This window comes from Bacillus sp. 03113 (assembly GCF_006546985.1).
In the GTDB taxonomy this organism is placed as follows: Bacteria; Bacillota; Bacilli; order Bacillales; family Cytobacillaceae; genus VATK01.
In genome coordinates, this window is sequence record NZ_VATK01000015.1 from 1 (window position 1) to 113,549 (window position 113,549).

A 113,549-nucleotide genomic window follows, 5' to 3' on the forward strand; every position below is an offset into this window, starting at 1 on the left:
CGATGGAAAAATTCTTAAAAGATATGGGATAAAACCTTTAAAATTAATTTGGAGATTCAACAAAATTTTCTGGTATTTAAAAAATAACTAAAGGAGGTGAGTCCTGGTTATTTTAATATGTTTTGTTATGAATTGTTATATTTTAATATGACCAGGATAAGAGAGTGACCTTTAGACTCATGTTTTTTCGATTTATAATAAAGCTAGAAACACTTTTTTCGAAGAATATGTTTAAATGGTCATTCTCTAATTAGTACATTGATTAAAGTAACTCGCTTAAATGGAAAACCGTTTTTCATTAATGCCTTGTTTATAGAAACAATCGAATCTTTTCCAGATACAACACTAATGTTAACAAACGGGAGAAAATATGTTGTAAAGGAAACTGAGAAACAAATCGTTAATAGCGTTTTAGATTATTACAAATCTATCAATTTATTTGGACTAGATTTATGTGGGGAAAGTGATCATGAAGAATAGTAGTATGTTAACAAAGGTGCTTATCTGGGTAATGATCTTAGTTCTTTTAAGTGCTGTTGGACTATTTATTTATTTAAAGCTTATGAATACAGACAAATCAAATACTCCATCTATAGATGAGGTTTTAGAGGAATCTGTAGATGTTCCCCAAATTACAACCAACCTAGCAAGCGATGATTACATCCGTATCTCTTTTAAAATACAAACGGATAGTAAAAAAGCGAAAACTGAACTAGAAAAAAGAGATTTTCAGGTTAAAAACATTATTATCCAAGAATTATCTGAAAAAAAACCGGATGATCTAAAGGGGAAACAAGGGCAAGTAAATTTAGAAACTGAGCTAAAAAATAAAATTAATGAACTAATGCAAGATGGGAAAATAGAAAAAGTCTATGTTACAGAATCTCTTTTACAATGATTGGAAAGAACTAACCTCTTCGTATAGTTCAACAGAAAAAACCTTCATTAATAGAATGATCAATTACTATTAAAATGAATTTGGTTCACATAGGGGGTGATACATTGTCAGGAGAGGTTCTATCACAAAATGAAATAGATGCCCTTTTATCAGCTTTGTCAACTGGTGAAATGGATGCTGAAGCATTAAAAAAAGAACAATCTGAGAAAAAAGTAAAGATCTATGATTTTAAAAGAGCTTTAAGGTTTTCTAAAGATCAAATACGCAGCTTAACAAGAATTCATGAGAATTTTGCCAGGTTATTAACCAACTATTTTTCAGCGCAATTGAGAACGTATGTACAAATAACCGTTTCCTCAGCTGACCAAATACCTTATGAAGAATTTATTCGATCAATACCTAAGATGACGATCTTAAATGTGTTTGAAGTACCTCCACTAGAAGGAAGGGTCCTAATGGAGGTGAATCCTAATATAGCATATACGATGATGGAGCGAATGTTAGGAGGAAGCGGCTCAAGCAATCATAAATTTGAAAAATTAACTGAAATTGAAACGAAAATAATGTCAAATATATTTGAACGGGCCTTTGAACATTTAAGAGAAGCGTGGGCGACAATATCGGATATTGATCCGATCTTAACTGACTTTGAAGTGAATCCACAATTTTTACAAATGGTATCACCAAATGAAACAGTTATTGTCATTTCATTAAATACTACTATTAATAAGAACAGTGGAATGATCAATATTTGCATTCCATATGTTGTGCTGGAATCAGTAATCCCAAAATTATCCGTTCGATACTGGATGCAAAATGAAAGAAAGGATCCAGAAAAAGAGGATATTGAAAGACTGGAAAAAGGGATTCAACAATCAATTATAGAGCTTACAACAGAACTAGGGAGGACGAATATTTCGATTCAAGATTTATTAACACTAGATCCCGGAGATGTTATTGAATTAAATCAAAGAATTAATCAGCCTTTAATCATAAATGTTAGCGGGATCCCCAAATTTGTTGGACAACCAGGAAAAGTAACGAAAAAACAAGCTATTCAAATATTACATGCATTAAAGGAAGGAGATGAACATGATGAGTAATGAGATGCTTTCACAAGATGAAATAGATGCCTTATTAAAAGGAAATGATTACTCCCAATCTTCTAGTAAAGAAGATTCCTATGAAATAAATCCTTCCTTATCGACTATAGAGATAGATGCATTGGGAGAAATAGGGAATATTTCCTTTGGAAGCTCTGCAACAGCTTTGTCAGCTTTATTAAATCAAAAGGTTGACATTACTACTCCAGTAGTGCAAGTAATTGAAAAAAGTAAATTGATACATGAATTTCCAGAACCATATATTGCTATACAAGTTCATTTTACGAAAGGATTCACTGGTAGTAATCTTTTAGTATTTCAACAAGGAGATGCTTCTGCTATTGCTGACATCATGCTAGGTGGAGATGGTACAAATTTGCCGGATTCATTAGGCGAAATTCAAATCAGTGCTGTCCAAGAAGCGATGAACCAGATGATGGGTTCTGCAGCTACTTCTATGTCTACAATTTTCAATAAAATAGTCGATATTTCACCGCCTTCCATAGATGTATTAAATGTTAAAGAAGGTGAAGGTACAAATCGAATTCCTGAAGATGAGCTGCTAGTTAAAACTTCTTTTAGATTGAAAATCGGGGAAATCATAGATTCAAAAATCATGCAATTACTCCCTATTCATTTTGCAAAAAGTATGGTGGAAGAATTGTTAAATCCTCAGGAAACTGCTTCAGAGGAAAAATCATCTTCTTCTAATTTGAGCGAAAATCATTTAGAACAAAACTTGAGTTCTAAACAATCTTTTGATTCTATAGGCCATCATGAAGAAAGAAATCAATATGAGTCTATGCAAAGTACATATTCAAAGGATCAAAAAAATGTTAGTAGTTCACAGCATTTTGGCAATAGCTTTACTGGAGGAGAACAGCCTAAAGTCCAACCGGCCGTTTTTACTGATTTTGAACCTTATACATTGCCTGAAGCTGAGGTGAAAAATTTAAATGTACTAATGGATATTCCATTGGAAATTACGGTTGAGTTGGGGAGAACTAAACGTTCTGTCAAAGAAATTTTAGAGCTATCAGCAGGATCTATCATAGAGTTAGATAATTTAGCTGGAGAACCAGTGAATATTCTGATAAATGGAAGACTTATTGCAAAAGGGGAAGTAGTCGTAATAGATGAAAATTTTGGAGTTAGGGTCACAGATATTCTTAGTCAAAGCGACCGTATAAAAAAATTAAGATAAAGTTGGGGGTTTGTAGAATATGGCGAATAAAATATTAGTTGTTGATGATGCGGCATTTATGAGAATGATGATTAAAGATATTCTAACAAAAAATGGATTTGATGTTGTCGCTGAGGCTGCAGACGGGATTCAAGCTATTGAAAAATATAAGGAACATCAACCAGACTTAGTTACTATGGATATTACAATGCCTGAAATGGATGGTATTACAGCTTTAAAAGAGATTAAAAAAATTAATTCGAATGCAAAAGTTATTATGTGTTCGGCTATGGGGCAGCAAGCGATGGTAATAGATGCTATTCAAGCTGGTGCGAAGGATTTTATTGTTAAGCCTTTTCAAGCGGATCGAGTTATCGAAGCCATTTCAAAAACATTAGGATAAGCAATATTGGGTAGTAAAGGGTGCAAATAAATGCTAAATCGAATAAAAAAAATGCCTTATCTGCTCCTATTGATGATTGCTCTGCTAGGTTTTCATACGGAAGCCTATGCAGAGCAGCTTAATAACAGCGTTAAGGAATGCATAGAAAATCCTAAAAGTTGTGATAATCAATTTACAAATCAAACAAAAAACAATGATAAGAAACAAGTTTCAGAGAGCGTTGGATTGAATATAATAGATTTTTTCAAAATGATCATGGCAACTATTTTTGTTGTTTTCTTGCTTTACTATTTGCTAAAAATGATCAATAAAAAGAATAAAAGTTTTGGCAGTTCTCAGTTAATAGAAAATTTAGGTGGTACCTCACTAGGCACAAATAGATCTGTTCAAATCATTAAAGTAGGAAATCAATTATTAGTCATCGGAGTTGGAGAAAGCATTCAACTTTTAAAGGAAATAACAGATCATGATGAATATAACAGGATAATTAAGGAATACAATGAACGAATGGACCAAATGACCCAACCAAGCGATATTGTGACAAAGGTGCTGAATAAAATGAAAAAAAGCTCATCTGTTCATCATAAAAATGGCTCTCATTTTCAAGTAATGTTAAAAAATCATTTGAATGAGCTTGTTCAAGGAAGAAAAAATAAGTTTATGGAGCTAGAGGAGAAAGGAAAACCAGAAGATGAATGAGTTTATGGATTTTTTTCAAAACAGTTCACCAGAAAATGTGTCAACTTCTGTAAAGCTGTTTTTATTATTAACAGTTCTTTCGCTAGCTCCTAGTATTCTTATCTTAATGACATCCTTTACTAGAATCGTCATTGTTCTCTCCTTTGTCAGAACAGCGCTTGGAACTCAGCAAATGCCACCAAATCAAGTAATTGTGGGTATATCACTTTTTTTAACTTTTTTTATTATGGCACCTATCTTTCAAAAGGTAAATGATCAAGCTTTAACACCTTTATTTAATGAAGAAATTAATTTGGATGAGGCATATGAAAAAGCAGCTGTTCCTTTTAAAGAATTTATGAGTGCACATACGAGACAGAAGGATTTAGCACTCTTTTTAGAATATTCGAATGCAGATAGACCAAAATCCATTGAAGATATTCCTTTAACGACACTAGTTCCAGCTTATGCGATTAGTGAGTTAAAAACTGCTTTTCAAATTGGTTTTATGATATTTATTCCTTTTCTTGTTATAGACATGATTGTCGCAAGTGTATTAATGTCAATGGGAATGATGATGCTACCACCAGTTATGATTTCTTTACCATTTAAAATTCTTCTATTTATTTTAGTAGATGGGTGGTATTTAGTAGTTAAATCACTTTTACAAAGCTTTTAAGCAGGTGAAAAAAATGACTTCAGAAGCAGTAATCTCTATTGCTGAGCGGGGAATTATGACCGTGTTAATTGTGTGTGGACCGTTATTATTAATTGCCCTTGTTGTTGGATTAATAATAAGTATTTTTCAAGCGGCTACACAAATACAAGAACAAACTTTAGCATTTGTTCCAAAAATTATTGCTGTGTTATTAGGCATTATCTTTTTTGGGCCATGGATGTTAAGCAAAATGCTTTCTTATGCAAATGAAATATTTTCGAATTTAACTAGATTTGTAGGCTGAACGAAATGATTAATTATATAGATAAATTCCCTATTTTTTTGTTGATTTTTGTAAGAGTTACAGCTTTTTTTCTTATGATGCCGATATTTTCATATCGGACCATTCCGAATTCACAAAAAATTGGTCTTGGTTTTTTTCTTGCCTGGATATTATTTTTTTCCAATGATGCCCAAAATGTAGAGATCGATGGTTTTTATTTCTTATTAATATTAAAAGAGGCATTTGTAGGCATTTTTTTAGGATTTATTGCGTACTTGATTCTCTCTGCCATTCAAATTGCGGGTGGTTTCATTGATTTTCAAATGGGTTTTACGATTGCGAATGTAATCGATCCGCAAACAGGATCACAAAGCCCGCTAATGGGACAATTTTTGAATACAATTGCTCTTTTCTTTCTACTTACCGTAAATGGGCATCACTTGTTAATAGATGGAATTATGAGCAGTTATCATTTTATCCCTGTCGACCAGCCATGGATTCACCTAGGCAATGAAGGATTTGTGGTATCTGTCATGAAGGCTTTTAATCTTATGTTTTTAATCGCTTTTCAAATGGCTATTCCAGTTGTAGGGAGTCTTTTTCTTGTTGATGTAGCTTTAGGTATAGTCGCAAGAACTGTCCCGCAGATAAATGTTTTTGTCATTGGCCTTCCATTAAAGATCGGTGTAAGTTTTGCTATTTTAATAGCTATTATAAGTGTAATGATCACCGTGATTACGAAGTTATTTGAAACGATGTTAAAAATTATGCATGATATGATGCTGCTATTAGGGGGCTCTTAAATGAAATGGATTTCCCTTGATTTACAATATTTTGCGGGTGAGAAAACAGAAAAAGCAACTCCGAAGAAGCGTCAAGATACAAGAAAAAAAGGACAGGTCGTAAAAAGTCAGGATGTTAATACTTCCTTAATTTTATTAGCTGTTTTCCTTTTTCTTTTTTTTGCAGGTCCCTATTTACAAGATCATGTGCTTCACTTGTTTAAACATTCATTTGAAAATTTTATGCTATTAGAGCTATCAGAGAACAATGTGATAAGTTTTTTTTACTCTGTACTTAAAGATCTTTTTTTCATAGTTGGACCTATCATGGCAGTTGCAGCTGTGGCTGGAATGATTACAAACTACATGCAGGTTGGATTTATATTTTCTACAGAAACAATTCAATTTAAGCTGGATAAATTAAATCCTATATCTGGCTTTAAAAGGATTTTCTTATTACGTGCGGTTGTTGAATTGTTTAAATCCATTTTAAAAATTGGTATTGTCGGATTTATCACTTTTATTGTTATTTGGAAAAATAAAGAAGAATTGATTTTGTTATCACACAAATCAATTGGGGCCTCTCTTTCAAGCTTAGCAAGTATCGTCATTCAAATGGGGATTTTTTCATCTATCGCACTGCTTTTCCTCGCTATTCTTGATTACATATATCAAAAATTTGATTATGAAAAAAATATTCGTATGTCAAAACAAGATATTAAGGATGAGCATAAAGGCACAGAAGGGGATCCTTTTATAAAGTCAAAAATTAAGCAAAAACAAAGAGAAATAGCAATGAGAAGAATGATGCAAGAAATTCCTAAAGCTGATGTCGTGATTACAAATCCTACACATTATGCAATTGCACTTAAATATGAGGACGGAAAGCACACCGCACCATTTATAGTAGCTAAAGGTGTAGATTTCATTGCCCTAAAAATTAAAAAGATTGCTAAGGAAAATAATGTAATAATGGTAGAAAATCGCCCGTTAGCAAGAGCTTTATACAGTCAAATTGAAATCGGAGAGGTCATTCCTGAAGAATTCTTTAAGGCTGTTGCAGAAATTCTTGCATATGTATATAGAACAAAAAACAAGATTAATTAGTAATGCTTCTTTTATCCCGCATTAACGGGCAGTAAGACCTCCACCTCTAAGCTTTAGAATTATCGAAGAAGCGAAGGTGGGGGATAACTGCCCGTAAAAGCCCGACGACGGACAGGACGTCCTAGTCAGGCGAATGCCACAGGAAGTGGCATGTATGAGCGTGATTGGTTCAACAAACCATCAATGGGGGATGAAGTTGACAAAAGCGCGACGTCCTGTCGCATTGTCTGTACTAGTACTTCCTGTATGTCGGAAAACCCCCACTGATGGAAGTTTCACTTTATCTTTCTTATTATGTTAGGAGATTGAAAAATGTCAGCGAGAGATTTATCGGTATTATTAAGTGTTATATTAATTGTAGCTATGCTCATCATTCCATTTCCTACTTGGTTGCTTAGCATATTAATTATGCTGAACATTTCACTAGCTTTACTGGTGTTGCTTACATCGATGAATATGAGTGAACCACTGCAATTTTCCATCTTTCCTTCCTTATTATTGCTCCTGACATTATTTCGATTAGGTCTGAATGTATCGACAACAAGATCCATTTTGTCAACAGGCGATGGTGGTGGAGTAGTCGAGACCTTTGGTACATTTGTGGTTGGAGGAAATGTCATTGTTGGGCTGGTTGTATTTTTAATCCTCATTATCATTCAATTCGTTGTCATAACGAAAGGGTCTGAACGTGTTTCTGAGGTGGCTGCTAGATTTACACTTGATGCAATGCCTGGAAAACAAATGAGTATTGATGCGGATCTAAATGCTGGAATAATCTCTGAGCATGAAGCGCGTGAACGACGTGAGAAGGTTAGCAAAGAGGCTGATTTTTATGGAGCAATGGATGGAGCAAGTAAGTTTGTAAAAGGAGATGCAATCGCTGGCATCATTATTGTCATCATAAACTTAGTATTTGGAATTCTTATCGGAATGATGCAGCAGGGAATGAGCATTGCAGACGCAGCATCACACTTTTCATTATTAACGGTAGGAGACGGTATTGTCAGTCAAATTCCTGCCCTATTAATTTCTACTGCAACAGGGATTGTTGTGACAAGAGCAGCTTCTGATGGGAATATCGGAAAGGATATTACATCTCAGCTTTTAGCTTATCCAAAAATGCTATATGTTACTTCAGGAACGATTTTTCTGCTAGGACTTTTCACGCCTATAAATGACTTGTTAACCATTCCGATTGCAGTCCTCCTTTTGTTGGGTGGATATTCCTTTTCTCAAAAACCAAAATCAAATTTAGATCAGTTGCAGGATTTAGAGGAAGAGCAGCAAACGGATACGATGAAAAGCCCGGAAAGCGTCGTAGGCTTATTAAATGTAGATCCCATTGAATTTGAGTTTGGGTATGGTTTAATTCCACTTGCAGATACAAACCAAGGCGGCGATTTACTAGATCGAATCGTGATGATAAGAAGGCAATTAGCACTAGAATTAGGAGTCGTTATACCTGTTGTTAGAATAAGGGATAATATTCAATTACAGCCAAATGAATACAGGCTTAAAATAAAGGACAATGAAATGGCTCGAGGAGAACTTTTATTAGATCATTTCTTAGCGATGAGTCCAGGTGTAGAAGATGATACGTTAGATGGAATAGATACGATTGAACCAGCATTTGGTCTTCCGGCAAAGTGGATTAGTGAAGAAATGAAGGAGCAGGCGGAGATTTTTGGTTATACAGTTGTAGATCCTCCATCTGTTGTATCAACACATATTACTGAAGTGATTAAAGCAAATGCTCATGAGTTATTGGGCCGCCAGGAGACGAAACAATTAATTGATCACTTGAAAGAAACATATCCAATATTAGTTGAAGAAGTAACTCCTAACCCTTTATCAGTAGGAGAAGTACAAAAAGTATTAGCAAAATTATTGCGAGAAAACGTATCCATTAGGAATTTACCAATTATTTTTGAAACACTCGCTGATTTTGGAAAAATGACAATTGATACAGAGCTTTTAACTGAATATGTACGGCAAGCGTTAGCAAGGCAAATTACCAATCAGTATTCTCAAAATGGCAGTGTGATTAAAGTCCTTACGCTTTCAGGGAAAGTTGAGAAACTTATAGCAGATAGTATACAACAAACAGAGCATGGGAACTATTTGTCACTAGATTCAACCATGTCTCAAGAAATTATAAAGTCTATTAGTTTACAAATTGAGCAATTATCAATAATGGAGCAATCCTCAATCATTCTTTGCTCACCAAATATAAGAATGTATATTAGGCAGCTAATAGAAAGGTATTTTCCAAATATTCCTGTCATTTCTTATAATGAGCTAGAAACAAATATTGAAGTTCAAAGTGTTGGGGTGGTGAATATTTAGTGAAAGTGAAAAAATTTGTTGCACCTTCTATGCCTCAAGTAATGAAGATCATTCGTTCAGAGCTTGGCAGTGATGCAATCATCCTTAATTCAGAGGTAGTCCATTCTGGTGGAATTTTTGGTTTATTTAAAAAAAGAAGTATCGAAGTGCTTGCAGCAGTTGATTCAAACATTCATGAACATCCAAAACAAGCACCTGTAAATGAATCATATCAAAAGTCTTCTTCCCATCCTGTTGAAAAGTCAAATTTAGCATTTGAAAAGGAACAAATTAAAAATGCAGATGTTACGGTCTCAAAGTTATCAATTGAGGTAATGCAGCTTAAAGAAGCATTTTTTAACTTGGCGGAATCATCGAATGTGATAAATGTAAATTATCCAGTTCCTATAAAAAAAATTCAACAGAAGCTTGCGTACCAGCAAATTGATAAGAAGATACAGCAACAGTTATTAAAAGAAATGATTGAAAGATGGTATTCTTCAGGAGTAAAGGCACCTTATCCAGAAGTTGATTCATGGTTAAATGATATACTCTATAAAAAAATATCAAAGTATTCATTTGGCGGGATCACCTTTCAAAAAAAATTTGTTAATGTTATAGGACCCACGGGTGTTGGAAAAACAACTACTTTAGCAAAAATTGCTGCTGAATGTGTTTTGAAATTTAATAAAAAGGTTGCCTTTATTACAACAGATACGTATCGCATAGCGGCAATTGATCAATTAAAAACGTATTCAAGTATATTAAATGTCCCCCTTGAAGTTTGTTATAACTTAGAAGACGTAAAAAAGGCATCAAACCGCTTTAATCATTTTGATCTCGTATTAATCGATACAGCAGGAAGAAACTTTAGAGATAGACAAAATGTAGATGATTTGAAAGGTTTGATGCAATTTAATGAAGAAATGGAAACATTTCTTGTCTTATCTTTAACAACGAAACAAGAGGATATGGAAGAAATATATTCTCAAATAAGTGCCATACCAATTGATAGATTTATATTTACAAAAGCTGATGAAACGGCAACTTTTGGTGCAATGATTAATCTTATGATGAAATACAAAAAAGGTGTCGCGTATATAACAAATGGTCAGAATGTTCCTGATGATATCATTACAGCTAAACCAGAAGATGTAATACACAGAGTCGTTGAGGTTGAATAATGAAGGACCAAGCTGAAAGATTACGCCAACAGTTTCAACGTATGGAAAAACAGAAGAAACAAAAGGTAGTCGCAGTATTAAGTGGAAAAGGCGGTGTTGGTAAATCTAATTTCTCCTTGAATTTTTCAATATCAATTTCTCAAAAAGGTCATTCAATATTACTTTTTGATATGGATATAGGGATGGGGAATATTGATGTATTGATGGGGTGTAAAGCCCAATACACGATAACGGATTTCTTTGAGAACAATATTTCGCTCACTGATATAATTACAGAAGGCCCAAAAGGGATTCATTATATAGCAGGTGGTTCAGGATTATTACATCTTATCAGTATAAATGAAGAGGCATTTGAAAAATTTACTAATGAACTTTTACAAATAATAGACGAATACGACTATATCATTCTTGATATGGGTGCAGGTATTAATCATGAATCCATTAAATTCATCCTCTCGGTAGATGAAATTATCATGATTACAAACCCAGAGCCGACATCCCTTACAGATGCATACGCAGCAATGAAATTTATACATTTGAAAAATGCTCATATCCCTTTTTATCTTGTTGTTAACCAAATTGTATCGGATAGAGAAGGTTTAGATACATATATACGAATTAATAGAGTATTGCATCACTTTTTGGGCAGAGAATGTTTGAGCCTTGGAATGGTGCCAAATGATAGAGCCGTTCAGCTTGCAGTTCGTATGCAAGTTCCATTTATTTTACTAAATGATAAATCACCAGCATCAAAAGCACTCCACAGCATGACAGATCGTTATTGTAATAGACCAGTAAATCAATCAAGTAAGCATTCCTTTTTGACAAGATTAATCAATTTCGTTCAAAAATAAAGGCTGTTTTTCCAAAGTTTGTTGCTTTTGAGATAAAAAACATTGGGAGAAACGTTTCGGAGCAGCTGCACACGTAGACTCTTGTGGGAATGCGAGAAAGGCGAGACCCCGCAGGAGCGTATGCGACGAGGAGGCTTGACGCTCGCCCACGGAAAGCGAAGTGTATGCAGGCTGCACGTTTAAAAGCAAGAATCTATACGAAAACAGCCAAAATAAATAGAGATATCATAAAGGTCATGAAGGAACCAAAAAGGAAGTGGCATGAATGGAAATCATAAAAGTACTAATCGTTGATGATTCTGCCTTTATGAGAAAGCTAATCACTGAATTTCTTTCGGAAAATCCGCTTATTCAAGTAATTGGTACAGCTCGTAATGGTGAAGATGCTATTAAGAAAGTGAAACAGCTTAAACCAACAGTTGTCACCTTGGACGTAGAAATGCCTATATTAAATGGAATTGAAGCTCTAAAAATCATTATGAAAGAAAATCCTGTTCCAGTAGTCATGCTTTCCAGCTTAACTAAAGAAGGAGCAGAATCTACTCTTCAAGCCATCCAGTTAGGAGCAGTTGATTTTATTGCAAAACCTTCAGGTGCTATTTCCCTTGACTTGTATAAAATTAAGGTTCAACTTCAAGAAAAAGTAATATCTGCGTGTAAAGCAAATATACAAAGTATGATTAAATTCTCAAAAAGGTCAAATAGTTCTACTTTAAATGTAGAAGATTGTAGTAAAATAGAACTATGTAGTTCGAAGGCTGTCTCTTCTGTAAATTCATGGAATCATTTGTCGAAAAAAATAATATGTATTGGTACTTCTACTGGTGGACCAAGAGCATTGCAGCAAGTATTATCAAAGCTTCCTAAGAACATATCAGCTCCAATACTCGTTGTTCAACATATGCCGCCAAGCTTTACCAAATCATTAGCCAAGCACTTAAATTCTTTAGCTGAAATTAATGTTAAAGAAGCAGAGGAAGGGGAGCTTATTAAGAATGGGACCGCCTATATTGCTCCTGGTGGATTCCATATGAGTGTAAGAGCTATCGGAACATCTTTAGCCATTCAGCTTGATCAGTCTCCACCGATTAATGGTCTTAGACCATCCGTTGATGTTTTATTTAATTCTATTAGTAAAATAACTCAATACTCCATCATAGCTGTTATCATGACCGGAATGGGTTCTGATGGAGCGAAAGGGCTTGTTTCTTTAAAGAAAAATACTAATGTTCTAGCAATAGCGGAATCAAAAGAAACGGCTATCATTTTCGGAATGCCAAAAGCAGCGATTGAGACAAGTTTTGTAGATAAAGTTGAATTAGTTGAAAAAATTGCTAGCTTAATAATGAAATATGTTTAACGCCGAGGAGTCGATTGCTAATGGAAATGAATCAATATTTAGAGATTTTTATAGAAGAAAGCAAAGAGCATATACAAGCTTGTAATGATCATCTATTAGTATTAGAGAAAAATCCAGAAGATGTAAATATCATAAATGAAATATTTAGATCAGCACATACATTAAAAGGTATGGCAGCTACTATGGGCTTTGAAGACATTGCGAAATTAACTCATCAAATGGAAAATGTTCTTGATGATATAAGAAATCGAAAAACGAGGGTTACTCCAGAGCTGCTTGATGTCGTTTTTTTAGCGGTTGATGATTTAGAAACAATGCTCCAATCCATAACAGAAGGTGGTGACGGAAAAAGGGATATTGCTGAGACGGTAGAAAAATTGGCTTCTCGTGGACAAATAGAAATAAAGGGGCCTATTCAAAAAGAGGGTCGTGAAGACCAAATCGACTCGATTGCAAGATCCACGTATGATGAATTTGAGCTTACTGTCCTTCAGCAATCTACTGAGCAAGGATTTTCTTGTTATGAAATTCTTATACAATTAAGAAAAGACTGTCTATTAAAGATTGCTCGAGTATTTATGATCTTTGATGTGTTTGAAAAAATAGGAGAAGTCATTAAATCAAATCCAACTGTCGAAGAGCTTGAAGAAGAAAAATTTGATGATCATTTTATTGTAACATTGATAACAAATGAAACAGCAAACAACATTCAAGAAAGCATACTTAATATTTCAGAAATTGAAAAAGTTGATGTGCAGCCAATCTCAGTTCAAACGATTCGACAAAGGGATAAGAACGTGGAACAAACTCCAACCGATGATACAACCGTTGAAGTACAGGAAATGACAACTGAAAGTGTTCAGAGAAAGAATGAGCCAAAAAAAGATGAAACTTCTTCATTAAAAAATACAGCAAGTAAAACAATTCGAGTCAATATAGACCGATTGGACATTTTAATGAACCTTTTTGAAGAACTAGTCATTGATCGCGGAAGACTTGAACAAATTTCTCATGAATTGAACAATTTAGAGCTACAAGAAACAGTGGAACGGATGTCTAGAGTCTCTGCAGATTTACAGAATATTATTTTAAATATGAGAATGGTACCTATTGAGACAGTTTTCAATCGATTTCCTCGTATGGTACGCGAATTAACTAGAGAATTACATAAAAAAATCAATCTAGAAATAATAGGAGCTGAGACAGAATTAGATCGTACCGTTATTGATGAAATTGGTGATCCTCTTGTTCATTTAATTCGTAATGCTATTGATCATGGTATTGAAATGCCTAAAGAAAGAAGAGAAAAAGGTAAAAATGAAGAAGGAACGGTCGTTTTAAAAGCATACCATAGCGGGAATCATATTTTTATAGAAATTGAAGATGACGGAGCAGGGATTATTAAAGAAAAAGTTCTTCAGAAGGCGTTATCAAAAGAGATTATTAACGAACAAGATGCATCAACATTAACAGATTCAGAGATATACGAGCTAATTTTTTCATCAGGCTTTTCTACAGCTGATAAAATTTCTGATATTTCTGGTAGAGGTGTAGGACTTGATGTTGTTAAAAGTAAAATTGAGTCTCTTGGTGGAAAGGTATCCATCGATTCTCAAGTGGAGAAAGGGTCTAAATTTTCCATTCAATTACCTTTAACAGTGTCTATAATTTCAGTCATGTTAGTTGATGTTCAAAATGAAACATATTGTATCCCGATTTCATCCATTATTGAGACAGCTATTATTCAAAAATCTGAAATTCTCCATTCACATAACCAAGAACTGATCGATTTAAGGGGAAAAGTCATTCCACTAATCTATTTAAAAGATATTTATGAGGTGCCGGGGGTGAAGGATACAGACGATTTTTATTCTGTTGTAATCATAAAAAAAGGAGATAAAATGGCTGGGCTGATTGTTGATTCTTTTATAGGTCAACAAGAAATTGTTCTCAAGTCACTTGGTCATTACTTAACGCCAATAACAGCTGTTTCAGGGTCAACAATTCTAGGGGATGGAAAGGTAGCGTTAATAATCGATTGTAATGCCTTACTTACATAAAATGGTCTTAGAAACAGTTTGGTAAAAGGAGTGATATGGATGTCTGAAATAATCGAGAATCAAAAAATGATTATTTTTCAGTTAAGTGAAAATGAGTATGCAATTCCAGTAAATCAAGTTCGATCAATTGAAAAAATATTACCTATAACAAGAGTTCCAAATGTTGCTCATTTTGTTAAAGGTGTAATGAATTTGCGAGGTGTAGTAACTCCAGTCATTGATTTAAGAAATCGATTTGGAATTAAAGAGGTTGAATACTCCAATCATTCTCGTGTGATTATTGTCAATGTAGAGGAAATAGAAGTTGGATTAATTGTAGATGAAGCAAACGATGTACTTGATATTCATAATGACAATATCCAACCTTCACCAGATATAACCAAAAATTCAGAGGTGGATTTTATTGGTGGAGTAGTTAATTTAGAAAAAAGATTAATTACAGTTATAGACTTGTCTAAAGTACTTGATCGAAATGCATTCCTACTAAATAGATTAGAAGGGTAAATCAATGAGAAACATAGAAAAAATCACCTTGATTCATTTAGATATTTTGAGAGAAATTGGGAATATCGGTGCTGGAAATGCCGCAACCTCTCTTTCAAAACTTTTGAATCAAAAAATTGATATGAAGGTGCCCAGTGTAAAGGTTGTTTCTTTCAATGAAATGATGGAAATGGAGGGGGGAGCAGAGAATATTGTTGCTGGTGTATTTCTTAGGATTGAAGGAGATGCACCTGGAAGTATGTTCTTTGTTCTGCCAATAAAGCAAGCCTCTATCTTTATTCAACGAATGATAGGGGATCCTTTGTTCACATTTGAAACCCCACCGTATGATGAATTAGGAGTTTCAGCTCTCCAAGAGCTCGGGAACATTTTAGCAGGTTCTTATCTGTCTTCGTTATCGGATTTTACGAATTTGTCTTTATATCCGTCTGTACCGGGATTAAGTATTGATATGTTTGGAGCCATCATTAGCACTGGATTAATTGAGGTATCACAAGTAAGTGACTATGCTATTGTAGTTGATACTGCGATTTTTGATGATGAATCAAATTTTAATGAAGACGTTAATGGCCGCTTTTTCCTTTTGCCTGATCCTTCCTCTTTTGAAATTATTTTCAAATCATTAGGAGTTGCGATCAATGAGAGATGAGGTTCAAGTGATAAAAGTTGGCATAGCAGATATGAATATTGTTCGTGCACCACATATGATCCGAACCACAGGATTAGGATCGTGTGTAGGAGTTGTGCTCTATGATCCGTCTAGTGAAATAGCTGGGCTTGCTCATATTATGCTCCCACATTCCGCTTATGCAAAAGCTGGATCGATTAATTTAGCAAAGTACGCAGATACTGCTGTGGTTGAGTTAGTAAAAAAAATGAAAAATGCTGGGGCTAGATCTTATCGTATTCAGGCAAAGCTGGCAGGCGGAGCTCAAATGTTCAAGTTTTCCGGCGCAAGTGAAATGATGAAGATTGGTCCGCGAAATGTTGAGGCTGTAAAGCTAGAATTAACGAAATTAGGGATTTCAATTATTTCAGAAGATACTGGAGGAAGCAATGGGCGTACAATCGAATTTAATCCGCTTACCTCTATTCTAGAAATTCGAACAGTAAACAAGGGGATTTACGAAATATAAAGATTCATTTTAGAAGGAGGATTTTCATGGTACTTAATTGCGTAAATGATGAAGAATCCATCTGGGAAAAATGGAAAAGCTCTCGAGATCCTCATGCTGGAAATACTCTCGTGAAAAAATACTTGCCATTAGTAAACTATCATGTTCAAAGAATCGCAAGCGGCCTCCCCAAAAATGTATCTAGAGATGATTTGAAAAGCTTAGGTTTGACAGGCTTATATCAAGCCCTCGAAAGGTTTGATTCTAAAAGAGATTTGAAATTTGATACATATGCTTCATTCAGGATTCGTGGAGCGATTTTAGATGGATTGCGGAAAGAAGATTGGCTACCGCGAAGCCTTAGAGAAAAGTCAAAGATAATTGAAGCAACTATAGATAAACTTGAGCAAAAAAATCAACGAACAGCATCTATAAAAGAAATTGCACAGGAATTAGATATGTCAGAAAATGAAGTATACAATACGATGAATGAATATTTTTTTGCACATATTCTATCAATTGATGAGCAACCAATCGACGGAGAAAACAATTATGAAGGACATTCCTTTTTGATAAAGGATATGAATACTGATTTACCTGAGGAGCAGCTTGTAAAAAATGAGATGATCGATGAATTAGCAGAGGAAATTGCATCTCTTAATAAAAATGAACAGCTAGTTGTTAGTTTGTTTTATAAGGAAGAATTAACCTTAACAGAAATTGGTCAGGTCATGGGTTTATCAACATCAAGAATTTCACAAATTCATTCAAAAGCTATTTTTAAGCTAAGACAAGCATTAGGTAAATTTATCCCGAATTAACGGGACTTTAAGAGGATCGTAAGTTGACTTTTCAATCAGGTGGAGCAGTAGCTCCACCTGATTTCTTGAAAATTATAGAATGAGTTCGCAATGTTGTGATTCTAATGAAAATGGATTGAGGGATTATATGTTGATATTTTTACTATTAATCAGCTTTTTCTTAAACATTGTCGCTTTTTTTTTCATCATTATCCTCTTTTTAAGACAAAATAGGTTCATTGAATTAGAGAAAAAACAAGAACGGATAAATAGTGAAATGGAAGATCTGTTTTCTAGCTACCTAATTGAAATGAAGGAAGAAAATGATGAATTTTTAAAGAAAATCCAATTGTTTATGAAAACGAATAAGAAGCCAAAAGAAGCTAGCGAAAAAAAAGAAGAGTTTCGAATTATGGAAAAAAGTATGAATGACCAGCATCTTTCCTTTCAAAAACTTCAAGCTATAAAATCTTATACGACTAAGCCAGCTAAACTAGAAGAGGAGATGAAGATTCCTATTTATCATCAGGAAAATCATAAAGATGATCTTTTACTTTCCTCAAAGAAAAAGGCTGAACCTGTTTCTCAAGAATCAGCACCAATGCAGAATCGGAAAAACACAGATCAAACGTTATTTAATCAAGTCAAAATGCTTGAACATGAGGGACTCTCAACAGAAGAAATTGCGAAAAAATTAAACAAAGGAAAAACAGAGATCGAGCTTTTACTAAAATTTAAACAAATAAGGCAATAATAACTTGATTGTTATACCTTATTATGCTATATTAACCAATGGTGTTAATACACACGCTTATTGATTTTATTGTTTGGTGCTGTATGATACAGTTTACAATAAAAGATGAAATGAGCGGAGGAAATCAAAACCATTTAGGAGGAAAAAACATGTCAGTTATTTCTATGAAGCAATTGCTTGAAGCTGGTGTACACTTTGGACACCAAACGCGCCGTTGGAACCCAAAAATGAAAAAATATATTTTCACAGAGCGTAACGGCATCTACATTATCGATCTTCAAAAAACGGTTAAAAAAGTTGAGGAAGCTTACAACTACGTAAAAGAACTTGCTGGTAACGGCGGTACGATTCTTTTTGTTGGTACTAAAAAGCAAGCTCAAGATTCAGTTAAAGAAGAAGCAATCCGTTCTGGACAATATTTTGTAAATCATCGTTGGTTAGGCGGTACTTTAACAAACTTTGAAACCATTCAAAAACGTATTTCACGTTTAAAAGATATTGAGAGAATGGATGAAGATGGAACTTTTGATGTTCTTCCGAAAAAAGAAGTCGTTCAATTGAAAAAAGAGCAAGAGAAATTAGAAAAATTCTTAGGTGGAATCAAAGAAATGAAGACTCTTCCAGATGCTTTATTTATTATCGATCCACGTAAAGAGCGTATTGCAGTTGCAGAAGCACATAAATTAAACATCCCTATTGTTGGAATCGTTGATACAAACTGTGATCCTGATGAGATTGATGTTGTTATTCCAGCAAATGACGATGCTATTCGTGCCGTAAAACTTCTTACAGCTAAAATGGCAGACGCTATTTTAGAAGCTAAGCAAGGCGAAGAAGTTACAACTGCCTAATTCTAGTTTTAGAGTGGCCTAGCAAAGAGAGAACGATTTGTTTAAGGCAATTGAAGTTGGACATTTTAAAAGGTGATTAGAGGGTGCACCCTTTATCACCTTTTTTTAAAGATTAGATGAACTGAATTCTTGATAAGAGTCAATAATGTATAATGTATAACTACATAAATCAACTTTAAGGAGGAATTTTATCATGGCTATTACTGCACAGATGGTAAAGGAATTACGTGAAAAAACTGGCGCTGGAATGATGGATTGTAAAAAAGCGTTACAAGAAACAGACGGAGATATGGACAAAGCGATTGATTTTCTTCGTGAAAAAGGTATTGCAAAAGCAGCGAAAAAAGCAGATCGCATTGCAGCTGAAGGTACATCTTACATCCTAGTAGAAGGTAATGAAGCAGTAATTCTTGAAGTAAACTCTGAAACAGACTTCGTTGCAAAAAACGAAAACTTCCAAGTGCTTGTTAAAGAATTAGCTGCTCATATTTTGAAAAATAAACCAGCTACTACTGAGGAAGTTGCTGCACAAACTTTAGAAAATGGCACTTCTGTTGAAGAATATATCAACGCTGCAATCGCAAAAATCGGAGAAAAAATTACACTGCGTCGTTTTGAAGTTAAAACAAAAACTGACAATGATGCATTTGGTGCTTACCTTCATATGGGTGGCCGCATTGGAGTATTAACGCTTCTTGAAGGATCTGCTAATGCAGACGCTGCAAAAGATGTTGCGATGCACATTGCTGCATTAAATCCTAAATATGTATCTCGTGACCAAGTGTCGCAAGAGGAAGTTGAGCATGAGCGTCAAGTATTAACTCAACAAGCATTAAATGAAGGAAAACCAGAAAAAATTGTAGCAAAAATGGTTGAAGGACGTCTTAGTAAATATTTTGAAGATGTTTGTGTTCTAGATCAAACATTTGTAAAAAATCCAGACCAAAAAGTCCGCCAATTTGTAGAATCAAAAGGAGCTACTCTAACTTCTTTCGTTCGCTATGAAGTAGGAGAAGGTATTGAGAAGCGTGAAGATAACTTTGCTGAAGAAGTAATGAGCCAAGTTAAAAAATAATTAGATAAGGAATAGATTTCCATACACAATGTGTAGTTGGAGCTATTTTAAAAAATCAGCAATAGGGAGCACATTGTGTTCCCTATTTTTCAAACAAAAAATGTATAATACTTATAATAAAGTTTTGTTAAATGATTCAAGTTAATTAAAACAGCTATTATTAAATGAATTTTGCTAACGGTAAAACGTTAAAGCATGGCTGAATATTACATAAGGAGGTTCTTATGAGCGACCCTAAATACAAACGTATTGTATTAAAATTAAGTGGTGAAGCATTAGCTGGTGAAGCAGGTTTTGGTATCAATCCTTCCGTGATAAAATCAGTAGCTGAACAAGTAAAGGAAGTTGCTGAATTAGGGGTTGAAATTGCACTTGTTGTCGGTGGCGGAAATATTTGGCGCGGTAAAATAGGCGAAGAGATGGGAATGGAAAGAGCAAATGCTGATTATATGGGTATGCTTGCAACCGTTATGAACTCATTAGCTCTTCAAGATAGCTTAGAACAAATGGGAATTGAAACACGAGTTCAATCATCCATTGAAATGAGACAAGTTGCTGAGCCTTATATTCGCAGACGTGCCATTCGCCATCTTGAAAAAACCCGTGTGGTTATTTTCGCAGCTGGTACTGGTAATCCTTATTTTTCTACCGATACAACAGCAGCTTTAAGAGCGGCAGAAATAAATGCTGAAGTCATTTTGATGGCTAAAAACAATGTTGATGGGGTATACTCTGCAGATCCTCGAACGAATAAAGATGCAATAAAATATGATGAATTATCTTATTTAGATGTCCTTAAAGACGGATTAGCTGTTATGGATTCAACTGCTTCCTCTTTATGCATGGATAATGATATTCCTTTAATTGTTTTTTCTATTATGGAAAAGGGTAATATTAAAAAGGTGGTCCAAGGTGAAATGATTGGAACCATTGTTAGGGGGAAAAAGTAATGCCTAAGCAAATACTTGCGACTGCAAAAGATAAAATGACTAAAGCCATCCAAGCCTATACTAGAGAGCTATCTAGCATAAGAGCTGGAAGGGCGAATGCTTCCCTTTTAGATCGCATCTCAATCGATTATTATGGAGCTCCGACTCCTATTAATCAATTAGCTGGAATCTCTGTTCCTGAAGCAAGACTGTTAATCATTCAACCGTATGATAAATCAGTACTTGGAGAGATTGAAAAAGCGATATTAAAGTCAGACATTGGTTTAACACCTAATAATGACGGGAGCCTAATTCGACTTAGCATTCCTCCTCTAACAGAAGAACGTCGTAAAGAGCTTGTTAAAGTGGTCAAAAAAGAGTCTGAGGAAGCGAAAGTAGCCATTCGTAATGTTCGCCGTGATGCAAACGATGATTTGAAAAAACTAGAAAAAAATGGGGAAATTACAGAGGATGACCAAAGAGGTTATTCAGAAGATATCCAAAAGTTAACGGATGACCATATTAGTAAGGTTGATGGAATTACAAAAGAGAAAGAAAAAGAAATTCTTGAAGTGTAAACAAGTGATATTCAAAGCTCTCTATGAATAGGGAGCTTTTTTTAAAAAGACAAGAAGGAATAAATTATTTGAGAGTAAGCGGAATCGTAGCTCTTTTCTGAAGGCTGTTTTCTCAAAGTTTATTGCTTTTGACATAAAAAACATTGCGAGAAACGTTTCGGAGTAGCCTGCATACACGTAGACTCCTGTGGGAATGCGAGAAAGGCGAGACCCCGCAGGAGCGTATGCGACGAGGAGGCTTGACGCTCGCCCGCGGAAAGCAAAGTGTATGCAGGCTGCGCGTTTAAAAGCAACAATCTATACGAAAACAGCCTTTCTGAAAGATGAATGAAATTTCATTTTTCTTCCCTTTCTTACATATCTATATTTAAGAAGAAAAATTATTTGTTTTTTGGTATGATAAGATCATATTCTAGGATCATAAGCCTTGTTCATACATATTTGTTTGTATTTTAAATGATTCTTAACACAAAAAATTCCGAGGATACTTTTCCAAGGAATTAAGTTTAACCTATTTTGGAGGAGCAGTTTTATGTTAGATAAAATGAAGTTATGGAAGACTCCGAATTCCTCTTCCAATCTCCGAGATCGAATTTCAATGATAAAAGAACACGAGGTCCCTTCACATGTAGCAGTCATTATGGATGGTAATGGGCGATGGGCAAAGAAAAGAGCCCTTCCAAGAATTGCTGGCCATCATGCAGGCATGAAGGTTGTGAAAAAGATAACTAAGCTTGCAAATAAGTTGGGAATCAAAACATTGACGCTTTATGCTTTCTCTACTGAAAATTGGAAAAGACCAAAAACGGAAGTAGAATATTTAATGAAGCTGCCTGAAGAGTTTCTAGGGTCTTTTTTACCTGAGCTAATTGAAGAAAATGTTCAAGTAAAACTAATGGGATATAAAAAGGATTTGCCTGCTCATACACTAAATGCGATTGAAAAAGCGATAACAGAAACAAAGGACAACACAGGCTTGGTATTAAATTTTGCTTTAAATTACGGTAGCAGAGCAGAAATACTAGATGCAGTTAAGGACGTCTTAACAGATTGTAAAAGTGGTATAATAGATGAAAAAGATCTTGATGAAGAGGTTTTTTCTTCATACTTAATGTCAAAAGGTTTACAAGATCCAGATTTATTAATCCGTACAAGTGGTGAAATTAGATTAAGCAATTTTATGCTTTGGCAGCTTGCTTATACTGAATTTTGGTTTACAAATGTTCTTTGGCCAGATTTCGAAGAAGAGCATTTTATTGAAGCTGTTGAAGTCTTTCAAAATCGTCAGCGACGTTTTGGTGGAGTATAAAAAGGTGAGGAAAATGGAATGAAACAAAGAATTATTACAGCAATAATCGCAGGAGGGGTATTTCTTCCCGTTGTTCTATACGGTGGAATACCATTAATTGTTATCACATATATATTAGCTACTATTGGTTTATATGAATTATTAAGAATGCGGAATCTACGTTTATTATCCATTTCAGGGCTAATCGCATTATTAGTTCTTTGGCTTTTTTTAATGCCTAAATCGTGGCAAATATCGATCCAGCAACTGCCGTATACAAAAGTGGAGATTGTGCTAATTGCCGTTTTATTATTTTTGACTTATACGGTTGTAACAAAAAATCGGTTTACCTTTGATGATGTAGCATTTTCAATCATGGCTACCATATATATTGGTTTTGGTTTTTACTATTTAATTGAAATAAGAGAAAATGGTGGGATTTTATATATTTTATATTCTCTATTCATTATTTATGCTACGGATTCAGGTGCCTATTTTATCGGGAGAGCAATTGGTAAGAGAAAGCTTTGGCCCGAGATCAGTCCAAATAAAACCGTTGAAGGCTTTATTGGCGGCATTATTAGTGCATTTGTCATTTCAATCTTTTTTTCAATCTTTACGGATATTAATGTTTCTTTCATAAAGCTAACATTGATTACGATCGTTCTTTCAATTTTTGGACAAATTGGTGATTTAGTTGAATCAGCATTAAAAAGGCATTACGATGTAAAGGACTCAGGAGCTATTTTACCAGGTCACGGCGGGATACTGGATCGATTTGATAGTCTATTGTTTGTTTGGCCCCTCCTGCATTTCTTAACACTATTATAAATTTGTTTTTAGCGGGAAGCGGAAAACAGAAACAACGACTCAGTTCAAAGATAAGAAAGTAGCGCTTTGGTAGGAGTGAATTTGGTTGAAATATATAAATTTGTTAGGTGCCACTGGTTCTATTGGCACCCAGACATTAGATGTGATTAGAGAACATCCAGAAAGTTTTAAATTAGCTGCATTTTCAGCGGGGAAAAATACGGATCTTGCTAGAAAAATCATTCATGAGTTTCAACCGAAGCTTGTGTCAATGATCGATAAATCTTCTTCGGAACTCCTTAAAACGGAATTTCCGAATATTACTTTCGTTCACGGGAACGAAGGCTTAACAGAATGTGCAGTTTATCATCAAGGTGATATTCTTGTTAATGCAGTTATTGGCAGTGTTGGGCTATACCCTACATTAAAAGCAATTGAAGCAAATAAAACGATAGCGATTGCGAATAAAGAAACTTTAGTAACTGCAGGACATCTAGTAACGGAGACAGCAAAGAAAAAAGGTGTGGCTCTCCTTCCTGTAGACAGTGAACATTCAGCTATTTTTCAAGCCCTGCAAGGTGAGAGGGAAAAGAACATTCATAAACTGATAATAACAGCTTCAGGCGGAAGCTTTCGTGATAAAACTAGAGAAGAGCTAACAAATGTAACTGTTGAAGATGCCTTAAAGCATCCAAACTGGGCAATGGGAGCAAAAATAACAATAGACTCTGCAACAATGATGAATAAAGGGCTTGAGGTGATTGAAGCACATTGGCTTTTTTCAATGCCTTATCATAAAATTGATGTATTACTCCATAAAGAAAGCATTATACATTCGATGATTGAGTTTCACGATAGCAGCATCATAGCCCAGCTTGGTTCCCCTGATATGAGAGTACCTATTCAGTACGCACTTACTTATCCTGAAAGGCTTCCGCTCTCTTCAGCGAAGCACTTAAATTTAGCCGAAATAGGAAAGCTGCATTTTCAGGAAATGAATTTTGAGCGATTTCGATGTCTAAAATTTGCATATGAAGCTGGGAAAGCTGGCGGTACCCTCCCTACAGTGTTAAATGCTGCAAATGAAGCAGCAGTTGCACTTTTTCTTTCAAGAAAGATAGGTTTTTTACAAATTGAAAACCTAATCGAAAATGCGCTCGAAAATCATCAAAGTATTTCTAATCCAAGCCTTTTAGAAATACAAGAAATTGATCTGGAAACGAGAAAATATGTCAATACACTCTTAAAAACATTGAATTAATAGGCTTGTGGAGAATTGCACTTGCCAATTAAGGAAAATACAATTGTTTGTTTTCATAGATACTGGTCTCGTACCTTCTGTACTTCGAAGTAGGTAAAAACGTAATTTCAAATTTTACTAAAAGGTGGTTATATTGTGAGTACAGTAATAGCCTTTATCATTATTTTTGGTGCTCTTGTTTTCTTTCATGAACTAGGACATTTTATTTTTGCTAAAAGAGCTGGAATCCTGTGCCGTGAATTTGCCATAGGGTTTGGTCCAAAAGTATTTTCCCATAAAAAAGGCGAAACAACTTATACAATTCGATTGCTGCCACTTGGAGGATTCGTGCGGATGGCGGGCGAAGACCCTGAAATGGTTGATATAAAAGCCGGATATCGGGTTGCTCTGCTTTTTAATAAGGATGATCAAGTAAGTAAAATTATCTTAAATAATAAAGAAAAATATCCAGATGCACGTGTAATAGAGGTTGAATCAGCTGATATCGAGCATGATCTTGTGATTAAAGGTTATGTAGAAGGAGATGAAGATGAACAAATAAAAGTATTTCCTATTCATCGAAAAGCTGTCATCATCGAAAATGGTGTGGAAACACAGCTTGCTCCTCACGATCGCCAGTTTGGCTCAAAAACGTTAGGTCAAAGAACGATGGCTATATTTGCTGGACCAATGATGAATTTTATCCTTGCTTTTGTTGTTTTTGTCATGATCGCTCTATTACAAGGAATTCCTACAAATGATCCTGCATTAGGAAAGCTTACTGAGGATGGGGCAGCATTAAAAGCAGGATTAAAAAAAGGTGACATTGTGAATAGCATCGACGGCGCGGAAATCTCTAATTGGAATGATGTTGTAGAGATCATTCGTAAAAGTCCAAACCAACAGCTGGAATTTTCAATTGAACGAAATGGGAAAGAGCATGAAATACCGGTTACTCCTCAGGAAAGAGTGATTGAAGGGAAGAAAATAGGTATTATCGGTGTTTATACTCCAATGGAAAAATCACCGGTAAAAGCAATATCTTATGGTGTAAAAGAAACGTATTTTTGGACAAAAGAAATATTTTCTATGCTAGGCAAGCTTGTTACGGGTCAATTTTCTATCAATGCTTTGTCAGGTCCTGTAGGCATTTATGTTTCTACAGATACAGTAGCGAAATCAGGTATCTATTATTTAATGAAATGGGCAGGTATATTAAGCATAAATTTAGGAATTATGAATTTACTCCCAATACCAGCGTTAGATGGTGGAAGATTAATGTTCTTTGCAGTTGAAGCAGTTAGAGGGAAACCAATTGATCGTCAAAAAGAGGGAATGGTTCATTTTATAGGATTTGCTCTTTTAATGCTACTAATGCTTGTTGTGACATGGAACGATATTCAAAGGTTTTTTCTATAATTAATTAGATTGTTCCCAAAAGTGATAGACATCGTCTAAGAGATACATGACTTCGATACTTGCCATCATCTTAGAGGATGTCTGTCTCTTTGTTTTGGGTTATTTCGTATTAAATAAAATTGATTAATAAAACAGAGGTGCTAATTTTATGAAACAAAGTATGACACTGATTCCTACTCTGAGAGAAGTACCCGCAGATGCAGATGTAAAAAGTCATCAGTTACTATTAAGAGCTGGGTATATTCGTCAAAATGCTAGCGGTGTATATAGTTATTTACCACTAGCTAAAAAGGTATTACACAAAATTGAAACGATTATTCGAGAAGAGATGGATGTATCGGGAGCTGTTGAATTACTCATGCCTGTCCTTCAACAAGCTGAGCTTTGGCAGGAATCGGGTAGATGGTATACATATGGTCCTGAATTAATGAGGCTACAAGATCGTAACCAGCGAGAATTTGCATTAGGAGCAACACATGAGGAAGTCATTACAAGTATTATACGAGATGAAATTAAATCTTACAAACGACTGCCTCTATCCCTTTATCAGATTCAAGCGAAATTTAGAGACGAAAAACGTCCTCGATTTGGAATACTGCGCGGAAGAGAATTTGTTATGAAGGATGGTTATTCCTTTCATTCATCTCAAGAAAGCCTCGATGAGGTTTACGATAAAATTTATACCGCCTATTCAAATATCTTTAAAAGATGTGGTTTGAATTACCGAGCTGTAATTGCTGATTCAGGAGCAATGGGTGGAAAAGATACACATGAGTTTATGGTATTGTCTGAGGTAGGGGAAGATACAATTGCCTATTCAGATACGTCCAGCTATGCAGCAAATATTGAAATGGCACCTGTTATTACGAAATATGCAAAAAGTGATGAACCGTTTAAAGCTGTTGAAAAAGTTTTAACGAAGGACGTAAAAACGATCGACGAAGTGTCTGCTTATTTACAAACCAGTGCAGAGAAATGTATTAAATCGCTTTTATTCAAAGTAGATGATCAATATGTATTGGCATTGGTTCGAGGGGATCATGAAGTCAATGATATTAAGCTTAAAAACTTATTTGAAGCAAAAACAGTAGAATTAGCAGATCAAGAGGAAACAAAAGAAGTAATTGGTTGCCCAGTAGGGTCGATTGGACCTGTTCGTGTAAATAACGTTGTAATCGTTGCTGACAACGCAGTTCAATCAATTGTGAATGGAATTTGTGGTGCTAATGAGGATCATAACCATTTCATTAATGTAAATCCAGAGCGTGATTTTCAAGTTAGTTCCTATGCTGATATTCGATTTATTCAAGAGGGAGATCTTTCTCCGGATGGTGAGGGGATTATTCAATTTGCAAAAGGGATTGAAGTAGGACATATTTTTAAACTAGGTACAAGATACAGCGAAGCAATGAATGCTACGTACTTAGATGAAAATGGCAGATCAAAGCCTATTATTATGGGTTGTTATGGGATAGGAGTTTCAAGAACTCTAGCGGCGATCGTTGAACAATTTAATGATGAAAAAGGAATTGTTTGGCCATCGGATATTAGCCCATATGATCTACACATCATTCCAATTAATATGAAGGATGAAACGCAAAGAACGCTTGCGAACGAATTATATTCTTTATGTAAGAAAAATCGCTATGATGTCCTATTAGATGATCGTATTGAAAGACCAGGTGTGAAATTTGCTGATTCTGACTTGATTGGTTTGCCAATTCGTATTACAGTTGGGAAGAAAGCAGATGAAGGAATTATCGAACTTAAGGTGCGTAAAACAGGTGAAGTGAAGGAAATTCATCAAGATGAATTACTACAAACTCTAGCTGAACTTCTAACAGCAGAATAAACGATAGGAAAGAAAACGGACCCGTTCTTTTTGTAGGCGTCCGTTTTCTTTTATCCCGCATTAACGGGTCAGTAAAACCCCCACTGTTTGAAGCATCACTTACTGGGATATAACACATTGTATTTTGACCTAACTCAATAAGAACAAGTAGATATGTTATAATGGTGTTTGTTTTTATTTATAAAATAATTGAGTAAACATAAAAGGGGGGAGATCGATGAGCGATGCATCTGGCAAGCAGGAGCGATTCCAACTCTTACTCCAGCAAATACAGCTTACTGAAGATGCCGTAATGCCATATTTTCAACAAGCACAAATTGAAAAAGTTGTAGTTGAAAAGAAAACAAAAAAATGGCATTTTTATTTTCTTTTTAAGAGTATAATTCCTTGGAGTATTTATAGTCGCTTCTCAAATAAATTGGTGAGCTCTTTTTCTCATATAGCAAATGTTAGTTTTTCTATTCAGGTTATGGATACTAGCTATTCGGAACAGCTAGTAAAGGAATACTGGAATGTGTGTATACAAAAATTAGATGGGATATCCCCACCATTATTAAAGTTGTTAACAGAGCAAAGCCCTGCAGCTCAAGGACAAAGGCTAATCATTAATGTCCAAAATGATATGGAAAATATGGCGATTAAGCGCAAGTATGCTAATTTTATCATTGAAGCATATCAAAAATTTGGATTTCCAGCATTTACGATTGATACCGAAATTAACGATCTTTCTTCAAATAAAGAGTATGAGCAATTTTTACTTGCAAAACAACAAGAGGATATGGAAAGAGGAAAGCAGGCCTTTGAGGATATCCAAAAAACAGAACGAGAAAGAGAAGCAAGTGAAAAAGGAGAATCAGAAGGACCTCTAATTGTTGGGCTAACGATAAAAAACGATGTTGAACTAATTAAATTAGAAGATATTGTGGATGAAGAACGCCGAGTAGCCATTGAAGGATATGTATTTTTTGCAGAAACAAAGGAATTGCGCAGTGGCCGAACACTTTTAACCTTTAAGATTACCGATTATACAAGCTCCATTTTAGTAAAGATGTTTTCTCGCGATAAAGAGGATGCTGCACTTTTTGAAAGAGTTAAAAAAGGCATGTGGCTAAAGGTTCGAGGAAGTATTCAAAATGATACGTTTGTTCGTGATCTTGTTATGATTGGGAATGATCTTAATGAGATAAAGCCAATTGAGAGGAAGGATACCTCTCCAGATGGAGAAAAGCGTGTTGAGCTCCATTTGCACTCTCCAATGAGTCAAATGGATGCTGTCACCACGGTAAGTTCACTTGTTGCGCAAGCAAAAAAATGGGGGCATAAAGCCATTGCTTTAACTGATCATGCTGTTGCTCAGTCGTTTCCGGAGGCATTTGGTGCAGGGAAGAAAAACGGAATAAAAATATTATATGGGGTAGAGATTAATTTAGTCGATGATGGAGTTCCCATCACATACAATGATGCAGATCTTACACTTGAAGATGCTACATTTGTCGTCTTTGACGTGGAAACAACAGGACTTTCTGCTGTTTACGATACGATCATTGAACTGGCGGCTGTAAAAATCCAAAATGGAGAAATTATTGATAAATTTGAAGCGTTTGCTAATCCTCATCATCCTCTTTCAGCTACAACGATTAATCTAACAGGTATAACAGATGAAATGGTTGAAAATGCCCCTGATGTAGAAGTAGTGCTTAAAAGATTCCATAGCTGGTCATCAGATGCCGTTTTAGTTGCACATAATGCATCTTTTGATATGGGATTTTTAAATGTAGGTTATAAAAAAATTGGGCTTGGCAAGGCAACAAATCCAGTAATTGATACGTTAGAGTTAGGTCGATTTTTATACCCAGATATGAAGAATCATCGTCTTAATACGTTGTCAAAAAAGTTTGATATTGAGCTAACTCAACATCACCGAGCGATCTATGATGCAGAAGCAACCGGTTATTTACTTTTAAAAATGTTAAAGGACGCACATGAAAAAGGCATTAACAATCACAATCAGTTTAATGATCATATGGGGCAAGGTAAAGCCTATCAAAGAGCTCGTCCTTATCATTGTATATTGCTAGCGCAAACTGAATTAGGCTTAAAAAATTTATTTAAATTAATATCGATCTCTCATATTGAATATTTTTATCGTGTCCCAAGAATCCCAAGGTCCGTCTTGCAAAAGTTTCGAGAAGGTATCTTAGTAGGATCGGCTTGTGATAAGGGAGAAGTATTTGAAGGAATGATGCAAAAATCTCCAGAAGAAGTGGAAGAAATCGCCCAATTTTATGATTATCTCGAGGTACAACCGAAGGAAGTATACGCCCATTTACTTGAATTAGAACTAGTGAAAAATGAAAAAGCACTTGAAGAAATTATAAAAAACATCGTTCTTTTAGGGGAAAAACTAGATTTGCCGGTCGTTGCAACGGGTAACGTACATTACTTAAATCCAAACGATAAAATCTATCGAAAAATACTTATTAGTTCTCAAGGCGGAGCGAATCCTTTAAATCGTCACAAGCTGCCAGATGTCCATTTTCGTACAACAAATGAGATGCTAGATTCGTTCTCATTTTTAGAGAGCGACCTTGCAAAGAAAATCGTCATTGAAAATACGAATAAAATTGCAGATAAAATAGATGAAATTAAACCAATTAAAGATGATTTGTATACACCTAAGATTGAAGGTGCTGATGAAGAAATTCGAGAAATGAGCTATTCTATGGCACGAAGTATTTATGGAGATACATTGCCTGAAATTGTAGAAGCTCGGCTTGAAAAAGAATTAAAAAGTATTATTGGTCATGGCTTTGCCGTTATCTATCTTATTTCTCATAAACTCGTAAAAAAATCATTAGACGACGGCTATTTAGTTGGTTCTCGAGGATCGGTAGGCTCATCCTTCGTAGCAACAATGACAGAAATAACAGAGGTTAATCCTTTACCTCCTCATTATGTATGTCCGGTTTGTAAGCATTCTGAATTCTTTAATGATGGATCAGTAGGATCTGGATATGACCTTCCTGATAAGGAATGTCCTAACTGTGGAGAAAAATATAAGAAGGATGGCCATGATATCCCATTTGAAACATTCCTTGGGTTTAAAGGAGATAAGGTTCCAGATATCGATTTGAATTTTTCAGGGGAATATCAGCCAAGGGCCCATAACTATACAAAAGTATTGTTTGGTGAAGATAATGTGTATCGTGCTGGGACCATTGGTACGGTTGCTGATAAAACAGCTTACGGATATGTGAAAGCTTATCAACAGGATCATAATCTGCAAATACGAGGAGCGGAAATAGATCGATTAGCTTCTGGGTGTACAGGGGTAAAAAGAACAACCGGTCAGCATCCAGGTGGGATAATAGTTGTCCCAGACTACATGGATATTTATGATTTTTCACCGATACAGTTTCCAGCAGATGATCGAAATTCAGAATGGAAAACAACCCATTTCGACTTTCATTCCATTCATGATAATTTGCTGAAGCTTGATATACTTGGGCACGATGATCCGACTGTTATTCGTATGCTCCAGGATCTGAGTGGAGTTGATCCTAAAACGATACCAACTGACGACCCAGAAGTAATGAAAATTTTTAGCGGTACTGAATCACTTGGAGTAACAGAAGAACAAATTATGTGTAAAACTGGGACGTTAGGGATTCCTGAATTTGGAACACGATTTGTTCGACAAATGCTCGAGAGTACTAAACCTACGACTTTTTCTGAGCTTGTACAAATTTCAGGACTTTCCCATGGAACAGATGTATGGCTTGGAAATGCACAAGAGTTAATACATGATAACATTTGTACCTTAAGCGAAGTAATCGGCTGCCGGGATGATATTATGGTTTATTTAATTTATCAAGGCTTGGATCCAGCTTTTGCTTTTAAAATTATGGAGTCTGTACGTAAAGGAAAAGGGTTAACAGATGACATGGAAGTAGAAATGAGAAAAAATGAAGTCCCTGAATGGTATATTGACTCATGTAAAAAAATTAAATACATGTTCCCTAAGGCGCATGCGACTGCATATGTTTTGATGGCTGTTCGAATTGCTTATTTTAAAGTGCATCATCCACTATTGTACTATGCAGCATACTTTACTGTACGTGCTGAAGATTTTGATATAGAAGCTATGCACAGAGGCTCTCAAAGCATCCGCTCCAAGATTGATGAAATTAATGTTAAAGGGCTTGAAGCATCACCAAAAGAAAAAAACCTATTAACTGTATTAGAACTAGCACTTGAAATGGTAGAAAGAGGGTATTCCTTTAAAAAAGTGGATCTATATCGATCAAGCGCGAATGAATTTATTATTGATGATCATTCATTAATTCCTCCTTTCAACTCGATTCCTGGTTTAGGAACAAATGCCGCTTTCAATATAGTCAATGCTAGAAAAGAAAGAGAATTTTTGTCTAAAGAAGATTTACAACAGAGAGGAAAAGTTTCAAAAACAATCATTGAATATTTGACCAATCATGGCTGCTTAGAAGCATTGCCAGATCAAAATCAGCTTTCATTATTTTAGTAAATAGAAAATCCTTTGATCGATATCTATTCTTCCAATAGGAAATGGATGATTGGAACTTTTAAATCCGTGTATCATCTACTTTAATTTGCATATTAGAAGGGGTTATGATATAGTTTTATTGGAAATACTAACATAACTCTCGTAACCAAGAGTGGGGCAACCCACTCTTTCTCTTGTTGTGTAGATAAATTATTAAAGATGGGATGGATAAGCGGGCTATTTTGTTAAGCCTTTGAGCTTTCTCAACTTATCCTTATATAAAAAATGTTCTAAAACTCGTTCTATCTTTTCAATAGATGGCTGGTGTAAAGGAGGGATTGTCATGAGTAAAGTGGTTGAAACCGTTGAGCAATTAGTGCTTCCAATATTAGATGAAATGCAGCTAGAACTTGTTGATATTGAGTATGTAAAAGAAGGAAGAGAATGGTTTTTAAGAGTTTTTATTGATAAAGACAATGGAGTAGATATTGAAGATTGCGGAATAGTAAGCGAGAAGCTTAGCGGGAAACTTGATGAACTAGATCCAATTTCGCATAACTATTTCCTTGAAGTATCTTCACCTGGTGCTGAAAGGCCGCTTAAAAAAAGCAAGGATTTTGAAAAAGCAATTGGAAAAAACGTTTTTATTAAAACTTTCGAGCCATTAGACGGTGAAAAATCCTTTGAAGGAATTCTTACTCAATTTGATGGGCAGTTTGTTTCAATCGAAGTAAAAATAAAAACAAGAAAGAAAAATGTAGAGATTCCGTATGAAAAGATTGCCAACGCTCGATTAGCAGTTACTTTTTCATAATGGTCATACGTGATAGCGATTAGCTACATGGTCAACGATTTTAATTGAAAGGGATTAGAAGGGGGATAAAATCTCATGAGCAGTGAATTATTAGATGCTCTTGTCTTACTAGAAAAAGAAAAAGGAATATCACGTGAAGTGATCATTGATGCGATAGAAGCTGCACTTATCTCGGCTTATCGACGTAACTTCAACCAAGCTCAAAACGTTCGTATCGATTTAAATTTAGGAGCAGGTACGATGCGGGTATTTGCTCGAAAAGAAGTCGTTGATGAGGTGTTTGATCCTCGACTTGAAATTTCGTTAGAGGATGCAAAAAACATTAATCCTAACTATCAGTTCGAAGATGTAGTTGAACTTGAGGTAACACCTAAGAATTTTGGCAGAATTGCCGCACAAACAGCAAAACAAGTTGTTACTCAAAGAGTTCGTGAAGCAGAAAGAGGCATCATTTATTCCGAATTTATTGACAGAGAAGAAGACATCATGACGGGGATTGTTCAGAGACAAGATTCAAAATTCATTTATGTTAGTTTAGGGAAAATTGAAGCTATTTTGCCTGCTAACGAACAAATGCCGAATGAGCAATATAGACCTCATGATCGAATCAAAGTATTTCTGACAAAGGTAGAAAAAACAACTAAAGGTCCTCAAATTTTTGTTTCAAGAACACACCCAGGGCTGTTAAAAAGATTATTTGAAATGGAAGTTCCTGAAATCTATGATGGAACAGTTGAAATTAAATCTGTTGCTAGAGAAGCTGGAGACCGTTCCAAAATTTCCGTGTATTCCGATAATCAAGAAGTAGATCCTGTTGGTTCATGTGTTGGGCCAAAAGGGACGCGAGTTCAAGCGGTTGTAAATGAACTTAAAGGAGAAAAAATTGATATTGTAAAATGGTCACAGGACCCTGTTGTGTTTGTTGCTAATGCTCTCAGTCCTTCGAAAGTATTAGATGTTATTGTTAATGAAGAGGAAAAAGCGACAACTGTAGTTGTTCCTGATTATCAGCTTTCTCTTGCAATTGGTAAGCGTGGTCAAAATGCAAGACTTGCAGCAAAACTAACTGGATGGAAAATCGATATCAAATCAGAGTCTGAGGCTCGAGAAATAGGGATTTTCCCACGAGAAGAACAGCTTTTAACTTTTGACCATGATGACGAAAATGAAGATGACTTTGAGTTACATGAAGATTTAGAATAAAAGAGGTGAATGATCGTGAACCGACAAAAAAAGGTTCCAATGCGCAGATGTATTGCAACGGGTGAAATGAAACCAAAAAAAGAACTCGTTCGCATCGTTCGCTCTAAAGAAGGAGAAGTTTCTGTCGATTTAACAGGGAAAAAATCGGGACGTGGAGCCTATCTTTCACGTGAAAAAGAAGCGGTATTATTAGCAAAGAAAAAAAATATTCTATCCAATCAACTTCAAGTACAAATAGAAGATTCTATTTATGAAGAACTGTTTGAACTGATAGAGAAAGAGAAAAGGCAGTCCAAATGAGATCAAATCAATGGATGTCATTTCTTGGTCTAGCCAATCGAGCACGAAAAATTATTTCAGGTGAAGAGCTTGTTGTTAAAGCTATTCAAAACGGAAAAGCAAAGTTAATCATTTTATCAAAAGATGCATCCACTAATACAGCAAAGAAAATAACAGATAAGTGCAAGTTCTATAATGTTCCAATCCAATATGTTGAGAATCGACATATACTCGGCAAGTCGATAGGAAAGGAAGCACGAGTTGTGGTTGCTATTTTGGAAGAAGGCTTTGCAAAAAAACTGTTAACGCTGCTCGAGGAATTCTAGCGGGGGTGAAAGAATGAGTAAAATACGGGTTTATGAATATGCAAAGAAACAAAACATATCTAGCAAAAATATTATTGATAAACTAAAAGAATTAAATATTGAAGTAACAAACCATATGACAACTTTAGAAGAGGAAACCATTAAAAAATTGGATGGCTTGTTCGCAAAGCAACAGCAAGAACAAAATAATCAAAAAAAAATACAACGACCTGTCAGTGTAAGTTCGAAGGCAAGTCAATATGAGGATGATGAATCTACTGTGATTCCAAATAAGGGGAAAAACAAACCAGCTGCTACAAAAACAAGAGATGGAAAAAAATCTTCTCAAGAAGTTCAAAATAAAGAAAGTAAAGTGTTAACAAAAGGGAAAAATGGAAATAAGAATAATAAATCAAAAAATTTCGCTTCAAAAGGGAAACAGCAGCAACCTGTTCACCAAGTTAGAAAAGAGAAAGAACTACCTTCTAAAATAACGTTTAGTGAATCATTGACCGTTGCGGAGCTTGCTAAGAAGCTTCATAAAGAGCCTTCAGAAATCATCAAAAAGCTCTTTATGCTTGGTGTAATGGCAACGATTAACCAATCGCTAGAAAAAGAAGCGATTGAACTAATTGCTTCTGATTATGGGGTAGAAGTTGAAGAAGAAATCAAAATTGACGTTACTGATTTAGAAAATTATTTTACCATTGATGAGGATGCGCAATTAGTAGAACGACCTTCCATTGTTACCATCATGGGCCATGTTGACCATGGGAAAACAACTTTGTTAGATTCTATTCGACATACAAAAGTTACCGCTGGTGAAGCTGGAGGGATCACCCAGCATATCGGTGCGTATCAAGTACAAGAAAACGGAAAGAAAATAACATTTTTAGATACTCCAGGGCATGCTGCTTTTACAACAATGCGTGCACGGGGTGCTAAAATTACTGATATTACGATATTAGTCGTTGCAGCGGATGATGGGGTAATGCCTCAAACAATTGAAGCCATTAACCATGCAAAAGCAGCTGAAGTTCCGATAATTGTTGCTGTTAATAAAATGGATAAACTAGCAGCTAATCCGGATCGCGTGATGCAAGAATTAACCGATCATGGTCTTGTACCAGAGGCATGGGGTGGAGAAACAATATTCGTCCCTATTTCTGCACTAACTGGAGAAGGCATTGATTCGTTGCTTGAAATGATTCTACTAGTAGGTGAGGTAGAAGAATATAAAGCAAATCCAACGCGAAATGCGGTTGGAACAGTTATTGAAGCAAAATTAGATAAAGGAAGAGGCTCTGTTGCTACGCTTTTAGTACAAAACGGAACCTTAAAAATTGGTGATCCAATCGTAGTAGGAAGCACATTCGGGCGTGTACGTGCGATGGTAAATGATGTTGGCCGACGTGTGAAAGAAGCTGGTCCATCGACTCCTGTAGAAATCACAGGTTTAAATGAAGTACCATTAGCTGGAGATCGCTTCGTTGTCTTTAACGATGAAAAGACAGCTCGCCAAGTTGGTGAATCTAGGGCTTCTCAAGCACTACAGGCACAGCGTACAGAAAAAACAAAAATTAGCTTGGACAACTTGTTTGAACACATGAAACAAGGTGAAATGAAGGATCTTAACATCATCATTAAGGCAGATGTACAAGGTTCTGTTGAAGCATTAGCAGCAGCTTTACAGAAAATTGATGTTGAAGGTGTTAATGTAAAGATTATCCACACAGGTGTAGGGGCAATAAACGAATCTGACATCACGTTAGCTTCTGCTTCTAATGCTATTGTTATAGGATTTAATGTTCGTCCTGATAATAATGCAAAACGTGCTGCTGATACTGAAGAAGTAGATATTCGTTTGCATCGAATTATTTATAAAGCGATTGAGGAAATTGAAGCTGCGATGAAAGGGATGCTTGATCCAGAATTTGCAGAGAAAATTATTGGGCAAGCAGAAGTTAGACAAACCTTTAAAGTATCGAAGATTGGTACCATTGCTGGTTCATATGTGACAGATGGAAAGCTTACTAGGGATAGCGGCATTCGTCTTATTCGTAATGGAGTCGTTATTTTTGAAGGAGAAATTGACGCATTAAAACGTTTTAAAGATGATGCGAAAGAAGTTAATCAAGGGTATGAATGTGGAATTACTATCAAAAACTACAATGATGTTAAAGAAGGCGATGTCATTGAAGCGTATATTATGGAAGAAGTAGAACGCGCATAATCGCTTCAATTTTCTTTAAAATACCTCTTGTGACAACTAGTGGCATTTATGAATGAGGTGAATACCATGAGCCATCGGGCAAACCGTATTGGAGAACAAATGAAAAAAGAGCTTGGAGAGATTATTGGGCGGAAAATAAAAGATCCGCGTATTGGATTTGTTACCGTTACCGACGTTCAATTAACAGGAGATCTTCAACAAGCAACTGTGTATATTTCTGTTTTAGGTGATGAGCTGCAGAGAGAAAACACATTAAAAGGTTTAGCTAAGGCAAAAGGATTTATACGCTCAGAGATTGGGCAGAGAATTCGTTTGCGAAAAACACCAGAGATTATTTTTGAGTTTGATGAGTCGATTGATTATGGAAATAGAATTGATCTTCTCTTGCATCAAATACATGAAGACGATAAAGCTAAAGAAGATAAATAAAGTGTAGAAAATGACCTTTCCATTTATAGAGGGTGACTCAGGATAAAGTGCTAAATATCCCAGATCAATATAGTCTTAAAGAATGAACGTGACTATATCTTGCAAGAGGATGTTCGGCACACTTGAGACACTCTCTATTTTTATCCCGCATTAACGAAAGTAAAGACTTACACCGATGAAAGTTTCGCTTTATAAAGAAGCTATAAAGGAGTAATTAAAGATGGAAGGAATATTACCATTATTTAAACCAAAGGGTATGACATCACATGATTGTGTATTCAAATTACGAAAAATACTGAAAACAAGGAAAATAGGACATACAGGCACCCTAGATCCTGATGTTACAGGGGTATTACCTATTTGTATTGGAAGAGCAACAAAAGTTGCTGAATATATTACAGATGCTGGAAAATCTTATGAAGCAGAAGTTACAATTGGTTTTTCTACTACGACTGAAGATGCAACTGGTGAGTTGGTAGAGGAAAAAAGGATTGAAAGACCGATTAAAAGGAAAGAAATTTTGGATGTATTGAATCGTCTAACAGGTACAATTCAACAAACTCCCCCAATGTATTCTGCTGTAAAAGTAAAAGGAAAAAGACTATATGAGTACGCGAGGCAAGGCATCGTCGTTGATAGGCCGACACGAGAGGTTCAAATTTATTCAATGGAATTGATGGATGAGGAAGAGTTATTTTCCGGTGATCAAATTCGTTTCCATATACGTGTCTCCTGCAGTAAAGGAACATATATTAGAACGTTAGCTGTCATGATTGGAGAAGAATTTGGGTATCCTGCCCATATGTCAAAATTAATACGTACAAAATCCGCATCCATTACATTAAAAGACTGTTTTACATTTGAAGAGATAGAGAATACAATGAGAGAAGATAAAATTCAGGATATTTTATATCCAATTGAAATGGCACTTTCTCATTTGCCGAAATATGAATTAAATGATACATTAGCAGAGAAAGTGAAAAACGGAGCCGTCTTACCAGCACCCGCTTTTTGCGAAAATATAGACGGTCCAATAAATATGATGACACATGGCATGACAATTGCACTCTATATTAAGCATCCCCAAAAGCAAGGGTTGATTAAGCCAGTAAAAGTGCTGCGAAATGAGTAATTGATTAATTTGAATGCTAGAAAAGGTGAGTTAGGTAGTGGAAGTTTTTAAAATCGGACACCCCCATCAATTAAATAGAAGTAAACTGCTTCCAATGGCTATGGGACTTGGTTATTTTGATGGGATTCACATTGGCCATCAGCAAGTAATCCATGAAACAAAGAAAATAGCAAAAGAAAAAGGGCTTAAAAGTGCAGTTATGACATTTGACCCTCATCCTTCTGTAGTCCTTAGAAAATCTATTCAGCATGTTGAATATATTACCCCACTTGAAGATAAAATAACATTAATTTCAGACTTAGAGATTGACTATTTATTTGTTGTCCATTTTACTAATGATTTTTCTCAGCTTTTGCCTCAAGAATTTATTGATGAATTTATCATCGGTTTAAATGTACATCATGTGATAGCTGGTTTTGATTATACTTATGGAAGACTTGGAAAAGGGACAATGGAAACATTAAAATTTCATTCTCGAAGCCAATTTGACTATACAATTGTACCTGAGCTGCAAATGAATGGTCATAAGGTTAGCTCAACTCATATCCGTTCACTAATCAAAGAAGGAAAAACAGAGCAATTAAAGCCATTTTTGGGACGTTTTTATCAGACGAGCGGGGAAGTTATTCATGGGGATAAAAGAGGTAGAACACTTGGTTTTCCAACAGCAAACATTGATACTGTTAAAGAGTATTTATTTCCTCCTCTAGGTGTCTATGCAGTAAGAATATTCATTGATGGAAATTGGCATAACGGAGTTTGTAATATAGGGAAAAAACCAACTTTTTATGATGCGACGAAAAGAAAACCATCTGTAGAAGTACATATTTTTGATTTTAATAGAGAGATTTATGGTCAGTATGTCAAGATTGAATGGCATATTCGCATACGAAGTGAAGTGAAATTTGCAGGTATTCAGGAACTTATTTCCCAAATTGAGAAGGATAAGCAAAATGCACTTGTTTACTTTAAAAAATAGTAGAGTTAAGCTTGCTTTTTGTGAAAAAAAGTTGTATTCTTATTATCGTACTAAAAATGAACCTTTGCTTGGCAAGTCGAATCACCGACGCTTGCTCAGTAACAGGCGATTAGAAAATTAGGAGGTGAACCAGGATGGCAATAACTCAAGAGCGTAAAAATGAATTAATTAATGAGTATAAAACTCATGAAAACGATACTGGATCTCCAGAGGTCCAAATCGCTGTCCTTACGGAATCTATTAACAACTTGAACGATCACTTACGTACACATAAGAAAGATCATCATTCTCGTCGCGGTCTTTTGAAAATGGTTGGTAAACGTCGTAATCTTTTGACTTACCTTCGTAACAAAGATGTTCAACGTTATAGAGAGTTAATTAACAAACTTGGCTTACGTCGATAATCAAAAGCGGGATATTTTTCCCGCTTTTTTATTGTACAAAATAAAGAGTACATAATATGGTTATCATTCATCCTGAATCATACATAATAAAAGTTCTTTGTTTTGAAGTTCGTTAATAAGTGTATACTATGAGTACTTATTCATCTATATGATTTCATATAAAATAAATGGTTTGTGTAGTGTCGGTCATACTTTATTACCAAACCTCCAAAGTGAATAAAGCAAGAGAGGGGTTTACTATATGGGACAAGATAAGCATGTCTATACGATAGAATGGGCTGGACGTGAGTTGACTGTCGAAATCGGTCAATTAGCGAAACAAGCAAATGGAGCCGTGCTTGTACGATACGGAGATACAGCTGTTTTAAGTACAGCAACTGCATCAAAAGAACCAAAGAATTTAGATTTTTTTCCTTTAACAGTTAATTACGAAGAACGCTTATACGCAGTTGGGAAAATACCAGGCGGCTTTATTAAAAGAGAGGGTAGACCGAGTGAAAGAGCGATTCTTGCAAGTAGGCTTATTGATCGCCCAATTAGACCATTATTTGCAGATGGCTTCAGAAATGAAGTCCAAGTCGTTAGCATGGTAATGAGTGTTGATCAAGATTGTTCAACTGAAATGGCTGCCATGTTTGGATCTTCTTTAGCTCTTTCAGTATCTGATATTCCATTTGACGGACCAATAGCAGGAGTTCATGTTGGTCGAGTAGATGGTGAATTTATCATTAATCCAACGGTTGAACAAATGGATAAAAGCGATATTAATCTAGTTGTTGCTGGAACTAAAGATGCTATAAACATGGTTGAAGCTGGGGCAGATGAAGTACCTGAAGAGACCATGCTCTATGCCATTATGTTTGGACATGAAGAAATTAAACGCTTGATTTCTTTCCAAGAATCAATTGCAGAAGAAATCGGCAAAGAAAAAATGGAAGTTTCTTTATACGAATTGGACAAGAATCTAGAAGCTGAAATTCGTGATTTTTGTGAAAAGGATATGATAGAAGCAATCCAGGTTCAAGAAAAACATGCGAGAGAAGCTGCGATTAGTGCAGTCAAAGCTTCAGTACTTGAGAAGTATGAGGCTGAAGAAAAAGCAGAAGATGAATTAAAGCAAATTAAGCAAATTCTTGATAAAATTGTAAAAGGTGAAGTTCGCCGTTTAATTACGGAAGAAAAAGTTCGTCCTGATGGCCGTGGAATTGCAGAGATCCGTCCTCTTTCTTCTGAAGTTGGAATGTTGCCAAGAACACATGGATCTGGGTTATTTACTCGCGGTCAAACACAAGCACTAAGTGTTTGTACATTAGGTGCTCTTGGAGATGTACAAATTTTAGATGGTTTAGGAATAGAAGAAGAAAAACGATTTATGCACCATTATAACTTCCCTAATTTTAGCGTAGGGGAAACTGGCCCAATGAGAGGACCGGGTCGTCGTGAAATAGGTCACGGTGCTCTTGGGGAACGTGCACTAGAACCTGTGATTCCTTCTGAAAAAGACTTTCCTTATACAGTTCGACTTGTTTCTGAAGTATTAGAATCAAACGGGTCGACTTCACAGGCAAGTATTTGTGCGAGCACACTTGCGATGATGGATGCTGGTGTACCGATTAAAGCCCCAGTTGCTGGAATTGCAATGGGACTTGTCAAATCAGGAGATTTTTATTCGATTCTTACGGATATTCAAGGAATGGAAGATCATCTTGGTGACATGGACTTTAAGGTTGCCGGTACAGCTAAAGGTGTTACAGCACTACAAATGGATATCAAAATTGAAGGCTTATCCCGTGAAATACTTGAAGAAGCTCTTGAACAAGCAAAAATAGGAAGAATGCAAATCTTAAATTCAATGCTTAGTACGATTTCACAACCAAGAGAAGAACTGTCTGCATACGCTCCAAAAATATTGACGATGACAATCAATCCTGATAAAATTCGTGACGTAATTGGACCAAGCGGTAAACAGATTAACAAAATTATCGAAGAAACTGGTGTTAAAATCGATATTGAACAAGATGGTACAGTATTCATCTCTTCAACTAATGAGAAAATGAATGCAAAAGCAAAGCAAATTATTGAAGATATTGTGCGTGAAGTTGCAGTTGGTCAAATGTACCTTGGAAAAGTGAAGAGAATAGAAAAGTTCGGTGCATTTGTTGAAATTTTCAACGGCAAAGACGGTCTTGTTCATATTTCTGAGCTTGCTGAAGAACGTGTTGGAAAAGTAGAAGATGTTGTTTCCATTGGAGATGAATTACTTGTAAAAGTAATGGAAATTGACAAGCAAGGAAGAGTAAACTTATCCAGAAAAGCGGTTATTCGTGAAGAACGCGAAAAGAGCGAAAAAGGTAATTAATTTTATTAGTATGATATCAAGTAATATGTAATGTTCAGAAACAAATCAAGCTTTCATTCCTTTGTTAAAGAGGTAAGAAGCTAAATGATAAATTTTCACAGTGAGTCAGGGGGATCCTGGCTTTTTTCATTGCTAATAAATTTTTCAAAACACATATCGGCTCGTTCTACCTTGTCCTCTCCTTACATAATGTGTAGGGAAGGAGGAGTCTAGATTCATGAAAAAATTATATCCATTCCTTTTAATTGGTTTGATAATTATTTTTGTGATCGTTTATTCTTGGCCACATACAAAACTGCTTGCTGTATTGAATAATAAAACAGAATTGCTAACAGAAATTACAGAGAAGGCTCATGATTACTATGTTCCACCAATAGATGCTAAGATAGACCCAGTGTGGAAGGCTATTCCTGGCTATAATGGACTTGAGGTTGACATAAAAGCTTCCTATCAAAAAATGAAAAAGTTAAATCAGTTTGATGAAAAAAAACTTGTCTTTAAGCAAGTGGAACCAAAGGTACACTTAAAAGACCTTCCTCCTGCCCCCATATATAAAGGAAATCCCTCTAAGCCAATGGTTAGCTTCGTCATAAATGTTGCATGGGGAAATGAATATATTTCAGATATACTTGCAACGCTAAAAAAACATAATATAAGGACTAGTTTCTTTTTGGAAGGGAGATGGGTTCAAAAGAATCCAGAGCTAGCGCAAATGATTGTGGCTGCTGGTCACGAGGTCGGAAATCATTCTTACACTCACCCTAATATGAAAATAATTACCTCAGCCAAAATTAGAGAGGAAATTGTAAAAACGAATGATGTTATTAAAGCAACAACTGACGCACCTTTATATTGGTTAGCTCCACCAAGTGGAAGCTATAGGGAAGAGGTAGTTAAAATTGCAGCAGAAGAAAAATTGGGAACGATTATGTGGAGTGTCGATACAATTGATTGGCAAAAACCTGCCCCAAATGTACTTCTTGATCGTGTGATGGGGAATATTCATAATGGAGCATTGATCTTGATGCATCCTACAGATCCTACTGCAAAATCTTTAGATAAACTCATCACAGAGATAAAGAAGAAAAAATTGGAGATTAATACAGTTTCTGAATTACTAAATGAAAATAGAGTAATGCATTAAACCTAAGATCATTTTTTTAGTAAATATTGTTGATATCATATATACTAACATTCGCGAGCGCAATTATTTAGCAACATGTTTAAGGACAGAACAGGAGGAGTTTAGTTGATACAAAAATATACATGTCAAAATGGGGTTAGAATAGTATTAGAAAATATTCCTACCGTTCGATCAGTCGCCATCGGTGTTTGGATTGGAGCTGGATCGAGAAACGAAACAATTAAAAATAATGGAATTTCTCATTTTCTTGAGCATATGTTTTTTAAAGGGACAAAAACAAGATCTGCAAAAGACATTGCAGAATCATTTGATAGCATTGGCGGACAGGTAAATGCATTTACATCTAAGGAGTATACTTGTTACTACGCTAAAGTGCTTGATAATCATTCTCATATTGCACTTGAAATTTTAGCGGATATGTTTTTTAATTCTACATTCATAGAGGAAGAGTTAAATAAAGAGAAAAATGTTGTCTATGAAGAAATAAAAATGTATGAAGATACACCAGATGATATTGTTCATGATATTTTAAGCAAAGCTGTTTATGAAGATCACGCATTAGGATTTCCTATTTTAGGGACGGAAAATACATTAAAAACCTTTAAGGCTAATACATTAAAAGAGTATATGTATAAACACTACAATCCAGAAAATGTAGTTGTTTCAATAGCAGGAAACATTAATGAAGATTTTATTAAAGAAGTAGAGAATTATTTTGGCGATTACAAGGGTGGAGAAAATAAGTCGGTTATTTCTAATCCAAAATTCCATTCAAATCGAATCATTAGAAAAAAAGAGACTGAACAGGCTCACCTTTGTATTGGTTTTAATGGACTAGAAATTGGAAACGATGATATGTATCAGCTAATCTGTTTAAACAACATATTAGGTGGTAGCATGAGCAGCCGTTTATTTCAAGAGGTTAGAGAGAAAAACGGGTTAGCCTACTCTATTTTCTCTTACCATTCTGCCTTTCAAGATAATGGAATCATTTCCATTTATGGAGGGACAGGGGCTAACCAAGTAGATTTATTATATAAGACTATTCAGGAAACATTAGATATATTAAAACAAGATGGAATTTCTGATAAAGAATTAAAAAATAGTAAGGAACAATTAAAAGGAAGCCTGATGTTAAGTCTTGAAAGCACAAATAGCCGCATGAGCAGAAATGGAAAAAATGAATTAATGCTTGGAAGACATCGTTCAATGGATGAGATTGTGATGGAAATTGATTCGGTTTCAAAGCAAGCTGTTAATGAAATGGCACATAAAATTTTTAACGATGAATACTCTATTGCTCTTATTAGTCCAGAAGGGAAGCTTCCTGAAAATTGGTAAGTATCATAGACTAAGGATTTTTCACCTGTGAGGAGGATTATTGATGAAGCTAAGTGAATTAAGCGGAAAAGAAATAGTTGATGTGAATCGTGCAGAGCGTTTGGGGGTCCTTGGTCAAACTGATTTGGAAATCAACGAAAAAAATGGCCAAATTCAAGCGTTACTTATTCCATCATTAAAATGGTTTGGCTTGAAAAAACAAGCTGGAGATTTGAGAGTGCCTTGGACACACATTAAAAAGATCGGAGTCGATATGATTATTATCGATATACCAGGGGACGATCAAGAATAATGAGAGCTTCTTAAAAGCTTAGCTTTTAAGATAACTTTTCAATAATCTAAATCCTGAAATACATTTCATGAAACATTTCTAGTTTGATGAAATCCAATGAACAACAATGTCTTAATTTGCTTTATTTTTATAAAGAGAAGTGTTTAACACGAATTCTTCTTATAAAAATATGGAGCAAATTAAGGCATTTTTTTATTCAATTGGAAAACTCACCTAATGAAGTATACATACATAAGATGTTGAAGAGTTTATAACTTACCTGTTGGATTCTTAAATAAAAGAAGGTGAGAATTTCATGCTGACAGAGATGCATATTGCCGTCATCGGTGGTGATGCAAGACAGCTAGAAATCATAAGAAAATTAACAGAGCTTGATGCTAAGCTTTCATTAATTGGTTTTGAACAACTCGATCATGCTTTTACTGGTGCGGCAAAAGTAAAAATAGATGAGTTAGATTTCTCAGATGTGGATGCCATTCTGTTACCAGTTCCAGGAACAGATCTTCAGGGTCAAGTAGATACAATTTTTTCAAATGAACAAGTTTTTTTAACGGAAGAAATTCTAAAAAAAACCCAAAACCACTGTACGGTATATTCTGGGATTTCGAATTCTTACTTAAATGAACTTTTGGAGAAAACGAATCGCCGCCTTGTACAATTATTTGATCGTGACGATGTTGCTATCTATAATTCCATTCCAACAGTAGAAGGTACCATCATGATGGCGATTCAACATACTGATTTTACCATTCATGGGTCAAATGTTATTGTGCTTGGACTTGGAAGAGTGGGCATGAGTGTTGCCAGAACGTTCTTTGCCTTAGGAGCAAAGGTAAAGGTGGGGGCTAGAAAAAGTGAGCATATTGCACGGATTACAGAAATGGGTTTAATCCCATTCCATTTAGATGAGATTGAACAAATCGTTAAAGATGTTGATATCTGTATCAACACAATCCCCTTTCTAGTGATTAAATCATCTGTTATATCAAAAATGCCAGCTCATACGTTAATTATTGACCTAGCTTCAAAGCCGGGTGGAACAGACTTCCGTTATGCAGAGAAAAGAGGAATTAAAGCATTGTTAGCACCTGGATTACCTGGTATTGTTGCACCGAAAACGGCAGGACAAATTCTTGCAAACGTTCTTTCTCAATTATTAATAGACGATTTACAAAACAGAAAGGAGAAACGAACATGAGCTTAAAAGGTAAACGAATTGGATTTGGGTTAACTGGCTCCCATTGCACATACGATGATGTTTTTCCTGAAATTGTAAAATTAGTTGAAGCTGGTGCTGAGGTATTGCCTGTCGTATCTTTTACGGTTCAGAATACGGACACACGTTTTGGAAAAGGGCAAGAATGGATTCAAAAAATTGAAGAAGTTACGGGGCATAAAGCCATTGATTCTATTGTCAAAGCGGAGCCATTAGGGCCAAAAATCCCACTTGATTGTATGGTAATAGCTCCTTTAACAGGAAACTCAATGAGTAAACTGGCGAATGCTCTTACAGAATCTCCCGTTTTAATGGCTGCTAAGGCTACATTAAGAAATCAAAGTCCTGTTGTATTAGGGATTTCTACTAATGATGCATTAGGACTAAATGGTATGAATTTAATGAAATTAATGGCAACCAAAAATATTTATTTCATCCCATTTGGTCAGGATGATCCGATAAAGAAACCAAACTCATTGGTTGCTAGAATGCCTTTATTAAGTGAAACCGTTGAATCTGCACTTCAATCGAAACAACTACAGCCTGTTTTGGTAGAAAGATATTTAGATTGACAGAAATGATTGATTTTTTACAATTCAAAAAAAGTTTCTTTCTTTCATGAATGATTATGTTAAAATAAATGTTATTATAAGATGGCGGCGGGCAGATTATAAGTGCCGCCGTCGTATTGTTTTGCTTTTTTTATAAAATAAAAATAGCGCAATTATTATATAGGATTGGAAGGAGAACATTTAATGGAACAGAAAAAAAGATTCCATGTAGCAGTAGTAGGAGCAACAGGTGCAGTAGGACAACAAATGATTCAAACTTTGGAAAATAGAGATTTTCCAATTGAAAAACTAACTCTATTATCCTCTTCCCGTTCTGCAGGATCCAAAGTAACATTTAAAGGTAAAGAATATATTGTTGAAGAGGCGAAGCCTGAAAGCTTTAAAGGAGTGGACATAGCTTTATTTAGTGCAGGTGGAAGCATATCAAAAGAACTAGCTCCACACGCTGTTAAGCATGGTGCTATTTGTGTAGATAATACAAGTGCATTTCGAATGGACGAAAATGTACCATTAGTTGTCCCAGAGGTAAACGAACAAGATTTATTTTCACATAATGGCATTATTGCTAACCCAAACTGTTCAACCATTCAGATGGTTGTGGCATTAGAGCCAATTCGTAACAAATATGGCTTAAGCAAAGTGCTTGTTTCAACTTATCAAGCGGTTTCAGGTTCAGGAGCTGCAGCTGTAGAAGAACTTATGGGACAAACAAAGTCGATTATTAGTGGTGAAAGCTTTGAACCAAAAATCCTTCCGGTAAAAGGTGATAAAAAGCATTACCAAATTGCATTTAATGCGATTCCGCAAATTGATGTTTTCACAGAAAACGGATTTACGTATGAAGAAATGAAAATGATTAATGAAACAAAAAAAATCATGCATATGCCAGACCTATCTGTTGCAGCTACTTGTGTACGTTTACCTGTGGCTACTGGACATTCAGAATCCGTTTATTTTGAAATTGAAACAGAAGGGGTAAAAGCGGCAGATCTTAAAGACTTGCTTCATGATGCACCTGGGGTAGTATTACAGGATGATCCTGAAAATCAAATTTATCCAATGCCTGCAGACTGTGTAGGGAAAAACGATGTGTTTGTTGGACGTATCCGCAATGATCTTGATAAAGGTACTGGCTTCCATATGTGGGTTGTATCAGATAACCTACTAAAAGGTGCGGCTTGGAATTCTGTTCAAATAGCAGAAAGCCTCGTTAAACTTGAAATTGTAAAATAAATATTTATTAAAATGCAACCTCTTCAGTAGGGAATAGGATTATTATAATAATTATTTTTGCCGTATCCGAATAAAAAAGTGCAAGGCGCCTATAGCAAGACATTATCAAAATCTTCCCCAGCTGATGGGTAAATGTAACAAGAGTTTGTCCAAAATCAAGGTCCCAAACTCTTCAGTCAAATTTAAATAAACGGGTTTTGGTTTTGGACACTCTCAAAAATTCACTTTATCGAATAAAGTGGTTAGAGGTGTTACGATGAAGATAATTGTACAAAAATTTGGCGGTACTTCTGTTCGTGATCAATATAGTCGTGAACATGCAGTAAAACATATAAAAAAGGCACTAGCAGAAGGTTATAAAGTTGTCATTGTTGTTTCTGCTATGGGGAGAAAAGGGGAGCCATACGCAACTGACACCCTGCTTTCACTAGTTGGCGGAAATGTAAATAAAATAAGCAGAAGAGAAAATGACCTTCTATTATCTTGTGGTGAGATTATCTCCAGTGTCGTATTTACAAACTTACTGCTGCAAGAAGGAATAAGGGCAACGGCTCTTACAGGAGCACAGGCAGGCATTAAAACGAATCAAGATTTTACAAATGCCAGAATCATCGATATGAAATGCAACAGATTGTTACATGAATTAGGAACATTTGACGCAGTTGTAGTAGCTGGTTTTCAAGGAGCGACTGAAAATGGTGATGTAACTACCCTTGGCAGAGGCGGGAGTGACACTTCTGCAGCAGCATTAGGCGCTGCGCTTAACGCTGATTGGATTGATATATTTACGGATGTTGAAGGGATTATGACGGCAGATCCTAGAATAGCTGAGAACGCTAGACCTCTATCGATTGTTACTTATACTGAGGTATGTAACATGGCTTATCAAGGTGCAAAGGTGATACACCCTAGAGCAGTTGAAATAGCTATGCAAGCAAAAGTACCCATTCGTATTCGTTCTACTTATTCTGATAACCCTGGGACTCTCGTTACGACAATTAACAAATTTAATCAGGACAGTGATATTAAAGACCGCCTTGTTACAGGTATTGCACATTTAGCCCCTGTAACGCAAATAAAGGTTTTCGCAAAAAAAGATCAGTATGATTTACAGGCAAAGGTATTTAAAGCGATGGCAACTGACAAGATCAGTGTGGATTTTATTAATATTTCACCGAATGGAGTTGTCTATACTGTTAGTGAGGAAACAACAGATAAAGCAATTGGCATCCTAAAAAACATGGGACATGACCCTGTCGTTGAAAGAGAATGTGCCAAGGTCTCAGTAGTAGGAGCTGGAATGGCTGGAGTACCTGGAGTTACCTCGAAAATTGTGACATCTCTTTCAGAAAACGGAATTCGAATATTACAATCAGCAGATAGCCATACAACTATCTGGGTATTAGTTAAGCAGGATGATTTGCCTAAATCAGTAAACGTACTCCATGATGCATTTCAACTTGAAAAAGAAACAATTGAATATACTCGTAAAGATCTATAAGTTTATTAAGGAGTGAAAAAATGGTTTTATTTGGTCGAGTCTCAACCGCCATGGTGACACCTTTTGACCATAAAGGTCATGTTGATTTTGCAAAAGCAACTCAGTTAATTAATCATTTACTTGCAAACGGAACAGATTCACTTGTTGTTGCAGGTACAACGGGAGAGTCGCCAACTCTTTCTAAGGAAGAAAAACTTGCATTATTTCAGCATGTTGTAAAAACCGTGGACAAAAGAGTTCCTGTTATTGCTGGAACTGGTAGTAATAATACTTATGCTTCTATTGAATTAACAAAAAAAGCTGAAAAAATCGGTGTAGATGCGGTAATGGTTGTGGCACCGTATTATAATAAACCTAATCAAGAAGGAATTTATCAGCATATTAAAGCAATTGCTGAAAGTACCTCTCTACCTGTCATGATATACAACATTCCTGGCAGATCCGTTGTTAATATACTACCTGAAACGATTATTCGTTTATCTCAAATTCCAAATATAGTTGCAGTTAAAGAAGCTAGTGGCGATCTTAACTCCATGACTACCATTATCGCTGGAACGGATGATGAGTTTACACTATACAGTGGGGATGATAGTTTAACATTGCCAGTATTAGCAATTGGAGGTGCCGGTATCATTTCAGTGGCTTCACATGTTATTGGAAATGAAATGCAAGAAATGATCCGTTCTTATCTTAACGGTAATAGAGAAAAAGCAGCGTTGCTGCACCAACAATTACTCCCTCAAATGCAAGGATTATTTGCTGCTCCTAATCCTGTACCTGTAAAAACCGCTTTACAATTAAAAGGTCTCGATGTTGGTTCTGTTCGTCTTCCATTAGTACCTTTAACTGAAGCGGAGAGAGTAACCTTATCAAAGCTCTTTAACATTTAATTTGTAAAGTGTAAGAAGCTTAAAAAGGCTACTGTCCTAACCTCAAAGAAAAAATATTTCTAATGCGATCATAAAAAAACTAACCATCAATTTTAAAATGGTTGGTTTTTTTTGGTTGTACACATTTTCTGAGTTCAAGTATAATAATGATAACTGATCATTGGTCGGGTTAACACGCCTTAGGAGGAATTGAATTGATAAAAAGAGAGAATGATAGCATCAAGCTGATAGCCCTAGGTGGAGTGGGGGAAATTGGCAAAAATATGTACCTAGTGGAGGTGGATGAGGACATATTTGTTATCGATGCAGGTTTGATGTTTCCGGAAAATGAGATGCTCGGCATTGATATTGTAATTCCTGATGTCACATATTTAATTCAAAATAAAGAGAGAGTTCAAGGGATATTTTTAACGCACGGGCATGAGGACCATATTGGTGCTTTATCTTATATCCTTCGTGATTTAGATGTACCGATATATGGCACTCGATTAACATTAGCTTTAGCAAAAGCAAAAATGAAAGAGTTAGATTTTAAAGGAAAAGCACAGTTTCATGAAATTACATCAAAATCTAAAATTGACTTTGATACGGCATATGTGACTTTTTTTAAAACGAATCATAGCATTCCGGATTCAGTTGGGATTTGTATTCATACTTCTGAAGGAGTTATTGTACATACAGGTGATTTTAAATTTGATCAAGCAGCTGGAAGTTTATACAAACCTGAAGTTGGAGAAATGGCCAGGATAGGAGAAGAAGGGGTACTTTGCTTATTATCTGATAGCACGGATGCCGAAAAACCAGGACATTCTGTTTCAGACGCCATTGTCACAAAAGAATTAATTCATGCCTTTTACAGTGCCTCTGGGAGAATTATAGCCTCTTGCTTTGCTTCTGATCTAAATAGAATCCAACATATTTTTGATGCGGCATTAGAATGTAAACGTAAGGTTGCGGTCGTTGGAAAAAGTTTGAAAAGAATTTTTGATATTGCACTTGAATTAAACTATCTTCAAATTTCCGAGGATTTAATTGTTTCAATTGCAGAGTTAGATCAATATGCAGAACATGAACAGATTATTTTAACAACAGGCACTCAAGGAGAGCCAATTGAAGTATTACAGAAAATGGCAAAAAAAACACATAAACAAGTTAATATTAAACCTGGTGATACGGTCCTATTTGCTGGAGCACCTCTACGCGGAAGCGAGGTATTTATATATAAGACAATTGATATGTTATATCGTGCAGGAGCGACCGTACTGTCTGGCAAAAAAACCTTTAACACTTCTAACCACGGAAGTCAGGAAGAATTAAAATTTATGATCAATTTAATGAATCCTAAATTTTTCATCCCAGTCCATGGAGAGTATCGAATGCTAAAAGCTCATGCTAAAATTGCAAAGGAATGTGGGATAAAGGATAACCAAATTTATATACCTGAAAAAGGTGAAGTAGTTGAAATTAAAAATGGCAAACTCCGTACTAGGAATTCCATATCTGCAGGAAATGTATTAATTGATGGAATTGGTGTTGGAGATGTAGGCAATATTGTATTAAGAGATCGAAAGCTTTTATCTCAGGATGGCATCCTAATTGTGGTTGTAACTTTAAACAAGTTTGAGAAGAAAATTTCTTCTGGTCCAGAAATTATTTCTAGAGGCTTTGTGTATGTGAGGGAATCAGAAAAACTATTGGAGGAAGCAACCAATAGAGTAAAAGAGATTGTCGAAAAAAGCATTGCTATGGATTCATTTGATTGGGCAGGAATTAAACAAGATATAAGAGATGTGTTAAATCAATTTTTATTTGAAAAAACAAGACGTAGGCCAATGATTATGCCTATCATTATGGAAATAAAAAATTAATCCTTATTAAGTTCTGTCGAAACCGATAAAGGCGCCTTCCGACGTACAGGATGTACGAGTGCCGATGAAGACATAAGGACGTGGCGTCCTTAATCGGCCGCATTTCTTGTCTAGCACAGCGCCTAGCCCTTGTGAAAAATAGCCCATTGTCTCTAAGCAAAAAACACTTTTGAGCCAAGGGAACATTTTTCTTCAGGGCTGATCAAGTCGCTTCCGCTTTTCTGGATTGAAATATCCCTTCTCGTTCATACTAAGAAATATCATGCTTGAAGGGAGAAATTGAAATGATGATAGAGAACAATGATTATGATTTTAATCAAGAAGGGGAACAAGAAAGACCAAAAGAAGAGAAACCATCAAATCTAGTGGAAAAAATACAGCAGTTAGGTCAAACGAATGTTCCTCAGCTTTCTCAAGATTCAAACATACATTGTTTAACAATCGTTGGTCAAATAGAAGGACATTTACAATTGCCTCCACAAAATAAAACGACTAAATATGAACACCTTATCCCTCAGATTGTAGCAATTGAACAAAACCAAAAGATAGAAGGGCTTTTAGTCATATTAAATACGGTTGGTGGAGATGTAGAAGCGGGTTTAGCTATTTCAGAGATGTTAGCCTCCTTATCAAAGCCTACCGTTTCAATTGTTTTAGGTGGTGGCCATTCCATTGGTGTACCTATTGCAGTCTCTACAAAATATTCATTTATTGCTGAAACAGCGACCATGACCATTCATCCAATCAGATTGACAGGACTTGTTATTGGGGTTCCGCAAACTTTTGAATATTTAGATAAAATGCAAGATCGTGTCATTAAATTTGTAACGAAGCACTCTAATATAACAGAAGAGCAGTTTAAAGATCTAATGTTTGCTAAAGGCAATTTAACAAGAGATATTGGAACGAATGTAGTCGGTTTGGATGCAGTAAAATATGGTTTAATTGATGAAGTAGGTGGAATTGGCCAAGCGATGAAAAAGCTAAATGAGCTAATTGAATGGTCAAAAAAGGGGCAGAATGAGGGGATGGTCCAATGATTTTATATACGGTTATTCCTCAAGAGCTTTTATTTCCACTAGACGAAAGTGAGTATCAAAAGCAGCTCTATGTTTCTTATCAAGGAATCCCGTTATTAGTGGAAAAGACACATGAGGATGAATATAAAATTATTCGTTTAGTCAGCAGCAATCCGAGTCATTATTTAATATCGAGGATTGAACCAGGAATGACTATTCCCATGTCTGAAATCATTAAGTAGTAAAGAGTCCCTTCGTTATAAAGCCAAAATCCATACTATATGCTATAATGATCCTAATGAGAAAGAGGGTGACCCATGGGGACACCCTCTCTTCATTCATCACCCCATATACTGCAGCAAATCATCCATTAATTGGACTCATCCTATTCAATACGAAAAAATAAGGTGATTATATGGTGAAAAGAAAAAGAAGAAAAACAAGGAAGAAAGAACAAATCAAACGTATCATTCAATATGAATTAACAGCCATGTTATTATTAGCCCTTGCTGCTATTTCATTAGCGAAGCTCGGAGCAGTTGGTAAAGCAACCGTATTATTTTTCCGATTTTTTATGGGTGAATGGTATGTTATTAGTTTGCTTAGCTTAATTGTTTACAGCGGATATTTAATGTGGAAGCGAGAATTGCCCAACCTTTTACATGTTAAATTAATAGGGCTTTATTTAATCATAAGCTCCTTACTATTACTAAGCCATGTAACCTTATTTAATTTACTATTAACTGAAGGGAATTTTGCCAATCCAAGTGTCATAAAAAACACTTGGGAATTATTTTGGTTAGAAGTAAAAGGAAGTACAAGCACGTCTGATCTTGGCGGGGGGATGATTGGTGCCGTCTTATTTGCTTTATTTTATTATTTGTTTGATGCCTCTGGAACTAAAATAATTGCGGTTGTATTAATTTTAATGGGTTTTATTCTTCTTACAGGGCGAACTTTCGGTGAGTTTGTAGGGAATATTATCCTGTCTATTTGGGATTTTATGAAAAAGCAATGGTTAGGTTTTATCGAAGACGTAAAAGATTGGAAAGAAGAACATAAAGAGAAAAGAGCTGAATCAAAATTACGGAAACAAGCAGAAAAAGAGAATAAACAATCGCAAGAACCTGAAAATCAGCCTCAAATTACTCACAATCAGGAAACGAATGTAGAAACAAAACGAACTGAACCAATCATTTCAAGCTTTGTAGATAAAGCTTATCCAGATGAACAACCCCAAAAAAGGGGGCAGCAACAGACAGCACAAACTGAAGAGGAGGATACTGCTCCTGCTATATCCTTTACCGAAGTAGAAAATACGGCATATGATTTACCTCCAATCCACTTGCTTAATCAACCTCGGCAAACCGATCAGAGTGGAGAGTATCAGCTGATCCATGCAAATGCTGCTAAGTTAGAAAAAACCTTCCAAAGCTTTGGGGTCAAAGCGAAAGTAACACAAGTGCATCTCGGACCTGCAGTAACAAAATACGAGGTGCATCCTGATGCAGGAGTAAAGGTAAGTAAAATTGTAAGTCTTAGTGATGATCTAGCTTTAGCATTAGCAGCAAAGGATATTCGAATAGAAGCGCCTATTCCAGGGAAATCAGCCATAGGAATTGAAGTTCCAAACTCAGAAGTAGCGATGGTCTCATTAAGAGAAGTCCTAGAATCTAATCGAAATGATAAACCAGAGTCAAAGCTTATGATCGGACTGGGCAGAGACATCACTGGAGAAGCAGTGCTTGCTGAATTAAATAAAATGCCTCATTTATTAGTTGCAGGAGCAACTGGAAGTGGAAAAAGTGTGTGCATTAATGGAATTATTATTAGCATATTAATGAGAGCCAAGCCTCATGAAATAAAATTAATGATGATTGACCCGAAAATGGTAGAATTAAATGTATATAATGGAATCCCGCATTTATTAGCGCCTGTTGTAACAGATGCGAAAAAAGCTTCGCAGGCACTAAAAAAAGTAGTAAATGAAATGGAAAGAAGATATGAGTTGTTTTCCCATACAGGAACAAGAAATATTGAAGGCTATAATGAGTATGTAAAAAAACATAATGCTGCTGAAGGGGATAAGCAGCCATTATTGCCTTATATCGTCGTCATAGTAGACGAGCTAGCCGATTTAATGATGGTGGCATCTTCAGATGTAGAGGATGCAATTACGCGGTTAGCCCAAATGGCTCGAGCTGCTGGTATACATTTAATTATCGCAACTCAAAGACCATCAGTTGATGTCATAACTGGAGTGATAAAAGCAAATATTCCATCTAGAATTGCCTTTGCCGTTTCATCCCAAATTGATTCAAGAACAATACTTGATACAGGTGGGGCAGAAAAGCTGCTTGGTCGAGGAGATATGCTATTTATGCCAATTGGTGCTTCGAAACCAATTAGAGTGCAAGGCGCTTTCTTATCGGATGAAGAAGTCGAAGAAATTGTTGATTTTGTTATTTCTCAACAAAAAGCACAATATCAAGAAGAAATGATTCCAGAGGATGTTCCAGAAGCAACTGGAGAAGTAGATGATGAATTATACAATGATGCAGTTGATTTAATTGTCGAAATGCAAACTGCCTCCGTTTCGATGCTTCAACGAAGATTTAGGATTGGATATACTAGAGCGGCAAGATTGATCGATGAAATGGAGGCAAGAGGTGTTGTCGGCCCTTATGAAGGGAGCAAACCTAGATCCGTATTGATCACGAAATCGTCAGAAGAAGCTAGTTCCTAGCTCAGAAGTATGCTTACCTATTGTGACATACTAAATGGTTGGATAGTCTAAAAAACTACAAAAAGAATTTGAAAATTTACTAAAATCGACAAATATTTGAAATTTCTATTTATTTATTCCTAGAAAAGTGTTATAGTATTTTCGATTAGTAGGAATGATTATACATCAGAAGTCTGATGTCTTGAGAAAATCGTTTGGGGGATACCTGCATGTCTATTAAGTCTGATAGTCGACACTTGTATTTACAAGTAATCGATCATTTGAAGCAAGATATAAAAGAAGGCGTTTATCAAGAACGTGAAAAACTGCCATCTGAATTTGATCTTGCAAAAAAGCTCGGTGTTAGTAGAGCAACACTTCGAGAAGCGTTAAGAATCTTAGAAGAAGAAAATATTATCACACGCCGACACGGAGTCGGTACATTTGTCAATGTAAAACCTCTGTTTACTTCAGGAATTGAACAATTAAATAGTGTGACAAAAATGATTGAACAAGCAGGAATGAAGCCAAGTACGATTTTTTTAAGTTCAGTTTCTTTAGAACCAACCAATGAAGACGTTCGTCGATTTTCATGTTCCTATGATGAGAAGATCACGATGATTGAAAGAGTTCGAACTGCAAATGGCGAGCCGGTTGTTTACTGCGAGGATAAAGTCCTTGAGAAATTCCTTCCCGATACATTGTCACACGATCAAGAATCCATCTTCAATATGCTGGAAGTAGAATCTCAAAGAAAAATTACATACGCCGTTGCTGAAATTGAACCCATTAGCTACCATGAAAAAATTTCTCCTATATTGGAATGTGATCCAGAAACAGCTTTGCTCGTATTAAAGCAAATGCATTTTGATGAAACGGACATGCCTATTCTTTATTCGGTTAATTACTTCAGAGCAGATAAATTCAGTTTCCACGTCTTGAGAAAAAGAATTTAGTCCCTATTAGGTTACTTTCAGTGAAAGGAAGCTCTATGCTACATCTCTACTAATTTATTAAAATAATTATATTTTGGGGGAATTGACTTGAAAAAAAGAAATTTTAGTCTTATTCTTACGCTAATTATTGCTTTAGGTGCAATTTTAAGTGCATGTGGCAAGAGCAATGACAATGGAGCTTCAAGTGATGAAAGTAAAAAGAATTCCTTCTCAGTTGCGATGGTAACTGATGTTGGTGGGGTTGATGATAAGTCATTTAATCAATCAGCTTGGGAAGGACTTCAAGAATTCGGAAAAGATAATGGACTTAAAAAAGGAAAAGGTGGATATAATTACCTTCAATCAAAATCAGATGCTGACTATGCTACAAACTTAAATAATCTTGTTCGTAATGATTTTAATTTGGTGTTTGGTATCGGATTTTTAATGCAAAAGGATATTGAAGAAATTGCAAAGCAACAAAAAGATGCTCATTTTGCAATTATTGATGCCGTAGTGGAGCAACCGAATGTTGCAAGTGTTGTCTTTAAGGAGCAAGAAGGAGCATTCCTTGCTGGAGTTGCAGCAGGATTAGCAACAAAAACTAATACGATCGGATTTATCGGCGGGATGGAAATTCCTGTTATAGAGCATTTTGAATCAGGCTTCTTAGCGGGCGTGCAAGCTGTTAACCCTAGTGCGAAAGTAGATGTACAATATGCGGGTGCATTTGATAAAGCTGAAACAGGTCAAACGATTGCTTCAAAAATGTATGCATCGGGTGCTGATGTTGTTTTCCACGCTGCAGGTGCAACAGGTAATGGATTATTTAAAGAAGCACGTGACCTTAAAAAGAAAGATCCTTCTAAAGTGATTTGGGCAATTGGAGTTGACTCTGACCAGTCTGCAGAAGGTGTTGTCGATATTAATGGTAAGGAACAGAATGTAATTTTAACCTCTGCTTTAAAAGGTGTAAAAACAGCTGTAATCGACCTTTCAACTAAGGCGAAGGACGGTAAATTTCCAGGTGGAGATGTGATTAGCTACGGCTTAGCAGAGGATGCAGTTGGACTTGCACCAATTAATGCTGAAGTATCAAATAAAGCAGATATTGAATCTGCAGTTAGTGAATGGAAAGAAAAAATCAAAAGTGGCAGTCTTAAGGTTCCAGCTACTAAAAAGGAATTAGCTACTTTTAAAGCAGAATAAATCTTCAATTTTACAAGGAATAAGCGGGTACATTCTATCCTCTTATTCCTTTTTTAAAAGATAAAAGTATAGCTATTAGAAGGTATACTAGTTTCTTGATCTAACGCCTTCACCTAGTGAAAAAATAACCCTTTGCCTCTTAAAGCATTAAGCGCTTTTCGAATCAAAAGAACATTTTTCTTCTGGGCTGAACAAGCGCTTCTGCTTTTCTTTAGCATTTGTATACATAATGATTCAAAAAGATTTTTAGCTGTTTAATAACATACAAGTCTATGCAATGTTAAAAAAAGAATAGTAAGCAGCTTTTGTCTTTTTTGAAAAGGAGAGTGTAAAGTTGGAGTATGTAATTGAGATGCTGAATATAAGGAAAGAATTCCCTGGGATTGTTGCAAACGATAATATTAATCTACAAGTAAAAAAAGGAGAGATACATGCACTCCTTGGAGAAAATGGTGCAGGTAAATCAACTCTAATGAATATTCTCTTTGGCCTATATCAGCCAGAAAAAGGAGAGATTCGAGTTAATGGGAAGCCAGTTAAAATTACGAATCCAAACATCGCGAATCAACTTGGAATTGGGATGGTGCACCAGCATTTTATGCTTGTAGATACGTTTACGGTGACTGAAAATATCATATTAGGGCGAGAAATCACCAAAAATGGGAAGATTGATATTAAAAAAGCTGAAAAAGAGGTAGAAGCCATTTCTAAACGATACGGTCTTGCTGTAAATCCGCAAGCCAAGATATCAGATATATCAGTAGGGATGCAGCAAAGAGTAGAAATATTAAAGACATTGTATAGAGGTGCCGAGATTCTTATATTTGATGAACCTACTGCTGTCTTGACTCCACAAGAAATAAACGAATTGATTCAAATTATGAAAAACTTAATAAAAGAAGGAAAATCGATTATTTTAATTACTCACAAGCTAAAAGAAATCATGGAAGTTTGTGATCAAGTAACTGTTATTAGAAAAGGGAAAGGGATTGGCACACTTTTCGTAAAAGACACAGAGCCAAATGAATTAGCTAGTTTAATGGTTGGCCGTGAAGTAACCTTTAAAACGGAGAAAAAAGAAGCACAGCCTAAGGAAGAAGTTCTGCAAATTAAAGATTTAGTTGTAGAAGATGCTCGTGGGGTAAAAGTGGTCAACCAGCTCAATTTATCTGTTCGATCAGGTGAAATTATTGGAATTGCTGGTGTTGATGGGAATGGACAAACAGAATTAATTGAAGCCATAACAGGATTAAGGAAATCGCAAGATGGTTCTATTTTGTTTAATGGCCAGGAAATACGGAAGTTTAGTGCGAGAAAAATTACGGAAGCTGGATTAGGGCATATTCCACAAGATCGACATAAACTAGGACTTGTTCTTGATTTTCCAATTGGAGAAAACATGGTTTTACAAACGTACTATCAACCTCCTTTTTCAAAGAATGGTGTTCTTAATTATAAAGAAATCTATGTTAAAGCACGAAGTTTAATCAATGAATACGACGTTCGTACGCCGAATGAATATACATTAGCCCGTTCATTATCTGGTGGAAATCAGCAAAAAGCCATAATTGGCCGCGAAGTAGATCGAGACCCTGATTTATTGATTGCAGCTCAGCCAACAAGAGGCCTAGACGTTGGGGCAATCGAGTTCATCCATAAACGTTTAATTGAGCAGCGTGATAATGGAAAAGCTGTATTGCTGCTATCCTTTGAGCTTGATGAAATTATGAATGTCAGTGACCGGATTGCAGTCATTTATGAAGGGAAAATTGTCGCAATCGTTGATCCCAAAGAGACAACAGAGCAAGAGCTTGGTTTGTTAATGGCAGGATCAAGCAAGGAGGTAATAGATTAGATGACTAATCGATTGAAAAGCTTTTTTATTTCGATTATTGCTGTTTTTTTAGGAATCATTGTTGGAACGATCTTAATGATAGGAACAGGCTATAATCCGATTACAGCTTACTCTGCCTTATGGAATGGCGCATTTGGAGATAGTTATTATATTGGAGAGGTCATTAGACAGGTTACACCATACATATTATCTGGACTTGCTGTAGCTTTTGCCTTTCGAACAGGTTTGTTCAACATCGGAGTGGAAGGTCAGTTAATTGTTGGATGGGTGGCTGCTGTTTGGGTCGGTGTTGCTTTTGATTTACCGAAAATCATTCATTTGCCACTTGCTATTCTTGCAGCAGCAGCAGCTGGTGCTATTTGGGGATTAATTCCTGGGTTTTTGAAAGCTCGCTTTCATGTTCATGAAGTTATTGTATCCATTATGATGAACTATATTGCTTTACATGTGACGAACTATTTGATTCGGACTGTCTTATCTGAGAACAGTGACAAAACGGATAAAATATCGGAATCTGCTTCGTTGAAATCCCCTTTATTGGAGAGCATGACTGATTATTCTCGCTTGCATTGGGGGATTTTAATCTCCATTCTATGTGTCTTTATTATGTGGTTTCTTTTAGAAAAAACAACAAAAGGATACGAGTTAAGAGCAGTTGGGTTTAATCAGCATGCAGCAAAATATGCTGGGATGAATGTCAATCGCAATATCATGCTTTCAATGGTGGTTTCTGGAGCTTTTGCTGGATTAGCCGGAGCGATGGAAGGTCTAGGAACATTTGGCTATGCAGCTGTTAAGGGCGGCTTTACAGGCGTTGGATTTGATGGAATTGCTGTTGCGTTGCTCGGCGGGAATGCTCCGCTTGGAATTGTACTAGCAGCATTGTTATTTGGCAGCTTAAAGGTAGGAGCGTTAAATATGCCTTTAGAAGCTGAAGTTCCAAATGAACTTGTCGATATTATTATTGCTTTAATAGTCTTTTTTGTTGCAGCTAGCTACTTAATTCGATGGCTTATGGAACGATTTAGTAAAAAGGGGGTGAAATAAGTGGGGTTTATGGACATGTTGTTAATCATTGTTCCATCTACGTTGCTTTGGGCGGCTCCCCTTATTTTCACAGCAATAGGTGGTAACTTTTCTGAAAGATCTGGGATTGTAAATATTGGCTTAGAAGGTTTAATGGTGATTGGTGCTTTTACTGCCATTGTATTTAATTTAACGTTTGATCAAACTTTGGGAAGCTTTACACCGTGGATATCACTACTCGTTGCTATGATAGTAGGAGCTTTATTTTCACTTTTACATGCAGCAGCGTCTATTACATTTCGAGCAGATCAGACCGTGTCTGGAGTTGCCATTAACCTCCTTGGCCTTGGACTTGCTTTATTTCTTGTAAAATTTATTTACGGGAAAGGGCAAACAGATATTATCCAAATAGGATTTAGCAAGGTGGATATACCTTTTTTGAGTGATATTCCTTTTATTGGGGAGATATTTTTCTCAAATACGTATTATACATCGTTTGTGGCTATTGTCGTTGCGATTATTGCTTGGTACGTGATGTTTAAGACTCCATTTGGTTTACGCCTTCGGTCCGTAGGAGAGCATCCCATGGCAGCTGATACGATGGGGATCAATGTAACAAAATTGCGCTATATTGGCGTTATCATTTCAGGAGCCCTTGCTGGGGTCGGAGGTGGAGTGTATGCACAATCCATTTCATCAGATTTTAGCCACGCTACCATAAGCGGACAAGGGTTTATGTCCTTAGCTGCTTTGATTTTTGGGAAATGGCATCCACTTGGTGCAATGGGTGCAGCCATTTTCTTTGGTTTTGCACAAAGCTTAAGTATTATCGGATCGAGCTTGCCATTTTTAGATAATATTCCAAATGTATACTTACTCATTGCCCCTTACGTATTAACCATTCTTGCCTTAACTGGATTTATCGGACGTGCTGATGCTCCTAAAGCATTAGGTACCCCTTATTTAAAAGGAAAAAGATAATTTAAGCTTGAAGTACCAAATGAACGGATGGACGAAAATACTTTTGAATGTATTTTTTGTCCATCCTTTTTTGTTGTAACAAAAGCGCAAGTGCCCTTGCTCATCAACGTAAAGTGGTCGAGCTAGACAAAGTCTACCTTCCAATAACTTATACTTCAATACAATAGACCAAAAAACGAAATGACTTATTATTTGAAAAACGATCAAGCAGCAAGGTATAGTTAGAATAGACTCGGAGAAATTGGAAAAACTAGATATGTTCTTATTGAATGTATACATATACATAGAATAAAGCATGCAATTTGATAGGAGGATGTAGAATGGGTGTTGTTCAAGAAACGATTAAACCAATGAAGGGGTATGCTCTTCATCTTGTTCAAACAAGCAAATATAAAACGAATACCATTGTGTGGAGGATGAAAGCACCTTTAAACAAAGCTGATGTTACAAAAAGATCGTTACTGCCATATGTGCTGCAAAATAGTACAAAGAGCTACCCGAGCACAACGATTTTACGTTCTCATTTAGATGATTTGTATGGAGCAACCTTTTTTGTTGATCTTTCTAAAAAAGGCGAATACCATATTATGAGCTTTTCTTTAGAAATAGCAAATGAAAAGTTTTTATCAGATCCAACCCCATTATTGCAAAAAGGCTTTCAATTTTTAGCTGAAATACTCTTAAATCCAAATGTTGAAGTTGATTATTTCCGTAAAGACACTGTTGAGATCGAAAAAAGAAACTTAAAACAAAGAATTCAATCTTTATTTGATGATAAAATGCGTTATTCGAATTTCCGTTTAGTAGAAGAAATGTGTCAGGATGAACCATACGCCTTGCATGTACATGGAAATAAAGATGAAGTGGATGAAATTACGAATCAATCTCTCTTTAAGTATTATCAACAAGCGTTTTCGGAAGATCAATTAGATTTATATGTTATCGGCGATGTGAATGAAGATGAGGTTTCTTCCTACTTAGAAGATCTAATTCAATTTGAGCAAAGAACACCTAAACAATTGGAGAAAAACGAGACTGCAATAAAAGAAAAAGTACACGAAGTGAAGGAAGTACAGGATATTAATCAAGGAAAGTTAAACATAGGGTACCGGACAAATGTTGTTTATGGCAGCCCAGATTACTATGCACTACAAGTATTCAACGGTATTTATGGAGGATTTTCACATTCGAAGCTATTTATCAATGTTCGTGAAAAAGCAAGTCTTGCTTATTATGCAGCAAGTCGTGTAGAAAGTCATAAAGGATTATTAATGGTTATGGCAGGGATTGATAATCAAAATTATGAAAAAGCTGTAACCATCATACGCGAACAAATGGACGCTATGAAATCAGGCGACTTTACCGATCAAGAGTTAGAACAAACAAAAGCGGTTATTCATAACCAAATACTCGAAACGATTGATACGTCAAGGGGAACGATTGAGATTTTGTATCATAATGTCGTTGCCAATCAGGAGATTAGTCTTGATGAATGGCTTGAAAAAATGAATAAAGTCACAAAGGAAGAAATCATGGAAGTTGCTAAAAAAGTCGAGTTAGATACAATTTATTTCTTAACAGGAGCGGAGGGAGGAAAATAAATGGAAAAAGTAAATTTTGATCAATTACAGGAAGAGCTTTATCATGAAAAGCTTGAAAATGGGTTGGAGGTTTATATTCTTCCGAAAAAAGGATTTAATAAAACCTTTGCCACATTTACGACAAAATATGGTTCCATTGATAATCGTTTTGTCCCTCTAGGAGAGAGTGAATTTAAAGAAGTACCTGATGGCATTGCTCATTTCCTTGAACATAAGCTTTTTGAAAAAGAAGAAGGGGATGTGTTTCAGAATTTTAGTAAACAGGGAGCTTCTGCAAATGCTTTTACATCCTTTACTCGAACGGCCTACCTTTTTTCGAGTACTTCTAATGTTGAAATGAACTTAGAAACATTGATTAATTTTGTGCAAGAGCCTTATTTTTCTGAAAAAACAGTCGAAAAGGAAAAAGGAATTATTGGACAAGAAATTACAATGTACGATGATAATCCAGATTGGAGACTTTATTTTGGGCTGATCCAGAATATGTATAAAAATCACCCTGTGAAGATTGATATCGCAGGGACAATAAGCTCTATTGCAAACATTACAAAAGATCTGCTTTATGAATGTTATCACACCTTTTATCATCCGAGCAATATGCTTTTGTTTATAGTTGGTCCTGTCGATGTCGATCATATCATGAAGCTTGTGAAAGAAAATCAAACAAAAAAACCTTTTGAAAAGCAGGCTGAAATTAAGCGGCAGTTTGATGAGGAACCCTTGGAGGCTGCCGAACAAAAGCAAGTTTTAAAAATGAATGTGCATAGTTCCAAATGTCTCGTCGGGTTAAAAGCATTGGATGTGAATCAGTCCGGGGATGAAATGCTTAAAAATGAGTTGACGATAAATATTTTGTTAGATTTACTTTTTGGAAAAAGCTCTGACAATTATCATAAGTTATTTTCCGATGGCTTAATAGATGAGACATTTTCTTTTGACTATACACAAGAACAAGGTTTTGGATTTGCGATGGTTGGTGGGGATACAAGTAATCCAGATTTGTTAGCAGAGACAATTAAGCAAATGCTAATGAAAGGAAAAGAAGCTGAGTTTTCACAAGAAAGTTTAGAACGTGCAAAAAAGAAAAAAATTGGTGCATTTCTTCGAGCAGTCAATTCTCCAGAGTATATTGCGAATCAATTCACACGATATGCATTTAATGATATGAATTTATTTGATGTCGTGCCTACTATTGAGCAAATTACTCTTGAGGATCTTAAAGCTGCTACACATACTTTTATTGCTGAAGAGCGTCTATCGGTCTGTCAAGTAGTTCCTAAAGGATAAATGAAGAATAATTTAGATATAATAGGGATCGTTTGTAGGAGCGTCGATGTTTCGGCGCTTTTTCATGATTATTAGGGTAGAATCGATGGAGGAGTTATCTTGGGGGATTATATTTTAATAACAGGTGCAAGTAGTGGGATCGGCAGAGCGATTGCGAAAAAACTAGCAGAAGAAGGCTATTCACTTTATTTACATTATCATCAAAATAAGGAGGTAATAGCTGAATTAATAGAAGATTTAAATACTTTTTCAGGAGAATTTATTCCTGTACAAGCAGATCTTTCGACTGAGGATGGCTATCAAATCTTAGCAGATCAAATCCTTTCAATTGATGGAATCATTCATAATTGTGGCATCAGCCACTATGGACTATTTGCTGATATTGAAAAAGAGACCGTTCAACAATTAATTAGCATTCATGTGACAAGTCCTATGTTATTAACGAAAGAACTTCTTCCTAAAATGCTAAGGAAACAAAAAGGTAATATTATTGTGATCTCATCTATATGGGGTCAAATAGGAGCTGCGTGTGAAGTTGTTTATTCAGCAGCAAAGGGGGCGCAAATTTCTTTTGTAAAAGCATTAAGCAAGGAATTGGCTTTAAATGGTATTAGAGTAAATGGTGTTGCCCCAGGTGCTGTTGAAACTCCCATGTTAAAACAATTTTCGGAGGACGAAATTTATGCAATTATGGATGAAATTCCGATGGGAAGACTTGCGCAGTCGAATGAAATTGCAGAGAGTGTGTCTTTTTTATTATCAAAAAAATCCGCCTATATTACTGGGCAAATACTTGGCGTTAATGGAGGATGGTTCGTCTAATTATCTTCTTTAACTATGGCTCTGTTAAACGATAATATTGATTTTGGAAGGAAATTTGCGAGACTCCTGCGGAAAAACGGGCTGGAAAGACCCCGCAGTGAGGTACGAGCGAGGAGGCTTGCCAGTTGCCAGTTCGTCCGCGGAAAGCGAGTGAATTTCCTGACGATTATAAATCAACACTGAAATTTAACAGAGGCTTAACTATAGGAAAGAAATATGAATATTTTTATGACCAACCATGCAAAATAATCTTTGTAAGACAATTAAGGGGGTTTTGAAATGTCCGTATTAGAAAATTGGCAGCAATGGAAGGATTTTTTAGGAGATCGTATTAATCAGGCTGAAAATCAAGGAATGAACAAAGAAGTGGTTAATGATCTAGCCTTTCAAATTGGGGATTATTTAGCAAAGCAAGTCCAGCCAAAGAATGATCAAGAAAAAGTCCTTGCTGACTTATGGTCAGTTGCAAGTACAGAAGAACAACATGCTTTAGCAAATGTAATGGTGAAGCTTGTTCAAAACAACGGAACTCATTAATGGCCAAAAAATGCTTATAAGATAGTAAACACAAAATACCTTGTCAAAGGAAATTTGGCAGGGTATTTTTATTCTGAAATGATTTTATTTTAAAATAATTTTAGTAAATGCTGAATTTTCCCTTATTGTATATTGGTTTTTCTTTCATCTTTAGATAAAATCATTTAATATAGAAGCTAGATCAAAAAAATGATGAAATATGTCACAAGGAGGTTTTTTATGCAGAAAAAGGAATGGTATTTTGAATATGAAATTCAAAAAAACCGACCTGGCTTACTTGGTGACATTTCTTCATTGCTTGGAATGCTATCAATTAATATTGTGACCATTAATGGAGTAGATGAGGGTCGCCGTGGATTATTAATACTGGCAAAGGATCACGAACAAGTTTTAAGATTAGAGTCCATTTTGCAAACGATGGATACGATCAAAGTAACGAAGCTACGCGAACCTAAGCTACGCGATCGCTTGGCAGTTAGGCATGGGCGATACATACAAAGAGATGAAGATGATAAAAAAACTTTTCGATTTGTTAGAAATGAACTTGGAATATTAGTTGATTTTATGGCAGAGCTTTTTAAAAAAAATGGTCATAAATTAATAGGAATAAGAGGAATGCCAAGAGTTGGGAAAACGGAGTCCATCGTTGCTGCAAGTGTGTGTGCCAATAAAAGATGGTTGTTTGTTTCTTCTACTTTATTAAAGCAAACCATTCGAAACCAGCTTATTGAAGACGAATATCATGAAAATAACTTATTTATTATTGATGGGATTGTATCAACCCAAAGAGCAAATGAACGACATTGGCAGTTAATTCGTGAAGTTATGCGTGTTCCCGCTGTTAAAGTAGTGGAGCACCCTGACGTTTTTATACAAAATACGGAATATACAATGGATGATTTTGATTACATTATTGAGTTGAGAAATGAATTTGATGAAGAAATTAAGTATGACGCTGTAGAGAAAAACACGCTGTTTTCTCTTTCTGAGTTTGAGGGATTTGATTTTTAGTTAGTTGGAAGGTGTTATTATTGTCTGAATTAGGTAATCGATTAAAAGAAGCACGTTTGTCAAAAGGGTTAAGTCTTGATGACTTACAAAATGCAACAAAGATTCAAAAGCGATATTTGGTAGGGATTGAAGAAGGCAATTACAGCATGATGCCAGGTAAGTTTTATGTTAGAGCTTTTATCAAGCAGTATGCTGAAGCGGTGGGAATAGAGATCGAAGAATTGTTAGTAGAATTTAAGGATGAAATACCTGCAACAATGAATGATGATATTCCTGAAAAGCTTTCAAGAGTACAAGCACGACCAGCCATTTCCAATAATAGTACAAAAATCTTATCTGTATTGCCAAAAATACTTATTACTATTTTTGTTATTGGATTTCTTGTACTTATTTGGTATCTGTTGCAACAAAATGCCGGTGTTAGGACAAATAACAAGATAGATGACGTTAACAAAGATACTAAATATGAAACAAATTTAAAGGATACTAGTAAGAGCTCAGAGAAGGAAAATAAAAAGTCAAATAAAACAAAAGAAACGAATAAGTCCGAAACAAAACCTGCTCCAGTTGCACCCCAGCAGGAACTTGCAGTTGCTCAAACAAATGGGAATAAAACAACTTATGATTTAAAAAATACAGATAAGTTTCAATTAAAGGTTGTTTCTACTGGAGAAACTTGGGTAAATATATTAAATGACAAAGGTCATTCCTTTTTTCAGGGGATTCTAAAAAAAGGTGCAACTGAAAGTCAATCTATTGATTTTACAAATGAAACAGGAGCCGTCATCGTTGTGGGGAAATCAACAGAGACTGAGATATATGTGAACGATCAAAAGTTAGAATTTGCCGTTTCTCCTACACAATCGGTTCGTCAAGATATAACGATTAACTTTGTTAAGTCGAAAGAATAGTCATCTTATTAGATGGCATTTCTTTCGTTTTTAAAGAAATTATAAAATAGTTGGCTGTGAATAACTTTGGAAGAATTAGTTCGACGTCCAGCTTCGATGTACAGGAAGTACGAGTCCCTATGAAGACATATGGCCGTGGCGCTCTTAATCGGCCTGCGCCTAGCCCTTGTGAAAAATAACCTTATGCCTCTAAAAGTAAAAAACACTTTTTGAGTCATGAGAACATTTTTCTTCAGGGCTGTTCAAGGCGCTTGCGCTTTTGTTCTTCTTTCCGAATAAATCTGATTTTAAATTACATTTAAGAAGACGATAAGCTTCACCTTTTGCTTTTCTCTTCATTGCACAATATTGGAGGAAAACCATGAATTTACCAAATAAAATAACCATTTCACGTATTATTTTAATTCCTGTTTTTTTAATTTTTATGCTCATTCCTTTCCCATGGGGGATGATGAAGTTTTTAGGTGCGGAGCTTTCAGTCGCACATTTTGTAGGAGCTTTAATCTTTATTATTGCTTCAACAACAGATTGGGTTGATGGCTACTATGCTAGAAAATACAATCTTGTTACCAATCTAGGTAAGTTTCTTGATCCACTCGCTGATAAGCTGCTGGTTTCAGCTGCACTTGTCATATTAGTCGAATTGCATTTTGCGGCTTCCTGGATCGTGATTATCATCATAAGCAGAGAATTTGCTGTGACTGGTCTTCGTTTAGTATTAGCAAAAGATGGAGAAGTAGTTGCTGCGAATATGCTAGGTAAAATTAAAACCTGGACTCAAATTATCGCCATCTCATCCTTACTTTTACATAATTTCATTTTTGAAATGGTTTCAATTCCATTTGATCAGATTGCCTTATGGGTTGCTCTTATTTTTACAATTTGGTCTGGGCTCGACTATTTTATGAAAAATAAACATGTTTTTGTTCACTCTAAATAAACTTAAGTATAGTGGTTTTCTCTGCAGAAAAGGGGATGTTTTTTATGAATGCAGAAATCATTGCTGTTGGGTCTGAATTGCTTTTAGGTCAAATTTTAAATACAAACGCTCGTTTTTTATCTCAGCAGCTTGCCAGTATTGGAATTAATGTTTTTTATCATACTGTTGTGGGAGATAATGCGAGTCGACTTAAAACTGCGATTCAAGTAGCCGAAAATCGTTCGGATTTAATCATTTTTACCGGCGGACTTGGACCAACAAAAGACGATTTAACAAAAGAAACAATCGCTGAACAATTAGAAACAAAACTCGTTTTTGATCCAATCGCACTAAGATCTATTGAGGAATATTTCGAGCGAACGAATAGACAAATGACGGAAAACAATAAGAAACAAGCACTTATTCTTGAAGGTTCTATAAGTTTACAAAATGATCACGGAATGGCTCCTGGAATGATGTTGTCTACGGAACATCATATTTATATGCTTTTGCCTGGACCACCGAAGGAAATGGAGCCTATGTTTTTAACATACGGAGAACCTGCTTTATTTTCCAAGCTGCAGACTGAAGGTAGGATCGTTTCTCGTGTTCTCCGTTTTTTTGGAATAGGTGAATCACTTTTAGAAACTAAAATAGAGGACTTAATTGATGCCCAATCAAATCCTACGATTGCTCCTTTAGCTTCAGATAGTGAGGTAACACTTAGGCTTACAGCAAAACATCCTTCGCTTGAAACTTCTTTACAGCTTTTAGATGATGCTGAAAAGAATATCTTTAGTCGTGCAGGAGACTTTTTTTATGGATATGATGATACTTCTTTGATGAAGGAACTTACTACACTACTGAAGGAAAAAAATATTTCAATAGCTGCAGCTGAAAGTTTGACTGGTGGATTATTTCAGCAGGAATTGACTGCGATTCCTGGAGCAAGCTCCATCTTTAAAGGTGGGGTTGTCTGTTATACAAATGCCGTAAAGGAAAACATCTTACGTGTTAGCAAAAATACGATTGATCACTACGGAGTTGTTAGTGAGGAGTGTGCAGCTGAATTAGCTGAAAACGTTGCTCATTTACTTGGAGCGGACATTGGAATAAGCTTTACCGGAGTAGCAGGACCAGATGAGTTAGAAGGGAAGCCGGTTGGGACGGTTTTTATCGGGATAGCTGTTAAAGGCAGCCCAACGAAAGTTGAAAAACTCATTTTGGCTGGTACAAGGGAAGGGAACCGGATTCGCAGTATTAAGCAAGGTTGCTTTTCATTAATCAAACAATTAAAAGAAATGCAGAATGGTTAATTTCATTCTGTGTTTTTTATTTTAAGGTTTTTACCCTCTGAAAAGATGAAAAACTTAAAATTCTATACTGTATTCTTAACTTTTTCACCTTTTTATGGGTAAGAAAAAAACGAACACTCATTCGATTTATTGCTCGACAAAAGAGTGGAAAAGCGTTATAGTATAGTTAGGTTTTGAGATGAGACAATGAAAAACGAACTAATTTTGAAGAGTCGTTTATATAAAAAGGAGGAAAAATGAGTGAGTGATCGTCAAGCTGCACTTGAAATGGCTTTAAAGCAAATTGAAAAGCAATTTGGAAAAGGCTCTATTATGAAACTAGGAGAGCAAACGGATCGCAGGATTTCTACCATTCCAAGTGGCTCATTAGCATTGGATGCTGCGTTAGGGGTAGGTGGATATCCTAGAGGTCGTATTATAGAAATATACGGTCCTGAAAGCTCTGGTAAAACAACTGTCGCTTTACATGCGATTGCAGAAGTTCAAGCAAAGGGAGGCCAAGCAGCGTTTATTGATGCTGAGCACGCGCTTGACCCAGTTTATGCACATAAGCTTGGAGTTGATATCGATGAACTATTGCTTTCTCAGCCTGATACTGGAGAGCAAGCTTTAGAAATAGCTGAAGCACTAGTTCGAAGTGGAGCGGTTGATATTCTCGTAATTGACTCTGTTGCAGCGCTTGTGCCAAAAGCTGAAATTGAAGGAGAAATGGGCGATTCACATGTTGGTCTACAAGCTCGTCTTATGTCTCAAGCACTTAGAAAGTTATCCGGAGCGATCAATAAATCTAAAACAATTGCCGTGTTCATTAACCAAATTCGTGAAAAAGTCGGCGTTATGTTTGGGAATCCTGAAACAACTCCTGGTGGTCGTGCTTTAAAATTCTATTCCTCTATTCGTCTTGAGGTTCGTCGTGCTGAAACGTTGAAGCAAGGTAACGATATGGTTGGAAATAAAACAAAAATAAAGGTTGTTAAGAACAAGGTTGCACCTCCATTCCGTACAGCAGAGGTTGACATTATGTATGGGGAAGGAATTTCTAAAGAGGGAGAAATCATTGACCTTGGTTCAGAACTAGATATCGTTCAAAAAAGTGGATCTTGGTATTCCTTTAATGGGGAACGTTTAGGACAAGGACGTGAAAATGCTAAGCTTTTCTTAAAGGAAAATCCAGAATTACGTTTGGAAATACAAGAATTAATTCGTGGGCATTATGGTCTTGATACAGAAGGTGCCGATCCAAGTGAAGATAGCCAAGAAAATCTTGAATTAATTGAATAGTTACAATCAATAATGAGGGCAAAGCTAAAAGGAGCTTTGCTCTTTTGTTAAAAGAAAGTATAACTTTTTGAAGGAAGAATGGTGTCTAGCTCCGACGTACAGGATGTACTAGTGCCGATGAAGACATGCTGCCGTGGCGTACTAAATCGGCCAGCACCCTATCGACTAGAATTGCTTCCCTCACCTCGTCTACGATAAGTCGAGAACGAACGACTACCGTCCTTCGACTCTCCTATATCTCACTCGATTCAGTCCAGCACTTTACGTCGATGAGCAAGGGCGCTTGCGCTTTTCTTATGATCGCTTGCTATAAGTATTTTTGAAATAATGTAAATAATAAATTAGCAGGAATTGGAGTATCCCTTGACAATGAAAATGCACACCTTTACAATTAACATGTATAATTTACATTTTTATGAGTATGAAAATGATTATTAGCCTTTGAGCTGTATATTGATTTTTGAGCAATGTACATGTCGACACTTAAGAAATGTAACAAAAACAAGTTCATAGCAAGAGGAGGTGAAATGATGGATATTCTTACAATCATCATCTCCATTTTGCTTGGCCTATTCGTCGGTGCCGTTGTTGGCTATTTTGTTCGTAAGTCTATTGCTGAAGCGAAAATTTCAGGAGCACGAGATGCTGCTGATCAAATTTTAGAAGATGCTAAAAAAGAAGCTGAGGCATTAAAAAAAGAAACCTTGTTAGAAGCAAAGGATGAAATTCATAAGCTTCGAACGGAAACAGAGCAAGAGGTTCGAGAAAGAAGAATTGAACTGCAGAAACAAGAAAATCGATTATTACAAAAAGAAGAGAATCTTGATCGGAAAGATGAAACGTTAGATAAACGTGAAGTAGTATTAGAAAAAAGAGACGATTCTCTAAACAAAAGACAACAGCATATAGAAGAGATGGAAAGCAAAGTGGACGAGATGGTACGTACACAACGAGCTGAATTGGAACGCATCTCCGGCTTAACTCGAGAAGAGGCAAAGTCCATCATTTTAGAGCGAGTTGAAAAAGAAGTTTCTTACGACATCGCTATGATGATAAAAGAGAGTGAAATGAAAGCGAAAGAGGAAGGAGACAAGAAGGCAAAAGAAATCTTGTCACTGGCTATCCAGAGATGTGCAGCTGATCATGTTGCTGAAACAACCGTATCAGTTGTTAACCTTCCTAATGATGAAATGAAGGGGCGGATAATCGGTCGTGAAGGCCGTAATATTCGTACACTTGAGACTCTTACAGGAATTGACTTAATTATTGACGATACCCCTGAGGCTGTTATTTTATCTGGCTTTGATCCAATTCGTCGTGAAACAGCAAGACTTGCTTTAGATAAGCTTGTACAAGATGGTCGTATCCACCCTGCGCGAATTGAAGAAATGGTTGATAAAGCACGTCGTGAAGTAGATGAGCATATTCGCGAAATTGGAGAACAAACTACTTTCGAAGTAGGTGTTCATGGCCTGCATCCAGATCTTATTAAAATTTTAGGACGCTTGAAATTCCGTACTAGTTATGGTCAGAATGTACTAAAGCATTCAATTGAAGTTGCACAGTTAGCAGGTTTATTAGCGGCTGAGCTTGGTGAAGAAGAAGTTTTAGCTCGTCGTGCTGGTTTACTTCATGATATTGGTAAGGCAATTGATCATGAAGTAGAAGGCAGTCATGTTGAAATCGGTGTAGAGCTCGCAACAAAATATAAAGAACATCCGGTTGTAATCAACAGTATTGCTTCTCATCATGGCGATTCTGAACCAACATCTATCATTGCTGTACTTGTAGCGGCTGCCGATGCCTTATCTGCAGCAAGACCAGGGGCTAGAAGAGAAACGTTAGAAAATTATATTCGACGCCTTGAAAAACTTGAAGAAATTTCAGAATCCTATGATGGAGTAGAAAAATCCTTTGCTATTCAAGCAGGACGTGAAATACGCATCATGGTGAAACCAGATCAAATCGACGATCTAGAAGCTCATCGATTAGCAAGAGATATTCGAAAGAAAATAGAAGAAGAGCTTGATTACCCTGGTCACATAAAAGTGACTGTAATTAGGGAAACAAGAGCAGTCGAATACGCAAAATAAAGCGGTGCACATGCACCGCTTTATTCTTGCGTATAAAAGTATGCAATACGTAAAAATAGCTAATGTTAGACAATGTGGATATACTGAAAGCAAACAATTTAAAAATTTGGAAAGGATCGTTTCATGAATATATTATTTATAGGGGACGTTGTTGGTTCTTTAGGGAGAGAGATGATCAAAGAATATGTCCCGAAGCTTAAGGAAAAATATCGACCGCAATTAACAATCATAAATGGAGAAAATGCGGCAGGAGGGAAAGGGATCACTGAAAAAATATACCGTGAATTTCTCGAATGTGGTGTTCAAGCGATTACTTTAGGGAATCATGCTTGGCATAATCGAGAGATTTTTGAATTTATTGACGATGCTAAATATCTAATTCGTCCTGCCAATTTTCCCGATAATAATCCTGGGAAAGGCATTGTTTATATAAAGATCAATCAGGATCTTGTAGCGGTTATCAATTTACAGGGACGCACCTTTATGCAAACGATAGATTGCCCATTTAAAAAAGCTGATGAGCTAATCGCTGAGGCTCGAAAAAAAACATCCTTTATTGTGGTTGATTTTCATGCTGAAGCGACGAGTGAAAAGCAAGCAATGGGATGGTATTTAGATGGAAAGGTTACGGCCGTATTAGGTACTCATACACATATTCAAACAGCAGATAATCGCATATTGCCTGGAGGAACAGCCTATATGACAGATGTAGGAATGACAGGTCCTTATGATGGTATATTAGGTGTTGAGAAGGATATGGTCATAAAGAGATTTTTAACAAATCTTCCTGTACGTTTTGAAGTTCCTAAGGCTGGAAAATCCCAGTTGAATGGTGCGCATATTACGGTAGATAAAAATAGCGGTATGTCCAAAAAGATTGAACGAATATTGATTAATGATGATCATCCATTCTTTTCATAGATTGATCTAAAAGAGCTTCCTTCTATTCTGTTGCAAATTATTGACTTGTTCCATTTGAAAAGCGAAATGATTTCTCCTTTATTTTGACCAAGCTGGAATAAGTGTTTTAAATACTGAATATAGTAGCAATGGAATGATTTATACCTGATGTGTTCAATATGAGAACATGCAAGAAGGGATAAACAAGGAGGAGCTAGGAATGGAAATATTAAAAGTTTCAGCAAAATCTAATCCTAATTCTGTAGCTGGTGCGCTTGCTGGTGTTCTACGTGAAAGAGGTGGAGCAGAGATCCAAGCTATTGGTGCGGGTGCATTGAATCAGGCGGTTAAAGCAGTCGCAATCGCAAGAGGGTTTGTGGCACCTAGCGGCGTGGATTTAATTTGCATCCCTGCATTCACGGACATTCAAATTGATGGGGAAGAAAGAACAGCAATTAAACTGATCGTAGAGCCAAGATGAACAATCCTTGTAATAAAGGGCTTTTCAGCAATGCAAATAGAAAAAGTGACTAGAAAGTGACTAATTATAAAATTTCATTGAACAGGTTAGAAGCCTGTTCTTTGTCTTTATCTTGTAAATGACTATAAGTGTTAATAGTTTCTTTGATGTTGCTATGACCAAGTTGTTCTTGAATAATTTTAAAATTAACAGATTTTTCGAACGGGAAAGCCCCCAATGGTGCGTTAGCACCCCCTTTAGTATGACAGCTACCCCTAAATATGTGGTAAGAATATAAGAACTACCGAGTGTATTTAAAAGTATAAGAAAAAAATTAGCGTATATTTATTACATCCGGTGTCTCCCCTAATCCAGCCCTTCTTGAAAAAAGAGGGTATTTTTTATGATTAGAAAAAAAGAAGATAAAACAAGTGATGTAAATACAATTTCAGTTTTTTAAATTGTGAGTCGTATACATAAATTATTTCATTTTCTAATGAAATCCCACTTTTCTCTTAAAGGGTTTTTGCCTATCCATAAAAATTAAATTTGAATATAGTGGGTTGTAGAATAATTTAAAGGAGGAGAAAAGATGAGTGGTGTTTGGAGAAATTATTATCAGGGTAGTAATGGTAAATCCGTTTTAGACAAACGTTCAAAATTTGATTCAGACAGTCGTTCATTTGTAGATGTTGATTTTGAAAGAGAAGTTGACGTTGATCTAAAAAATGATTTGGATATTGAAAATGTAGAAAGTATAGATAAAGAATCTAGACGTATGTCTAGAAGCCAATTATGTAATGAATTCGCGAGAATCTTGGATGGAGAGGGAATGGTTACTCCAGAGGGAGTGTGCTTGGTACAAAAGTTTCGTAATATTAGATTTACCATTCTTAACCGTAGAACAAGATCTCCATTAGTCAATCCTCAATTTTTTACGTTTGAAGATGTTGACAGTAGAGGTAATGCGTTAAATTTAGGGGAAACAGTCCTTTTACAAGAAGAAGTTAACCCATTATTAACTGAACTTCGAAAAAGAAATATTTTAGTTACATCCATTCATAATCACTGGTTATTTGAAGAACCAAGGGCAATGTATATGCACTTTGAATCAATTGAGCCACCATTAGATTTTGCTAGAAAAGTAAGAGAAGCATTTAGAGTATTAAAAGTTTAATTAAATTATCAGGGGCAAGCTTTACATCAGAGGGATGATCCTCCTGATGTTTCTTTTTATATAATGGCTGTTTTCGTATAGATTGTTGCTTTTAAACGCGCAGCCTGCATACACTTCGCTTTCCGTGGGCGAGCGTTGAGCCTCCTCGTCGCATACGCTCCTACGGGGTCTCATCTTTCTCGCATTCCCACAGGAGTCTACGTGTATGCAGGCTGCTAAGAAACACTTTTCCAAATGTTTTATGTAAAAAACAACAAACTTTGAGAAAACAGCCTATATATTAAATCAGAATTCTTATTTATTCCCTGGAGCAGGTTGATCGACTCCTTTAACACGGTGTCTATGCCCATCATCTTCAGTTGTATAAAAATCGTAATAATGAACATGCATTCCATTTCCAACATGAATTGCCGGTCCCGAATATGCCTTATAATAATGGGTATGTCCGTCCTCAAATACCACGTATCCTTCTGTATAATGAATATGTCCTCCATCTTGTATTGGAATAGGTGGGGATGATACATCTAGATATTGATGGACATGACCATCCTCTACTGATGTATAATCAACTGAACCATGATTATGATGTGGTACAAATCCAGAAACAAAATCATTTTTTCCTACCTTTTTCAATCAGTTCACCCCTTGTTCATAAATAAAGATATGCACGATAAACTATATGCTTGGAATAAGAAGGCGATTCGTAACAATTCATGTGAGGTTTACATATGTTTTTTAGCGGTTTGTGATTTTAAATGATAGTATAAATAAACTAATAAATTGATCGTATAGCCAAGATAAGTGAAACTTCCATCAGTGGGGGATTTACATTCATAACCTTGAGCTGGATGTCTTATGCCCGTTAATGCGGGAAACTCTTTAAGTAGGAGAAAAATATGATGAATATGAAAAGAGGTGATCCAATATAAAGTGCCAAGCACTAATGGAACGCCCTCTTTATTGTTGTTAACTTGTTATCTATCTTATATGAAGCCAAAATCAAATCATTGTGCTGGAATGAAATTTCAGTCTATAAATATTGTCTTCAAAGATGGAAAGCTTTATACTATAATAATGTGCAACAATAGGCACATTTTTATCAATTTTTCTAAACATACCCATCTTAATATAAATAGTTTGTAACAAATGGATTAAGAAAGGAGATTCAACATGAACGAAAAACAACGACTTGAAGGACAAAACGTGAAAACTGTTCAGCCTTCTGATCTAAATAAGAAAGAAAAGGATTTCAGTAAATACTTTGAAACAGTTTACACTCCACCTTCTTTAAAGGATGCAAAAAAAAGAGGGAAGGAAGACATTAGCTATCAAAAGGATTTCTCTATTCCAGAAGCATTAATGGGGCTAGGGAAAGGAAAGAAATTTTATATCCGTACGTATGGTTGCCAAATGAATGAACATGATACGGAAGTCATGGCTGGAATCTTTTTGAGCTTAGGATATGAGCCTACGGATAGTGTAGATACAGCAAATGTCATTTTACTAAATACATGTGCGATTCGAGAAAACGCAGAAAATAAAGTGTTTGGTGAGCTAGGACATCTGAAAGCATTAAAAATGGAAAAACCCGATTTGTTGCTGGGTGTTTGCGGTTGCATGTCTCAAGAGGAATCCGTCGTAAATAAAATATTAAAAACGTATCATCATGTTGATATGATCTTCGGAACACATAATATTCACCGACTGCCTCACATCTTACAAGAAGCGTATATGTCTAAGGAAATGGTTGTTGAGGTTTGGTCAAAAGAAGGCGATGTCATTGAAAACCTTCCAAAAGTAAGACGTGGCAATATAAAAGCATGGGTAAACATTATGTACGGCTGTGATAAATTCTGTACGTATTGTATTGTGCCATATACTCGTGGGAAAGAAAGAAGCCGTCTACCGGAGGACATTATTCAAGAGGTTCGTCATTTAGCAGCCCAAGGATACCAAGAAATAACATTACTTGGACAAAATGTAAATGCTTATGGGAAAGATTTTACTGACAGAACGTATCGTCTTGGTGATTTAATGGATGAAATTCACAAAATAGATATTCCGCGGATTCGTTTTACAACAAGCCATCCTCGTGATTTTGATGATCATTTAATTGAGGTATTAGCAAAAGGTGGAAACTTAGTAGATCATATACACCTTCCAGTTCAGTCAGGCTCTACCGATGTGTTGAAAATTATGGCAAGAAAATATACTAGAGAAGAGTACTTGGAGCTTGTCAGAAAAATTAAAAAAGCAATTCCAGATGTTTCCTTAACAACGGATATTATTGTAGGATATCCAAATGAAACAGAAGAACAGTTTGAAGAAACCTTATCTCTTTATCGTGAAGTAGGCTATCAATCAGCTTATACATTTATTTATTCTCCAAGAGAAGGCACTCCTGCAGCAAAAATGAAAGATAATGTTCCTTTAAAAGTGAAAAAAGAACGATTACAACGATTAAATGCATTAGTGAACGAATTGTCCGCTGAAGCCATGAAAGAGTACAAAGGAAAAACGGTTAAGGTGCTTGTTGAAGGTGAGAGTAAAAATAATCCTGATGTATTAGCAGGCTATACAGAAAAAAGTAAGCTTGTTAATTTTATTGGACCAAAAACGGCTATTGGAAAAATTGTAGACGTAAAAATTACTGAAACAAAAACGTGGTCATTAAACGGAGAAATGGTGAATAACCTAGAAATAGCTGAGGTGAATTAAGTGGCGAAATATTCGAAGGATGAAATTGTAGCACGCGCTAAAGAGTTGGCCAAAATGATTTCAGAAACAGATGAAGTTGACTTTTTTAAACGGGCAGAAGCACAAATTCATGAAAACGAAAAAGTACGCAACGCCATTTTAAAAATTAAAAGCTTACAAAAGCAAGCAGTAAATTTTCAGCACTATGGGAAAAAAGAAGCACTGAAGCAGACGGAAGAAAAGATTGCAGCACTTGAACGAGAGCTCGATGAAATTCCAGTTGTTTCAGAGTTTAAGCAATCACAGATAGATATTAATGAGCTGCTGCAAATCGTTGCATCGACGATATCTAATTCAGTGACAGATGAAATAGTAAAATCTACAGACGGTGACATTTTAAGAGGAAAAACTGGCTCTGATATGAAGAATCAATAAGTTCAATAGATGAAAAAAAATAAGCCATCATAAGAGAGGGGACTACATTGTGAGTCCGCCTCTTTTTTAATGCCTTTTTTTATTATGCAAAGTAAATGCTTGTAGACCTCTTTCGTGTTTTAACCGGATCATCGGAACATTCAGTCTTATGATACATACAATGAAATATGCCTATATATTTACCTAGCATTCATAAAAATTATCGCACACTAGTCTAATATCTCGCATAGGATGAAATGAAAAGTGAATGAGGAGGTTTCGCTCGAAAATGGGAGACTACAGACAGATTATCACCAAAGCAGTCGTAGCGAAAGGACGCAAATTTACTCAGTCAAATCATACGGTAAATCCATCACATCAACCATCTAGCATACTTGGATGCTGGATCATTAACCATACCTATGAGGCGAAAAAAGTGAAAAAAACGGTAGAAATTTGCGGTTACTATGACATAAACGTATGGTATTCCTTCAATGACAATACAAAAACGGAAGTCGTGACAGAACGTGTTGAATACACAGATGTCATTAAATTGAAATACCGTGATAAAGATTTCTTAGATGACCAAGATATCATCGCCAGTGTTGTTCAACAACCAAACTGCTGTGAAGCAGTTATTTCGCCAAAGGGCAATAAAATTATTGTTCATGTGGAAAGAGAATTTGTCGTCGAAGTCGTTGGTGAAACAAAAGTTTGGGTACTTTTACGCTCAGGTAATTTTAATTCTGAGGACGATGATTGGGATTTTGATGTCGATGATGAAGAATTTGAGGATATCGAACCCGATTTCTTAGGTCAATCTGAAGATGAAAGTCATTAACTAGGGAGAAGTGCTTCCTAGTTTTTCTTTTTTGAGATAGGTGAGAATTTTACATAAAAAAATTCAACCTATTTGAGGAAGGGGTTCTACAACCTTTGCATGAAGAAAAAAAGACATATTTTTCTTATCATTCTATTTGAAATAGAACTAGAATTGGAGGATAAATCTAATGAAAATGTATGAAATTCATGTAAAGTGTTTTGAGCTTGAAAAAATGGCTCAATTTTATACAGAGGTTCTTGAAATGAAGTTAATTAGTCAATCAAAGCAGCATTTTGCTGTTAAAGCAGGGTCAACGAAGCTTTATTTTGAAAAAGTCGAAGCAAGACCTTTCTATCATCTTTGTTTTAGAGTAAACGAAACTTACTATGAACCTATAATTCAAAAGCTTATTGCACACAGGTTGCTGTTAGAAGATGAAGAGGGGGAATACTGCTTATTTTGGAAGGGAAAGCATGCCTACTTTATCGACCCTGACGGTAATATTCTAGAAATACTTCAGAAAATGGGTACAGCAGATAAAGAAAATGATAGAGATGGTTGGTTTGATGTTGTAGAAATGGGCCTACCTGTTGGAAATATTGAACAAATGCAGCTCAATTTATCACCATTTATCAAAGATCAATATAAAAAGAGCAGTGATTTATTTGCTTTCTTTGGTGATACAAATGGAGTGTTCGTTATTGTGAAAGAAGGACGACCGTGGTATCCAACAAAAAGAGGAGCTGAAATTCATCCGATAAAAATAGTTGTTGATGGACATCATAACTCTTCTTATAAACATCCGGATTACCCTTATGAAATTGTCATTCGAAAGGAATGGACGGATGATCTGCCAGCTGTTCAATTTCGAATGGCAAGACCGACCAATCAGCATAATGGATATGATGGAATCATGCTTGGTTTGCCAAATTCTTCTTATCATCTAGAATTCACTCAGAAAAGCGAACCGATCAAGATCCCAGCTCCTACAAAAGAGCATCTGCTTGTCTTTTATTTACCTGACATGAAAGCTAGTGATCAAATCGTCCAAAGACTCAGAGAAATGGGATATAGCGAAGCAGAGCCGGAAAATCCTTATTGGAAATGTAATGGTGTTACGATCGAGGATCCAGATGGGTGGAGAATCGTGTTCATGAATACGAGCGGCATCTAAGCATCATCGAACATCCTTCCAAAATGTATGCTATAATGATGTATTAGAGAATACATAGATGTTTTGGAGGATATGATGGCAGCTTATACGCCGATGATACAACAATATTTACAGGTCAAGGCAGATTACCAGGATGCCTTTTTATTTTTTCGTTTAGGTGACTTTTACGAAATGTTTTTTGATGATGCATTAAAAGCGTCTCAAGAACTAGAAATTACATTAACAAGTCGAGAAGGCGGATCAGAGAACCGCATACCAATGTGCGGGGTACCCTATCATTCCGCACCTCAATATATTGAAAAATTGATTGAAAAAGGGCATAAAGTCGCTATATGCGAGCAAACAGAGGATCCTAAGCAAGCAAAAGGAGTCGTACGTCGCGAAGTCGTTCAGTTGATCACACCCGGAACAGTAATGGAGGGTAAAGGGCTTCACGATAAGGAAAATAATTTTATTGCTGCTATGACTATTTTTAGCGACGATCAAATTGGTTTTGCTTACAGTGATCTCTCAACAGGTGAGAATAAAACCATCTTGATTTCTGGAAGCATTGAGGACTTATTGAACGAATTATCTTTATCGGGAGCGAAAGAATTAGTACTTTCTAAAGACGTTCATGAGGATTTGCAAAAAAGATTAAAAGAACAATTAGCTTTAACACTGTCGTTTGAAGAGGATTTAGACGTAAAAGATCATTTCCAATCGCTTATAAATCATCTTGAAGATGAAAAGCAACGTCAAACAACAGCAAGGCTATTAAATTATTTATATCGAACTCAAAAAAGAAGCTTAGAACATCTTCAGGCTGTTACGATTTATGAAATGAAGCAAACGATGAAAATCGATTATTTTTCAAAACGAAATTTAGAATTAACAGAAACCATTCGCTCGAAAGGGAAAAAAGGCTCCTTATTATGGTTATTAGATGAAACAAAAACGGCAATGGGGGGCAGGCTTTTAAAACAATGGATCGACCGACCTTTAATAGACTTGAAGACGATTCAATATAGACATGAACTCGTTGAAACATTTATGGAACAATATTTTGAACGATTAGAACTTCAAGAAAAGCTTAAGGAGGTCTATGATCTAGAAAGATTAGCTGGAAGAGTAGCATTTGGGAATGTCAATGCAAGAGATTTATTACAATTAAAACGATCGCTAACTCAAATCCCATTTATACAGGAAATACTAAATAAGCTTGAAAATGAAACAGCAAGAAATCTCTCATACAAGATGGACCCTTGTGAAGAGGTGGCACAGCTTCTAGAAAATGCCTTGATAGAGCAGCCCCCACTTTCAATTAAAGAAGGAAATTTAATTAAAGATGGCTATCATGAGCAATTGGATCGTTATCGTGATGCAAGCAGAAATGGGAAGTCGTGGATTGCAGAGCTTGAGAAACAGGAAAAAGAAAAAACAGGGATAAAATCACTAAAGGTAGGCTATAATCGGATTTTTGGTTATTACCTTGAAGTTACGAGAGCAAATTTACATTTGCTTGAGGAGGGAAGATATGAACGAAAGCAGACGTTAGCGAATGCAGAACGATTCATTACTCCTGAGTTAAAAGAAAAAGAAGCCTTGATTTTATCCGCTGAAGAGAAAAGTGTAGAACTGGAATACCAGCTGTTTATTGAAATAAGAGAGCAGGTTAAAAAATATATACCGAGATTGCAAGCCTTAGCCAAAATAGTAAGTGAGATTGATGTCCTTCAATGCTTTGCCACGATAAGTGAAGAAAGACATTATGTAAAGCCTGTTTTATCTAATGAACGCCGGATTATCATTAAAGATGGGCGTCACCCTGTTGTTGAAAAGGTGATGAATTCACAAACATACATCCCGAACGACTGCGTAATGGATGAAGCAAGAGAAGTACTGCTGATAACCGGACCTAATATGTCTGGGAAGAGCACTTATATGCGACAAATTGCTTTAATGGCTATATTAGCTCAAGCTGGCTGTTACGTTCCGGCTTCTGAGGCTGTATTGCCTATTTTTGATCAAGTTTTTACTCGTATAGGAGCTGCAGATGATTTAATATCTGGACAAAGTACGTTTATGGTTGAAATGATGGAAGCAAAAAATGCAATCGCAAATGCAACTAAAAATAGTCTTATTTTATTCGATGAAATAGGCAGAGGAACCTCTACTTATGATGGTATGGCTCTTGCCCAAGCCATTATTGAATTTATCCATGATCGCGTTGGAGCTAAGACCCTTTTTTCCACTCACTATCATGAATTAACTGTACTCGAACAGAATTTAAAGAGAGTTCATAATATACATGTCAGTGCCATTGAACAGGGCGGCAATGTGGTTTTCTTGCATAAAATAAAAGAAGGTCCAGCTGACAAAAGCTATGGGATTCATGTTGCCCAATTGGCAGGTTTGCCGAATGAATTAATCAACCGAGCGAATGAACTTCTTGCCACGCTAGAACGTAAAGATGAGGGGAATCATACAGTTGAACAGCAAAACCAAGTGGCTGTATCAACTCAAGGTACTATTCTTCAAGAGTCACAGCTATCCTTATTTGCTGAAGAACAAGCACCAAGGCAAAAGCCAAGTGGAAAAGAGAAAAAAATTATTCATCAATTAAAAGAATTAGAGATATTAGAAATGACCCCAATGCAAGCCTTTAATGTATTATATGAGCTTCATAAACAAATAAAAAGCTAGACGGATGAAAGAATGAGAGGTGTAGAGAATGGCGAAAATCATTCAGCTGGATGATGCACTCTCCAATAAAATTGCAGCAGGAGAAGTTGTCGAGCGGCCCGCTTCTGTCGTAAAAGAGTTAGTGGAAAATGCAATTGATGCTGGTAGTTCAATCATTGAAATCGAACTTGAGGAAGCAGGTCTTTCCAAAATCCGAATCGTGGATAATGGAGAAGGAATGGAAGAAGAGGATGTCCTCACAGCCTTTAAACGCCATGCGACAAGTAAGATAAAAGACGAAAATGATCTATTTCGCGTGCAAACGCTTGGCTTTCGTGGAGAAGCCCTCCCAAGCATTGCTTCTGTCTCTAGGCTGGAAATGAAAACCTCTATTGGAGAAGCTGGGACAAGACTATTAATGGAAGGTGGAAAAGTCACCTCTTTTGAAAAATCTTCCAGTCGAAAAGGAACAGAATTTATTATTACAGACTTATTTTTTAATACACCTGCAAGGCTAAAATATATGAAAAGCATTCACACAGAGCTTGGCAATGTTACAGATATAGTCAATCGAATCGCACTTGCTCATCCAGAGGTTTCTTTTCGATTCATCCACAATGACCGAAAACTACTTCATACGAACGGTAATGGGGATGTGAGACAAGTCTTAGCTGCCATTTACGGTGTAAATATTGCAAAAAAAATGATTCCGATTCATGGAAGATCCTTAGATTATGAAATCTCAGGCTTTGCGGCATTACCTGAAGTAACGAGAGCTTCCCGCAATTATACATCTACGATGATTAATGGTCGGTTTATTAAAAACTATCCACTCGTTAAGGCTATTTTAGAAGGGTATCATACATTGCTGCCTATTGGACGATTTCCGATTGTGTTCATTAATATAATTATGGATCCGATTTTAGTTGATGTGAATGTTCATCCTTCAAAGCTAGAGGTGCGAATTAGCAAGGAACAAGAGCTTCTCGAATTAGTTGCAAATACGATTAAGTCAGCATTTAAAGAAAAGGAACTTATTCCTGCTGGATTAGTTCGTGAAAAGATGGAACAGCCTAAATTAGAGCAAACGATGCTCGAATTTGACCATGCCCCTCAAAAACAAAAGGAATTAAAAGAGAGTGCACCAATTGTTCAGGAAAATGAAGAGCCATTTTTGTTTGTTGAAAAATCTCCTATTACTAAAAAAATTAGTCGTGATTTACCACAGGAAATTAATGCGCCTTTAATTGAGCATAACAAGAACGAAGGGGCGATTGATTCAAATGAGGTTTCGTATCACGAAGAGAATAATTCTCTTTCGATGAATGATAAGGACGATCAAGCAGCTCGGATCCCTCCTTTTTATCCAATTGGGCAAATGCATGGCACGTATATTTTTGCTCAAAATGAAAAGGGACTTTACATTATTGACCAGCATGCTGCACAAGAGCGTATCAACTATGAATACTTTAAGGAAAAAGTTGGACAGGTCCATAACGAATTACAGGATCTTTTGATTCCTATAACGATGGAATTTTCAATTGATGAATGTATGAAGATTAATGAATATAAACCATTACTTGAAGATGTAGGAGTATTTTTAGAGGATTTTGGCATGCATAGCTTTATCGTTCGATCGCACCCACAATGGTTTCCAAAAGGCGAGGAACAGCAAATTATTGAAGAGATGATTGAGCAGCTCCTAATAATGAAAAAAGTCGACATTAAAAAGCTTCGTGAGGAAGCAGCTATTATGATGAGCTGTAAAGCAGCAATAAAAGCTAACCGATATTTAAGAAATGATGAAATTGAAGCACTTCTTGAAAAGCTTAGAAACACAAATGACCCTTTTACTTGTCCACATGGCAGACCAATCATCATTCATTACACCACCTACGACATGGAAAAAATGTTCAAACGTGTAATGTAAAAAAGAAAAGCGGAAGCGCCTTGATCATCGACGTACAAACTGGAAAGACTTCGACTGAGATAAAGGATACACGATGAAGGGCAGCGAATCGATGTTGACTTATCGTAGGGAGAAGGCCGGAAGTTTGATAGTCGATAGGCACAGTAGCTATAAAAAAGCAGAACCCTTCATGTAAAAGGGCTCTGCTTTTTTATACAGTTTTTTGGATTTTTTCAATGTAATTTAATGATTTTCCAGTTCCAATGGCTACAGATTCAAGTGGGTTTGGAGCTAGATGGACTGGGACAATAATTTCTTCATTTACCCATTGCTGCATTCCATTTAACAATGCTCCACCACCCGTTAAGATAACACCAAGATCAACAATATCTCCGCTTAACTCAGCTGGACTTTCTTCAAGAGTAGCGCGAATTGCTTCAATAATTTGTAACAAAGACTCCTTCATTGCATCTCGAATTTCAAAGGATGTGATACTGATTGTTTTCGGCAGACCAGTCAAAAGATCTCTTCCTCTAATATCCATTGAAACAGCATCATGATCAACTAGTGCGTAACCAATGTTGATTTTGATTTGCTCTGCTGTCCTTTCTCCAATTAATAAATTATATTGTTTTCTTACATATTGAACAATATCCTCATCCAGTCTGTCACCGCCGATTCGGATGGATTGACATGCAACCACTCCGCCATATGAAATAATGGCAGCCTCAGTAGAACCTCCTCCAATATCAACGATCAGATTGCCAATCGGCTCATCAACGGGAAGATCAGCACCAATTGCAGCTGCTATAGGTTCTTCGATTAAAATCACCTTTTTTGCTCCAGCATTTCTTACAGCATCCTGAATCGCGCGTCGTTCTACACTGGTTGAGCCGGAAGGAGTACAGACAACAATCGTAGGCTTCTTCATGGTAAAGCCCACTTTTTTAGATGCCTTTTTGATCACGTATTTGAGCATTTCTGTTGTTATATCGTAATCGGCAATCACTCCATCTTTTAACGGTCTAATGGCGACTATTCTTCCTGGAGTTTTTCCAATCATTTCCTTTGCTTCTTGTCCAACAGCTAATACTTTTTTAGTCGAAGTATCTACTGCTACCACAGAGGGTTCATTAAATACGATCCCTTTATTTTTACTATATACAAGAATATTTGCAGTTCCTAAATCTATCCCAATTGCTGAATTTGTTATCATCTATATCCACCCAATTCTATCAATTTTACATTATATCCTTCTCAAACCTTAGCATGGATTTAGGGGTAGTGAAGGGAATGTTATCTAATCGTAAATGAATCGTAATGTATTGTGAATACTTTCCCTTTAATGTTAAAATAAGTAAAATAATTTTTGTTCCTGAATAGATTGGTTTTTTTCTGGTCATACTGCATAGATATTCATCCATTTATTATGTGTTTAAATGAAAGGGTGAACTTGTAAATAGCAAACATAAGAAACTAATTGGTTTTGTTAAAGAGTACTGTTGATAAAAGCGATTTTTGAGTCATTTGTGTGAAACCTTGTTTCTCAAGCAAAAAGATTCTTTTACTTTTCGTCATCTGTGGTAAGATAAGGATAAACTTGTGTTTGATGGCATATTTTTAAAAGGCAGTGTGAAAAATTTGACGAAAAAGGAAAAGTTAGTTGTAATTATCGGGCCAACTGCCGTCGGAAAGACGAAGCTTAGCATTGAACTAGCAAAGGCTTTCGATGGAGAGATTATCAGTGGAGATTCGATGCAAATATATGCAGGCATGGATGTTGGAACAGCCAAAATTACAAATGAGGAAATGGAAGGTATACCTCATCATTTAATCGATATAAAAAAACCAGATGAGCCTTTTTCTGTAGCTGAATTTCAAGAATTGGTTCGTAAAAAAATCAGTGAAATTACAGCAAGGAAAAAAACTCCCTTTATCGTTGGAGGTACTGGTTTATATATACAATCTGTTATTTATGATTATCAGTTTTCAGAAGCACCATCAGACCCAGACTATCGAAAGGGATTAGAAATAGTTGTTGAAAATGAAGGGAGTGAAAAGCTTCATCAATTATTAATGAAAATCGATCCAGATAGTGGAGAAAAAATTCACCATCATAATGTTAGACGTCTCATTCGAGCGCTTGAAATTTATCATTGCACAGGGAAAACAATGACAGAAATACAAAACACCCAACGCTCTGAAGAATTGTATGAAAGTGCTTTAATTGGGCTTTCCATGGATAGAGCGTTGCTGTATGAACGTATTAATAAACGAGTGGATCTCATGATGGGGCAGGGGTTGTTGGAGGAGGTGGAAGCGCTTTATAGTCAAGGTTTAAAAGGAAGTCAAGCCTTACAAGCTATCGGGTATAAAGAGTTTTTTTCCTATTTTGAAGGTAGTTCTACGTTACAAGCTTCTATCGACCAATTAAAGCAAAATTCTAGAAACTATGCAAAAAGACAATTAACCTGGTTTCGAAATAAAATGGATGTCGAATGGTTTGATATGACAGAGACCGTTTCCTCACATCGATTAGAAAAAAAAATAGATGAAATTTCATCCTTTATTGAAGGAAAGCTAAAAATAAAATCGAATACATAGTATTAGAGATAAAAAGGGAGGATTCCAATATTATGAAGCAGCCAGTTAATATTCAAGACCAAGTTCTAAATCAATTACGAAAAGACGGTACGAGTGTTACAGTATTTTTATTAAATGGTTTCCAATTAAGAGGGCTAGTAAAAGGATTTGACAACTTCACTGTTTTATTTGAATCAGAAGGAAAACAACAGCTAGTATATAAACATGCGATTTCAACATTCGCTCCACAGCGAAATGTTCAAATAGACCTAGAAGGGCAATAAAAGCACAAGTGCTTTGATCAGCCCTGAAGCTTAACATAGATATATTGCTATCAAAGTAATCCATAATTAACTATTTTACCATTTCCTGAAACGGCAAGAAATCTTCCAGTTATATTGGAGGGTTTCTTTTTTTGGAGAATAAGAAAGCATAAGTTTTCAGAACTCAGACCGATGTCTAGCTTCGACATACAGGACGTACTAATGCCGATGTTTCCACAGACGTGGTGTTCTTAATCGGCTGCTTTTCTTAAAAGGGAATAGGCTTTTGTCACAAAAACGATCTACTATGCATATACTGTTTAGAAGAATGTGAGGTGATGACTTTGGACCAACCAATGCGAATGAAAAACAATGGACAGATAAGCATTGTTCTTCATTCACAAAAGAAAGCATCCATACAGAAGGATATACAAGACCACGAAATGGTGCCAAAGAACATGCCACAGGAGCATGCGGCTCTTAGGGAAATTGAAGAAGAATTAACGCATTTAATTGGTATGGATGAAATGAAAAGAGTCATCAAAGAAATTTACGCATGGATTTATGTGAATAAAAAAAGAGAAGAAGAGGGCTTGAAAACAGGCAAACAAGCTCTTCATATGATGTTTAAAGGGAATCCAGGAACAGGAAAAACAACGGTAGCCCGCCTTATTGGAAAACTGTTTCAAAAGATGAATGTCTTAACAAAAGGACATTTAATTGAATCTGAGAGAGCGGATTTAGTAGGAGAATATATTGGTCATACCGCGCAAAAGACAAGAGATTTAATAAAAAAATCTTTAGGGGGAATTCTTTTTATTGACGAAGCCTATTCTTTAGGAAGAGGTGGTGAAAAGGATTTCGGAAAGGAAGCTATTGATACTCTTGTTAAGCATATGGAAGACAAGCAGCACGATTTTATTCTCATATTAGCTGGGTATTCAAGAGAAATGGATTACTTTTTAACGCTTAATCCAGGCTTGCATTCCCGTTTTCCGTTAGTCATTGATTTTCCTGACTATACAGTAGAGCAATTAATGGAAATTGGTGGTCGTATGTTAAAGGAACGAGAATACATGTTAAGCCATGAAGCGGAAAGAAGGATGAGAGAGCACTTGGCTTGGGTTAAAAATCATGTTAATCCAACTAGTTTCTCAAATGGAAGATATATTCGAAACGTTATTGAAAAATCAATCCGTAACCAAGCAATGCGCCTGCTTACTCAAGGAAACTTCGATCGCCATGAATTAATGACGATTCGAAGCAATGATTTGGTCATAGATGAATAAGATTTACCTTACTTTCACTTACTAAGAAAAGGATGTCAAAATACTGGCATCCTTTTTCAGAAAGCATAACTTATTAAAATTGGACAGGTGTCTTTAAAAATAAGGAACACTTTTTACACCCCATTAGAACATTTTTCTTCCGGGCTAATCAAGGCGCTTCCGTACTAGTGCCGATTAAGACATAAGGACGTGGCGCTCTTAATCGGCCGCTTTTCTTACAAAAAGGTAAAAAGGTTTACAGTCCTAACCGCTTTTTTGATATGATAGGAATAGAATAGAGAAGAAAGAAGGAAAATGATTGAAAGAAACAGAAGAAAAGGTTATTCTAGTCGGATGTCAAACGACAGAAGACACTGATCGATTTGATTATTCCATGGATGAATTGGCCTCATTAACAGAGACTGCCAAAGGGATAGTTATGGTCTCTTTTACACAAAAAAGGGAAAAAATTCATCCAGCAACTTATATTGGAAAAGGGAAAGTAGAAGAATTAATAAATATAGCGGAAGAGGTAGAAGCGGATTTAATCATTTTCAATGATGAATTATCTCCAAGCCAAGTACGTAATCTTTCCTCTCAGCTAGAAGCTAGAATTATTGATCGAACGCAATTGATATTAGATATTTTTGCACAAAGAGCTCGTTCAAAGGAAGGAAAGCTGCAGGTTGAACTCGCACAGCTTGAGTATCTACTTCCAAGATTAAGAGGGCAAGGTACACAATTATCGAGACTTGGTGCTGGAATTGGGACAAGGGGACCTGGTGAAACAAAACTTGAAAGCGATCGCAGGCATATTCAAAGAAGAATCGATGATATTAAAACTCAGCTTTCTTCCATCGTAAAGCATCGTGAACGATACCGAGAGAGAAGGAAAAAAAATAAGACTTTTCAAATAGCGCTTGTTGGTTATACAAATGCTGGAAAGTCTACTTTGTTTAATCGCTTAACTGAAGCAGAATCATATGAAGAGAACCAGCTTTTTGCAACTCTTGATCCGATGACAAGAAAAATCCATCTTCCAAGCGGTTTTACAGCGCTATTAACAGATACTGTTGGTTTTATTCAGGATTTACCAACTACTCTAGTCGCGGCGTTTCGATCTACTTTAGAAGAAGTGAAGGAAGCAGATCTCTTACTTCATCTTGTAGATATGTCAAATCCGGATTATTTTCAGCATGAGGAAACCGTTCAAAGTTTGCTGATAGATCTGGACATTCATTCTACACCACAGCTCACGGTTTATAATAAACGAGATAAACAGCACCCAAGTTTTGTGCCTACATCTACTGCAGAAAATATCTTTATTAGTGCTCTTGAGCAGACTGATCAAGAAAAATTAAAGCAAAAAGTAGAAAGCATGATTATCGAATTAAATGATTTTTACCATATAGAGGTTCCAGCCTCTGAAGGGAAGCTGTTATCAAGGTTAAAGAATGAAACGATTTTGCAGGAACTAAGCTTTGATGAAACAAAACAGATATATATATGTAAAGGTTATGCTTTAGAGAATCACTCCCTTTGGGGACATATAAATTACTATTGTGTATAAATAGAATGGAGATTGGCATGTACGAGCAGTTAAGTCATGGGGAAAAATTAAAGTCCCTAGTTCAAAAAATCGAAAAAAAAACATCTGTAGTTCAACAAAAAATAGATGAGAGAATGGAAACAAATCAGTTTCGCATTTTGAATAGCTTCCAAAAGCACAAGGTAAGTGATTCAGATTTTATCCCTTCAACTGGATATGGGTATGATGACATTGGTAGAGATAAGCTGGAAAGCATATATGCAGATGTATTTGGAGCAGAAGCAGGGTTAGTTCGTCCTCAAATTATTTCAGGAACTCATGCCATTTCAATCGCTCTTTTTGGAGTTTTAAGACCGGGAGACGAATTATTATATATAACAGGAAAGCCCTATGATACATTAGAAGAGATTGTTGGTCTTCGTGGAAATGGGGTTGGCTCACTTAAGGAATTCGGGATTACCTACCAAAGCGTTTCGCTTTTGGAGAATGGTAAGATTGATTATGAGTCTGTTGCAAAAGCGATTAAGCCAAACACGAAAATGATTGGCATTCAACGCTCAAAAGGCTATGCAACAAGGCCTTCATTTTTAGGGTCAGAAATTAAGGAAATGATCCATTTTGTTAAAGCCATCAAAAAGGATGTCGTAGTCTTTGTTGATAATTGCTACGGTGAATTTGTTGAGGAAGTCGAACCTTGTCACGTGGGAGCAGACTTAATGGCTGGTTCTTTAATCAAAAATCCAGGTGGAGGTTTGGCGAAAACAGGTGGTTACATTGTTGGGAAAAAGGAATGGGTGGAAGCATGCTCATACCGTATGACTTCTCCGGGGATTGGTGCTGAAGCAGGGGCTTCTCTTTACAGTCTTCAAGAAATGTATCAAGGCTTTTTTCTAGCTCCTCATGTAGTAGGACAAGCTCTAAAAGGAGCCGTTTTTACAGCTGCTATCCTCGAAGAATTAGGGATGAATTCGTCACCTAAATGGGATGCAAAGCGAACAGACTTAATCCAATCTGTCCAATTTGATGATCGGGATAAAATGGTTGCATTTTGCCAAGCCATCCAGTTTGCTTCACCTGTTAATTCGCATGTCACTCCATATCCTAGCTATATGCCTGGCTATGAGGATGATGTGATCATGGCTGCAGGTACATTTATTCAAGGAGCAAGTATTGAATTAACGGCCGACGGACCTATCCGCCCACCGTATGTTGCTTATGTTCAAGGTGGATTGACATATTCGCACGTGAAAATAGCTGTTTGTACAGCTTTAAATAATCTTATTGACAAAAGACTTATTCATCTTATATAGTAAGAGATCTATATAATTATGTTAGAATAGTAAATATCAGTGAGTTTTTTATATGATAATGTTATAATTCATTACATAAATTTGACATGATTTCTACCATCAACTATAATAAAAGGTAGGAAAATTTAAGGAAAAGGAGTTGAATACATATGTCTGGTAGTCAAATTCGTCGGTCAATGCCGCTATTTCCAATTGGTATTGTCATGCAATTAACTGAGTTATCCGCTCGGCAAATTCGATATTATGAAGAGCATGAACTAATTTCTCCGGCTAGAACGGATGGCAATAGACGACTCTTTTCCTTGAATAATATCGACAGACTTTTGGAAATAAAGGATTTAATTGATCAAGGGGTTAATCTTGCTGGAATAAAACAATTGTTCTCCATGAAGGAACAGCAAGTAATAACTGATGAAATGCAAAAAGAAGCTGAAAAAACAAGACGTGAATTATCTGATGATGACTTAAGAAAGCTGCTTAGAAAAGAATTGATGAATGCAGGTCGTTTTAATCGTTCTACTCTGCGGCAGGGTGATATGTCTCGTTTTTTCCAATAATGTAAAATAGATTAAACGGTGTTAGGGAGGAAATTTTGTTATGGCAAAGTATACGAAAGCCGACATAAGACGCTTTGCGGATGAGCAAAACGTAAAGTTTATACGCCTTCAATTTACTGACATATTAGGTACAATCAAAAACGTTGAAATTCCTATTAGTCAGCTTGAGAAAGCAATGGATAATAAAATGATGTTTGATGGTTCTTCAATTGAAGGTTTTGTTCGTATTGAAGAGTCAGATATGTATTTATATCCCGATTTAGACACATGGGTCGTATTCCCTTGGACAGCTGAAAAAGGGAAAGTTGCCCGCTTAATCTGCGACATTTATAATCCAGATGGAACTCCATTTGAAGGAGACCCTCGAAATAACTTACGCAGAATTTTAAAAGAAATGGAGCTTTTGGGCTTTACTCATTTTAATTTAGGCCCAGAGCCAGAATTCTTCTTATTCAAGCTGGATGATAAAGGAGAACCAACTTTAGAATTGAATGATAACGGTGGATATTTTGACCTAGCTCCGACAGATTTAGGAGAAAATTGCCGACGCGATATCGTATTAGAGCTTGAAGAAATGGGCTTTGAAATTGAAGCATCCCATCATGAAGTTGCACCTGGACAGCATGAAATTGATTTTAAATATGCAGATGCTATTACAGCTTGCGATCATATCCAAACCTTTAAACTAGTAGTGAAAACCATTGCACGGAAACATGGTTTGCATGCAACATTTATGCCAAAACCATTATTCGGTGTGAACGGATCTGGTATGCATTGCAACATTTCACTGTTTAAAAATGGAGAAAATGCCTTTTTCGATCCGAAAGGAGAGCTTGAGCTAAGCGATACGGCTCGTCAATTTATTGCTGGAGTTGTCAAGCATGCACCAAGCTTTACTGCTGTTACAAATCCAACAGTTAATTCCTACAAACGCTTAGTACCAGGCTATGAGGCGCCTTGCTATGTGGCTTGGTCTGCAAGAAACCGTTCACCTTTAATGCGTATTCCAGCATCACGAGGCCTTAGTACTCGTGTTGAGGTTCGAAGCGTTGATCCGACAGCTAACCCGTATTTAGCAATGGCTGTTTTGTTAAGCGCAGGTTTAAACGGAATTCAAAATAAGCTTACTCCTCCTCTTCCAGTGGATCGCAACATCTACATTATGAGTAAAGAAGAGCGTTTGGCAGAAGGCATTGTTGACCTGCCATCTACCTTAATGGAAGCGTTAGAATTATTTAAAGAAGACGAAGTAATGGTTTCTGCTTTAGGAATACACATCTTCGAACACTTTATTGAAGCGAAAGAAATTGAATGGGATATGTTTAGAACACAAGTTCACCCTTGGGAACGCGATCAATATTTAGAGATGTATTAAACGAGGAATCCCTTGACCTAACTAGTGTCAAGGGGTTTTTTTTAGAAAAGAATTGTAAGGCCCTTCTAATTTGTTGTAGGAGAAGAGTAGTACAGTCCATCATTTGAAGTTATTCAATCGTTCAGGAATTTTTCTCTATTTTTATAGACATGTAAACGTCTATGAGATCCTCGCTTTCAACTTTAAAACCAAAACGTTCATAAAGACGTCTAGCAGAGCTTCCTTGTAAGACATTTAATGTTACACATTTTCCTTTTACATCATGTTGCTCAAGCAGATATTTTAAGACTTGACTTCCGATTCCTCTACCTTGGTAATTAGGATGAATATAAAAATGTTCCAAAAAATATTGTTCTGAAGTTGGTTTAAAAGCTACGCAGCCGATTAAAGAAGAATCTACTTCAATGATCCAAGTATGAACGGGATCGAATGCATTTCGGAAGCGTTGACGAACTTTTTCTTCATCAAACCTACCTAACCTAGTTAAATCATTTCGTAATACAATTGCTCGCAAGTTTGCAATTGTTTCAACATCGGAATTTTGGGATTGGCGAAGCGTAATCTGGTTCATCTTATTTAAATGTCTCCTTATTCTTTTTATTCAACTTTATTTGTAATTCATTATTATCACACCACTTAATAAAAAAAGAAGATATTCATTCATCTTCCTTTTTTATAACTTTTTGTGCTATTTCTTTTAAAATTTCATTTTTTTCTCTCAATATTTTTATTAGGCTGACGGCAAACCATACCCCGACTATAAATAAACCTAGGGATGTAATAAGAGGAATGAGTGCAAAAAATGAGAAAAATTGACCTGCATAATCCATAAAAAAAACCTCCAAAATATTTTTGGTTTATTATAACATTTTTACTATCATTTTGTAGTCTGTTATAGAGCGGAGCTTTCTTTTATTCCGTTTCTCTTGACTTATTTTAATATAATTTTTATTCGTTTTAAAAGATTCATATATTATTAGAAAGGAAGTTAGCTGTTTGCTAACTTCCTTTATTTCCCTATTGTATTATCCCCTAGAATCCAATCCATAGGGCACATACCACCAGATTGTAGTGCTTGTAATATACGAACTGTTTCTTTTGCACTTCTTCCAACATTATTGTTTGTCATCGTTGCGTACTGGATGATTCCTTCAGGGTTTATAATGTATAAAGCTCGATAGGAGGCACCTGTATTTGGATCTAGCACGTCATATGCTCTGGATACCTCTTTATTAAAGTCCGATGCAAGAATAAGATCAATATCCCCTATAGCATTTGGGTGGTTTGCTTTAAGCCATGCGCGATGAGTGTAGATGCTATCTGTACTGATAGCTAATACATTAGTACTAAGTTTTTCAAATTCAGGTAAGTAACTGTTCATAACCTTAATTTCAGTTGGACATACGATTGAAAAATCAAAAGGATAAAAGAATAGAATAAGCCATTTGTCCTTATAAGTCTCAAGTGTTGTGGGAATAGGCAGGCTTGATGATGTAGAAACGGTTATCAACTTTAAAGTCTGGCGCCTTTAGTCCGATATTTAACATTTGTTTTAGTCCCTTCCTATCAGTAGTAATATGCTAGGTAATTATACCTAAATAATTTAAAAATGACAAAATATTAAGCTTAATAGTCCATATTTATATTGCATTGATCGAAAAAATTTTCAGAGAAGGTAAGGGAATGAAGGGATGTAAAGTGGTGGGTGCCTTAAGCTATTCTTTATGCCCGCCTACCAGCTTTGCACGATGCAATGCTGTCCCAGCTGGAGTATAAGAAACAGCTCTAAGAATTGAACCAGACCCAAAACGTTTTCGTATTTCATCCACTGTATAGCCAAGCTCGTGCTTTTTCCAAGCGTGCAAATCAAAGAGATTGAGCTGGAAAGCGTGATCATCGACAATATTGCTAAGAGCGATATGAATTTTTCGAACGGTCTGCCCTTTGTAATGCTCTTTGAAAAGCTCTATACAGATAGCATATAAATCCATTGTTATGTTTGTTGGATGTTCTACCGTTCTAGAACGATAAAATCCTCCACCAAGTTCATCCTGACTGTAGCCAAGCCCGAAGCTAATGGTTCTTCCTGCTTTATAGTGATTTCTTGCTCTTCTTGCAACCTCTTCACACATTTCTAAAATGACATACTTTATTTCATGTTTTTCTTTATAATCGCGCATTAATATTTGACTTTTTCCAAAGCTGATCTGTCCTTGTATAAAAGTTTGAATTTCAGATAAATCCACACCCCATGCATGGTGATAATATTGGTTTCCCATAATCCCAAATTTTTTTTCAAGCATTTCTAAATTATAGTGAGCGAGTTGGCCAACGGTAAAGATGCCCATTCCATTTAGCGTTTTTTCCACTCTGCTGCCAATTCCCCACATTTTGCGCAGTGGATAAATGCTCCAAAGCTTTTCTGGCACATCATCGTAAGTCCATTCAGCGATCCCTTCTTTTTTTGCATCAAGATCCAAGCAAAGCTTAGCCATTAGCATATTAGGGCCAATTCCAACCGTGCATGGCAGCTGAAATTCGCGGTTTATCTCACTCGTGATTTTTTCAGCAATCACCAAGGGACTCCCCCAAAGCTTCATAGCACCATCGACTTGAATAAAGCTTTCATCCACACTGTACGTATGGATGGATTCCTTTGGTACGTAGCGATGAAAGAGACGCGTAAGTTCCGTTGAAATCCTTAAGTATGTCGCCATTTTCGGCTCTTCAATATGAATGCGGGGATCGTTTGGAATTTCAAAGTATCGAGAGCCTGTTTTAATGCCAAAATCCTTTTTCATGCGGGGAGAAGCAGCTAGCACAACGCTTCCTATTCGTGCTTTGTCTCCAACAACTGCCAAATAGCATTGAAGAGGATCAAGACCCTTCATAACTGCAGAGCAGCTGGCATAAAAGCTTTTCATATCCACGCATAATATATGTTTGTGAGGCATCTGGCTGTAATCCATCATACATTCAACTCCTGTTTCTTTTCTGAGATTTGCTAAGATGCTAAAAGAATGTAGTGATTTTTTATTGTCTATAAGCTTACCCAAGTCAATATATGATCAAATTCTGATGACGCCCAATGATTGATAAAGAAGGGCGGATTTAAAATTTTTGAACATCTATAATGCTGTAAAATGAAATATAATGAACAGTACCCTTTTCATCTTTAATCCGTAATTCTTTTTTAAAATGATCGATGAAATGTGTTTTTCCCTTAATTTCTGTTATGAATCCATCATCATATAGGGTGTATTTCAGAGTCCAATCAAATTCAATTCCTTCTAAAATCAAAAGTTCAATTTGTTCAATTTTACACTCATCGAGTAATGGTTTATTCACTTTCTCCTCGTCTAGCAATACCTGTTTTAATCGTTTAATATGTTCAGGCAGCATAAAGGCTGATTGCCATTTCATTTTTCCTCGATCGTTAATCATACCACCAACTCCTTTGATCATAATATTACCAGAACTTTTGTTCGGCATTCAACTTAAAATCGAACAAAAGTTCGTGTAAATATTGGTAAAGGCTGAAAGAGGGGGACAGTACAACAAATCATTTACTGGAAATTCGCTCACATTTCGTTTCTAGGTAAAAGAAGGGCTTTTCAAATCCGATATATATTGAGATGATTATAATCAGTTTATTAAATTGTAAGAAATTAGAACCAGCTGTGAATCTTTTTTCGTTCTGGTTCGTACATTTAAATACTTGAAGAAATGGAGGGAATATATTGAGTAAAACAAAAAGAATGATGGCAGGCATTACATCGACTGCGCTTATGCTTGGCCTGACGGGTTGTGGTTCCAATTCCCAGAATTCCTACAATGGGGAAGGGGATAACGACTGGGAAGAACAATCTGAAATGGATTCAGATCAGACAGATACCACTGCAATAAATGACGATATCCCGCCGCCTCCAGAAGATGCAAGCTGCTCAGAGTGGGAATGGGATCTTGATGATAGAGTGTGGGAGTGTGATGACAGCAGCTCCAGCCGTTTTGGACATTACTTCTATGGGGGGCATTATTATGGCAACAAATCGTTGCTGTACCAAAGTAAGGAATATCTTAATTACAAAAACAGCTCCGCTTATAAAGGCAAAAGTACGTCTGTTACACCCGGTAAATCAGGGACGGGCAGCACAACAAGTACCAATGGGGCTGGCAGTTCTACAGTGGAGGGAAGCTCTGGTTTCGGAAGCGGCTCCAAAAGCTACGGAGGTTAAAAATGCTGTTCAAGGGTAAGAAAATAGGTAGAAAAGGAGAGGTTTTATGAACTTATACGTAAATTTTGCTTCATATTTAGGAGTAGCATTGCTGCTCATGATCGCCGGACTATTATTATTTATTATCAGCACACCAAAATTAAGGGAGTTCCGCCTAATTGCCGAAAAGAATGCAACTGCTGCTTTATCTCTCGGAGGAAAGATGGTCGCTTTGGCAATCGTGCTTGGGGCAGCGGCGGAATATTCGGTTTCACTTATTGACATGGCTATTTGGGGAGCAATTGGGATCTTCTCGCAAATTATTGTTTTTATCGTAGCAGAACTAGTCACGATTCGTTTCAGTATCCGGAAGGCCATTGAAGAGGATAATAAGGCAGTTGGGATCATCTTGTTCTCCTTATCGTTATCCATTGGTTGGATCGTGGCCAAATGCTTATCCTATTAAGGAACTTTCCAGTTAAAGCGATAATTCTGGATGAAAAAGGGGTGGAGATTTGAAAAAACTAACTTATTTCATCGATAAGGGAAATGGCGAATATCGCCCTTTCTATGAATATACTTTTCCGGAAGTTGGTATAGATGAATTATACGCCCGCCAGCTCTGCACGTATTTTATTATGAGAGGCACCCAATATGAATTGATATCAAATGAAATGGAAGGAGAAGAGGACATCCTTGTTTTAAAGGAAATTGGAAGAAATGTGACTGTGATCGACGAAACAGGCTTTCGTGGAAAAGGCTTGCATATCGAGTTTCGGAGATTCAGGGAAGCAGAGAATTATAAAAGACTTGCTCTTTTACCATGCAAAACACATTTGGATATTATCCGCTATCTCCTGAAAGATGTTGTAGATGTTCCTGGGATTGGGCAAATGATGATGACCTCAACCGAGATCGACGAAGACAGAGGAGTTTATGTCATATATGTAAAAGAACTCGGGGAAGAGGAGGCATGACAGTGTCTTACCACGAAAAAAGAAAGCAGTTTTATAACAGTGTGGAAAATTTCTGGGCTGATCTTTACGGTGAAGAGTATGCCTTATTTGATATTGCCCTTATTGAAAAAGCGGAATTTGAAAAAATCCAGCTTGCAAGCGAACGGATCGGGCAGATTTTCTTTAAAATGTGCAGCCTGCTGCGGGAAGTTCCGGATCAGACTCTTCTTGACATGGGCTTTCCAGAGGAAACACTGCCTTTTATTCGGCTAAAAACGATTGCTTATGAAACGATCATTTCTAGATTAGATCTCATCCCGTTCAATCATACATATAAATGTATCGAAATGAATGCAGATACGCCTACATTCATTAAGGAACTATTCCATATCAACGGGAAGGTATGCAGGAAATTTGGAGAATACAATCCTAATGAGGGGATGGATACAAGGCTTGGTCAAGCAGTAAAACAAGGAATTCTTGAATCTGCTTTGTGGAAGAAAAAGAAAAATCCTTATATTGTATTTACTGCACATGAGGAAAATGAGGAAGACCGTGAAACCGTCCTTTACTTACAGGAACTTTGTGGACTGCCGTCCAGATTTGTTCCTTTGCATATGCTGCGGATTGAAAAAGAAATTGGACTTTTTGATGAGAATGGCGTTAAAATCGATATTCTGTACAGGCAGACATTTCCGATAGAAAACCTGATTGCTGATGAGGATGAAAAAGGCAATAAAATTGGATTATGGCTCCTTGAACTAGTCGCAGCTGGCAAGCTTGCTATCATCAATCCTCCTTCTGCTTTTCTCCTGCAAAACAAAGCGGTCCAGGCCGCTATTTGGGGATTACATGCCGAAAACCATCCATTTTTCACAAATGAAGAACACAGCTGGATCGAAGAGTACTTTTTGCCGACCTATCTGGAATCCGACTATTTTATTAAAGCAGGGCTTCCTTTTGTGAAAAAACCTTCTTTTGGCCGAGAAGGGGATACGGTCGAGATTTATAATCAAAACGGATTGCTTCTGCATGAGGATATTCAAAAAAGCTACACACGCTATTTACCCGTATACCAACAATATGTGAATCTTCCAACTCGTACTTTTATGAGTGAAAAGGGGAAGCAGGAAGGACATGTGCTGGTTGGCAGTTTTCTACTCAATGGCAAGCCTTCAGCGGCAGGTTTCAGAGTAGGAGAGCGAATTACTAATAATCTCTCCTATTATCTACCAGTTGGGGTCAAATAGGGAGGGGAGAAAATGTGGTTATTACACAGAATTTTTTCTAAAATTTCGAAGATCAGCCTGATGCAGGCGGCAAGCCTTGCATTGTTCCTTATTTTGGCCAGCAGTATTATCATGAGAATGGCAGAACCTGAGACCTTTCCACGGTTTTTCGATGCGCTCTGGTGGACGATGACGACTCTTGTAACAGTAGGATATGGAGATTATTTTCCAAAAAGTGATTTCGGAAGGATTTTCACTATGCTGCTTATCTATACATTTGGAATAGGTGCAATGGGGGTGATCATTGGTAAAATCTTTGAGAGTCTTACCGCGTACCGGAAGCTGAAGGAGGAAGGGAAATTGAATTACACGGGTAAAGGGCATTTTATATTAATTGGCTCATCAAAAGAGAAGCTGAAAAATGTGCTGGATGAGATTAATAACAGTAGGCATAACTGTGACGTTGTTGTGGTCGACCATACAGATCGAGCGCCATTGGAACATGACCATCTCCATTTTATTTCCGGGAATCCAGCTGAAGAAGAGGTCTTGATGAAAGCAAATATCCTTGAAGCAAAATCAGTAGCGATCTTTTCAGATGATCAAAATGATCACCTTGAATATGCAGATGGGAAAACGCTACTCATCGCTTCGAGGGTTGAGCATATTTCGAAAAAATACGAAAAAAATATTTACACAATTGTAGAAATTAAAAAAGATAAACATATTGCGTTGTTTGAGCACGCGAATGTCGATGAGTTTATTCTTTCAAATGATTCCATTTCTAGACTTATGGCACAAGCAGCCATCTACCATGGTTCAAGTAAACTATTCAAACAGCTCCTAAGCAACACAGATGGTGAAAACCTCTATGAAATCACTAAAAAACCCCACTGGAACACCTATAAAGATGCAGCAATAGAGCTGTTTGAAATGGGTGCAACACTGATTTCAGACGGCAGTTCCCTTGATATTGCAAGGCGCCACCATGAATCTATTCCCAATCATGCCAAATTATTCGTTATCTGTGATGAGGAGACTTACTTGAAAATTAGTAATGATTAGATTTGATAGGAAGTTAGTAGTTCAATTGTGGATAACGACCTAATCGAAAATGAAAGGAACAAGAACTTTTTCATGAGAGACACTTGCCTCGTTTTGTATCAGCAAGAATCCCTTCAAATTTTAAGATTGAAGGGGTCTTTCAAAAATAATTTCATAATAGGCAGCCGATCCATAAGCAGCGATACCAGGAGCAAATATTTGAACAAGCCTCCAACCTTCATTTGCATATTTATTGATAACATCCTGATACTCTTCTTTAGGTTTACTACTCCATTTACTAAGCTCGATTTTTTCAAATTTATACTTATACATTTTTGTGCCTCCTAGTCATCTTTTAATTTGAATAGAAATAACTGAAAATAATTCTGAAATAAAAACAGAGGGTTAGAATTTCATTCAAAAAATAAAAACCCCTTCATATTGAAGAGATTAATTTTTCTTATCTTTTTCTAGTAGTTCTAAAATACGATCTAGTTTCTTTTCAATTATTATTGACCTTTGGATAGCACTTTTATTTGTAAAAATAGATTTAATAAAATAAAAGATTACAATAATAATAGTTAAAAGAATTATAAGCATAATAAATTGAAAAATAATATCACCATAATTAACCATAAATATCCTCCTTAGGAATATAATAACATGATTTTATGGAAATGTTATGAATCAACGATTTGAAGAGTGATTGTCACATACAATGCGGAAATGAACAAAATTGGTTCTCTGTTGTTGAATTTAATTTATCTATTTATGAAAATTGTTTATGCAAACCAAAGAGAAAACATGATCGATATGGCGAGGTGGCTGAAAATGATAAATGTGGGAACAGAGACAATAGAAACTGACAGGCTCATTTTAAGAAGATTCACTTTGAAAGACGCTGACGATATGCTTAAAAATTGGATTAACGACAAAGAGATTCAATCAAATTATGGTGAACCAATATATGAAAGTATGGATTCAGTTATTGAATTGCTTAAATGTTGGATTACATCGTATTGTAATGACGAATATTATAGATGGGCGATTGTTTTGAAAGAAAAAAATGAAAATATTGGACAGATTGCTTTTTGTCATATTAACTTACATCACCATTTTGCAGATATAGAGTATTGTATTAGCAGATCTTATCAAAAAAAGGGATATGCATCAGAAGCTTTATCCGCTGTAGTAGATTTTACATTTAAAAAAACGGGACTAAATAGATTGCAGGCTTTCCATAGAGGTAGAAATAAGGCTTCAGGAAAAGTACTACAAAAATCAATGATGAAATATGAAGGAGTATTAAGACAATCATTTTTTTACAAAGATAAAAATGAGTATGATGATAAAATATACTATGGCATTTTAAAAGATGATTATTTAAAAAATAAATCTCAATGTTGATAATTTCAGTATAAATATGATTAATTCTTTTATCGAATTTAAGAAGACAGAAGGAGAAAACAGATGAAGTTAGTTTTTTAATTATTAAAATCAATATCCCATTAGTGGTTTCTAGCAGTCCAAAAAAAAGAAGTTTAAAAAACAATAGCAGAGAGTAATATGGGGGAGTATTCGATAATTACATAAGGGATGCACTTTATTCCAGACAAAACAGTAGATCTTAAAGAATACTGTGAAAAAGGGATGGATCGAATTAATGAAAATAGAGATAAATTAGGGATGCGGCATGTGACAATTGAAACGAAAATTGAAATTTAATTTTTGGTGCATTTTGAAGGTTCAATCGATTAGAAAACGAGGAAAGGGTAAAAACCTTTTTTCCAAAAACTTCTACATTATTTGTATTATGTTTCTTAATAAAGAGGAAGCACTTAAAGAGGCAGTGCTTCCCAGGAGGTATAATAAGTGGTTTGGTTACGGATTAATAATTAGAATCCTTTATCCAATAAATACTGTACCTACGATGATTAACAAAATAAACAAAACAACAATTAGGGCAAAGCTACTAACGTAACTTCCTCCACCCTGATATCCTGACAGAAGCTTGTCAGCCCTTATTACCAAATTAATAACAAGTTATGATTTACTTTATTTTTTGATATGGACAAGGGTTTATTTAAAAAAAAATTATCAAAGGGAGGCACATAAGAACTATTAAGTTTCATAGTAATTTCAATAAAAAACACACGTCAAATATTATGACGCATGCTTAAATTCTCATTATTTTTAATAAGGTATCGATATAGCTATTTGTGCAACTTTTATATCATTCTCTAATAATTTTGTGAGGTTGTATGAAGGGTAATAGCCCCTTTTATACATGTAATTATAAATATCAGCGTGACTTTGAATTGCTTTATTAAGTTGTTGAACTAACACATTGCGAAGTTGAGGGGTGGCAGTTTCAGTTATTGCAATTGCATAATTTCTAACGGCAGTTTTTGTAAGACCAAGAAGGTCTCCAGAATAAAAAGGAAGATTCATTGCTTCTGTTTCATAATCATCACGTACAGGTGCTTTCGGATAAAATTTTAAAAGTTCTTGAACATTATTCACCATACTGTTGATAGCGCGAGCATAAAGTGATTGGAGTTCAGGATCATGAATTTTTCTAATAGCTTTTTTTAACTTAAATATACCGATTGATTGAAATGCCACTAATTCATGTATTCTAAGTGTTTCATGCCGCGCAAGGTGTTATTGAGTAAATGCTTCTGTATATGTTGGGCTATACATCATATCATGAAGTTTATTCATAAAAACCCTCCTTGGAAATTTTTCGATTCAATATATTCAACGAGGGGGATGTGTGATTATACGGAAATTGTTTTATGTAGGTACAAAAGAGTAAGAGAGTGAACTAAAATCTAATTCACTCTTGAAGTTAATAATTATTGATCATTGTCTTTAGTATTGTTACTCACACTAATATTTGAGTGAGGTTGACCATAACCTTCAACCTTGCCCGCATGCTCTTTGTGATATTCTGACCCTGACCCTTGACGATAAAATGATTTACTTTTTTGCTTCTCATTACTATTTTGATTTGACAATTTTTTCACCTCCTAAGCACATAGAATGCTTAGTATTTCTGAATTTATTCAAGGGAAATAAAAAGATAATTTTAATAATACGATGAAACTATTTAGTAGACACAAACTGTACAGCAAACGTTTTACCTAAATAAAAAGTTTTACTTCTCACTAAAGTAAAGCTCTAGCCGAGTAGAATTGTTTATAATTGTTTATTTTCCAACTCGGTGACCCTTTTTTCTAATTTCTTTATTTTTGATTCAGTACCAGCAACAAGACATAAAGCAAAAGATGCTATAGCAAATGAAATTACCCAGGTCAATGTCTACACCTCCAGTAATTGACATCTCTATTATAACTTGTTTTTTATTAATTAGGTGTGACATTTTACAGTTTATTACTTTTTATAAAAATATGGCTGATTGAGAGAATGATCAACTAGTTTGATTGTTTTGTCTAAGTGTATAACTATAGTCAACAATAAGAAAAAGTAAATAAAAAAAGTGCTGAAAAGCACCGATTTTAAAAATAAAGTAAATGAAATTATTTTGCGGCCCAAGCTTCAATTTCAACCTTGATTTCTGGTCTAGCTAAAGCTGAAACATATGCTAAGGTTGTAGCAGGTGGGGATTGATTATGGAATTTGCTCCATTTTTCTAAATATAGTTCCTTGTTAATTTTTTCTGTTAACCAAATATTTACTTTGAAAATATTACTCGTATCTATACCTTCACTTTTTAATATAGATTTAATATTTTCTAGTGCATTGGAAAATTGAGTTTCAATATCATATGGTAAAATACCATTTTTGTCATTTCCTATTTGTCCAGATAAAACAACTAGTTCTGTATCTTTAGGAATCACAGCTAAATGATGATATTGAGCTATTGGAGGGGCAATATTATCAGGGTTTGATTTTTTAATTTCCATTCCTATCCTCCTCTGTTATATATTCACTATTTAATTATACACATTAATATTTAGCATATCAAAGAATTTTGGTGGTTGTCGGTTGCACGAAGATTTTACGAAACAAAATGATAGATCAGTTTAGGAGGGGAAAATGCCTAAGAAATCAACAAAATATCAGCTATTGCAAGATGATTTCCATCACGCTACTGCAGAATTAAGAAAATACTATGTACTCATCAAAGAATTAAGAGAAGAAATTGAAGAATTAAAAGTTTATAAGAGAGCCTATGAAGCAGCAATGAAGGCTGGAATAGAAATGAAAAAGTAAAAAGCCTGAATATTATCACCCGAATGCACCACTCTAACCGTTTTTTGCACCACCAAAAACCATAAATTACACCAGATCGATATGTGAACCTGACGGAATCATGAATTTCGTCAGGTTCTTTCTGCATTCTGGCTCTTGTTAAATCAAAGTAATCTAAGTAAACATAAAGGTATTCAATTACTTTGTATAAGTTTACTTTACTTTTATTAAAATTAAGTTTATAATTTGATTCAAGAGGTGATGGTCATGAAGAAAGATTTTGGTGATTCGATATCCAATAAGGTTTATGAATATCGTGTACTTGCCAGAATGTCTCAGCAAGAATTAGCAGAGAAAGTCGGGGTTTCCAAACAAACCATCTTCGTAATGGAAAAAGGAAATTATGTTCCGACTCTGCTGTTAGCTTTTCGAATTGCCGAATTTTTTAATGTTGATGTAAACGATATTTTTACTTATGTGAAAGGAAATGATCAAAATGAAAATTAAGTCTATCTCAGATATCCCTAACGCAATTTTTTACCCTTTAAAGTCCTGGGTTGAACAATCTCCGGGAAATTGGAATATTCTCATTGGAGTTGGTGGGTTACTGCTTATTGGTAGTGCGATTTTTGCCTATGTATTTTATAAGAAGATTGGGCAAGACGACGAACGGACAAATAAAATCTTTTTGAAAAGCAGTTACTGCATGCTGTGGGCAATTATTCTATGTGACATGATTTTTCCCAAAGACTATATGTGGAACATCTTTTTCTTGTTCAAATATACGCTGGCATTTTTAGCTGGTGGAATTTACATGGCCGTCCAATATAAAAAGGATTTTTCATAAGGAAAGTCGAGGAGCGAGGCCCAGCCATGGATGGAGGATTAGACAATGCTGATAAATATGCTAACTAAGCGATATGGAAATTCAATAGTTTTAAAAGATCTCTCTTTGAATTTCAACCAAGGAGAAATCGTTGGTCTGATTGGAAGAAACGGCGCTGGCAAAAGTACCCTGATGAAGATTATAACGCAAAACATTCAAACCTATGATGGATCAGTTGCAGACAATCATCAGGTAGGGTACTTGATCGAGGAACCAAAGCTATTCAATAATAAGACAGGATTATTCCACTTAACTTATTTTTCAGGAATTTACGGAAACACCTTCAAACTCAATGAATACGAGAGGCTCTTACAGAACCTGCAATTATTCGATGTGTTGAATAAAAAGGTGAAGAAATATTCTTTAGGAATGCGGCAGAAGTTAGGAATTGTCATTAGCCTACTAAATAATCCACGCTACATTGTATTAGATGAACCTACTAACGGCATGGATGTAGAGACGTCTTTTGAGGTTTTGCAAGAATTGAGAAGTATGGCTGAGGAATGGAATGTCGGTATTTTGATTTCTAGCCATAAGCTAGAGGATATTGAAGCTATTTGCGATCGAGTTTTATTCTTAGAAGATGGCACGATTGCTGGTGAACAGCACTTTATCAAAAATGAGCAACGAACTCTCACGCTAGTCTTTGATAATGCGGTTGATTTAGCTGCATTCGCTAAGAAGCAACACTTTGGGAGCATAATCCATTCCGGTGACAGAGATCTTCAGATTGAAACAGTTGTGGGAAATGCTGAGATTTTCGAGATGATAAATCGACTAGGTGTCCGACTAATTGATTTCACTGCGGAGAAGAAAACCCTGCGCAGTGTCTATATGAACAAATTCAGAGGTGAATATCATGACACTCAGTATTAACAAATATGTGATTTACAACCTGAAAGAACTGCTTAAAAAAGGTTATCTGGTCGTTGGTTTGTTGGGTGCTTGTGTACCCGCAATCATTATGACTTACTTTATCCTTAATAAGTCCACGCCCTTTAACATCAAACATGTATCAAATTTTTATTGTATGCTGGGTATGCTGGCAGCAGTCTTATTGCCGCTTTACTTTATCAATAGAGACTACTCGACTAAAACGATTTCTCTGATCAATAACTCTGTGCAGAATAGAAGAAACTATGTTTTCGCTAATGGTATCATCGCTCTTTCGGTGAGTCTACTTTATACGATGACAGGTATCGTATTACTTCTAGTTACGAAAACACTTGGTGTTTCTGGTGATTTAAAGCTCTCTTTCTTGGCTGGATTTTCTGTGAATGTCTTTCTCCTGGTGATGACCTATTTCTTATTTGGGTATCTTCTATTCTTATATGGCGTTCGTAGTGGTGCTGTTTATGGGATCTTAACAGCCATATTGTTGTTTTTCCCAAACGCCTTGGCTAATATCCAAGGGATGATCCATAACGAGTTTCTTTCAGAGTTGATTAAGAACTTTCCCGGGTATTTCTATCCAATCATGGTGGGATCAAATCCGCTCTCTCCTCTACAATATTCTATTGGCTGCCTTACACTAATCGTTTTGTTTGTGGTTGTCCTTAAAAAAAGCGAAAAAATCGAAGTATAGGAATCGTTTACTTGTTCTGAGGAGGAAATCGAATGATCGATTACAAAAAAATTCTCCAAATGCACTTTGATCATACTTCTCAACGTACGATCGAATCATCACTTGGACATTCGAGACATACGATAAGCGATGTCATAAAGCGATCTCAAGCAAAAGGGATTACGGAACTTACTGAGGAAATGGATAATGAATGGCTGTTCGGATTGCTTTATCCGGAAAGACAAACCTTTGAGAGAGGGTATTATCCTGTTAATTGGGAATACATTCATAAAGAATTGATGAAGAAAAACGTGACTCTCCAGCTTTTACACCGTGAATATATGGAGAACTCTCGCCATTCGAAAAAATTCCCCTATTCGTACACCAGCTTTTGTCGAGGATATAAAGATTATGCTCGCAAGTATGACCTGACAATGCCCATCAAACGGAAGCCGGGGGAATTAGCTGAACTCGACTGGGCGGAGTCTGTCCTTTATCTGCAGAATCATGAGACAGGTGAGCTGGACAAAGCCTATCTATTCGTAGCAACCCTGCCCTTTAGTCAATATTTCTACGTTGAAGCTTTCATGGATATGAAGGTGAACAATTGGCTTACTGGTCATATCCACGCATTCAAATATTTCAAGGGTGTACCTGAGACGCTAGTACCAGATAATCTAAAAACCGGTGTCACAAAAGCTGATCGGTATGAGCCGGTATTAAACGCTGCATACCGTCAATTAGCGGATCATTACCAGACCGTCATTGTACCTGCCCGAGTGAAACGACCGAAGGATAAGCAAGCACTGAGGGCACTGTTGGCTATGTATCAAGGTATATCATTGGTACTCTGCGGAATTATCAATGTTTCTCGATTAAGGACTTGAATAAAAAAATCCATGAGCTGATGGAAGAAATGAATTACGCCCCTTTCCAGAAACGTGTCGGGAGTAGATATTCAGTCTTTACTCAAGATGAACAACCTCTATTGAGACCTCTGCCAAGGAATCCATTCCAACTAGCAGAGTGGCGGGTGGCAAAAGTTCAACGAAATTATCACGTACAAATCGAAAAAAACTACTATTCAACGCCTTTTGAGTATGTTCAGGATGATGTCAATATTAAACTGACGCCAAAATTGATAGAGATATATTATAAAGACTTGCGAATAGCTACTCATGTACGGATCACTGATTTGGTCGGGCAATACTCTACTGATATTTCTCACATGCCGGATTCACACCGCAAATATTATGAGCAAACGCCTGAACAAGCCCTAGAATGGGCTAAGAAGATTGGGATTTTCACGGAAAAGTTGGTTAAGAAGATTTTTGAAACTACTTCTGAGAAACAGGCGTTGCGATCAGTGCAGGTATTAAAAAAGTCACTCAAAAAGTATAGCGAAATCGAATTGGAAGTTGCCTGTCAGACAGCTAGTGAGGTAGCAAATGCGCCAACTGGTCAGCTAGTAAATACCATACTTGCCCGGAATCAAGCCCGCTCAGAGAGAAGTGGCAAATCTGAGGCAAAACGGAAACCAAATCAGGATTACGGATTTACTCGTGGTGCTGGATATTATGGAGGTGGGCCACATGATGAATAAAGACACACGGCAGAAGCTAACAGAAATGAATTTAAAAGGAATGATTGAGTCCTACGACCTGCAGGCAAACAATCAATTTGACGATATGTCTTTTGATCAACGATTTCAGCTATTGGTCGATAATGAATTTTCTCGCAGACAATCTAATCGGCTTCAACGATTGATAAGACTAGCAAAGTTTCTCGATTCACAGGTGTGTATCGAAGAAATTGAGTATCACGATGATCGCAAAATCGACAAACATCTGGTTCTTGAACTCTCTTCCTGTAACTATATTCGTGAAGGTCATAATGTCGTCCTCATGGGAGCAACTGGTTCCGGCAAGTCCTATATTGCCAATGCTTTAGGAATCGCTGCTTGCCGTAACTTCTTTCAAGTTAAATATATCCGTTTACCGGAACTCCTAGATGAGCTGATTGTGGCAAAAACAATGGCTGATGGCAGCCTGCGGAAGACCCTAGCTAAATACAAAAAAGTGGATCTCTTGATTATTGATGAGTGGCTTCTAGTAGACTTGTCTGATGATCAAAACACCGTTCTTTTAGAAATTATCGAAACCCGCCATCAGAACCGATCAACCATCTTTTGTTCACAGTTCTCACCAGAAGGTTGGCACTCACGCATTGGCCATCAGCAATTAGCTGATGCCATCCTAGACCGTATCGTACATAACGCATACAAAATCACTCTCGATGGTGAAATCTCAATGCGGGAACGTCATGGATTGAGAGAAGCTGGATCAGGTGAATAATGCTTTGTTCGTTGATGTCGTTGAGTTGGCACAGTATTTTTACCTTAAAGCCTGTCCTTTGAAGCTTCAAGATTCGATATACTCCATGTTAGAACAGTGTGTGTTAAATGACAATAAAGGTGTTTTATTACAAATAAAGTCGTTTAATTTACAATAAAGTTGTTTAAAAACTCCAATCCTTTTATTCCATTAAAGGGCCAGATTCTTTAGTAACGCTAATGGATATTGTGAAGAAGTATACTTAAACTAAAGGTGCAGATTAGCACAACAATTACTTGGGCATTTATGGTAAAATGTCATTATTAAGGAGGGGGAATGTTGAAAAAATATCTTTATACAGGGATTTTACTTGGAACTATTGTGTTAGCTGGATGTAGTGCAAATGAGGAATCAAAAGAACAAGTAACGGAAGATATAACTAATGGACAAGCAGTAGAAGTTGAGACTTTACCTAATACCGATAAAAAAGAAGTCGTTTCAGTAAATCCTTTAGAATTAACTCAAGAACAAAAAGAAGATTATCACAAGCAATATGTTGAAATTGTAGAAGAGATAAATGCAGAGGAAGGTACAAACCATCTGGAAGTTGTGCCTATTAATAAGTTTAAACCAGAAGACTGGGTTGAACCAGAGAAATTTAGACAATTAGCAGTCAATAGGGCAACTTGGGAATTTACCTCTAAAGCCTTTGGTGGCGACCCAGTTGAATAAAGCGTAATCAAAATAAAAACAAATAAGCTATACAACATAAACACTTAAACTGATTCAACAATTAATTCAAACAAAGCCCTAATTAGAGGGGATTAACCTTAAGAGTTTGTGAAGCATTGTACTTAAACTAATGGGTACGTTTCTAGAATATGGATCTGACTTTTTTGCACAAAAGGAACATTCTATTGAATAAAATCCAATAAGGAAATTGGATAGTTATGTTAAAATATATAGAAGATCGTGAAGGAATGTGCAAGGGTGAATTTAATGACAAGTAAATTAAAACCTATTTTAATAACAATTATCGTAATATTTGTTCTATTTATGGCTGGTAAATATTTATTGGATACCTTATTTGGAAATATGTGTGGAAATGAAATTGTAGAAACAGTACCTTCTCCTAGTGGTGAAAAAGTGGCTTATATTTTTACTAGAGATTGTGGTGCAACAACAGGTTTTTCACCTCAGTTATCCATTTTAAATAAAGATGATGATTTTCAAAATGAATCGGGAAATACATTTAGAGCAGATAAAGATTTTTCTATTGAATGGATTGATGAAAAAAACTTAAAAGTTATATATGATCAATCTTCTGAAACTTACGAAATGGATAAAAAAGTTAAAGGAATTAAGATTGAGTATGTAAGCAAGTAAAAGCAGTGTTTTCTTTCATTAACGGTTGCTTATCATGTATAGGATCTAAGCAAATCTTCAACAAACGGGCGCTTACCAGTAACAAGGTAAGCTCTTTTTTTTTGAAAAAAAGATTGAGTTGATCGCTTGAATTTGAAATAATTGTTATTAAGCAATAGGGCGGTTTATAGAGGAAAAATTATAAACAGGAGTCTAACAATCTAAAAATTATTTAAAATTTATCAATATAAGGAGTAAATACAAATGAAATTAGGGAGTC

General features: G+C 36.0%; 113 protein-coding genes. 100 read left to right on the plus strand and 13 right to left on the minus strand.

Annotated features, from left to right (window positions below; genetic code table 11):
• Positions 1 to 258: 258 nt before the first annotated feature.
• The 70 genes from FDO66_RS14735 to FDO66_RS15080 all read left to right on the plus strand — a co-directional run bounded on the left by FDO66_RS14735 (position 259) and on the right by FDO66_RS15080 (position 76,874).
• Positions 259 to 480 carry a flagellar FlbD family protein gene (locus tag FDO66_RS14735; RefSeq protein WP_141433422.1) on the plus strand — a complete coding sequence of 74 codons (222 nt, stop codon included), beginning with the start codon at positions 259 to 261 and terminating at the stop codon, positions 478 to 480.
• Positions 470 to 898, plus strand: coding sequence for a flagellar basal body-associated protein FliL (fliL, locus tag FDO66_RS14740; protein ID WP_141433423.1), 429 nt, complete (start codon positions 470 to 472; stop codon positions 896 to 898). Before FDO66_RS14735 ends, fliL begins: the two co-directional genes overlap by 11 nt.
• 104 nt (positions 899 to 1,002) lie before the next feature.
• Positions 1,003 to 2,001 carry a flagellar motor switch protein FliM gene (gene fliM, locus FDO66_RS14745; RefSeq protein ID WP_141433424.1) on the plus strand — a complete coding sequence of 333 codons (999 nt, stop codon included), beginning with the start codon at positions 1,003 to 1,005 and terminating at the stop codon, positions 1,999 to 2,001.
• Positions 1,991 to 3,205 (plus strand): flagellar motor switch phosphatase FliY, encoded by a 1,215-nt coding sequence (fliY, locus tag FDO66_RS14750; protein ID WP_141433425.1) that lies wholly within the window; start codon positions 1,991 to 1,993, stop codon positions 3,203 to 3,205. Before fliM ends, fliY begins: the two co-directional genes overlap by 11 nt.
• A 19-nt stretch (positions 3,206 to 3,224) precedes the next feature.
• Positions 3,225 to 3,587, plus strand: a complete 363-nt coding sequence (locus FDO66_RS14755) for a response regulator (protein WP_141433426.1) — start codon at positions 3,225 to 3,227, stop codon at positions 3,585 to 3,587.
• Between the two features lie 30 nt (positions 3,588 to 3,617).
• Entirely contained in the window at positions 3,618 to 4,286 is a 669-nt protein-coding gene (locus FDO66_RS14760; RefSeq protein ID WP_141433427.1) for a flagellar biosynthetic protein FliO, read from the plus strand.
• Positions 4,279 to 4,944: a flagellar type III secretion system pore protein FliP gene (gene fliP, locus FDO66_RS14765; RefSeq protein WP_141433428.1), complete on the plus strand. Its 666-nt coding sequence runs from the start codon at positions 4,279 to 4,281 to the stop codon at positions 4,942 to 4,944. The genes FDO66_RS14760 and fliP overlap by 8 nt, the downstream gene beginning before the upstream one ends.
• 13 nt (positions 4,945 to 4,957) lie before the next feature.
• On the plus strand, positions 4,958 to 5,227 hold the full coding sequence (gene fliQ, locus FDO66_RS14770; RefSeq protein ID WP_141433429.1) for a flagellar biosynthesis protein FliQ: 270 nt from the start codon (positions 4,958 to 4,960) through the stop codon (positions 5,225 to 5,227).
• Positions 5,228 to 5,232: 5 nt separating this feature from the next.
• Positions 5,233 to 6,009: a flagellar biosynthetic protein FliR gene (gene fliR / locus FDO66_RS14775; RefSeq protein ID WP_141433430.1), complete on the plus strand. Its 777-nt coding sequence runs from the start codon at positions 5,233 to 5,235 to the stop codon at positions 6,007 to 6,009.
• Positions 6,010 to 7,095 carry a flagellar biosynthesis protein FlhB gene (gene flhB, locus FDO66_RS14780; protein ID WP_141433431.1) on the plus strand — a complete coding sequence of 362 codons (1,086 nt, stop codon included), beginning with the start codon at positions 6,010 to 6,012 and terminating at the stop codon, positions 7,093 to 7,095.
• A 312-nt stretch (positions 7,096 to 7,407) separates the two neighbouring features.
• Positions 7,408 to 9,441: a flagellar biosynthesis protein FlhA gene (gene flhA / locus FDO66_RS14785; RefSeq protein ID WP_141433432.1), complete on the plus strand. Its 2,034-nt coding sequence runs from the start codon at positions 7,408 to 7,410 to the stop codon at positions 9,439 to 9,441.
• Positions 9,441 to 10,604 (plus strand): flagellar biosynthesis GTPase FlhF, encoded by a 1,164-nt coding sequence (gene flhF, locus FDO66_RS14790; protein ID WP_141433433.1) that lies wholly within the window; start codon positions 9,441 to 9,443, stop codon positions 10,602 to 10,604. The genes flhA and flhF overlap by 1 nt, the downstream gene beginning before the upstream one ends.
• A complete protein-coding gene (locus FDO66_RS14795) occupies positions 10,604 to 11,458 on the plus strand; it encodes a MinD/ParA family protein (protein WP_141433434.1) in 855 nt (284 codons plus the stop codon). The genes flhF and FDO66_RS14795 overlap by 1 nt, the downstream gene beginning before the upstream one ends.
• Before the next feature lie 265 nt (positions 11,459 to 11,723).
• The gene (locus FDO66_RS14800; RefSeq protein WP_141433435.1) at positions 11,724 to 12,818 is read left to right on the plus strand and encodes a protein-glutamate methylesterase/protein-glutamine glutaminase; all 1,095 of its coding nucleotides are present in this window, start codon (positions 11,724 to 11,726) and stop codon (positions 12,816 to 12,818) included.
• Positions 12,819 to 12,838: 20 nt separating this feature from the next.
• Positions 12,839 to 14,878, plus strand: a complete 2,040-nt coding sequence (locus FDO66_RS14805) for a chemotaxis protein CheA (protein WP_141433436.1) — start codon at positions 12,839 to 12,841, stop codon at positions 14,876 to 14,878.
• A gap of 39 nt (positions 14,879 to 14,917) precedes the next feature.
• Positions 14,918 to 15,382, plus strand: a complete 465-nt coding sequence (locus FDO66_RS14810; RefSeq protein WP_141433437.1) for a chemotaxis protein CheW — start codon at positions 14,918 to 14,920, stop codon at positions 15,380 to 15,382.
• A gap of 4 nt (positions 15,383 to 15,386) precedes the next feature.
• Positions 15,387 to 16,031: a chemotaxis protein CheC gene (locus FDO66_RS14815; protein ID WP_141433438.1), complete on the plus strand. Its 645-nt coding sequence runs from the start codon at positions 15,387 to 15,389 to the stop codon at positions 16,029 to 16,031.
• The gene (locus FDO66_RS14820) at positions 16,021 to 16,518 is read left to right on the plus strand and encodes a chemotaxis protein CheD (RefSeq protein WP_141433439.1); all 498 of its coding nucleotides are present in this window, start codon (positions 16,021 to 16,023) and stop codon (positions 16,516 to 16,518) included. Before FDO66_RS14815 ends, FDO66_RS14820 begins: the two co-directional genes overlap by 11 nt.
• A 26-nt stretch (positions 16,519 to 16,544) precedes the next feature.
• A complete protein-coding gene (locus tag FDO66_RS14825; protein ID WP_141433440.1) occupies positions 16,545 to 17,318 on the plus strand; it encodes a FliA/WhiG family RNA polymerase sigma factor in 774 nt (257 codons plus the stop codon).
• Positions 17,319 to 17,445: 127 nt separating this feature from the next.
• The gene (locus tag FDO66_RS14830) at positions 17,446 to 18,051 is read left to right on the plus strand and encodes a hypothetical protein (RefSeq protein WP_141433441.1); all 606 of its coding nucleotides are present in this window, start codon (positions 17,446 to 17,448) and stop codon (positions 18,049 to 18,051) included.
• Between the two features lie 149 nt (positions 18,052 to 18,200).
• On the plus strand, positions 18,201 to 18,902 hold the full coding sequence (gene rpsB / locus FDO66_RS14835; RefSeq protein ID WP_141433442.1) for a 30S ribosomal protein S2: 702 nt from the start codon (positions 18,201 to 18,203) through the stop codon (positions 18,900 to 18,902).
• Between the two features lie 193 nt (positions 18,903 to 19,095).
• Positions 19,096 to 19,977 (plus strand): translation elongation factor Ts, encoded by an 882-nt coding sequence (tsf, locus tag FDO66_RS14840; protein WP_141433443.1) that lies wholly within the window; start codon positions 19,096 to 19,098, stop codon positions 19,975 to 19,977.
• A 224-nt stretch (positions 19,978 to 20,201) separates the two neighbouring features.
• Positions 20,202 to 20,927, plus strand: coding sequence for a UMP kinase (gene pyrH, locus FDO66_RS14845; RefSeq protein ID WP_141433444.1), 726 nt, complete (start codon positions 20,202 to 20,204; stop codon positions 20,925 to 20,927).
• Positions 20,927 to 21,484 (plus strand): ribosome recycling factor, encoded by a 558-nt coding sequence (gene frr / locus FDO66_RS14850; RefSeq protein WP_141433445.1) that lies wholly within the window; start codon positions 20,927 to 20,929, stop codon positions 21,482 to 21,484. The genes pyrH and frr overlap by 1 nt, the downstream gene beginning before the upstream one ends.
• A 532-nt stretch (positions 21,485 to 22,016) precedes the next feature.
• Positions 22,017 to 22,793 carry an undecaprenyl pyrophosphate synthase gene (locus FDO66_RS14855; protein WP_141433446.1) on the plus strand — a complete coding sequence of 259 codons (777 nt, stop codon included), beginning with the start codon at positions 22,017 to 22,019 and terminating at the stop codon, positions 22,791 to 22,793.
• An 18-nt stretch (positions 22,794 to 22,811) separates the two neighbouring features.
• A complete protein-coding gene (locus FDO66_RS14860) occupies positions 22,812 to 23,603 on the plus strand; it encodes a phosphatidate cytidylyltransferase (protein ID WP_141433447.1) in 792 nt (263 codons plus the stop codon).
• 85 nt (positions 23,604 to 23,688) lie between these two features.
• On the plus strand, positions 23,689 to 24,843 hold the full coding sequence (dxr, locus tag FDO66_RS14865; RefSeq protein ID WP_141433448.1) for a 1-deoxy-D-xylulose-5-phosphate reductoisomerase: 1,155 nt from the start codon (positions 23,689 to 23,691) through the stop codon (positions 24,841 to 24,843).
• Between the two features lie 135 nt (positions 24,844 to 24,978).
• A complete protein-coding gene (gene rseP, locus FDO66_RS14870) occupies positions 24,979 to 26,241 on the plus strand; it encodes an RIP metalloprotease RseP (protein WP_141433449.1) in 1,263 nt (420 codons plus the stop codon).
• Between the two features lie 148 nt (positions 26,242 to 26,389).
• A complete protein-coding gene (locus FDO66_RS14875; protein WP_141433450.1) occupies positions 26,390 to 28,093 on the plus strand; it encodes a proline--tRNA ligase in 1,704 nt (567 codons plus the stop codon).
• A 217-nt stretch (positions 28,094 to 28,310) separates the two neighbouring features.
• Positions 28,311 to 32,633: a PolC-type DNA polymerase III gene (locus tag FDO66_RS14880; protein ID WP_141433451.1), complete on the plus strand. Its 4,323-nt coding sequence runs from the start codon at positions 28,311 to 28,313 to the stop codon at positions 32,631 to 32,633.
• A 325-nt stretch (positions 32,634 to 32,958) separates the two neighbouring features.
• A complete protein-coding gene (rimP, locus tag FDO66_RS14885) occupies positions 32,959 to 33,429 on the plus strand; it encodes a ribosome maturation factor RimP (RefSeq protein WP_141433452.1) in 471 nt (156 codons plus the stop codon).
• Between the two features lie 75 nt (positions 33,430 to 33,504).
• The gene (nusA, locus tag FDO66_RS14890; protein ID WP_141433453.1) at positions 33,505 to 34,632 is read left to right on the plus strand and encodes a transcription termination factor NusA; all 1,128 of its coding nucleotides are present in this window, start codon (positions 33,505 to 33,507) and stop codon (positions 34,630 to 34,632) included.
• Between the two features lie 15 nt (positions 34,633 to 34,647).
• The gene (gene rnpM, locus FDO66_RS14895) at positions 34,648 to 34,932 is read left to right on the plus strand and encodes an RNase P modulator RnpM (RefSeq protein ID WP_141433454.1); all 285 of its coding nucleotides are present in this window, start codon (positions 34,648 to 34,650) and stop codon (positions 34,930 to 34,932) included.
• Complete coding sequence (locus FDO66_RS14900) at positions 34,929 to 35,237, plus strand: YlxQ family RNA-binding protein (RefSeq protein WP_141433455.1); 309 nt, start codon at positions 34,929 to 34,931, stop codon at positions 35,235 to 35,237. The genes rnpM and FDO66_RS14900 overlap by 4 nt, the downstream gene beginning before the upstream one ends.
• Positions 35,238 to 35,250: 13 nt before the next feature.
• Positions 35,251 to 37,449, plus strand: a complete 2,199-nt coding sequence (infB, locus tag FDO66_RS14905) for a translation initiation factor IF-2 (protein WP_141433456.1) — start codon at positions 35,251 to 35,253, stop codon at positions 37,447 to 37,449.
• Between the two features lie 66 nt (positions 37,450 to 37,515).
• Positions 37,516 to 37,878 carry a 30S ribosome-binding factor RbfA gene (gene rbfA / locus FDO66_RS14910; protein ID WP_141433457.1) on the plus strand — a complete coding sequence of 121 codons (363 nt, stop codon included), beginning with the start codon at positions 37,516 to 37,518 and terminating at the stop codon, positions 37,876 to 37,878.
• Positions 37,879 to 38,098: 220 nt separating this feature from the next.
• The gene (gene truB / locus FDO66_RS14915) at positions 38,099 to 39,010 is read left to right on the plus strand and encodes a tRNA pseudouridine(55) synthase TruB (RefSeq protein WP_141433458.1); all 912 of its coding nucleotides are present in this window, start codon (positions 38,099 to 38,101) and stop codon (positions 39,008 to 39,010) included.
• 37 nt (positions 39,011 to 39,047) lie between these two features.
• Entirely contained in the window at positions 39,048 to 39,989 is a 942-nt protein-coding gene (gene ribF / locus FDO66_RS14920; protein WP_141433459.1) for a bifunctional riboflavin kinase/FAD synthetase, read from the plus strand.
• A gap of 134 nt (positions 39,990 to 40,123) precedes the next feature.
• Positions 40,124 to 40,393: a 30S ribosomal protein S15 gene (gene rpsO, locus FDO66_RS14925; RefSeq protein WP_141433460.1), complete on the plus strand. Its 270-nt coding sequence runs from the start codon at positions 40,124 to 40,126 to the stop codon at positions 40,391 to 40,393.
• Between the two features lie 241 nt (positions 40,394 to 40,634).
• Positions 40,635 to 42,752: a polyribonucleotide nucleotidyltransferase gene (gene pnp, locus FDO66_RS14930; RefSeq protein ID WP_141433461.1), complete on the plus strand. Its 2,118-nt coding sequence runs from the start codon at positions 40,635 to 40,637 to the stop codon at positions 42,750 to 42,752.
• 217 nt (positions 42,753 to 42,969) lie between these two features.
• The gene (locus FDO66_RS14935; protein WP_141433462.1) at positions 42,970 to 43,896 is read left to right on the plus strand and encodes a polysaccharide deacetylase family protein; all 927 of its coding nucleotides are present in this window, start codon (positions 42,970 to 42,972) and stop codon (positions 43,894 to 43,896) included.
• Positions 43,897 to 44,001: 105 nt separating this feature from the next.
• Positions 44,002 to 45,237 carry a M16 family metallopeptidase gene (locus FDO66_RS14940; protein ID WP_141433463.1) on the plus strand — a complete coding sequence of 412 codons (1,236 nt, stop codon included), beginning with the start codon at positions 44,002 to 44,004 and terminating at the stop codon, positions 45,235 to 45,237.
• 43 nt (positions 45,238 to 45,280) lie between these two features.
• On the plus strand, positions 45,281 to 45,529 hold the full coding sequence (locus tag FDO66_RS14945) for a YlmC/YmxH family sporulation protein (RefSeq protein ID WP_141433464.1): 249 nt from the start codon (positions 45,281 to 45,283) through the stop codon (positions 45,527 to 45,529).
• Between the two features lie 295 nt (positions 45,530 to 45,824).
• Complete coding sequence (gene dpaA / locus FDO66_RS14950) at positions 45,825 to 46,727, plus strand: dipicolinic acid synthetase subunit A (protein ID WP_141433465.1); 903 nt, start codon at positions 45,825 to 45,827, stop codon at positions 46,725 to 46,727.
• Positions 46,724 to 47,317 carry a dipicolinate synthase subunit B gene (locus FDO66_RS14955; protein WP_141433466.1) on the plus strand — a complete coding sequence of 198 codons (594 nt, stop codon included), beginning with the start codon at positions 46,724 to 46,726 and terminating at the stop codon, positions 47,315 to 47,317. Before dpaA ends, FDO66_RS14955 begins: the two co-directional genes overlap by 4 nt.
• Before the next feature lie 183 nt (positions 47,318 to 47,500).
• On the plus strand, positions 47,501 to 48,550 hold the full coding sequence (asd, locus tag FDO66_RS14960) for an aspartate-semialdehyde dehydrogenase (RefSeq protein WP_141433467.1): 1,050 nt from the start codon (positions 47,501 to 47,503) through the stop codon (positions 48,548 to 48,550).
• A 256-nt stretch (positions 48,551 to 48,806) separates the two neighbouring features.
• Positions 48,807 to 50,051 carry an aspartate kinase gene (gene dapG, locus FDO66_RS14965; protein ID WP_141433468.1) on the plus strand — a complete coding sequence of 415 codons (1,245 nt, stop codon included), beginning with the start codon at positions 48,807 to 48,809 and terminating at the stop codon, positions 50,049 to 50,051.
• Between the two features lie 20 nt (positions 50,052 to 50,071).
• Positions 50,072 to 50,941 carry a 4-hydroxy-tetrahydrodipicolinate synthase gene (gene dapA / locus FDO66_RS14970; protein WP_141433469.1) on the plus strand — a complete coding sequence of 290 codons (870 nt, stop codon included), beginning with the start codon at positions 50,072 to 50,074 and terminating at the stop codon, positions 50,939 to 50,941.
• A 194-nt stretch (positions 50,942 to 51,135) separates the two neighbouring features.
• Entirely contained in the window at positions 51,136 to 52,809 is a 1,674-nt protein-coding gene (locus FDO66_RS14975; protein WP_141433470.1) for a ribonuclease J, read from the plus strand.
• Positions 52,810 to 53,096: 287 nt separating this feature from the next.
• Positions 53,097 to 53,849: a ClpP family protease gene (locus FDO66_RS14980; protein WP_141433521.1), complete on the plus strand. Its 753-nt coding sequence runs from the start codon at positions 53,097 to 53,099 to the stop codon at positions 53,847 to 53,849.
• Positions 53,846 to 54,070 (plus strand): YlzJ-like family protein, encoded by a 225-nt coding sequence (locus FDO66_RS14985; RefSeq protein ID WP_141433471.1) that lies wholly within the window; start codon positions 53,846 to 53,848, stop codon positions 54,068 to 54,070. The genes FDO66_RS14980 and FDO66_RS14985 overlap by 4 nt, the downstream gene beginning before the upstream one ends.
• A gap of 173 nt (positions 54,071 to 54,243) precedes the next feature.
• Entirely contained in the window at positions 54,244 to 56,574 is a 2,331-nt protein-coding gene (locus FDO66_RS14990; RefSeq protein ID WP_141433472.1) for a DNA translocase FtsK, read from the plus strand.
• Positions 56,575 to 56,783: 209 nt separating this feature from the next.
• The gene (locus FDO66_RS14995; protein WP_141433473.1) at positions 56,784 to 57,509 is read left to right on the plus strand and encodes a GntR family transcriptional regulator; all 726 of its coding nucleotides are present in this window, start codon (positions 56,784 to 56,786) and stop codon (positions 57,507 to 57,509) included.
• Between the two features lie 87 nt (positions 57,510 to 57,596).
• Positions 57,597 to 58,697 (plus strand): BMP family lipoprotein, encoded by a 1,101-nt coding sequence (locus FDO66_RS15000; protein ID WP_141433474.1) that lies wholly within the window; start codon positions 57,597 to 57,599, stop codon positions 58,695 to 58,697.
• Between the two features lie 334 nt (positions 58,698 to 59,031).
• A complete protein-coding gene (locus tag FDO66_RS15005) occupies positions 59,032 to 60,552 on the plus strand; it encodes an ABC transporter ATP-binding protein (protein ID WP_141433475.1) in 1,521 nt (506 codons plus the stop codon).
• Positions 60,553 to 61,599, plus strand: coding sequence for an ABC transporter permease (locus tag FDO66_RS15010; RefSeq protein ID WP_141433476.1), 1,047 nt, complete (start codon positions 60,553 to 60,555; stop codon positions 61,597 to 61,599).
• On the plus strand, positions 61,600 to 62,559 hold the full coding sequence (locus FDO66_RS15015; RefSeq protein ID WP_141433477.1) for an ABC transporter permease: 960 nt from the start codon (positions 61,600 to 61,602) through the stop codon (positions 62,557 to 62,559).
• 320 nt (positions 62,560 to 62,879) lie between these two features.
• Complete coding sequence (gene yfmF, locus FDO66_RS15020; protein ID WP_141433478.1) at positions 62,880 to 64,160, plus strand: EF-P 5-aminopentanol modification-associated protein YfmF; 1,281 nt, start codon at positions 62,880 to 62,882, stop codon at positions 64,158 to 64,160.
• Positions 64,161 to 65,447: an EF-P 5-aminopentanol modification-associated protein YfmH gene (gene yfmH / locus FDO66_RS15025; protein WP_141433479.1), complete on the plus strand. Its 1,287-nt coding sequence runs from the start codon at positions 64,161 to 64,163 to the stop codon at positions 65,445 to 65,447.
• A 99-nt stretch (positions 65,448 to 65,546) separates the two neighbouring features.
• On the plus strand, positions 65,547 to 66,269 hold the full coding sequence (gene ymfI / locus FDO66_RS15030; RefSeq protein WP_141433480.1) for an elongation factor P 5-aminopentanone reductase: 723 nt from the start codon (positions 65,547 to 65,549) through the stop codon (positions 66,267 to 66,269).
• A 279-nt stretch (positions 66,270 to 66,548) separates the two neighbouring features.
• Positions 66,549 to 66,806 carry a DUF3243 domain-containing protein gene (locus FDO66_RS15035; RefSeq protein WP_141433481.1) on the plus strand — a complete coding sequence of 86 codons (258 nt, stop codon included), beginning with the start codon at positions 66,549 to 66,551 and terminating at the stop codon, positions 66,804 to 66,806.
• A 219-nt stretch (positions 66,807 to 67,025) separates the two neighbouring features.
• Positions 67,026 to 67,817, plus strand: coding sequence for a DUF3388 domain-containing protein (locus FDO66_RS15040; RefSeq protein WP_141433482.1), 792 nt, complete (start codon positions 67,026 to 67,028; stop codon positions 67,815 to 67,817).
• Between the two features lie 20 nt (positions 67,818 to 67,837).
• Entirely contained in the window at positions 67,838 to 68,728 is an 891-nt protein-coding gene (locus FDO66_RS15045) for a helix-turn-helix domain-containing protein (protein ID WP_141433483.1), read from the plus strand.
• Between the two features lie 361 nt (positions 68,729 to 69,089).
• Positions 69,090 to 69,668, plus strand: a complete 579-nt coding sequence (gene pgsA / locus FDO66_RS15050; RefSeq protein ID WP_141433484.1) for a CDP-diacylglycerol--glycerol-3-phosphate 3-phosphatidyltransferase — start codon at positions 69,090 to 69,092, stop codon at positions 69,666 to 69,668.
• A 44-nt stretch (positions 69,669 to 69,712) separates the two neighbouring features.
• Positions 69,713 to 70,963 (plus strand): competence/damage-inducible protein A, encoded by a 1,251-nt coding sequence (locus tag FDO66_RS15055; RefSeq protein ID WP_141433485.1) that lies wholly within the window; start codon positions 69,713 to 69,715, stop codon positions 70,961 to 70,963.
• 240 nt (positions 70,964 to 71,203) lie between these two features.
• Positions 71,204 to 72,244, plus strand: coding sequence for a recombinase RecA (gene recA / locus FDO66_RS15060; RefSeq protein ID WP_141433486.1), 1,041 nt, complete (start codon positions 71,204 to 71,206; stop codon positions 72,242 to 72,244).
• A gap of 530 nt (positions 72,245 to 72,774) precedes the next feature.
• A complete protein-coding gene (gene rny, locus FDO66_RS15065) occupies positions 72,775 to 74,337 on the plus strand; it encodes a ribonuclease Y (protein WP_141433487.1) in 1,563 nt (520 codons plus the stop codon).
• 123 nt (positions 74,338 to 74,460) lie between these two features.
• Positions 74,461 to 75,258, plus strand: coding sequence for a TIGR00282 family metallophosphoesterase (locus tag FDO66_RS15070; protein ID WP_141433488.1), 798 nt, complete (start codon positions 74,461 to 74,463; stop codon positions 75,256 to 75,258).
• Between the two features lie 199 nt (positions 75,259 to 75,457).
• Positions 75,458 to 75,718, plus strand: a complete 261-nt coding sequence (gene spoVS, locus FDO66_RS15075; protein ID WP_019391885.1) for a stage V sporulation protein SpoVS — start codon at positions 75,458 to 75,460, stop codon at positions 75,716 to 75,718.
• 757 nt (positions 75,719 to 76,475) lie between these two features.
• Entirely contained in the window at positions 76,476 to 76,874 is a 399-nt protein-coding gene (locus FDO66_RS15080; RefSeq protein WP_141433522.1) for a DUF1259 domain-containing protein, read from the plus strand.
• A gap of 294 nt (positions 76,875 to 77,168) precedes the next feature.
• On the opposite strand, the gene FDO66_RS15085 is transcribed toward FDO66_RS15080, so the two are convergent.
• Positions 77,169 to 77,507, minus strand: coding sequence for a YmaF family protein (locus tag FDO66_RS15085; RefSeq protein ID WP_141433489.1), 339 nt, complete (start codon positions 77,505 to 77,507; stop codon positions 77,169 to 77,171).
• 537 nt (positions 77,508 to 78,044) lie between these two features.
• Here FDO66_RS15085 and miaB point away from each other — a divergent pair.
• The 6 genes from miaB to mutL all read left to right on the plus strand — a co-directional run bounded on the left by miaB (position 78,045) and on the right by mutL (position 86,576).
• Entirely contained in the window at positions 78,045 to 79,592 is a 1,548-nt protein-coding gene (miaB, locus tag FDO66_RS15090) for a tRNA (N6-isopentenyl adenosine(37)-C2)-methylthiotransferase MiaB (protein WP_141433490.1), read from the plus strand.
• Complete coding sequence (locus FDO66_RS15095) at positions 79,593 to 80,006, plus strand: YlbF/YmcA family competence regulator (RefSeq protein ID WP_141433491.1); 414 nt, start codon at positions 79,593 to 79,595, stop codon at positions 80,004 to 80,006. It begins immediately after the preceding gene.
• Positions 80,007 to 80,274: 268 nt separating this feature from the next.
• The gene (gene cotE / locus FDO66_RS15100; protein WP_141433492.1) at positions 80,275 to 80,826 is read left to right on the plus strand and encodes an outer spore coat protein CotE; all 552 of its coding nucleotides are present in this window, start codon (positions 80,275 to 80,277) and stop codon (positions 80,824 to 80,826) included.
• 853 nt (positions 80,827 to 81,679) lie between these two features.
• A complete protein-coding gene (locus FDO66_RS21525; protein WP_258535745.1) occupies positions 81,680 to 81,982 on the plus strand; it encodes a VOC family protein in 303 nt (100 codons plus the stop codon).
• Positions 81,983 to 82,057: 75 nt separating this feature from the next.
• Positions 82,058 to 84,667 carry a DNA mismatch repair protein MutS gene (gene mutS / locus FDO66_RS15110; RefSeq protein ID WP_181444592.1) on the plus strand — a complete coding sequence of 870 codons (2,610 nt, stop codon included), beginning with the start codon at positions 82,058 to 82,060 and terminating at the stop codon, positions 84,665 to 84,667.
• A 28-nt stretch (positions 84,668 to 84,695) separates the two neighbouring features.
• Complete coding sequence (gene mutL / locus FDO66_RS15115) at positions 84,696 to 86,576, plus strand: DNA mismatch repair endonuclease MutL (protein WP_141433495.1); 1,881 nt, start codon at positions 84,696 to 84,698, stop codon at positions 86,574 to 86,576.
• A 190-nt stretch (positions 86,577 to 86,766) separates the two neighbouring features.
• Here the strand turns inward: mutL and mreBH are convergent, their stop codons facing one another.
• Positions 86,767 to 87,771, minus strand: coding sequence for a rod-share determining protein MreBH (mreBH, locus tag FDO66_RS15120; RefSeq protein ID WP_141433496.1), 1,005 nt, complete (start codon positions 87,769 to 87,771; stop codon positions 86,767 to 86,769).
• A 425-nt stretch (positions 87,772 to 88,196) separates the two neighbouring features.
• Here mreBH and miaA point away from each other — a divergent pair, with 425 nt between their 5' ends.
• The 7 genes from miaA to glnA all read left to right on the plus strand — a co-directional run bounded on the left by miaA (position 88,197) and on the right by glnA (position 95,460).
• Positions 88,197 to 89,159, plus strand: coding sequence for a tRNA (adenosine(37)-N6)-dimethylallyltransferase MiaA (miaA, locus tag FDO66_RS15125; protein WP_141433523.1), 963 nt, complete (start codon positions 88,197 to 88,199; stop codon positions 89,157 to 89,159).
• Between the two features lie 32 nt (positions 89,160 to 89,191).
• Entirely contained in the window at positions 89,192 to 89,422 is a 231-nt protein-coding gene (gene hfq, locus FDO66_RS15130; RefSeq protein ID WP_141433497.1) for an RNA chaperone Hfq, read from the plus strand.
• Between the two features lie 323 nt (positions 89,423 to 89,745).
• A complete protein-coding gene (gene spoVK / locus FDO66_RS15135) occupies positions 89,746 to 90,690 on the plus strand; it encodes a stage V sporulation protein K (RefSeq protein ID WP_141433498.1) in 945 nt (314 codons plus the stop codon).
• A 298-nt stretch (positions 90,691 to 90,988) separates the two neighbouring features.
• A complete protein-coding gene (gene hflX / locus FDO66_RS15140) occupies positions 90,989 to 92,239 on the plus strand; it encodes a GTPase HflX (protein ID WP_141433499.1) in 1,251 nt (416 codons plus the stop codon).
• A 17-nt stretch (positions 92,240 to 92,256) separates the two neighbouring features.
• A complete protein-coding gene (locus FDO66_RS15145; RefSeq protein ID WP_141433500.1) occupies positions 92,257 to 93,528 on the plus strand; it encodes a methionine gamma-lyase family protein in 1,272 nt (423 codons plus the stop codon).
• A 149-nt stretch (positions 93,529 to 93,677) separates the two neighbouring features.
• Positions 93,678 to 94,085 (plus strand): MerR family transcriptional regulator, encoded by a 408-nt coding sequence (locus tag FDO66_RS15150; protein ID WP_141433501.1) that lies wholly within the window; start codon positions 93,678 to 93,680, stop codon positions 94,083 to 94,085.
• 40 nt (positions 94,086 to 94,125) lie between these two features.
• The gene (gene glnA / locus FDO66_RS15155; RefSeq protein WP_141433502.1) at positions 94,126 to 95,460 is read left to right on the plus strand and encodes a type I glutamate--ammonia ligase; all 1,335 of its coding nucleotides are present in this window, start codon (positions 94,126 to 94,128) and stop codon (positions 95,458 to 95,460) included.
• 121 nt (positions 95,461 to 95,581) lie between these two features.
• Here glnA and FDO66_RS15160 read toward each other — a convergent pair whose 3' ends face one another.
• The 5 genes from FDO66_RS15160 to FDO66_RS15175 form a co-directional block, all read right to left on the minus strand.
• A complete protein-coding gene (locus FDO66_RS15160) occupies positions 95,582 to 96,031 on the minus strand; it encodes a GNAT family N-acetyltransferase (RefSeq protein WP_141433503.1) in 450 nt (149 codons plus the stop codon).
• Positions 96,032 to 96,116: 85 nt separating this feature from the next.
• Positions 96,117 to 96,290, minus strand: a complete 174-nt coding sequence (locus FDO66_RS20915; protein ID WP_181444593.1) for a hypothetical protein — start codon at positions 96,288 to 96,290, stop codon at positions 96,117 to 96,119.
• A gap of 179 nt (positions 96,291 to 96,469) precedes the next feature.
• Positions 96,470 to 96,970 (minus strand): peroxiredoxin, encoded by a 501-nt coding sequence (locus tag FDO66_RS15165; RefSeq protein WP_309475287.1) that lies wholly within the window; start codon positions 96,968 to 96,970, stop codon positions 96,470 to 96,472.
• 205 nt (positions 96,971 to 97,175) lie between these two features.
• Positions 97,176 to 98,432 (minus strand): Y-family DNA polymerase, encoded by a 1,257-nt coding sequence (locus FDO66_RS15170; RefSeq protein WP_141433504.1) that lies wholly within the window; start codon positions 98,430 to 98,432, stop codon positions 97,176 to 97,178.
• Positions 98,433 to 98,571: 139 nt separating this feature from the next.
• Entirely contained in the window at positions 98,572 to 98,904 is a 333-nt protein-coding gene (locus tag FDO66_RS15175; protein WP_141433505.1) for a YolD-like family protein, read from the minus strand.
• Between the two features lie 296 nt (positions 98,905 to 99,200).
• On the opposite strand from FDO66_RS15175, the gene FDO66_RS15180 reads away from it, so the two are divergent.
• From FDO66_RS15180 to FDO66_RS15200, 5 genes are read left to right on the plus strand one after another with little or no spacing between them, the layout of a single operon-like run.
• The gene (locus tag FDO66_RS15180; protein ID WP_258535740.1) at positions 99,201 to 99,695 is read left to right on the plus strand and encodes an aminotransferase yhxA; all 495 of its coding nucleotides are present in this window, start codon (positions 99,201 to 99,203) and stop codon (positions 99,693 to 99,695) included.
• 46 nt (positions 99,696 to 99,741) lie between these two features.
• Positions 99,742 to 100,140, plus strand: coding sequence for a DUF350 domain-containing protein (locus tag FDO66_RS15185; RefSeq protein WP_141433506.1), 399 nt, complete (start codon positions 99,742 to 99,744; stop codon positions 100,138 to 100,140).
• Between the two features lie 49 nt (positions 100,141 to 100,189).
• A complete protein-coding gene (locus FDO66_RS15190; RefSeq protein ID WP_141433507.1) occupies positions 100,190 to 100,651 on the plus strand; it encodes an RNA helicase in 462 nt (153 codons plus the stop codon).
• Positions 100,648 to 101,880 carry a glutathionylspermidine synthase family protein gene (locus tag FDO66_RS15195; protein ID WP_141433508.1) on the plus strand — a complete coding sequence of 411 codons (1,233 nt, stop codon included), beginning with the start codon at positions 100,648 to 100,650 and terminating at the stop codon, positions 101,878 to 101,880. Before FDO66_RS15190 ends, FDO66_RS15195 begins: the two co-directional genes overlap by 4 nt.
• Positions 101,881 to 101,892: 12 nt before the next feature.
• Positions 101,893 to 102,924 (plus strand): potassium channel family protein, encoded by a 1,032-nt coding sequence (locus FDO66_RS15200; protein ID WP_141433509.1) that lies wholly within the window; start codon positions 101,893 to 101,895, stop codon positions 102,922 to 102,924.
• Between the two features lie 120 nt (positions 102,925 to 103,044).
• Here the strand turns inward: FDO66_RS15200 and FDO66_RS15205 are convergent, their stop codons facing one another.
• On the minus strand, positions 103,045 to 103,236 hold the full coding sequence (locus FDO66_RS15205) for a DUF4177 domain-containing protein (protein WP_141433510.1): 192 nt from the start codon (positions 103,234 to 103,236) through the stop codon (positions 103,045 to 103,047).
• A gap of 117 nt (positions 103,237 to 103,353) precedes the next feature.
• The gene (locus FDO66_RS15210) at positions 103,354 to 103,539 is read right to left on the minus strand and encodes a DUF4083 family protein (protein WP_141433511.1); all 186 of its coding nucleotides are present in this window, start codon (positions 103,537 to 103,539) and stop codon (positions 103,354 to 103,356) included.
• Positions 103,540 to 103,629: 90 nt separating this feature from the next.
• On the opposite strand from FDO66_RS15210, the gene FDO66_RS15215 reads away from it, so the two are divergent.
• Both FDO66_RS15215 and FDO66_RS21300 read left to right on the plus strand, forming a co-directional pair.
• Entirely contained in the window at positions 103,630 to 104,310 is a 681-nt protein-coding gene (locus FDO66_RS15215; RefSeq protein WP_220095177.1) for a GNAT family N-acetyltransferase, read from the plus strand.
• A 189-nt stretch (positions 104,311 to 104,499) separates the two neighbouring features.
• Entirely contained in the window at positions 104,500 to 104,628 is a 129-nt protein-coding gene (locus tag FDO66_RS21300; RefSeq protein ID WP_258535741.1) for a hypothetical protein, read from the plus strand.
• A 180-nt stretch (positions 104,629 to 104,808) separates the two neighbouring features.
• On the opposite strand, the gene FDO66_RS15220 is transcribed toward FDO66_RS21300, so the two are convergent.
• The 4 genes from FDO66_RS15220 to FDO66_RS15230 form a co-directional block, all read right to left on the minus strand.
• The gene (locus FDO66_RS15220) at positions 104,809 to 104,910 is read right to left on the minus strand and encodes a YjcZ family sporulation protein (protein ID WP_141433525.1); all 102 of its coding nucleotides are present in this window, start codon (positions 104,908 to 104,910) and stop codon (positions 104,809 to 104,811) included.
• A 186-nt stretch (positions 104,911 to 105,096) separates the two neighbouring features.
• On the minus strand, positions 105,097 to 105,528 hold the full coding sequence (locus tag FDO66_RS15225; RefSeq protein ID WP_258535742.1) for a spore coat protein: 432 nt from the start codon (positions 105,526 to 105,528) through the stop codon (positions 105,097 to 105,099).
• Between the two features lie 233 nt (positions 105,529 to 105,761).
• A complete protein-coding gene (locus FDO66_RS20920; RefSeq protein WP_181444594.1) occupies positions 105,762 to 105,923 on the minus strand; it encodes a hypothetical protein in 162 nt (53 codons plus the stop codon).
• A gap of 522 nt (positions 105,924 to 106,445) precedes the next feature.
• Positions 106,446 to 106,832 carry a RidA family protein gene (locus FDO66_RS15230; protein WP_141433513.1) on the minus strand — a complete coding sequence of 129 codons (387 nt, stop codon included), beginning with the start codon at positions 106,830 to 106,832 and terminating at the stop codon, positions 106,446 to 106,448.
• 133 nt (positions 106,833 to 106,965) lie between these two features.
• Here FDO66_RS15230 and FDO66_RS20925 point away from each other — a divergent pair, with 133 nt between their 5' ends.
• From FDO66_RS20925 to FDO66_RS15275, 10 genes are all read left to right on the plus strand, one after another.
• Positions 106,966 to 107,142 (plus strand): hypothetical protein, encoded by a 177-nt coding sequence (locus tag FDO66_RS20925; RefSeq protein ID WP_181444595.1) that lies wholly within the window; start codon positions 106,966 to 106,968, stop codon positions 107,140 to 107,142.
• Positions 107,143 to 107,388: 246 nt separating this feature from the next.
• The gene (locus tag FDO66_RS15235; protein ID WP_068617944.1) at positions 107,389 to 107,628 is read left to right on the plus strand and encodes a helix-turn-helix transcriptional regulator; all 240 of its coding nucleotides are present in this window, start codon (positions 107,389 to 107,391) and stop codon (positions 107,626 to 107,628) included.
• On the plus strand, positions 107,618 to 107,968 hold the full coding sequence (locus FDO66_RS15240; RefSeq protein WP_141433514.1) for a DUF2178 domain-containing protein: 351 nt from the start codon (positions 107,618 to 107,620) through the stop codon (positions 107,966 to 107,968). The genes FDO66_RS15235 and FDO66_RS15240 overlap by 11 nt, the downstream gene beginning before the upstream one ends.
• 45 nt (positions 107,969 to 108,013) lie before the next feature.
• Positions 108,014 to 108,883 (plus strand): ABC transporter ATP-binding protein, encoded by an 870-nt coding sequence (locus tag FDO66_RS15245; protein WP_141433515.1) that lies wholly within the window; start codon positions 108,014 to 108,016, stop codon positions 108,881 to 108,883.
• A 7-nt stretch (positions 108,884 to 108,890) separates the two neighbouring features.
• The gene (locus FDO66_RS15250) at positions 108,891 to 109,592 is read left to right on the plus strand and encodes an ABC transporter permease (RefSeq protein WP_258535743.1); all 702 of its coding nucleotides are present in this window, start codon (positions 108,891 to 108,893) and stop codon (positions 109,590 to 109,592) included.
• A gap of 32 nt (positions 109,593 to 109,624) precedes the next feature.
• Positions 109,625 to 110,458, plus strand: coding sequence for an IS21 family transposase (gene istA, locus FDO66_RS15255; RefSeq protein ID WP_141433517.1), 834 nt, complete (start codon positions 109,625 to 109,627; stop codon positions 110,456 to 110,458).
• Positions 110,459 to 110,478: 20 nt separating this feature from the next.
• Positions 110,479 to 111,174, plus strand: coding sequence for a Mu transposase domain-containing protein (locus FDO66_RS15260; protein ID WP_220095178.1), 696 nt, complete (start codon positions 110,479 to 110,481; stop codon positions 111,172 to 111,174).
• Positions 111,164 to 111,925, plus strand: a complete 762-nt coding sequence (gene istB, locus FDO66_RS15265) for an IS21-like element helper ATPase IstB (protein ID WP_181444597.1) — start codon at positions 111,164 to 111,166, stop codon at positions 111,923 to 111,925. Before FDO66_RS15260 ends, istB begins: the two co-directional genes overlap by 11 nt.
• A gap of 318 nt (positions 111,926 to 112,243) precedes the next feature.
• A complete protein-coding gene (locus tag FDO66_RS15270; RefSeq protein ID WP_181444598.1) occupies positions 112,244 to 112,636 on the plus strand; it encodes a hypothetical protein in 393 nt (130 codons plus the stop codon).
• Between the two features lie 267 nt (positions 112,637 to 112,903).
• Positions 112,904 to 113,290, plus strand: coding sequence for a DUF5412 family protein (locus FDO66_RS15275; RefSeq protein ID WP_141433520.1), 387 nt, complete (start codon positions 112,904 to 112,906; stop codon positions 113,288 to 113,290).
• The last annotated feature ends 259 nt before the right edge of the window (positions 113,291 to 113,549 follow it).

Coding starts and splice junctions, on each gene's coding strand:
- FDO66_RS14760 (WP_141433427.1), top strand. CDS start 3,618: ATGCTAAATCGAATAAAAAAAATGCCTTATCTGCTCCTATTGATGATT.
- pnp (WP_141433461.1), top strand. CDS start 40,635: ATGGGACAAGATAAGCATGTCTATACGATAGAATGGGCTGGACGTGAG.
- FDO66_RS15200 (WP_141433509.1), top strand. CDS start 101,893: ATGTGGTTATTACACAGAATTTTTTCTAAAATTTCGAAGATCAGCCTG.
- rpsO (WP_141433460.1), top strand. CDS start 40,124: ATGGCAATAACTCAAGAGCGTAAAAATGAATTAATTAATGAGTATAAA.
- FDO66_RS15210 (WP_141433511.1), bottom strand. CDS start 103,539: ATGGTTAATTATGGTGATATTATTTTTCAATTTATTATGCTTATAATT.
- rimP (WP_141433452.1), top strand. CDS start 32,959: ATGAGTAAAGTGGTTGAAACCGTTGAGCAATTAGTGCTTCCAATATTA.
- FDO66_RS15070 (WP_141433488.1), top strand. CDS start 74,461: ATGAATATATTATTTATAGGGGACGTTGTTGGTTCTTTAGGGAGAGAG.
- FDO66_RS15275 (WP_141433520.1), top strand. CDS start 112,904: ATGACAAGTAAATTAAAACCTATTTTAATAACAATTATCGTAATATTT.
- miaB (WP_141433490.1), top strand. CDS start 78,045: ATGAACGAAAAACAACGACTTGAAGGACAAAACGTGAAAACTGTTCAG.
- FDO66_RS15230 (WP_141433513.1), bottom strand. CDS start 106,832: ATGGAAATTAAAAAATCAAACCCTGATAATATTGCCCCTCCAATAGCT.
- flhB (WP_141433431.1), top strand. CDS start 6,010: ATGAAATGGATTTCCCTTGATTTACAATATTTTGCGGGTGAGAAAACA.
- FDO66_RS14810 (WP_141433437.1), top strand. CDS start 14,918: ATGTCTGAAATAATCGAGAATCAAAAAATGATTATTTTTCAGTTAAGT.
- FDO66_RS15185 (WP_141433506.1), top strand. CDS start 99,742: ATGAACTTATACGTAAATTTTGCTTCATATTTAGGAGTAGCATTGCTG.
- mutL (WP_141433495.1), top strand. CDS start 84,696: ATGGCGAAAATCATTCAGCTGGATGATGCACTCTCCAATAAAATTGCA.
- glnA (WP_141433502.1), top strand. CDS start 94,126: ATGGCAAAGTATACGAAAGCCGACATAAGACGCTTTGCGGATGAGCAA.
- mutS (WP_181444592.1), top strand. CDS start 82,058: ATGGCAGCTTATACGCCGATGATACAACAATATTTACAGGTCAAGGCA.
- FDO66_RS15205 (WP_141433510.1), bottom strand. CDS start 103,236: ATGTATAAGTATAAATTTGAAAAAATCGAGCTTAGTAAATGGAGTAGT.
- FDO66_RS15150 (WP_141433501.1), top strand. CDS start 93,678: ATGTCTGGTAGTCAAATTCGTCGGTCAATGCCGCTATTTCCAATTGGT.
- FDO66_RS14860 (WP_141433447.1), top strand. CDS start 22,812: ATGAAACAAAGAATTATTACAGCAATAATCGCAGGAGGGGTATTTCTT.
- FDO66_RS15080 (WP_141433522.1), top strand. CDS start 76,476: ATGTCTAGAAGCCAATTATGTAATGAATTCGCGAGAATCTTGGATGGA.
- FDO66_RS15010 (WP_141433476.1), top strand. CDS start 60,553: ATGACTAATCGATTGAAAAGCTTTTTTATTTCGATTATTGCTGTTTTT.
- FDO66_RS15245 (WP_141433515.1), top strand. CDS start 108,014: ATGCTGATAAATATGCTAACTAAGCGATATGGAAATTCAATAGTTTTA.
- truB (WP_141433458.1), top strand. CDS start 38,099: ATGGAAGGAATATTACCATTATTTAAACCAAAGGGTATGACATCACAT.
- FDO66_RS15055 (WP_141433485.1), top strand. CDS start 69,713: ATGAATGCAGAAATCATTGCTGTTGGGTCTGAATTGCTTTTAGGTCAA.
- FDO66_RS14830 (WP_141433441.1), top strand. CDS start 17,446: ATGTTGATATTTTTACTATTAATCAGCTTTTTCTTAAACATTGTCGCT.
- FDO66_RS14820 (WP_141433439.1), top strand. CDS start 16,021: ATGAGAGATGAGGTTCAAGTGATAAAAGTTGGCATAGCAGATATGAAT.
- FDO66_RS14880 (WP_141433451.1), top strand. CDS start 28,311: ATGAGCGATGCATCTGGCAAGCAGGAGCGATTCCAACTCTTACTCCAG.
- FDO66_RS20915 (WP_181444593.1), bottom strand. CDS start 96,290: ATGGATTATGCAGGTCAATTTTTCTCATTTTTTGCACTCATTCCTCTT.
- FDO66_RS15040 (WP_141433482.1), top strand. CDS start 67,026: ATGCAGAAAAAGGAATGGTATTTTGAATATGAAATTCAAAAAAACCGA.
- FDO66_RS14995 (WP_141433473.1), top strand. CDS start 56,784: ATGTCTATTAAGTCTGATAGTCGACACTTGTATTTACAAGTAATCGAT.
- fliP (WP_141433428.1), top strand. CDS start 4,279: ATGAATGAGTTTATGGATTTTTTTCAAAACAGTTCACCAGAAAATGTG.
- istA (WP_141433517.1), top strand. CDS start 109,625: ATGATCGATTACAAAAAAATTCTCCAAATGCACTTTGATCATACTTCT.
- FDO66_RS14955 (WP_141433466.1), top strand. CDS start 46,724: ATGAGCTTAAAAGGTAAACGAATTGGATTTGGGTTAACTGGCTCCCAT.
- fliL (WP_141433423.1), top strand. CDS start 470: ATGAAGAATAGTAGTATGTTAACAAAGGTGCTTATCTGGGTAATGATC.
- mreBH (WP_141433496.1), bottom strand. CDS start 87,771: ATGATAACAAATTCAGCAATTGGGATAGATTTAGGAACTGCAAATATT.
- cotE (WP_141433492.1), top strand. CDS start 80,275: ATGGGAGACTACAGACAGATTATCACCAAAGCAGTCGTAGCGAAAGGA.
- asd (WP_141433467.1), top strand. CDS start 47,501: ATGGAACAGAAAAAAAGATTCCATGTAGCAGTAGTAGGAGCAACAGGT.
- dapG (WP_141433468.1), top strand. CDS start 48,807: ATGAAGATAATTGTACAAAAATTTGGCGGTACTTCTGTTCGTGATCAA.
- fliR (WP_141433430.1), top strand. CDS start 5,233: ATGATTAATTATATAGATAAATTCCCTATTTTTTTGTTGATTTTTGTA.
- FDO66_RS14945 (WP_141433464.1), top strand. CDS start 45,281: ATGAAGCTAAGTGAATTAAGCGGAAAAGAAATAGTTGATGTGAATCGT.
- istB (WP_181444597.1), top strand. CDS start 111,164: ATGATGAATAAAGACACACGGCAGAAGCTAACAGAAATGAATTTAAAA.
- frr (WP_141433445.1), top strand. CDS start 20,927: ATGCCTAAGCAAATACTTGCGACTGCAAAAGATAAAATGACTAAAGCC.
- FDO66_RS21525 (WP_258535745.1), top strand. CDS start 81,680: ATGGCAAGACCGACCAATCAGCATAATGGATATGATGGAATCATGCTT.
- spoVS (WP_019391885.1), top strand. CDS start 75,458: ATGGAAATATTAAAAGTTTCAGCAAAATCTAATCCTAATTCTGTAGCT.
- infB (WP_141433456.1), top strand. CDS start 35,251: ATGAGTAAAATACGGGTTTATGAATATGCAAAGAAACAAAACATATCT.
- FDO66_RS15260 (WP_220095178.1), top strand. CDS start 110,479: ATGGAAGAAATGAATTACGCCCCTTTCCAGAAACGTGTCGGGAGTAGA.
- FDO66_RS15195 (WP_141433508.1), top strand. CDS start 100,648: ATGACAGTGTCTTACCACGAAAAAAGAAAGCAGTTTTATAACAGTGTG.
- FDO66_RS15235 (WP_068617944.1), top strand. CDS start 107,389: ATGAAGAAAGATTTTGGTGATTCGATATCCAATAAGGTTTATGAATAT.
- FDO66_RS14990 (WP_141433472.1), top strand. CDS start 54,244: ATGGTGAAAAGAAAAAGAAGAAAAACAAGGAAGAAAGAACAAATCAAA.
- FDO66_RS15170 (WP_141433504.1), bottom strand. CDS start 98,432: ATGATGGATTACAGCCAGATGCCTCACAAACATATATTATGCGTGGAT.
- rny (WP_141433487.1), top strand. CDS start 72,775: ATGGATATTCTTACAATCATCATCTCCATTTTGCTTGGCCTATTCGTC.
- hfq (WP_141433497.1), top strand. CDS start 89,192: ATGAAGCAGCCAGTTAATATTCAAGACCAAGTTCTAAATCAATTACGA.
- FDO66_RS14935 (WP_141433462.1), top strand. CDS start 42,970: ATGAAAAAATTATATCCATTCCTTTTAATTGGTTTGATAATTATTTTT.
- FDO66_RS14875 (WP_141433450.1), top strand. CDS start 26,390: ATGAAACAAAGTATGACACTGATTCCTACTCTGAGAGAAGTACCCGCA.
- nusA (WP_141433453.1), top strand. CDS start 33,505: ATGAGCAGTGAATTATTAGATGCTCTTGTCTTACTAGAAAAAGAAAAA.
- FDO66_RS14815 (WP_141433438.1), top strand. CDS start 15,387: ATGAGAAACATAGAAAAAATCACCTTGATTCATTTAGATATTTTGAGA.
- FDO66_RS14795 (WP_141433434.1), top strand. CDS start 10,604: ATGAAGGACCAAGCTGAAAGATTACGCCAACAGTTTCAACGTATGGAA.
- rpsB (WP_141433442.1), top strand. CDS start 18,201: ATGTCAGTTATTTCTATGAAGCAATTGCTTGAAGCTGGTGTACACTTT.
- pyrH (WP_141433444.1), top strand. CDS start 20,202: ATGAGCGACCCTAAATACAAACGTATTGTATTAAAATTAAGTGGTGAA.
- FDO66_RS15035 (WP_141433481.1), top strand. CDS start 66,549: ATGTCCGTATTAGAAAATTGGCAGCAATGGAAGGATTTTTTAGGAGAT.
- FDO66_RS14755 (WP_141433426.1), top strand. CDS start 3,225: ATGGCGAATAAAATATTAGTTGTTGATGATGCGGCATTTATGAGAATG.
- tsf (WP_141433443.1), top strand. CDS start 19,096: ATGGCTATTACTGCACAGATGGTAAAGGAATTACGTGAAAAAACTGGC.
- dpaA (WP_141433465.1), top strand. CDS start 45,825: ATGCTGACAGAGATGCATATTGCCGTCATCGGTGGTGATGCAAGACAG.
- FDO66_RS14980 (WP_141433521.1), top strand. CDS start 53,097: ATGATAGAGAACAATGATTATGATTTTAATCAAGAAGGGGAACAAGAA.
- yfmH (WP_141433479.1), top strand. CDS start 64,161: ATGGAAAAAGTAAATTTTGATCAATTACAGGAAGAGCTTTATCATGAA.
- FDO66_RS15160 (WP_141433503.1), bottom strand. CDS start 96,031: ATGAACCAGATTACGCTTCGCCAATCCCAAAATTCCGATGTTGAAACA.
- fliY (WP_141433425.1), top strand. CDS start 1,991: ATGATGAGTAATGAGATGCTTTCACAAGATGAAATAGATGCCTTATTA.
- FDO66_RS14855 (WP_141433446.1), top strand. CDS start 22,017: ATGTTAGATAAAATGAAGTTATGGAAGACTCCGAATTCCTCTTCCAAT.
- rbfA (WP_141433457.1), top strand. CDS start 37,516: ATGAGCCATCGGGCAAACCGTATTGGAGAACAAATGAAAAAAGAGCTT.
- flhA (WP_141433432.1), top strand. CDS start 7,408: ATGTCAGCGAGAGATTTATCGGTATTATTAAGTGTTATATTAATTGTA.
- dapA (WP_141433469.1), top strand. CDS start 50,072: ATGGTTTTATTTGGTCGAGTCTCAACCGCCATGGTGACACCTTTTGAC.
- pgsA (WP_141433484.1), top strand. CDS start 69,090: ATGAATTTACCAAATAAAATAACCATTTCACGTATTATTTTAATTCCT.
- FDO66_RS21300 (WP_258535741.1), top strand. CDS start 104,500: ATGCACTTTATTCCAGACAAAACAGTAGATCTTAAAGAATACTGTGAA.
- FDO66_RS15240 (WP_141433514.1), top strand. CDS start 107,618: ATGAAAATTAAGTCTATCTCAGATATCCCTAACGCAATTTTTTACCCT.
- FDO66_RS14900 (WP_141433455.1), top strand. CDS start 34,929: ATGAGATCAAATCAATGGATGTCATTTCTTGGTCTAGCCAATCGAGCA.
- fliQ (WP_141433429.1), top strand. CDS start 4,958: ATGACTTCAGAAGCAGTAATCTCTATTGCTGAGCGGGGAATTATGACC.
- FDO66_RS14805 (WP_141433436.1), top strand. CDS start 12,839: ATGGAAATGAATCAATATTTAGAGATTTTTATAGAAGAAAGCAAAGAG.
- FDO66_RS15175 (WP_141433505.1), bottom strand. CDS start 98,904: ATGATTAACGATCGAGGAAAAATGAAATGGCAATCAGCCTTTATGCTG.
- FDO66_RS14825 (WP_141433440.1), top strand. CDS start 16,545: ATGGTACTTAATTGCGTAAATGATGAAGAATCCATCTGGGAAAAATGG.
- FDO66_RS15215 (WP_220095177.1), top strand. CDS start 103,630: ATGAACAAAATTGGTTCTCTGTTGTTGAATTTAATTTATCTATTTATG.
- FDO66_RS20925 (WP_181444595.1), top strand. CDS start 106,966: ATGCCTAAGAAATCAACAAAATATCAGCTATTGCAAGATGATTTCCAT.
- FDO66_RS15145 (WP_141433500.1), top strand. CDS start 92,257: ATGTACGAGCAGTTAAGTCATGGGGAAAAATTAAAGTCCCTAGTTCAA.
- yfmF (WP_141433478.1), top strand. CDS start 62,880: ATGGGTGTTGTTCAAGAAACGATTAAACCAATGAAGGGGTATGCTCTT.
- FDO66_RS14800 (WP_141433435.1), top strand. CDS start 11,724: ATGGAAATCATAAAAGTACTAATCGTTGATGATTCTGCCTTTATGAGA.
- FDO66_RS14985 (WP_141433471.1), top strand. CDS start 53,846: ATGATTTTATATACGGTTATTCCTCAAGAGCTTTTATTTCCACTAGAC.